We start from the raw sequence: 114007 nt of genomic DNA, 5'->3' as shown, positions 1-114007 counted from the left end.
ATGCTGGAGGAACAGCCCCCGGCACGAGCGTGCCGAGGTGAGTGTCCGGTGAGATCCCCGACGGGAGTCGTCGTAGGTCTCGTGGCACGGAGAAGCCATGCCCGTGGGTGCTGGTGTCTCCGTACATCGCCAACACTCTACTCGGGAGCAAATCGCTCCCGCGCTACGGCGCGGCTCGAGCCGGGGTCGGACCCGGTGGGGCGTGCCCGGGTGGTGCGCTAGCGTGCGTCCCTGATGTCCAGATCAGGAGGATTCGTGACTTCGACCGGTGTGCGCGACGACCTCGGGTTGCGGCCCCATGTCGAGGCCCTGGCGCACCTTGTCACGGCGCGCACGGCGCCGCCGTCGTATGCCGTGGCAGTCCTGGGCGAGTGGGGAGGCGGCAAGTCCGCGTTCCTGCGGCGCCTGCAGGTGCAGGTCGAGGCGCGGGCTGCGTCGGGCGACCCGGAGTCGGTGGCGTCGGTGCGGGTCGTCCGGTGGAACGCATGGGCGCACGGCGACACCTCCGTGCTGGTCGGGATCGCCGCGAAGGTCGTCGCCGCGCTGCGCGGCGAGGACGTGACCGGGCGCCGTCGCGGGCCCCTCGACGCCCGGCTGCGGGCCCGGCGTCGCACCGCGACGACGAACCGGGCCGAGCGCATGCGAGCGCGGGCAGCCCGGCTCGACCACCGGATCGGGGCCGCGGAGGACGCGAGCGTTCTCGGCACCGTCCTGCACCAGGCCCGGGTGCTCCTCCTGCTGCCGTGGGCGCTGTTCCGCAGCGGGTGGCGCCGGGCGCTGCCGCTCACCATCGTGTTCGTGGTCGCCGGGCTGTTCGTCGTCGGGCCGGCGCTCCTGCCCGTCTTCGCGCACGAAGTGGCGCCCGACGTCGCTGCCTGGCTCGCGGAGTCGGGCACCTGGGTCAGCGGGGTGCTCGCCTCGTCGGGTCTCGTGGCGGCGCTGACGGCGCTCGTCGCGGGCTACCGCAGCCGCGTGGCCGAGCTGGACCCGCTGCGTACGGGCATGGTCGGCACGCTGGCGCAGCTCGTCCTGGTCACCTTCGACCAGGAGAGGGCCAAGGCGGAGGCGCGCCTCGGCGAGCTGGACGCCGACGACGCCATCGACGGCCTGTCCGTCCTCCTGCACGACGACGACCACCAGGGCCGCCTGGAGCGCGCCCACGGGTTCGTCGGGAACCTGCAGGACGAGCTCGGGACGTTCGCCGACCAGCTCGCCAAGGCCGGGGAGCATCTACGACGCCCGGGCGACACCGACGCCGACGGCCGCGTCGAGCGGATCGTGCTCCACGTCGACGACCTCGACCGATGCCCGCCCGACCGGGTCGTCGACGTGCTGCAGGCCCTCACGTTGCTGCTGTCGACGAGCCTGTTCGTCATCGTGGTCGCCGCCGACCCACGGACCCTGCGGCACGCGCTCGAACGCGACTCCGCGGCAGCCACGCGCCTGGAGGGCCATGCGGCCGGGGCGCTCGACCACCTCGACGCGCTCTTCCAGGTGCCCTACGCGCTCCCCCGCCTCGTGCCCCCGGTCAGCGGCCGCTACCTCCTGCGGACCGCCGCCGACCAGGGTCTCCTACCGCTTGACCTGGCCCTTGACCCGGGTGACGACGACGCCCCGGCAGGAGATCCGCCGTCGAGCACCCTGAGCGCCCGGGAGGCGGAGCTCCTTGCGCTGGTCTGCGAGGCCGTGACCACGCCGCGCGCGGCGAAGAAGCTGCTCACGCTGTACCAGCTGGTCCGGTACGCGACGGGGCCCGACGACGACCCACGGCCCGCCGCCCTCCTGCTGGCCCTGCTCGTGGGCGCGCCCGAACAGGCCGCGCAGCTGCTCGGCGAGCTCGATGACCGGCCCGACGCGGCACACCTCACCGCCGTGATCGAGACCCTGGGCGGCCGGCACGCGTCCGCCGGCCACGAGCGGTGCGCCGCATGCGCGGCCTGGCGGCGGATGCGCGGCGTCGCGGAACGCGCAGTCGCCGCAGGAGTCCCCGCCGAGGTGGGCAGCTACCGCGCGTGGGCGCGCGAGGTGGCGCGGTTCAGCTTCCACACGACGGAGCGGCACTGACCCAGCGCACGCCGGACGACGTCGGGGGCGGGCACCAGGTGAGCCTCACGCCTTGAAGATGTGCCGGCGGATCGAGGCGGCGTTCGAGAAGATCCGGATCCCGAGCACCACCACGACCGCCGTGGACAGCTGCCCGCCCACACCGAGCTGGTCACCGAGGAACACGATGAACGCCGCCACCACCACGTTCGACAGGAACGACACGAGGAACACCTTGTCGTCGAACAGCCCGTCGAGCATCGCGCGCAGACCCCCGAACAGGGCGTCCAGCGCGGCCACCACCGCGATCGGCAGGTACGGCTGCAGTATCAGCGGGACGGTGGGCTGCAGCACCAGGCCGGCGACCACCCCGATCACGAGCCCGACGATCGCGATCATCCGTTGTCCTCCTCGGATCGGTCCTCAGTTGTGTTCTCGTCCCCGGACTGCGGGGGGCGCGCCGACCGCAGCGTCGGGGAGCCCGCACCCGGCAGGTGCATCTCCTCGCTGGTCGTCACCTCGTTCTTGATGTCGTACTCCGCGCTCAGCAGCTGCAGGAACCCCAGCCCCGCCGACCGCGCGAACTCGACCTGCATTTCCTCCGGGTCACCAACGGCCTCGATCGTGTACGTGGGACCGTTCAACGGGTGCAGGTCCACCAGGATCGCGTCACCCGCGTTCCGGATCGCCGACAACGACGTCAGCCGCTCGTCGTTCACCGCCACCGCCTCCGCGCCCGCCGCCCACAGCTCGTTGACGACGAACTGCACGTCCGCGTCCCGCACCCGCGACTCCGCCGGCGCATCCCCCGGCTCGACCAGGCCACCACCCGAACCGTCGGTCAGCTTGACCACCATGCCCGGACCCTGCACCGCCACCGCACCGTTGACCAGCTGGTCCAACCGGTTCACCTCCAGCAACGCCGACGGCAACAGGCCACCACGCTGCAGCTCGTCCACCTCCGAGCCGAGCACCGCCGAACGCTCCGACAGGGCCTCCACCTCGGCACTACGCTCCTGAATCTGCTCGATCAGCAACGAGCGGCCCCTGGCGACCACCGGCTGCGGCGCCCGCAGGTCACGCACGGCCACCGTCGTCGCCGCGCCCAGCAGGACCGCCACCAGCAACATCGCCACCAGGCTCGGCACGCTGCGCTCCGACTTCTTCTCCCCCGCCTCCGCGCGACGCCGCGCCATCAGCGCGTACCCCGGGTCCAGCGGCCGCTCGGTCACCTCCCGCAGGAGCGTCATCGACTCGTCCAGACGCCGCCCCGACGTCCGACCCTGTACCGGAGCGCCCGGCGCGGTCATGCCGCGGCCACCAGCCGGCGCACCTGCGCCACGTACTGCAGCCCGGCCAGCCAGTACAGGCCGACACCCCACCAGGTGAACGCCCAGCCCACCACGTGCGCCCCCGCACCGACCCAGCCCGGCACCTCAGCCAGCAGCAGCAACGGGAACGCGTACAACAGGGCGAACGTCGCGACCTTGCCGACCAGCGTCACGTTCAGCGTCCCGTACCCCAGACGAGCCAGGACCGGCACCGTCAGCGCCAGCAGCACGTCACGCGCCACGATCGCGATCACCAGCCAGAGCGGCACCACCGCACGCCAGGCCAGACCGATCAAAGTCACGAAGATGAAGAGCCGGTCCGCGAACGGATCCAGCATCTGCCCCAGGCGAGTGACCTGGTTCAGGCGACGGGCCAACACACCGTCCAGCCAGTCCGACACGCCCGACACCGCGAGCACCAGCAGCGCCCAACCGTCCTCGCCCACGACGATCAGCACAGCAAAGACCGGCACCAGCGCCAGCCGCACCAGGCTGATGATGTTGGGCACGGTCAGCACCCGGGAGCTCATCTCCGCCCCAGTGGACACGCACACCGCCCTTGCTCACGCCGGTTGTTCTCGGCCGCCATCATCCTACGGGGCGAGCGTTGCGTATACGCACGGCACGCCGGGCCGAGCCAACTCCACGACCAGGCACCGACCCGCCCCGACCTTGCCCACACCTTGCCGTCCGACTACCCCCGCAACGCCCTCACCACGCACAACATCCACCCGCGTGCTGCAAGTCACGCTCGCTACCCCTGTGCTCAAGGCGCTCGCAGCCGATAGGGTGGTGACACATCCCCTTGGAGTTCGTCGTCTTCCCGTGTGTGCACGCAACGTGCGAGACAGGCCCGCAGCCTCGGCTGCGGGGAAGGTGTTTCGGGAGCAAGCGACGCGAGGGCCCTCACCTCGGCCCTGACTCCCTACCCGACGACGAACGGTGCACCACTGCATGTCTATCGACACCCATGACCTGATCGCGCCCGCTGAGCAGAACACCGAGCAGGTCATCGCCGACTCCGGCGACCAGACGGCCCCCGAGGCCGCCACCTCCGAGGTCTCCGCGGCTGCCGCCCCCGAGGCCGGCTCGACCGAGCCCGCCACGCAGGCTCCCGCTTCCGACGCCGCCGCCGGCGACGCCGTGACCAGCGAGCCCACCGGCCCGACCTTCGCCAGCCTCAACCTCCCCGCGCCCCTCATGGCCGCGGTCAACGAGCTCGGCTTCGTCACGCCCTCGGCCATCCAGGCCCGCGCCATCCCCGAGCTGCTCGCCGGCCGCGACATCACCGGCGTCGCCCAGACCGGCACCGGCAAGACCGCCGCGTTCGGCCTCCCGCTGCTCGCCGCCGTCGACCCCAAGCTCCGCAAGGTGCAGGCCCTCGTCCTGGCGCCCACCCGCGAGCTCGCCATGCAGGTCGCCGACGCCATCGAGTCGTTCGCGTCCAAGCTCGACGACGTCCGCGTCCTGCCCGTCTACGGCGGCGCACCCTACATCCCCCAGCAGCGCGCCCTGCGCGACGGCGTCCACGTCGTCGTCGGCACCCCCGGCCGCATCAAGGACCACCTCGACCGCGGCGCCCTCAAGCTCGACGACATCCGCTTCCTCGTCCTCGACGAGGCCGACGAGATGCTCCGCATGGGCTTCGCCGAGGACGTCGAGGAGATCTTCGGCCAGGCACCCACCAAGCGCCAGGTCGCCCTCTTCTCCGCGACCATGCCCCCCGCGATCCGCAAGGTCGCCGACCACCACATGACCGACCCGGTGCAGATCGCCGTCACCCGGCAGGCCTCCACCGTCACGGCCGTCCGCCAGACCTACGCCGTCGTGCCGTTCCGCCACAAGGTCGGCTCCCTCGCACGCGTCCTGTCCACGTCCGACGCCGACGCCGCCATCGTCTTCACCCGCACCCGCGGCGCCGCAGAAGACGTGGGCTCCGCCCTCATCGAGAAGGGCATCTCCGCCGCCACCATCTCCGGCGACGTCGCCCAGAAGGAACGCGAGAAGATCGTCGAACGGCTCCGCTCCGGCGCCCTCGACGTCCTCGTCGCCACCGACGTCGCCGCCCGCGGCCTCGACGTCGACCGCATCGGCCTCGTCGTCAACTTCGACGTCCCCGGCGAGCCCGAGGCCTACGTCCACCGCATCGGCCGCACCGGCCGCGCCGGCCGCACCGGCGAGGCCCTCACCTTCGTCACCCCCCACGAGCGCGGCAAGCTCCGCAGCATCGAGCGCACCATCCGCGCCTCGCTCGAAGAGGTCGAGATCCCGTCCCCCAAGGACGTCTCCGCCCACCAGGTCAAGCGCGCCCTCGGCAAGGTCGCGGCCCGCCGCGAGGCCGGCCGCCTCGAGATGTACACCGACATGATCCGCGCCTACGCCGACGAGACCGGCGTCGACCCCGTCGAGATCGCCGCCGCCATGGCGGCGCTCGCGGTGGGCGACGACGGCCCGCGGGCCCGTGCGGAGCAGGAGGAGTACGAGCGTGAGCGTGCCGAGGCCAAGTCGGCCGCGGCCCGGCGCAACACCCGCGACGGCGACCGGCACGACCGGTCGGGAGACCGTTCCCCGCGCGGCCGTGCCGAGGGCGACCGCGGCATCCGCCGTCCGGCCCGCGGCACGCGGTACCGCATCGCCGTCGGGCACACGCACGGCGTGCAGCCGGGCGGGATCGTCGGTGCGCTGACGGGCGAGGGTGGCATCACCGGAGCCGACGTCGGCAAGATCGACATCTTCGGCAGCTTCTCGCTGGTGGACATCATCGCGCCGCTGGACAACGAGGCGCTCGACCGCCTGGCCCGGGCCCGCGTGGCCGGCAAGCCGCTGCGCATCACCCTGGACCGGGGCCCGGCGCGCACCGGCGGCGACCGGGACCGCGCCCCGCGGACGGGTGGCGACCACCGCCGCCCGGACGGCGAGCGTGGCCCCCGTGGCCGCGGCCCGGCCCACTGGGAGGCCCGCAGCGCCCGCTGACGCGGCACACGCCCGGAGAGCAGTCGCGTGACAACGGCGGTCGGGCTTGCCGAGACATGGTCTCGGCAAGCCCGACCGCCGTTTCTGCTCTCCAGCTCTTGTTCCCGGCCGCCGTTCCCGGGCCGCGCGTTCCCCGGCTACTGCCGCCCGGGTTCGGTGGCCTCGCCCAGCTCGGAGATGAGCGTCACCAGGCGGCGGGCCTCGGCCATGCCGTGCTCGCCGTCTGCGCGCTGGATCCCCATGACGGCGAGCACGTCGCCGTCGGCGAGGTCGAGGTGCACCCACGGGTCGTTCGGGCCGAACCGGACGGTCACGATCTCGGCCCAGGCCAGGCGGCGGCTGTTGGCGTAGTTGACGACGGTGAGCCCGGTCGGGTCGGGGATCGCGCGCACGGCACCGAACCGCCAGGCGATGGCGGCGCCCAGCAGCCCGAGCACGATGATCGCTATCCGGTTGGCGGTGTCCGCGCCGGCGCCGTTCGCCGCGAGTGCGACGAACGTGCACCCGCCGGCGGACAGCAGCGCCAGCCCGTACGCCGTCGGCGTGCCGAAGCGGCCGCGGAAGGTGCGGAAGCGGTCGTCGCCACGGCCATGGCCGGTGGCGCTGCTGCCTGTCCCCGCACCCGCGCCCGCAGCCATGAGGCCTACAGCCGGGAGGCGTGGATGGAGGTCACGATGATGGCGCGCGCCCCGACGTCGTACAGCGCGTCCATGATCCGGTTCGTCGCGCTGCGCGGGACCATGACGCGCACGGCGCAGGCGTCGCTGTGGTGCTGCGCCGAGACCGTCGGGGACTCCTTGCCGGGCGTGATCGCGACGGCTTCTTCGAGCCGCGCCGCGGGGACCACGTAGTCCATGAGCACGTACTCGCGGGCGGTGATCACACCCTCCAGCCGCCGGGTCAGGACCTCCAGGCCTGCGGGCGGCTCGACGTCCGACTGCCGGATCAGCACGGCCTCCGAACGCAGGATCGGGTCGCCGAACACCTCCAGCCCCGCGGCCCGCAGGGTGGTGCCGGTCTCCACGACGTCGGCGATGACGTCCGCGACGCCGAGCCGCACGCTCGACTCCACGGCGCCGTCCAGGTGCACGATCGCCGCGGGCTCGACGCCCTGCTTCGCCAGGTGCTGGGCCACGAGCGTGGTGTACGACGACGCGACGCGGCGCCCGGCGATGTCGCTCACCTCGGTGATCGGGTGGGTCTGGCCGGGCTCCGTCGGCACCGCGGGCGCCGCGTACCGGAACGTGGACCGGGCGAACCCGAGGCCGAGGTGCTCGACGGCGTCCGCGCCCGAGTCGAGCATCAGGTCCCGGCCGGTGATGCCGACGTCGACCGTGCCGGTCCCGACGTAGACCGCCACGTCGCGGGGGCGCAGGAAGAAGAACTCGACGTCGTTCTCGGGGTCGGCGAGCACGAGCTCACGGGTGTCGCGGCGCTGGCGGTAGCCCGCCTCGCGCAGCATCTCGGAGGCGGGGCCGGACAGGGCACCCTTGTTGGGGACGGCGATGCGCAGCATGTGTTGGTTCCTCTCTGGGTGTACGTCGGATCTGCGGAACCCGGGTCTCTCGCCGGGGCTCGACCGGTGGTACTTCAACCGTGGTCGGGGCCCGGCGAGGCCGGGTCACAGATGCGTGTACACGTCCTCGAGGGTCAGTCCCTTGGCGACCATCAGGACCTGCAGGTGGTACAGGAGCTGCGAGATCTCCTCGGCGGTCTCGCTGTCCGACTGGTACTCGGCCGCCATCCAGACCTCGGCGGCCTCCTCCACGACCTTCTTGCCGATCGCATGGACTCCGGCGTCCAGCTGGGCCACGGTGCCAGAGCCCGCGGGACGGGTCTCGGCCTTCTCGGTCAGCTCGGCGAACAGGGTCTCGAAGGTCTTCACACGCCCAGCCTAGTCGGGCGACAGGGGCTCTACCCGTGGCCGTCCCACGTTGTGGCCATTCTCGCTATGACGCGGGCCACTGTCCTGTCCCCCGCACGACTCCGGCGTCGAGACTGTGCCGAGCGAGCCCGTTCTTTGGGCTCGTTGGTGCGGTATAGGACTGGCGTGGGTTCGGCAAAGACGCTTGGCACACTATTAATGCAGGACTGGTGCTGAGAGTGGAGAGCGGTCAGACGCCGGTCGGCGCGAGGCTCCGCAGCGTCACCGCCGTCGCGACCGCCGCCTCCACGGCCTCCGCCCCCTTGTCCTCCCTGGAGCCCTCCAGGCCTGCCCGGTCCAGCGCCTGCGTCTCGTCGTCGCACGTCAGCACGCCGAACCCGACCGGGACCCCGGTCCGGACGCTCACGTCCGTCAGGCCCGACGTCGCCGCCGCGCACACGTACTCGAAGTGCGGCGTCCCGCCCCGGATCACCACCCCGAGCGCGACGACGGCGTCCGCCGCCGGCCCCCCACCGACCCCGGCCGCACGCGCAGCGGCCACCGGCAGCTCGAACGAGCCCGGCACCCGCACCTCCGTCCAGTCCGCGCCCGACTCCGCCAGGGCCCGGCGGGCGCCGGCCAGCAGCCCGTCCATCACTCGCTCGTGCCAGCTCGCCGCGACCACGACCACCCGCAGGCCCGTGCCGTCGACCGTCACCTTCGGTGCTCCCGCGCCGCTCATGCGCATGCTCCTTCGTTCTCGTTGACTTGCTCGTCGACTTCCTCGTTCAGGTCGATGCTGTGCCCCAGCACCACCCGCTTCGTCTCCAGGTACCGGTGGTTGTGCACACCACGCCCCACCGCGAGCCCCCGCCGCCCGACGACGTCCGTGCCCGCCTCCCGCAGGCCCGCCACCTTCTCCGGGTTGTTCGTCAGCAGCGTCACCCCGTCCAGGCCGAGGTCCGCCAGGATCGCCGACGCCGCGCCGTACTCCCGCGCGTCCACCGGCAGCCCGAGGTCCACGTTCGCCTCCACGGTGTCCCGCCCGGCGTCCTGCAGCGCGTACGCCTGGACCTTCGCCGCCAAGCCGATCCCCCGGCCCTCGTGACCCCGCAGGTAGACGACCGCACCACCCTCGGCGGACACCGCCCGCAGCGACGCCTCCAGCTGCGGACCGCAGTCGCACCGCAGCGACCCCAGCCCGTCCCCCGTCAGGCACTCCGAGTGCACCCGCACCAGCGAGCCCTGCGCGGAACCGACCAGCGCCGGACCCGCCGACACCGGCGTCAGCCCCAGGTGCTCCGCACCCGAGAGCAGATCCCGGTACGCCACCACCCGGAAGTCCCCGTACCGCGTCGGCAACGACGCCTCCCCCACCCGGTGCACCCGCTCGGCGAGCCCCGGGACAAGGCCGGGCACGACGCCGGCCGCGCCGGGCGACGGCACCGGGTCGTACGCCCGCCGCCACGCCACCAGCTCCGCCACCGTCAGCACCACCAGCCCCGCCTCCTGGGCCAGGACCCGCGCCTCCGGCAGGCGCATCACCGCGCCGTCGTCCCGCACCAGCTCCGCGATGCCACCCACCTCACCCAGCACCCCGCCGGCACCACCCGCCAACCGCACCAGGTCCACCGCGGCCTCGGTATGCCCAGCACGCTCCAGCACCCCACCCGGCCGCGCCCGCAACGGCAGCACGTGCCCAGGCCGGATCAGGTCCCGCGCACCCGACGCCGGATCACCCAGCACCCGCAACGTCAGCGCCCGGTCCGCCGCCGAGATCCCCGTCGACACCCCCACCGCATCCACCGACACCGTGTACGCCGTGCTCCGCGGATCCTCGCTCCGCTCCACCATCAGCGGCAGCTCCAGCGCATCCGCCCGGTACCCCGGCATCGGCGCACACAGGTACCCCGACGAGTGCCGCACCGTCCACGCCACCCACTCCGCCGTCGCGGCGCTCGCGGCGAGGACTACATCGACCTCGTTCTCCCGGCCGGCGTCGTCCGCCACCAGGACGGGGCGGCCGGCGGCGAGCTCGGCGAAGGCACGCTCCATCAGGTCCGTGTCGACTTCGTGCATGTCGACCGGGTCGGTATCGAGTGCGGTCGTGTCCGTCGTGCTCGCTGCGCGCACCGCGCTCATCGGGCGACTCCCGTCTCCAGGTCGCTCGCCGCGATGGCAGTGTCCAGGGCGTTCGCAGTGTTCGTCCCGGCCGTCATGAGCCGCTCGACGTACTTCGCGAGCACGTCGACCTCCACGTTCACGACGTCGCCCGCGGCCAGCCCGCCCAGCGTCGTCGCGGCGAGCGTGGTCGGGATGAGCGACACCCCGAAGGCGTCGTCGGACACCCACGTCACCGTGAGCGACACGCCGGACAGGGCGACGGAGCCCTTCTCCGCGACGTATCGGGTCAGGGCGGGGGGCGCGGCGAGCTCCAGGTCGTCCCAGCGCGGGCCGGGGGTGCGCCGCACGAGCGTCGCGACGCCGTCGACGTGCCCCTGGACCACGTGCCCGCCCAGGCGGCCGTTCGCCGGCAGGGCACGCTCCAGGTTGACCCGGGCGCCCGGCACGAGGCCGCCGAGCGACGTGCGGCGGAGGGTTTCCGGCATCACCTCGGCCACGAACGCGCCGTCCGCGACCGACGTGACGGTCAGGCACACCCCGTCGACGGCGATCGAGTCGCCCGGACGGGCGTCCGACGTGGCGAGCGGCCCGACGACGGTCAGGACGGCGTCGGGCGCCGTGCCGGATCCGGCGTCGCCGCCGGGTCGCTCGAACGCGACGACGGAGCCGAGCTCCTCAACGATTCCGGTGAACATCAGATCTCCTCCTTGGTGTGCCGGCTGGGCCGGCCTTTCTGTTCGGGCTGTTCGGGCTGTTCGGGCTGTGCGGGCTGGGCCCGGCGCGCGACCATGAGCATGTCGTCCCCCAGCCGGGTCACGTCGCGGGTGGCGAAGCGCGCGGCCTCGCCAATGGTGGTGACGCCGAGATCGCCGACGGCGGTGGCGCCCGCGCCGAGCAGCACCGGCGCCACGTACGCGTGCAGCTCGTCGACGGCGTCGGCGGCCAGCAGGGTGGTCGCCAGGGTGGGACCGCCCTCCACGAGCAGGTGCCGCACCTCCCGGTCACCGAGCTCCCGGAGCACCACGTCGAGGTCCCGCTCGGGCAGGTGCAGCAGGGGTCCGCCGGGCCCGCGCAGGCGGGCGCCGTCGGGCACCGTACGACGGCCGAGCACGACCCGGAGCGGCTGGTGCTCGAACAGGCCGCCGTCGGCCGTCCGCGCGGTGAGGGACGGGTCGTCCGTCAGGGCGGTTCCCGAGCCGACGGCGATCGCGTCGACCTGCGCGCGGATCGTGTGGGCGTGGGCTCGCGCCCGCGGACCGGTGATCCAGCGGCTGGTCCCGTCCGGGGCGGCGACCCGGCCGTCGAGGCTGGTCGCGAGCTTGAGGGTCACGTAGGGGCGGCCGGTCCGGACCGCGTGCAGCCACGGGCGGAGCAGCTCCTCGCCCTCGTCCGCGAGGAGGCCCGTGGTCACCTCGATCCCCGCGGCACGCAGCCGGGCAGCGCCGCCCGTCGCCACCGGGTTCGGGTCGCCGACCGCCACGTGCACGGCGGCGACGCCGGCGTCGATCAGGGCATCGGCGCAGGGTCCGGTGCGGCCGTGGTGGGCGCAGGGCTCGAGCGTCACGACCGCCGTCGTGCCCCGCGGGTCGATGCCGCGCGAGCGGGCGTCGGCCAGGGCTGCGGCCTCCGCGTGCGGGGTGCCCGCCCCGCGATGGAAGCCCTCGGCCACCGGGTGACCGCCGGGATCCAGGAGCACGCAGCCGACGCGGGGGTTCGGGCCGTACGCCGGGCCCTGCACGGCCAGCGCGAGGGCGCGGCGCATGGCGCTCTCGAGAGCGTGTGGTCCGGTCGCCGCGGGCGCCGTCGCGCGGCCCTGCCGTGCCTGGTTCATGCCGTCCTCCCCGAGCTTCGGCGCTCCGGGGTGGACGACGGGTGCACGGGCTGGCCGTGACGGCCCAGCCCGCGCGCACGACGTCACGGCGACACACGCCCAGGGGACGGCGGCGCCGCACGTGCTTCCTCCCATCCGGACTTTCACCGTCGGTCCTGGAGTTCCACCAGGTCAACCGGCCATCCTTGCGGACGGACGGGTCGCGGACTGTCACCGCCGGCTCGGAATTACACCGACCCCGGAGCACGTGTGTGCACTACTGCTCACAGAATGCCACAGCAAGGGCGGCGTTCGGCGTGCTCTGTGTCACACCCGGGCGCACCGGGCGCCGTGCCTCGGGTCACACTGCCGGTTCCACGAGACCTCACGCCGTGCGCCGGACCCGGCGACGCCGGATCACCCACTCGGCGAACGCCACGTTGATGGCCCACCCCAGGCCCATCCCGATCGTGTTGGGCACGGGCCCCGGCGCGCCGGCGACCGCCGTGAACGGCCCGAGCAGCAGCGCCTGCGTGCCCGCGCCCATGGCCAGCGCGTAGGCGCGCGTCATCCAGGCCGAGTGGGTCACGAAGTCGCGGCGCAGCGCCGCACGCACGCCCAGCACTATCGACACCGCCATGGCAGTACCGACCAGGTAGCGCATCCCGTTCACGACCACCGTGTCCTTGACGGGCAGGTCGTAGAACGCGGTCATCCAGAGGCCGGTCAGCGCGACGCCGAGGCCCGCCAGTGCGAGCACCCGTCCGGCCAGCCTGTGCCAGCGGTGTCGGCGCAGGCTCGGGACGAACTGGAACGCGCCGAGCATGCTGTAGGTCGTCACGCAGACGATGTGCACGACGACGGGCAGCGGCTGGGTCACGAAGCGCGCGTTCTCCGCGGTCAGCACCGGGTCGGACCCCAGCTCGGCGAGCCGCACGGAGCCACCGAGCGCGGGGACCAGCGACAGGAGCAGCAGCCCTGCGGGGACGAGCCACTCGCGACGGCTGGTGGACCTGGTCGTTGCCTGGGATGTCGTCATGTACCGAGCGTCCTCGGCAGGGTGCGGGCTGGTCATGGGCCCGTGGACCGGTCTTTGCCCTGGCCGAAAGTACGAGTTGACTGCCACGGCGTGGCGGGCGGGGTGCGGGGCGGGTCGCCGGGCAGGGTCGCCGAGCGGTCGCCGGGCAGGTCATCGAGCAGGGTCAGGGGCGACCGGGCCGCACGCGCCCCGTGTCGTACGCCCAGAGCGCGACCTCGACCCGGTTGCGCGCGCCCACCTTGGTCATCAGGTTCGCGACGTGCGACTTCACCGTGCTGAGCGTGACGAAAAGCTCGCGCGCGATCTCGGTGTTGGTCCGGCCGCGGGCCACGGCCAGCAGCACCTCCTCCTCCCGCGCGGTGAGCGGGTCCAGGGGCTGGGCGGGCACGTTCCGCGGACCGGCGTCGGCGAAGGCGTGCAGGAGGCGCGTCGTGACGCTTGGCGCGATGAGCGCATCGCCCGCCGCCGCGGCCTGGATCGCCTGGGCCAGGAGCGCGGGACCGGCGTCCTTCAGCAGGAAGCCTCGAGCCCCCGCGCGGAGGGCCGCGTAGACGTACTCGTCCAGGTCGAAGGTGGTGATGACGACGACGGCGAGCGGGTCCGCGACGTCGGCGCCCGCGAGAAGCCGGGTGGCCTCGATGCCGTCGATGCCCGGCATCCGGATGTCGAGCAGGCTGACGTCGGGACGCAACCTCCGGGCGAGCTCGACGGCGGTCCGGCCGTCAGAGGCCTCGCCGACGACCTCGATATCGTCCTGGGCGTTCAGGATCATGGTGAGGCCCGTGCGGACGATCTCCTGGTCGTCCGCGACGAGGACCGTGATGCGCTCGGCCGGTGCGGGCTCGGTCGTCATGCCATCGGTCGTCATGCCGGCCGGCCCGTCCGGGGCGTTCGTGGTGCCCCGGACAGCGGGAGGACCGCTTCGACGGTCCAGCCCCGGGCCGCGGGCCCGGCTTCGAGCGTGCCCCCGAGCAGCTCGGCGCGTTCGCGCATCCCGGCCAGCCCGAACCCGCTGCCGGCCGGACGTGTCGGCGCGTCCCCGTCGTCGGACACCCGGAGGCGGACGGACATGTCGCCGACGGTGACCAGGACGGCGATCCGGGTGGCACCCCGGGCGTGGCGGCGCGCGTTGGTGACCGACTCCTGGGCGATGCGGTGCACGGCGGCGCCGACGGCCGCCGTGACCCGGGCGGGGTCGCCCTCCAGGAGGACCTCGACGGGCGGCGGCCCGGTGTCGGCGAGGCGTTCGACGTCGGCGATGGTGGGGCCGGGGGCAAGGTCGGCCGCCTCGCCTGTGCCCGAGTTATCAGCGCCCAGGCCATCAGCGCCCAGGCCATCGGTGCGCGGGTCTTCGGTGCGCAGTTCGTCGGAGCGGAGGGCGCGGACGAGGGTGCGCATCTCGGCCAGGGCGCGGGTGGCCTCGCCCTCGATGACCCGCAGGGCGTCCGCCGCGGCGCCGGGGTCGGTGCCGGACACGGCGAGCCCGGCCTGCGCACGGACGGCGACGGCCGAGACGTGGTGCCCGACGACGTCGTGCAGGTCGCGCGCCAGGCGCTCCCGCTCGAGCAGCGCGACCTGCTCGCGCTCGCGCTTACGGGCCCCAGCGCGGTAGCGGAACGCCAGGCCGAGCGCGAAGGCCGCGCTGAGGATCACGACGCCCGCTCCCACGTCGGTCGGGGTCAGGAACCCGAGCGCGGCGTTGACGCCCACCTTCGCGAGGATCAGCGTCGCGCCGAGCACCATCGCGCGCCCGCTCCCCCACCGGAACAGTGCGTACGGCAGGACCAGCATGAACACGTTCGCGGTGAGGTCCAGCTCCCGGTCCAGGATCACGGCCGGCACGCCGGAAGCGACGAACGCGATGGCGACCATCAGCAGCGGGTGCGTCCGGCGCCACAGCAGGGTCGGCGCGAGCACGACGACGGTGGCGACCTGCAGCCAGCGCCCCGGGACATCCGGGCGGACGATCCCCTCGATCACCGCGGCGACCACGAACGCAGCGACGAGCACCCAGTCCCGCCACGTCCGCGCGGGCGGGTCGGCGGGCCGCGGTTCGTTCCAGACCGAGCGGATGGCGGACACGGCCTCATGCTACGAGGACGGGCGCATCGGCCGGATCAGGCAAAAGTACGAGCCGGGCCTCGTTCCGGGCCTGGTCTCGGGGCTGCTGGTGAGGTGTGCGCACTGCCGGCGTGCTGGCGCGATGCGCTTGGCACACTATTTCCAGATGAGAACAGGACGCCGCTGGCGGCTGCCGTCCGGCTGCCCCGTTGTCCGCTTCGACCAAGCAGTTGGGCTTGGTTCCGGCTCGATATCCAAGCCCAACTGCTTGGTCGAAGCGGACCTTGCCCCGCACGCGGGCATCGGACCCCGGCGGCGGGGTCCGACGTCGGGTCAGTGGGTGTGCTTCTCCGCCAGCTCGCGCAGGGCGGCGATCTCGGCCGGGATGTCCTCGGCCCCGTACACGGCTGAGCCCGCGACGAAGACGTTCGCGCCGGCGTCGGCCGCCCGCTCGATCGTGTCCCGGGACACTCCCCCGTCGACCTGGATCCACACGTCGAGGCCGGACTCGCTGACGGCCTCCCGCGCGCGCCGGATCTTCGGCAGCGTGCCCTCGATGAAGGACTGCCCGCCGAACCCCGGCTCGACCGTCATCACGAGGATCATGTCGATCTCGGCCAGCAGGTCGAGGTAGGGCTCCACGGGGGTCGCCGGCCGCAGCGCCACGCCCGCCCGTGCCCCGAGCCGGTGCAGCTCCCGCGCCAGCCGGACGGGCGCCTGCGCCGCCTCCGCGTGGAAGGTGACCGACGCCGCCCCCGCCTCCGCGAACGCGGGTGCCCACCGGTCGGGGTTCTCGATCATGAGGTGCGCGTCCAGCGGGATCGGCGACACCTTCGCGAGCCGCTCGAAGATCGGCAGCCCCAGCGTCAGGTTCGGCACGAAATGGTTGTCCATGACGTCGACGTGCGCGTAGTCGGCGTCGGCGATCCGGCCGAGGTCGCGCTCGAGGTTCGCGAAGTCGGCGGACAGGATGCTGGGGGCGATGAGGGCTGCCATGATGCCAGCCTAGAGCCCGACCAACAGACCGGGAGCAAACGATGATCCCCGAAGTGAACTACTGGGCAGTGATCGTGGCCACGCTGTCCACGCTGGTCGTGGGCTCGGTCTGGTACACGCCCAGGGTGTTCGGCAAGCGCTGGATGCGGCTGGCAAAGGTGGACCAGGAGGCTGCCCGGGCGGCAGGGGTCTGGCCCATCGTCGTGACGGTCATCGTCAGCTTCCTGACCGCCTGGGTGCTCGCCGGCGCCACCTACATCTCGTGGGAGTTCTACGACGGCAGCTTCTTCACTGCGGCCGTCGTCACCGCCGTCATGCTCTGGATCGGGTTCACGGCGGCCCGCATCATCACGCACGACGCCTTCGAGGGCCGCCCGTCCGCGCTCACCACTCTGAACCTGGCGCACGAGCTGGTGACGATCCTGGTCATGGCCGTGATCATCGGGGTGTGGCCGCCGGCGGGTGTCTAGCGGCGTGGCGGGCCGAGCGGCACAGCACGCGCCCGCATCCTCGGCGAGGCCTTCGCCAACGACACCGGCACCGATCCGCACGCCTACGTCGAGGACCTCACTGCGGCCTCTCGGACACCACGGCGCGCCCGGCGATCACCGCGGACGAGCAGGAAACCAGCTCGGTGGACATCGAAGGCGGCGGTGGCATTGCGGGCCAAGTGACGGATTGGCAAGGACTGACCGAGCCGGTCTGAATTCTGACCCAGCTCGGTCAGGCGCGCAGAAGTTCACCCGCGCTGTGCGCCGGTGGTCGTGGCCCTACGCCGGAACGCGCCGCTAGCCTCCCTGCGTGACCGAGCAGCATGGACCGACGTGGTGAGGATCGACCTCAGTGCTGTCAGAAGGACCAGCACCGACAACCTCCTGTTCACGATCTGCGCAGCCCTCATCTTTTCGGCCTTTCCTGGCTACGTCACATTCGAGTACATCCAGGACCGGCTGATCCTCGCGGACCGCGGGGTGCGGGTCAACGCATGGGTAGTCGACTACAACTGGGTGCGCCGGGGCCCCGACACGGTAGTCGTCAGACCTGACGATCCGCCGTACTTCGAGGCAACTCTCAGCCGCGGCCCAGACGGCATCAAGTTCAATGATCGGCTCGACGTTGTCTTCGATCCTCGCGCCCCAGGACGGATCGTCGCCGTCGACGAGCCGCTGATCGACGGCTACGTCCTCCTCTTCGCGGGCCTCGACCTACTCGCCCTCTTGGCGTTGCTTGGTGGACTCGTTGCGGTTCGCGAGCTCCTTCGGCGGGTGTGGGCGCGGCGGCACGGGGGCCTCGCGCAGACACGCGGCGATCCTCCTGTCGGGCCCCGTCCTCGTCTCCTTGCAGCGTGGGAGACTCCCCAGATCGTCCTCCTGCTGGTCATCGCACCCGTTCTCAGCGCCGCGATACTCGGCCCGCTTGCTGCGAGCTCCGTCAATGACGCGGCAGCACTTCGAACATCTGGCGTCGTCGTGCAGGCAGTCGTCGTGAAGAGCACCTGGGACGGCGCTGGAGAGCTCGACGTTCGGTTCCCGACTATGGACGGCACGAAGCACAGCGCGTACGTCACGGTGGGGGACGGCGTGTACTACGAGGGTGACTCCGTCGAGGTCATTTACGAACCGGCCGCACCGGGCAACGCCCAGCTGGCGGGAGAAGACGGTTGGGAGTCGGAGCCATGGATCTTCGCCGGCACGTTCATCGCGTTCTCAGCGACAGCGGCTGCGACTGTCCCGGTCGCCGTCGTCGCGCTCATCCGTCGGGCCCGGGGAGGGCGGTGACGGGAGGCAGGGTCGACCCTAGTGTGGGTGCCAGGACTCCTGAAGAACGTTCACGTCTGCCCAACCGAGTTCAGTCAGGCCGAATAGTTCAGACAGCCCGCATACCCGGGCCACAACCGAACCCAGTTCACGCTTCCTAGCACCTACCGAAGAAGCACCATGCGACCCGCCGAGACGTTCACAATCTCCCGAGCCAGACAGGACCAGCACAGGGGAGGCGCTACCCCTTCCGGCGCAGCAACATCAGGTGCATCGCGTCCGTGCCGTGCACGTGCGGCCAGAGCTGCACGTCGTCGCGGTCCGACAGCGGGATCTCGTCCGCCGCGCCAGCGCGCACCACTGAACGAACTACGGCCGGCGTGTCCAGGCGCTCGACGTCGGTGCGCTTCTTCAGCACGTCGGAGACCACGAGCTGCGTCTCGGCGAGGTGCGGGGAGCACGTCACGTAGGCCACCACTCCCCCGGGCCGGACGGCGTCCAGCGCGGACTTCAGAAGCTCGCGCTGCAGCCCGGTGAGGGCCGCGAGGTCCGACGGCGTCCGCCGCCACCGGCTCTCGGGCCGACGGCGCAGCGCGCCCAGTCCGGTGCACGGCGCGTCGACGAGCACGCGGTCGTAAGCCCCGGGCTCGTCGGCGCCGACGTCGCGTCCGTCGCCGGTCCGCACCTCCTCGACCACGCCGTCGGGCAGCGCCGCCAGGGCGCCCTTGACCAGGCGGGCGCGGTGCGGCGCCACCTCGTTGGCGACCAGCGTCGCTCCGCGCTGCGCGGCCAGCGCGCCCAGCAGGGCCGCCTTGCCGCCCGGACCTGCGCACAGGTCGAGCCAGCGCCGGTCACTGCCCTCCAGGGGCACGCCGGCGAGGGCGAGCGTGACGAGCTGCGAGCCCTCGTCCTGCACGCCCGCGAGGCCCTCCCGGATCGCCGGGATCCCTGACGGGTCCGAACCCTCCAGGCGCAGCGCAGTGGGCGCCCAGCGGCCGGCGACCAGGTCGACGTCGCCCCAGGCCCCCTCGTCGGACGCCTCGACCAGGCCGGGCCGGGCCACCAGGGTGACGCGCGGCGCGACGTTGTCCGCGGCCAGCAGGTCGCCGATCTCGTCCACGCTGCGCCCGTTGCCGACCAGCGCCTCGCGCAGGGCGCGGGCGATCCACAGCGGGTGCGACTCGGTGGCCGCGAGGCCGGTCAGGGCGTCCGGCGCCTCCTTCTCGAGGATGGACAGCCACTCGTCGAGCGGCCGCTCCGACACCCGGCGCAGCACCGCGTTCACCATCTGCGCAGGCCCGGCGCCCACGCGGTTGCGCGCGAGCCCGACCGTCTCGGAGACCGCCGCGTGCACGGGCACGCGCATGCCGAGGACCTGGTGGGCACCGAGGCGCAGGACGTCCAGCAGCGCCGGGTCCAGCCCCGGCAGCGGGCGGTCGACGCAGGACGAGAGGATGGCGTCGTACCGGCCGCGCAGGCGCAGCGTGCCGTAGGTGAGCTCGGTCGCGAAGCCGGCGTCGCGACCGCGGATGTGCCGCTCGCGCAGCAGCGGCGGCAGCACGAGGTTCGCGTACGCGTCCGACTCGTCGACCTCGCGCAGCACGTCGAACGCTGCCATCCGGGCCGGGTCGGTGCGCTTGCGCCGCTCTGACGGCGCCTGCGACGTGCGGGACCGGTCGCCCCGGGAACGGGACGCGGAGCGCTGGCGGCCCGAGGTGTTGCGCCGGTCGTCGTCGAAGCCCCGGCTGCCGCCGTCACGCGAGCCGTCGTTGCGCGAACCACCGTCGCGCGAACCACCGTCCGCCGAGCCGCCGCTGCCGCGGTCGCCCTCGTGCCCGCTCATGCCGACACCTCGGCGGCGCTCGTCGTGGACCCGTCCAGCACGAGGCCGGCCTCCACGAGCGATCGGCCCGCGCCGCGGGCCCAGTCCGGCGCGGCCATCGCCTTCTTCCCGACGGGCCGCACCTCGCCCAGCGCGACGGCGTGCGTCGCCGTGCCGACCAGGACCTCGTGCTTGAGCGCGCGCACCTCGCCGGCCGTCAGGTCCGTGACCTCGGGACGCGGCGCGACGGGCCCGAGGCCCAGCCGGGAACCGTCCGGCAGCGTCGTCCACGCGCCGGGCGCGGGCGTGCAGCCGCGCACCAGCCGGTCGACCGCGAGCGCCGGGTCCGTCCAGGCCACGCGGGCGTCGTCGGTGGTGAGCTTCGCGGCGACGGAGACGCCGTCGGCGGGCTGGGGTTGTGGCTGGAGGGTGCCGTCCTCGAGGGCGTCGAGGGTGGCGACGAGGAGCTCGGCGCCGGAGACCGCGAGGCGGCCGAGGAGGTCGCCGGAGGTGTCGGTGGGCCGGATGGTCTCCGTGGCGGTGCCGAGCACGGGGCCGGTGTCCATACCCTCGTCGAGCAGGAAGGTGGTCGCTCCGGTGACCTCGTCGCCGGCGATCACGGCGCGCTGCACGGGCGCCGCGCCGCGCCAGGCGGGCAGCACGGAGAAGTGCAGGTTGATCCAGCCGAGGCGGGGCACGGCGAGCACGGCGGGCCGCAGGATGTGGCCGTAGGCGACGACGGGGGCGGCGTCGATCTCCAGGTCGCTCAGCATCGCGACGAACTCGTCGCCGCGCGGGACGTCCGTGATGACGCGGATCCCGGCCTCCTCGGCGCGGGCGCGCACGGGGCTCGGCGTGAGCTTGCGGCCGCGGCCCGACGGCGCGTCCGCGCGCGTCAGGACTGCCACGACCTCGTGACGCGAGCCGAGTAGAGCCTCCAGCGAGGCGACGGCGGGTTCGGGGGTTCCTGCGAAGAGAAGACGCACCTGGTCAGTTTAGGTGTCGGTCCAGGTGCGCGTCCGTCAGGCAGCGACTGTCAGGCGGCGACCACGAGGTCGCGGGTCAGGGCGGAGATCTCCAGGACGGTCTGGTTCGAGTAGTTGCTCAGTGCCACGAGGACCCAGTCGGTGTCGGGGTAGAAGTCGACCACGGTGGAGATGCCGGCCGCGTTTCCGCCGCCATGGCCGAACGTCCACTGGCCCTGGACGAGGGCGCCGGTGGGGCCGTAGCACTGGTAGACGGTCTGTGGGGGTGTGCCGGTCTGCGGGGGCAGGGGCTGGCCGGGGGGTGGCGTCTGCCGGGGCGTCGGCACCTTTCCGCTCAGGACGAGCTGGGTGTGGGCGGGCTGGAGGAACCTCTGCTGGTAGAGGTAGCGGGCGAAGCGGCTGAGGTCGTCGCAGGTGGCGAACGCGTCCCCGGCGGGGGTGCCGATGTGGCCGAACTCTTCCAGGGCGTCGACCCACCCGCCCTGTGCGTCGCGGTGGTAGGGGTGCGCGATGCGGCGGTCGGCTCGCCACTGCGGCTTGGTGACGAAGTCGGCGCGGGTCATGCCGGCCGCGGTGAACACGTTCCGGCGCACGTAGTCGTAGTACGACGTGCCGCTCACCCTGGCCACGATCTCACCCAGGAGGTGAAAGCCTGAATTGCTGTAGGTGTAGCCGGCGCCCGCGGGGAAGGCCTGCTGCGATCCTCGAATGAGGTCTGTGATCCCGGTCATGACCTGTTCCGGGCTGGTCCAGGTTGCCGCCGCCTCCTGGTAGCCGGGCATTTGGTGATAGTCGCCGAGGCCCGAGGTGTGGGTGAGCAGATGGTGCACCGTCGCCCCGGCGATGTCGTCCGGGAAGCCGTCCAGGTAGGTGCCGAGCGGCTCCCGGTAGCTGAGCGTTCCGAGCTGAGCCTGCTGCGCGACGGCGACGGCGGTGGCCAGCTTGGTCACCGACGCGAGGGCGAACGCGGTGTCCTGCGTGTTCGAGATGGCCCGTTGTTTGTCGGCGAGGCCGTGCGAGCGGGCCAGCACGGTGCGGCCGCGGTGGGTCAGCAGGAGCGATCCGGAGAACTCGTCGTGGGCTGCCTTGTCTGCGACGAGCTGGTCCAGCTCGCCTCCGGGGCGCAGGCCTCTCGGTATGCGGGTGCCCTGGGGCTCTTGCTCGACGGCGTCTGCCGAGGCCGGTGCGAGGGCGGCCGCCGAGGCCGTTCCGAACAGGCCGAGTGCTGCACGCCGGGACAGGTGAGGTGCCATGAGGTTCTCCTATGTCGAGCGCGGTGATCGGGGCACCGCGGTGATCGGGGCAAGGTCTATCGGTTCCGGGTTATGGGTGGCCGCTCGCGGTGCCATACCCAATCCATAGGTCCGTGCGGCGATACTCGGGCCATGCGGGTGTTGCTGGTGGAGGACGAGCGGCCGCTGGCCGGGTACATCACGGCCGGGCTGCGCAAGCATGGGTTCGCCGTCGATCTGGCGCAGGACGGGCAGAGCGCACTGGACAGGTGCGCCCACACGCCCTACGACGTGGTGGTGCTGGACCGGGATCTACCGGTCGTGCACGGCGACACGGTGTGCCGGCAGCTCGCCGAACGGGGCGGATCGCGCATCCTGATGCTGACCGCGTCCGGCACCGTCGAGGACCGGGTGGACGGGCTCACCCTCGGCGCCGACGACTACCTCGGCAAGCCGTTCGCATTCTCCGAGCTGGTGGCCCGGGTGCACGCGCTCGCCCGGCGCAGCGCGCCGGCTCGTCCGCCCGTGCTGCGGGTGGCCGACGTCACCCTTGATCCCGCGCGACGCACCGCGGAGCGCGCGGGACGGCTGCTCGCGCTGGCGCCCAAGGAGTTCGGTGTGCTGGAGCACCTGCTTGCCGCGGCAGGTGACGTGGTCAGTGCGGAGACCCTGCTGGACAAGGTGTGGGACGAGCACGCGGACCCGTTCACCAATGCGGTCCGGATCACGGTCGGCACCCTGCGCCGCAAGCTCGGTGAACCGGCGCTGGTCGAGACCGTCACCGGCGCCGGCTACCGCATCCGGTCATGATTCGACCATGTCTGACTCGACCATGCCCTCACGGTCCCCACGGTCGTTGCGCCTGACCGCGCGCAACAGGCTCACCCTGCTCTACGTCGCACTCGTCCTGGCGGCCGGCGTGGCGCTGACCGCCCTGACCTACCTGCTCATGCGGGAGAGCCTGGCGCACCGCGAGGTCGTCCTGTGGACGGCCCGGCCGGACGGCACCGGGTCTCTCCCTCCGCAGCCACCCAGTCCTTCCGCGCTGTCACAACGGGTGCGCGACGAGACCCTTGCGGCGCTGCTGACGCAGGCGGGGATCGCGCTGGCGGTGGTCACCGTCCTGGCAGGCGTACTCGGCTGGCTGCTGGCAGGCCGGGTGCTGCGGCCGATCCGCGCGATCTCGGCCACCGCCCAGCGACTCTCCGCGGAGAACCTGTCCGACCGCGTGCCGGTGCACCCCCCGCAGGACGAGCTGGCCGCGCTGGCCGAGACGGTCAACGGGATGCTGGACCGGGTCCAGCACGGCATCGCGGAGCGCGACCGCGCGCTGGACAGCCAGAAGCTGTTCGCCGCGAACGCCGCGCACGAGCTGCGCACCCCGCTGACCACCATACGCACCGCGATCGACGTGACCCTGGACGGCGAACCCACCCGGGCAGAGCTGCTGACGATGGCCGAGGACGTCCGTGCGGCGGCAGAGGCCAGCGGGCGCACCCTGGACGGGCTCCTCGTGCTGGCTCGGAGCCAGGCCGGGACAGCGAACCCGCGTCCCGTCGACCTCGCCGAGGTCGCCCGCGCGGTGCTGGCCGACGTCGGCGACCAGCTGTCCGCCACGGGCCTCACGCTCCACCAGGACCTGTCCGCCGCACACGTGACCGGCGAACCCGTGCTGCTGGAGCGGATGACCGCCAACCTCGTCGGCAACGCCCTTCGCTACAACTACCCCGGCGGTCACGTCACCGTGTCGACCGGCACCTCGGCCGGCACCGCGGCCCTGCGAGTGCTCAACTCGGGCCTGGGTGTCCCTCCGGGCCAGGTCGACCGCCTGCTGGAGCCCTTTGTCCGTGGCGAGGGCAGCCGCACCTCCTCCGACGGCGGCGCTGGGCTCGGCCTGTCCATCGTGCAGGCGGTAGTGCTCGCCCACGATGGAGTGATCACCTCGACCGCCAACCGGGGCGGCGGGCTGGACGTCACGGTCCGGCTCCCGCCGTCATGACGGCCCGAGGACCACGCCAGAGCCGGCTCTCAGGTCAGTCTCGGTTCGGCAGCCCCGCGACGTGTCGTCGTGCGGCGCGCAAGCACCGTGGCCCTCGGCACAGAGACGAAGTAGCAGCCCCTACCCGGTCGGAGGACCACGATGCGCCGAACAATGCTCGTCCCTCCGGTCGCCGCTCTGCTCTCCGCTGTGCTGCTCCCGGCGGCTCTGCTGGCGGGGTGCGCCGCCGATGCGGGTGGCACCGGCACCGGGGGTACCGGAGCCAGTGACGCCGGCTTCGCCGAGGTGCTCGCCATACCCGCGCCGACGGCCGACTACGCCTGGTACCCGGAGACCGTCACCGATGCACTGCCGTCGGTCCGGTACGTCGACGGGGCCGGCGAGGCGCACGCGTCCGAGCTGACCACGACGGGGCGGTTCATGAGCTGGGAACCTGGCGAACCGGACCATCCGAGCCTCGAGATGATCGACCTGACGTTCGAGGTCGACGTGGTCATCGACTCGCTCGGCGACCTGACGATGCTCGAGGGCAGCACGGTGACGGTGCACATCGGCATCGACGGTTCTGCGGACCCGGACCGGGTGGCCGAGGAGCTGCTCGCGCTGGACGACGTCGTGCTGTTCCTGAACCACGTGGGTCCCGAGCCCTGGCCGCCGCCGGAGTGGGAGATCGTGTTTGACAACGCCTTCCTGGGCGACGTGCACGACGACGGCACGGTCACCTGGCCCGTCGCGGACGCGATTGCGGCGAACAACCCGGCCGACGCCCACCCGGAGGCCGACGTGACCACGCTCGACGACCTCAGGGCAGCGACGGAGGAACGTACGATCGACGTCTCCGGTGGTTGATGCGGTCCGGGGGCTTCTGCTCGGCGGCACTACTCGGTGGGCACTACTCCGCGACGTCCCTGCTCCGCGACCGGGAGCCCCAGCGCGCGCAGCTCCTTGCGCAGCGCGGGCGTGTGCGTGAACACCACGCCGTGGAACCCGACGCCGCGTGCCGCGTCGACGTTGACGGTCTTGTCGTCGATGAAGACCGCGCGTGCCGGGTCGACTCCGAACCGCTCGACGACCAGCTCGAACATCCGCCGGTCGGGCTTGGCCATGCCCTCGCGGCCGGACACTATGACGTCGTCCATCAGCCCGATCGCCGGCGCGGCGGGCTCGGCGCTGTGGAAGGTCTCGGCCTGCCAGTTCGTCAGCCCGTACAGCCGCAGCCCCAAGCCCTTCAGCTCGCTCACGAGCTCCGCCGAACCCTCGATCGGCCCCGTCAGGGACAGCTCGTAGTGCTCCACGTACCGGCGCAGGTCGTCGACGAGCTCCGGGTGCGTCCGGGCCACGCGTTCGAGCAGCACCGCGTATGACGTCCCGGCGTCGGCGGCGTGGTTGATCGTGTCGAAGTCCACGGCCTCGAAGAACGCCGCGACCTCGGCGCGCGGCCGGTCCGCGTACGGCCCGAAGGGATCCCAGCCGACCAGCACGTTGCCGAAGTCGTACACGACGGTATCGATCGCGGGGCTGCTCGCAGGGCTCGTCGCAGTGTCGATCGCGGGGCTTGCCGCGGTGTTGATCGCACGGCTCGTCGCAGGGTCGATCTCGGGGCTTGCCGCGGTGTTGATCGCAGGGTTGGTCGGGCCGGTCGCCGGGTCGGCTGAGCTCACAGCATCTCCTTCGGGTCGAGCTGCACACGGACGGTGCCGCCCTCGCGGCGCGCGGAGCGGACGGCAAGGCTTGCCTTGAGCCTACGGGCGAGCTCGTCACCCTGGGCAAGCGGTACGCGCAGCACGGTCCGCACGGGCAGGTCCAGCGCCTGGACCCCGCCGGTCCCTCCGGCACCTCCGGTGCCTCCGCCCCGACGGCCGCCCGACGCCGCCCCCGCGCCCCGGCCGCCCGGTCCCCGCCCGGAGGCGTCCGGGTCGACCTCGACCGGCCCCAGCACGCCCGAGCCCGTCCCCGGGTCCTCGCGCAGCCCGACCCGTCCGACGACGGCGTCCGCGGCGGTCCGGTCCCCGGTCACCGCGGCGACACGCACGGCGGGCGGCAGGTGCAGCTCCGCCCGCTCGTCGAGCTCGCGCTCCGCGAAGCCCGCCGGGTCCCAGCGCACCAGGGCCTGGGTCGGCCCGGGGGCGCCGTCGCCCACGAGCAGCACCTGCCCCTGCGGCCCGGGCCGGACCAGCGACGCGGCCGCCAGCCAGCGATGCAGCGCCTCCGTGCCGGCGGCCAGGCCGGTGCCGCCCGTCATCACTGCGGCGTCGAGCAGGAGCGCGATGGCGTACCCGGCCTCCGCGACGGGCTCCGCCCCCGGCGTCGCGACGACCAGCGCGGGCGTCGCCGGGACGGCGTCGAGCACCCCGCCCGGGGCCGACGCCGACGACAGCCGCACCGGTACCCCCGTGAACGCGCGGCCCAGCTCCTCGGCGGTGCGCGCCGACCCGACCCGGACCGAGCGCAGCCCCGTCCAGCCGCACTCCGCGCACCGCCAGCCGCCGGCCAGCCGACCGCACCACGTGCACTGCGGAGCGCCCTCGGCGTGCGGCAGCCCCAGCGGGCCGTGGCAGTGCCCGCAGCGGGCCGCAACCCGGCACCGGGAGCACGCCACGACCGGCAGGTACCCGGACCGCGGCACCTGCACCAGCACCGGCCCCCGCTCCAGCGCCTCGCGCGCGGCACGCCAGGCAGCGGACGGCAGGCGGGCCGCGGCGGCGGCGCCGTCCCGCGCCAGCTCGACCGACGTCAGCGCACGCACCCGCGGCGCCCGTGCCCGCACCACGTCCCGGGGCGCAGCCAGCTCGCGCGCCCAGCCCGACGCGAGCAGTGCCTGCGCCTGCACCGTCCGCCCCGGCGAGCCCAGCAGGAACGCCGCGTCCTCCCGCTCCGCGCGCAGCGCCAGCACGTCGCGGGCGTGCGGGTACGGGGCATGCGGTTCGGCCAGCGTCTCCTCGCCGTCGCCCCACAGGACCACGAGCCCGAGGTCCGCGACCGGCGCGAACATCGCGGCCCGCGTCCCGACCACGACGCGCGCGGAGCCCCGCAGCACCCGCAGGAAGGCACGGTAGCGGGGCGCGGGCCCGTCGTCCGCGAGGAGCCGCACGACATCGTCCGGCCCGAGCCCCGCGCCCTCCAGGGCCGCGGTCACCCGCGCCGCGTCCCGCGCATCCGGCACGACGACGAGCGCCCCCCGCCCGCCCGCAGTACACGACTGCACGGCCTGCGCGACGGCGGCGGCCCAGTGCGGCGTGACCGCACCCTTGCCATCGGGGCTGTTGCCATCGGCGTGGCCGGCATCGGCGTGGCCGGTGTTGCCGCCCACCCCCGGCAGCGCCGACCACACGGCCCGCGGCGCCTCACCCGCCAGAATCCGGCGCAGGTACGCCTCTCCCCCGCGATACGGGGCCCAGGCGGAGGACTCGGGCGCGGGAAGCTCGCTGCTCCGGACCTCGACCAACGGGGGCGGCTCCTTCTCGACGCGTGCGTGCCGCGGAGGCAGGGCCAGGCGCAGGACGTCGGCGAGCGTGCCGGCGTACCGGTCGGCGACGGCCCGGCACAGCTCCAGCACCTGCGGCGTCAGCACCTGCTCGTCCGACACCACCCGGCGCAGCGGCACGAGCCGGCCGTCGTGGTCCGAGGTCTCCTGGCGAGCGACCACGTACCCGGCAACGTCCTGCCGCCCGAACCGGGCCTTGATCCGGACACCGGGCTGGGCGTCGTCGGCCATGGTGGCCGGGACCAGGTAGTCGTACGGCTGGTCGAGGTGCGCGGGCTGCAGGTCGAGCGCGACGCGCGCAACGGGAAGGGTCTCGGTGATCGGGATCCCGTTGGTCTCGGCCTTGTCGAGCGGGTTGCCCGGCCGAGCCTTGCCACGGCCGCGCGAGGGCGCGCCGCCCACCTCGTCCAGTCCGAGCAGCACGCCGTCCGGCAGCGTGTCCTGCTCTGTTTCCCCGTTCACGCCCCTATCCCATCACGCGTCACTGACAACGGGAGGCACGTACTCAGGTCGGCAGTTTGCACAGCGGAGTCGTGACTTTGCCTCGAGGTCGGCACAGGCCTGAGCCGATCTCAAGGCAAAGTGCCGACGTCACAGGAAGGTGCCGATCTGGGGGCGCCCAGGACACTCCAGCACGCGAGCGGGCGGCTCAAAGCCTCAGAACAGGCTCAGCAGGTCCTCTACCCGGTCCAGGCGCTCCCACGTGAAGTTCGGCAGGTCGCGCCCGAAGTGCCCGTACGTCGACGTGGCCCGGTAGATGGGCCGCAGCAGGTCGAGGTCGCGCACGATGGCGGCCGGGCGCAGGTCGAACACCTCGCGGATGGCTCCGATGATCTTCTCGACGGGCACGGTCTCGGTGCCGAACGTCTCGACGTAGAGACCAACGGGGTGCGCCTTGCCGATCGCGTAGGCGACCTGCGCCTCGCAGCGCCGCGCGAGCCCCGCCGCCACCACGTTCTTGGCCACCCAGCGCATCGCGTACGCCGCGGACCGGTCCACCTTCGACGGGTCCTTGCCCGAGAACGCCCCGCCGCCGTGCCGGGCCATGCCGCCGTACGTGTCGACGATGATCTTGCGGCCCGTCAGTCCGGCGTCGCCCTGCGGCCCGCCGATGACGAACTTGCCGGTCGGGTTCACGAACTGCTTCGCGCCCGACCAGTCGAGGCCCGCGGCCTCCAGCACGGGGGCGATCACGATCTCGGAGACCGCGACGTGCAGCTTCTGCTGCTCGACGTCGGCGTCGTGCTGCGTGGAGAGCACCACGGTGTCGACGGCGACGGGGCGGTCGTCGTCGTACCCGATGGTGACCTGGGTCTTGCCGTCGGGGCGCAGGCCCAGCAGCTCGCCCGACTTGCGCACCGCGGCCAGCCGCTCCGCCAGGCGGTGCGCCAGCCACCCGGCCATCGGCATGTAGGCGGCCGTCTCGTCCGACGCATAGCCGAACATGAGGCCCTGGTCGCCGGCACCCTGGGCGTCCAGGGGGTCGAGGTCGCTCGTGTCGTCCCGCATCTCGAGGGCCTTGTCGACACCCTGCGCGATGTCGGGCGACTGCTGCCCGATCGACACGGACACACCGCACGAGTCGCCGTCGAACCCGATGGCCGAGGACGTGTAGCCGATCCCGCGCACCACGTCCCGCACGATCTGCGGGATCTCGACGTACGCCTCGGTGGTGACCTCACCCGCGACGTGCACCAGGCCGGTGGTGACCATGGTCTCCACGGCCACCCGCGACGCCGGGTCCTGCTCCAGCAGGGCATCGAGGATCGCGTCGCTGATCTGATCGCACACCTTGTCCGGATGACCCTCGGTCACGGACTCGGACGTGAACAGACGCAGCTCGCTCATGGCCCCCAGCCTACGGTCTCGCACAGCGAACAGTCGATCCTGAAAGGTGAGACGGCAGTCACGACAAGAGCTTCACGACGGCGTCCCACAGTGCGTCCGCCACCTCGCGCTTGGAACCGGAGGCCTGACCGACGACGTCGCCGGCCCCGTCCAGGAGCGTCACCTCGTTGCTGTCGGTGCCGAAACCCCGCCCGGACCCGACGGCGTTCACCGCTATCAGGTCCGCACCCTTGCGACGCGCCTTGGCCCGGCCGTGCTCCAGCACGCTGCCGGACGCGTCACCCGTCTCGGCCGCGAAGCCCACCACCACCTGGCCGGGGCGCAGCCGCTCGTGCGCGAGCTCCGCCAGGATGTCCGGGTTCTCGACCAGCTCGATCGGCGCGGGGCCCTGCCCCGGCACCTTCTTGATCTTGGCGTCGGGCGTGACGGCCGGGCGGAAGTCCGCGACGGCGGCGGCCATCACCACGACGTCCGCGTCCGCGCCGGCGGCCCGGACCGCCTCACGCAGCTCAGCGGTGGACTCCACCCGCACGACGGCGCAGGCCCGCGGCCCCGAGACGACCTGGTCGGTCACGTCCTGGGCGAGGTTCGCGGCCACCAGCGTCACGTCCGCGCCCCGCGCGGCGGCGGCCTGCGCCAGGGCGACGCCCTGCCGGCCGCTGGACCGGTTGCCGATGAACCGCACCGGGTCGATGGCCTCCCGCGTACCACCCGCGGAGACGACGACGCGGCGGCCGGCCAGGTCTCCCGGCTCGGCCTCGGGTTGGGCAGCCCCGACCAGCGACAGCGCCTCTCGCGCGATGTCCTCCGGGTCGGGGAGCCGCCCGGGACCCGTGTCGGTGCCGGTCAGGCGGCCCGAGGCGGGCTCGATCACGTGCACGCCCCGCTCGCGCAGGGTGGCCACGTTCGCCCGCGTCGCGGGGTGGTCCCACATCTCGGTGTGCATCGCCGGGGCGAGCACCACCGGGCAGCGGGCGGCCAGCAGCGTTGTGGTCAGCAGGTCGTCGGCGAGGCCCGCGGCCGCGCGCGCCAGGAAGTCGGCCGTGGCCGGGGCGACGATCACGAGGTCCGCGCCCTGGCCCAGCGCGACGTGCTGCACGCCGGGCACGTCGTCGAACACCTCGGTGCTGACGGGCTCGCCCGACAACGCCTCGAAGGTCGGCGCGCCAACGAACTCCAGCGCCGCCCGGGTGGGGATCACGCGCACGGCATGCCCCTGCTCGCGCAGCAGGCGCAGCAGGAGCACCGCCTTGTACGCGGCGATCCCACCGGTGACGCCGAGGAGGATCCTCATCGGTGTTCGCCTCTGCCGTATCGCCTGCGAGCCCCGGTCAGGCCGGGAACTCGGGCAGCGACTGCTCGGCCTTGGCGGCCGCGGCGGCGTCGGCCTGCGCCTGGACCTCTGCCGGGTCGACCTCCTCGATCGTGAGGAGACCCTGCGTGATCTCGCGCATCGCGATGGAGAGCGGCTTCTCCTGGTTGCGGGTCTCGACGAGCGGGCCCACGTTCTCCAGGAGGCCCTCGTTGAGCTGCGAGTAGTACGCGTTGATCTGACGGGCCCGCATGGACGCGTACAGCACGAGGCCGTACTTCGAGTCGATGCGCTCGAGCAGCTCGTCGATCGGCGGGTCGGTGATGCCCTCGGGGGCGGCGACGGTTCCGGCCATGGTGAAGCTCCAGAAGTCTGAGGTGATGGGGGAAAGTCCGAGGGACGAGTCTACCTGCTCTGTCACCCGGAGACGTCGGGCGAAACGCCCGACCGCCGGCTCTGCTGCCGACCGAAGGGCCGGCCTGCCCGCTAGCCGGGCACAGGTGTGGTGGAACCCACACCCATCACCGCGACCAGCGCGTCCGTGGCACGGTGCACGTTGTCGTTCACGATCGTGACGTCGAACTCCTCCTCGGCCGCGAGCTCGACCCGCGCGGTGGCGAGCCGGCGCTCGCGCTCCTCGGAGTCCTCGGTGCCGCGCCCGACGAGGCGGCGGACCAGCTCGTCGAAGCTCGGCGGGGCGAGGAAGACGAATCGGGCCTCCAGGCCCGAGGCCGTCACCGCGTCACGCACCTGGCGCGCCCCCTGGAGGTCTATCTCCAGGAGCACGGGGACCCCGGCGGCGAGCTTCTGCTCGACCGGCCGCCGTGGCGTCCCGTACCGGTTACGACCGTGCACCACTGCCCATTCGAGCATCTCGCCGGCGGCGACCATGCGGTCGAACTCCTCCGGCGACACGAACAAGTAGTGCACTCCGTCTACCTCGCCCGGGCGCGGCGACCGGGTGGTCGCCGACACGGAGAGCCAGACCTGCGGATAACGGTCCCGCACATCAGCGGAGACCGTGCCCTTGCCCACCGCGGTGGGACCTGCGAGCACGGTCAGCCGTGCGGGTTGTGTCGTACTGATCTCAGCCAAACCTCTCGATGAGCGCCGCCGACTGGTGCGGTCCGAGGCCTCGGACGCGGCGGGTCTCGGCGATCCCGATCTCTTCCATGATCGCCCTGGCCTTAACCTTACCGACCCCCGGCAGGGACTCGAGCAGCGAGACGACCTTGAGCTTGCCCACGACGTCGTCCTTCTGGCCCTGCTCGATGACCTCCTTGAGTGAGCCCTGCGAGTACTTGAGCTTGTTCTTGATCTCTGCCCGCGCGCGTCGCGCCTCGGCTGCCTTCTCGAGTGCTGCCGCACGCTGCTCGGGTGTGAGGGGTGGTAGTGCCACGCAAGTCACCTACTCGTCTCTCGACCGGTTCCTGACTCAGACACCCGGTCCTCGCTCGGGCCGGATGCCCAAGTCCGTGACCTGGTCCGCAACCGGTCTGGTGTGAACTGCTGCATCGAAAGTAGCCACCGCCTCAGTGGTCGGCAATCGCAGAACGCCACTTCGTGAAAACTCATACACAAGCGCAATAAGGCATTTAGTACATTCCACAACAAAGCACCCTCGATCCGTAGGGATCGAGGGTGCTTTGTCCTGCGGGCGGTCCGAGGCGAGAAATCAGGTCCGCAGCGCTGCTGTCGCCTCCCGAGCGGCCGCGCGTGCGGCGCTCACCAGCGCATCCGGGTCCGGTCCCGCGGCGAGCACCGCCCGGGACGACGACGCGAGCACGTTTCGCCGGGCGGCTCCGAACGTCGTGGCGAGCTCCCGCTCCCCCGCCCCCTGGGCGCCCACTCCGGGCGCCAGCAGGGGTCCGTTCACGGCCACCAGGTCGGTGCCCGTTGCGGCCACCGCGTCGCCGATCGTGGCACCAACGACGAGGCCGACCGAGCCCATGGGCTCCGCGCCCGCGTTGAGCACCGCCGCGCGCGCCGCCATCAGAGCGGCGACCGAGACACCGTCGGGCCTGCCGTCGGGCTCAGCACTGCCCATGCCGCTGTGCGTGCCGACATGGCGCTGCACCGCGTGCTGTACCTCGAAGCCCTCCTTGTTGGAGGTGAGGCACAGCACGAACAGGCCGCGGCCCGTGGCCGCGGCCAGGTCGATCGCGGGCTCCAGCGAGCCGAACCCGAGGTAAGGGGATACGGTCAGAGCGTCCCCGGCCAGGGGCGAGCCGTCCGCGAGGAACGCCTCGGCGTAGGCGCCCATCGTCGAGCCGATGTCGCCGCGCTTGGCGTCCACGATCGTCAGCGTGCTGCCCGAGCCCGCCGTACTGCCCGGACCGGCCGCCCGGGCCGCGGCGATGACCTCCTCCAGCACCGCGAGGCCGCGCGAGCCGTGCCGCTCGAAGAACGCGGACTGCGGCTTGAACGCCGCGACCTTGCCCCCGAGCGCGTCCACGACGCGCAGGGAGAACTCGCGCAGGCCGCCGACGTCGTCGGGCAGGCCCCAGGCCCGCAGGAGCGATGCGTGCGGGTCGATGCCCACGCACAGCGGGCCGTGGGCGTCCATCGCGGCGGCCAGCCGCGCGCCGAACGGCACGGTCGGGGCAGGATCGACCACCGGGGCCGGCTCGGCGCCGCTCACGCGCTGGCTCCCGCCGGCTCCGCCGCGGCGCGCTCCGCCGACGCGAGCTGCGTCACCCCGAGCTGTCCCGACGCCACGCGCGCGGCCGTAGCCGCCATGTGCTCCTGCAGGCTCGCCACCTCGAACGGCCCAGCCAGGACCGCCTCGATGCCCTGCACCGCTGCGGCGAGCTGGTCGACAGTGGTCGCTATCGGCTTGTCGGCAGCGGTGGTGGCGGCCCGGATCTCGTACCCGTCCGCGCGGGCGCCCTGGCCCGACGGCGAGTTCACCACCAGGTCGATCTGCCCCTCGGTGATGAGCCCGACGACCGTGAGCTCGCCGTCGGGCCCGCGGCCCTCGGTGTGCTTGCGCACCACCGTTGCCTCGATGCCGTTGCGGCGCAGCACGGTGGCTGTGCCCTCCGTCGCCAGGACCTTGAAGCCGAGCTCCACCAGGCGCTTGACCGGGAAGACGACGTGCCGCTTGTCGCTGTCGGCCACGGAGACGAACACCGTGCCCGACGTCGGCAGCCCGCCGAACGCCGCGGCCTGCGACTTTGCGAACGCGTGCGGAAAGTCCTTGTCGAAGCCCATGACCTCGCCCGTTGAACGCATCTCCGGGCCGAGCACCGAGTCGACGACCAGGCCCTCGCGGGTGCGGAACCGCTTGAACGGCAGCACGGCCTCCTTGACGGCCAGCGGCGCGCCCAGGTCGAGCGTGGCGCCGTCGTGCTCCGGGAGCACTCCCGCCGCCCGCAGGTCGGCGATGGACTCGCCCGCCATGACGCGGGCCGCTGCCTTGGCCAGCGGCGTGCCGGTCGCCTTGGAGACGAACGGGACGGTGCGCGACGCGCGGGGGTTGGCCTCCAGGACGTACAGGACGTCGCTCACGAGGGCGTACTGGACGTTGAGCAGCCCCCGCACCCCGACGCCGCGCGCGATGGCCTCGGTGGAGCGGCGGATGCGCGCGATCTCGGTCTCGCTCAGCGACACCGGGGGCAGCACGCACGCCGAGTCGCCCGAGTGGATGCCGGCCTCCTCGATGTGCTCCATGACGCCGCCGAGGAACATCTCCTCGCCGTCGAACAGGGCGTCGACGTCGATCTCCATCGCGTCGTCGAGGAACCGGTCGATGAGCAGCGGGGCGGCCAGGGTGCCGTGAGCACCGGAGTCGGCGTGGGAGGCGGCTGCGGCCTCCAGCGCGCGCTCCACGTAGCCGGTGAGCTGCTCCTCGCTGTAGACGATCTCCATGCCGCGCCCGCCGAGCACGTAGGAGGGGCGCACCAGCACGGGATAGCCGATGCGGTCCGCGACCTCGCGCGCCTGCGCCAGCGAGCGGGCCGTGCCGAACGCCGGGGCCGGGAGGCCCGCGTCCAGCAGGACCTGGCCGAAGATGCCGCGGTCCTCCGCGGCGTCGATCGCCTCGGGGCTGGTGCCGAGGATCGGCAGGCCGGCCTCGGCCAGCCGCCGTGCCAGGCTCAGCGGCGTCTGCCCGCCGAGCTGCACGATGATGCCCTTGACGGGACCGGCCGCGAGCTCGGCCTGGTAGACCTCCAGGACGTCCTCGAAGGTCAGCGGCTCGAAGTACAGGCGGTCGGACGTGTCGTAGTCCGTCGAGACCGTCTCTGGGTTGCAGTTGACCATGATGGTCTCGTACTTGTCCGCGAGCGCCAGGGTGGCGTGGACGCAGGAGTAGTCGAACTCGATGCCCTGGCCGATGCGGTTGGGGCCGGAGCCGAGGATGATCACGGCCTCGCGCTCGCGGGGCACGACCTCGGTCTCGGAGTCGTAGCTGGAGTAGTGGTACGGGGTCTTGGCCGCGAACTCGGCCGCGCAGGTGTCCACGGTCTTGTAGACGGGGCGGACGCCGAGGGCGTGGCGGATCTCGCGGACGGTGACCTCGCCGGAGGGGCCCATGCCGCGCAGCCGTGCGATCTGCGCGTCGGACAGGCCGTGGCGCTTGGCGTGGCGCAGGACGTCCTCGGTGATGGTGGGCGACGCCGCGACGTCGGCCGCTACCTCGTTGACGAGCTGGATCTGGTCGAGGAACCAGGGGTCGATCTTGGTGGCGTCGAAGACCTGTTCGAGCGTGGTCTCGCCGGTGGCGACGGCGCGCAGGGCCTGCTGGACGCCGACCATGCGGCCTTCGGTGGGTCGCTCGATCTCCTTCAGGAGCGTCGCGAGGGCATCGCCCGACGGCGCTTCGCCGTCCCAGTGGAACGTGACGCCGCCCTTGTCGATGGACCGCAGGGCCTTGCCGAGGGCCTCGGTGAAGTTGCGGCCGAGCGCCATGGCCTCGCCGACGGACTTCATGGTGGTGGTGAGGGTGTCGTCGGCGGCGGGGAACTTCTCGAACGCGAACCGCGGGACCTTGACGACCACGTAGTCGAGGGTGGGCTCGAAGCTCGCGGGGGTCACCTTGGTGATGTCGTTCGGGATCTCGTCGAGCGTGTAGCCGACGGCGAGCTTGGCGGCGATCTTCGCGATCGGGAAGCCGGTCGCCTTGGAGGCGAGCGCCGAGGAGCGGGAGACGCGGGGGTTCATCTCGATGACGATGATGCGCCCGTTGGTGGGGTCGATGGCGAACTGGATGTTGCAGCCGCCGGTGTCGACGCCGACCTCGCGGATGACGGCGATGCCGATGTCCCGCAGCTTCTGGTACTCGCGGTCGGTGAGAGTCATGGCGGGGGCGACGGTGACGGAGTCTCCGGTGTGCACGCCGACGGGGTCGACGTTCTCGATGGAGCAGACGACCACCACGTTGTCGTGCTTGTCGCGCATGAGCTCGAGCTCGTACTCCTTCCACCCGAGGATGGACTCCTCCAGGAGCACCTCAGTGGTGGGCGAGTAGTGCAGGCCCTGGCCGACGATGCGGTGCAGGTCGGCCTCGTCGTAGGCCAGGCCGGAGCCGAGGCCGCCCATGGTGAAGGACGGGCGCACGACCATCGGGTAGCCCAGGATCTCGGCTGCCTTGAGGGCCTCGTCGATCGAGTGCACGATCTCGGAGCGCGCCGACTCGCCACCGCACTTCTCGACGACGTCCTTGAACTGCTGGCGGTCCTCGCCCTTCTGGATGGCGGGGATGTTGGCGCCGATGAGCTCGACGCCGTACTTCTCGAGCACCCCTGCCTCGTCGAGCGCGATGGCGGCGTTCAGCGCCGTCTGGCCGCCCAGGGTGGGCAGCAGGGCGTCGGGACGCTCCTTGGCGATGATCGTGGTGAGGACCTCGGTGGTGATGGGCTCGACGTAGGTGGCGTCCGCGAACTCGGGGTCGGTCATGATCGTGGCCGGGTTCGAGTTCACGAGGATGACCCGCAGGCCCTCCTCGCGCAGGACGCGGCAGGCCTGGGTGCCGGAGTAGTCGAACTCGCAGGCCTGGCCGATGACGATCGGGCCGGACCCGATGACCAGGACCGAGGAGATGTCGGTACGGCGAGGCATCAGTGGTTCTCCTCGGGGTTGTTCTGAGCTTCGGTGTGCTGGGTCTTGATGGCAGGCGGCCACGCCGCGGGGTCCGTCATGAGGCCGACGAACCGGTCGAACAGGTAGGCGGCGTCGTGCGGGCCGGCCGCGGCCTCGGGGTGGTACTGCACCGAGAAGGCGGGCAGGTCGAGGCAGGTCAGCCCCTCGACGACCTGGTCGTTGAGGCCGACGTGGGAGACGACGACGCGGCCGTACCGGCCGCCGTCGTGCGGGGCGGTCGAGATCGCGGGGGCACCGGCGTCGTCCACGACGGGCGCGTCGACGGCGAAGCCGTGGTTGTGCGCGGTGACCTCCACCTTGGCGGTGGTGCGGTCCAGGACCGGCTGGTTGATGCCCCGGTGGCCGTAGCCGAGCTTGTAGGTGCCGTAGCCGAGGGCCCGGCCCAGGAGCTGGTTGCCGAAGCAGATGCCGAAGAACGGGATCCTCCGGTCCAGGACCGCGCGCAGCACCTCGACCTCGTGTCCGGCGGCGCCCGGGTCCCCGGGGCCGTTGGAGAAGAAGACGCCGCGGGGGGCGTCGTCGGGCAGCGCGTCGAGGGTTTCGAGGATGTCGGCGATGGTCGAGGCCTGCGGCACGACGACGACGCGCACGCCGCGCTCGGCGAGGCGCACCGGCGTCATCGTCTTGATGCCGAGGTCGACGGCGACCACCGTCGCGACGGGGGCCTTGCCCGGGTTGCTCTCCAGCCACTCGGCGGCCGGTTCCACCGTGTAGGCCTCGGTGGTGGAGACCTCCGGGGCCAGGTTCGCGCCCGCCATCTGCGGGGATGCCTGCACCTGGGCGACGAGCTCCTCGATCGGGCGCGGGTAGCCGCCCCGGACCAGGTCGTCGCCCGAGAAGATCCCCGCGCGCATCACGCCCTCCTCGCGCAGGCGGCGGGTCAGGGCGCGCGTGTCGATGTCGGAGATGCCGACGACGCCCTGCCCGGCGAGCTCCTCGCCGAGCGAGTGCTGCGCGCGCCAGCTCGAGACCCGGCGCGCGGGGTCGCGGACCACGTAGCCGGAGACCCAGATCTGGCCCGACTCGGGGTCCTCGTCGTTCACGCCCGTGTTGCCGACGTGCGGCGCCGTCATGACGACGATCTGCCGGTGATAGGACGGGTCCGTCAGGGTCTCCTGGTAGCCGGTCATGCCGGTGGAGAAGACGATCTCGCCGAACGTCGTGCCGGTCGCGCCGTAGGCCCGGCCGCGATAGGTCGTGCCGTCCTCGAGGACCAGTGCTGCGGGCTGGGCACTGGGCTGGGCAGCGGACTGAGCTGCGGTTGTCGTCGGGATGGTCACCGGGCCTCCTGCTGGTACGGGTCTTGCGGGTAGCTCTGCTGCTGGCTCTGCTGGGGATACGGCTGCTGGGGGTGTTGCTGCTCGGGGTACTGCTGGGGCTGCTGGGCCGCGAGCAGGTACCGGACCGCGTCGACGAGGCCGCCGCGGTCCTCGGCGCGGCGCGTGCGCAGCCCGGTGTCGACCAGGGCCGCCGGGACGCCGTCGGCCTCCGGGACGGCCCAGGTGAGGACCACGAGGCCGTCGGCGCCGACGTACTTGCCCGCCATGCCCGGGGCGAGGCCCGCGCTGCGGATCGAGCTCACGGGAAGCCATAGGTCGTCGGCGCCGTCGCGCTCGACCAGGACGCCGCCGTCGTACCCGGGGCCGTTGTCGTGGACCGAGACCAGCGCGTGCGACCGGTCGCCCAGGCCGTGCGCGCCGACGCGCGCGAGCCAGTCGCCGTGCAGCGTGGTCGAGACGTAGACGGCCTCCAGGGGGCCGAACCGCACCGGCCCGACGGCGTTCCCGCCGGGACCGCCTGCGTCGGGCCCGTTCCCGTCGGGCACCGCGGGCGGCACGGGCACCACGGTGGTGGTGCGCTGCGCGAGCCGCCGTCGGCCGATGAGGGTCACGTACAGCACCAGGAAGATCGCGCACGCGACCAGCAGGGCGATGGCCAGGATCTTCATCGGGCGGCTCCTTCGAGAGTCTTGCCGTCGGCTCCGGTGCCGTTTCCCGGACCGTCGACGACGGCGCCGTCGAGCACCGTCGCCCGGCCGCGCAGGAAGGTGGCGACCACGCGGCCCGGCAGCTCCATGCCCTGGAACGGGGTGTTGTCGCTCGCGGTGACCTGGGTACGGCCGTCGATCGCGCGGGTCGCGGCCGGGTCGACCAGGGTCAGGTTGGCGGGCTCGCCGACGGCGATCGGCCGGCCCTGGGTCGCGCTGATCCGGCCGATGCGCGCGGGGTTCTCCGAGAGCACGCGGGCGACGTCGGCCCAGGTCATGCGGCCGGTGTCGACCATCGTCTGCTGCACCACCGACAGCGCCGTCTCCAGGCCCGTCATGCCGAACGCCGCCGACGCCCACTCGCAGTCCTTGTCCTCGACCGGGTGCGGGGCGTGGTCGGTGGCGACGATGTCGATGGTGCCGTCGGCCAGGCCCTCGCGGACCGCCTCGACGTCCTTGGCGGTGCGCAGCGGCGGGTTCACCTTGAACACCGGGTCGTAGTCGCGGGCGAGGTCGTCGGTAAGGACCAGGTGGTGCGGCGTCACCTCTGCGGTGACGTTGATGCCCCGGCCCTTGGCCCAGCGGACGATCTCCACCGAGCCCGCGGTCGACAGGTGGCACACGTGCAGGCGCGAGCCCACGTGCTCCGCCAGCAGCACGTCGCGGGCGATGATCGACTCCTCGGCCACCGCGGGCCAGCCGGTCAGCCCGATCTGCGCGGAGACGACGCCCTCGTTCATCTGCGCGCCCTCGGTCAGGCGCGGCTCCTGCGCGTGCTGGGCCACGACGCCGTCGAACGCCTTGACGTACTCCAGCGCGCGGCGCATCAGGACCGGGTCGTGCACGCACTTGCCGTCGTCGGAGAAGACCCGCACGCGGGCGGCGGAGTCGGCCATGGCGCCCAGCTCGGCGAGCTTCTCGCCGCCCAGGCCCACGGTCACCGCGCCGATGGGGTGCACGTCCACCCAGCCGGCCTCCTGGCCCAGCCGGTACACCTGCTCGACGACGCCCGCGGTGTCCTGCGTCGGCGTCGTGTTGGCCATGGCGTGCACGGCGGTGAAGCCGCCGGCCGCTGCGGCCCGGGTGCCGGAGAACACCGTCTCGGCGTCCTCCCGGCCGGGCTCGCGCAGGTGGGTGTGCAGGTCCACGAGCCCGGGCAGCAGGACGTGGCCCTCGGCCTGGATCTCGCGCACGACGGCGCCCGCGCCCTGGCCCTCGCCCGCTTCGATCGTGCCCGGAGCGCCGATCGCGGCGATCACGCCGTCCGACAGCACGACGTCGACCGGGTCCGTGCCGTAGGGGCGTACCCCCCGCAGGACGTAGGTCGTGCTCGAAGGGGTGCTGCTCACAGGGCGATCCTCTCGTCGGTGCTGGTACTGCCGGTGTTGCTGCTGGTGCTGCCGGTGCTGTCGTCGCCGGCGAGCAGCAGGTACAGGGCGGCCATCCGGACGGCGACGCCGTTGGCCACCTGCTCCACGATCACGGAGCGCGGGTGGTCGGCGGCGGCCGCCGAGATCTCCAGGCCGCGGTTCATCGGGCCGGGGTGCATCACTATCGCGTGGTCCGGCAGCACCGCGAGGCGGCGGGCGTCGAACCCGAACTTGCGGCTGTACTCCATGGGGCTCGGGAAGAACGCGCCCGAGCCGCCCGACATCCGCTCGCGCTGCACCCGCAGCATCATCACCGCGTCCGGCTGCCACTGCTCGAGCGTCTCGTCCAGGTGGTACGAGACCCGGCACGGCCACGTCTCGACGCCCACCGGAACCAGGGTCGGCGGTGCGACCAGGGTCACCTCGGCGCCCAGGGTGTGCAACAGGTACACGTTCGAGCGGGCGACGCGGGAGTGCAGGACGTCGCCGACTATCGCGATGCGCAGGCCGGCCAGGTCCGCGCCGACCGAGCTGTCCGGGCCGCGGCCGTCGTCGCCCACGTTCCCCACCAGGTGCCGGCGGATGGTGAACGCGTCCAGCAGCGCCTGCGTGGGGTGCTGGTGCATGCCGTCGCCCGCGTTGAGCACGCCGGCGTCGAGCCAGCCCGCATGGGCCAGCTGGTGCGCGGCGCCCGACGCCGAGTGGCGCACCACCACGGCGTCGGCCCCCATGGCGTGCAGGGTGAGGGCCGTGTCCTTGAGGGACTCGCCCTTGGAGACGCTCGACCCCTTGGCCGAGAAGTTGATGACGTCGGCCGACAGGCGCTTGGCCGCCGTCTCGAACGAGATCCGGGTGCGCGTGGAGTCCTCGTAGAACAGGTTCACCACGGTGCGGCCGCGCAGCGTGGGCAGCTTCTTGTTCTCCCGCGACTGGGTGGCCGCCATCTGCGCGGAGGTGTCCAGGAGCAGGATCGCGTCGTCCTTGGACAGGCCCTGGGTTGTCAGCAGGTGCTTCACAGCGTTGCCTCGCTCTCACCGGTCGAGGCGGTCGAGGCGTCGCCGGTCGAGCCCGTCGAGACCCCGGCGGACGCGACCTCGCTGATCACCACGGAGTCCGCTCCCCCGTCGACGTCGGCCAGCCGGACCCGCACGCGCTCGCTGCGCGAGGTGGGCAGGTTCTTGCCGACGTAGTCCGCGCGGATCGGGAGCTCGCGGTGCCCGCGGTCGACGAGGGCGGCGAGCTGCACCACGCGCGGGCGGCCCAGGTCGTTCAGGGCGTCGAGCGCGGCGCGGATGGTGCGGCCGGAGAACAGGACGTCGTCCACCAGCACGACCACCTTGTCGTCGATGGTGCCGTCCAGACTGCCCGGCAGGACCGTCTGCCCGACGGCGCGCGTGGGCTGACGGCGCAGGTCGTCGCGGTACATGGTCACGTCGAGCGTGCCGTACTCGCCGCTGAAGGTGGGCTCGATCTGCGCCAGGCGCTCGGCCAGCCGGTGGGCGAGCTGGACGCCGCGCGTCGGGATGCCGAGCAGGAGCAGGTCGGCGGCGCCCTTGTTCCGCTCGACGATCTCGTGAGCGATGCGGGTCAGCGCGCGAGCGATGTCGGCCTCGCCGAGCACTGTCCTTGCTGCGGTGCCGGGGTCCCTGCTCGGTGCTGCACTCGATGCTGGGCTCGATGTTGCGCTCGGCGCGGCGCTCGGCACCGTGCCGGAGGCCGGGCTCGGTGGTGCGCTGGATTCGGGCATGCGGCTGCCAGGATTCATCTGGCGACCTCCTTCTCCGCCTCACAGGACGGGTTTAAAGGGAGTCTGACAGTCACCACCCTAACTCGCCGGACATGTGCCGGATGCCGGAGCCGCCGCCCGCCGGAGGGGCGTTGCTCACACCCGCACCGGCCGGCCGCCGAGCTCGGTCGGTCGCGTAGGTGCCCCGCTCAGCCGCGCTCCAGGTGCTCCGCGATACTCGCGATGCGGCCCAGACGCGCCTCCCATGCGTCGCCGATGCGCTCCAGCCGGCGGCCCAGCGCCGTCAGCTCCGCACCGAGCGCGCGGTACCGGCGCTCGCGACCCACGGCCCGCGAATCGACGAGCCCCGCAGCCTCGAGCACGACGAGGTGCTTGGCGATCGCCTGCCGCGTCACCGGCAGCCGGGCGGCAAGCGCCGACGCCGTCAGGCCCGCCGCCGGATCTGCATCCGCCAGGGCCTCGAGCACGGCCCAGCGGGTCTCGTCGCCGAGCGCCGCGAACGCTGCGACCGGTGACGTCGAGGTCACCACGTGCGCGACTCGACGTAGTCGACGAGCTCGTCCAGCTCGCCGTCCCAGCCCTCGCGGTTGCCCTCCAGAGCGGCGCGCACGTCGTCGTCCGTGTCGCCGCTGAAGCCGGTCTCGTGGACCGTGAGATACGTGCCGGCTCCGTCGGGCTCCAGGGTGAACGTGGCCTCGGTCATGCGCTCGGGCTCGTCCGGCGACTGGCCCCACCGGTAGGCGAGCACGCGGCCCGGCTCCACGCGAGTGACCTCGAAGGCGAACCAGCCGTAGCCCTCGAAGTGCAGCCTGCCCCGGGTCCCCGTGGTGAGCGGGCCGCCGTCGTCGGTCTCGCAGCCGTCACCGAACCAGCCGGCGACGTGCTCGGGCTCGGAGATCGCGCGCCAGACGGCGTCCGGCCCGGCAGCGACCCGGACGGTGCGGGTGACGGAGCGCGTGTCGAGGTCGATGCTCGCGCGCGGCTGAGTAGCGGTCATGGTGTCCTCCGGGAACGCTGGTCGAACGGATTGTGCGCAACCATTTGGTTGCACATCAACCATGCACCGCTGTCCGCCAATATGCAACCCTCTGGTTGCATCACTTGTTGCATCACTTGCTGCATCGCACTCGTTGCATCGCACTCGTTGCATCCCAGGCGCCCTGCGGCCGTTCCGGTCGCGTGCCCGTCAGTCCCGCAGCACCGCCGCCGCCAGGCCAGCCGCGACGGCCACCAGTGCGAGCACCATGCTCACCGTCCCGGGCCAGCCCGCCAGCGCGAACCCCACGCCGCCGAGCCAGCCGAACACGCTGGACCCGGCGTAGTACGCGAGGTTGTAGACGGCGGCTGCCTGCGTCCGGGCCTGTGGCGCCGCGACCGGCGTCCACCCGCTGGCCACGGCGTGCGCCCCGAAGAAGCCGGCGGTCAGCACGACCAGGCCCGCCAGCACCAGCGGCAGCCAGGCCGACAGCGTGGCCACCACCCCGACGACCATCACCCCCGTCGACACGATCAGCACCCGACGCCGGCCGTGCCGCACCACGAGCCGCCCGGTCCGGGCCGACGACCACGTCCCGGCCAGGTAGGCGAGGAACACGAGGCTGACCACACCGGGCGACAGACCGAAGGGCTCGTCGGCGAGGCGGAAGCCCAGGTAGTTGTAGACGGCGACGAAGCCGCCCATGAGCAGCAGGCCCTGGGCGTCGAGCACGAGCAGGCGCGGGCTGAGCAGGGCACGGAGGCGCCCGGCCCGGCCACCGCTCCCGGGCGCGCCGCCGCTGGGCGCGCCGCGCTCGGACGACCCTTGCCCGGGCGCGCCGCCGTCGGACATGCCATCAGAAGAGCCACCAAACACGCCAGCGGACGGCGGGAGCCCCGCCGCGGAGGCCCTCGGGCCGCGGTCCCGCGGCGCGAGCCAGACGAACACGCCCGCGGCGATCAGGCACGCGACCGCGACGGCGCCCACGCCGGCGCGCCAGCCGAACAGCTCGGCGACACCGCCCGCGACGAGCCGCCCCAGGAGCCCACCCATCGACGTCCCCGCCACATAGGTCCCCGCCGCACGCGGCACCACCGAGGCGGGCAGCATCTCGGTCAGGTAGGCCATCGCCACCGCGGGCACTCCCGCGACGAGCAGCCCCTCGATGGCACGTCCGGCGATGAGCAGCCCGAACGACGGCGCGAACGGCACGGCGAGCCCGACGGCGGTCGCGCCGAGCATCGCGATGGTCATCGCCCGCACTCGCCCGATCCGGTCCGCTACCCAGGCCCAGGGCAGCACACCCGCGGCGAGGCCAAGGGTGGCGGCGGACACGAGCAGCGCCGTCGCGGAGGCCGACGTCGCGAGCTCGCGGGCGGCGTCGGGCAGGACGGACTGGGGGGCGTAGAGCTGCGCGAACGCAGCGGTCCCGGCGCCGAACAGGGCAACGAGCAGACGTCGCTCGTCGAACCGTTCAGCGCCGGGACCGGTGCTCACGCGGGAGTGCTCAGGCCAGCAGTGTCGGCTTCAGGTCCTTGACCCGGCCGAGCAGACCGTTCACGAAGGCCGGCGAGTCGTCGGTGGACAGGTCGCCGGCGAGGTCGACCGCCTCGTCCACCGCGACGGCGTCGGGCACGTCGTCGTTGAAGAGGACCTCCCAGGAGCCGATCCGCAGCAGTGCGCGGTCGACGGCTGGCATGCGCTCGAGGGTCCAGCCCTGCGAGTAGGTCTCCAGCACCTCGTCGATGCGGTCGCGGTGAGCGACCACACCCTCCACGATCTCGACCGCGTACTGCGGCACTGCCGCCTCGGTGTGCGGCACGGCCACGCGGTCGGCGAGGAGCTTCAGCGGGTCGATGCCCCGCTGCTCCGCCTCGAAGAGGATGTCGGCGGCGCGCTTGCGCGCCTTGGTGCGTGCGCCCATGGTCTCTCTCTGCTACGAAACTCTGCTACGAAACCTGCTAGGGAGCTGCTGCGTCAGTCGGTGACGCGGCCGAGGTAGTCGCCCGTGCGCGTGTCGACCTTGACCTTGACACCCTGCTCGAGGAACAGCGGGACCTGGATCTCCGCACCCGTCTCGAGGGTCGCCGGCTTGGTGCCGCCGGTGGAGCGGTCGCCCTGCAGGCCCGGCTCCGTGTACGTGATCTCCAGGACCACGGACGTCGGGAGCTCGATGTAGAGCGGGGTGCCGTCGTTCGAGGCGAGCATGACGCTCATGCCCTCGAGCATGTAGTCCTTCGCGTCCCCGACGGTCGCCGCCGGCACGTTCACCTGGTCGTAGGTGTCGTTGTCCATGAAGACGAAGTCCTCGCCGTCCATGTACAGGTACTGGAAGTCGCGGCGGTCCACGTTGGCCGTCTCGACCTTGATGCCCGCGTTGAACGTCTTGTCGACGACCTTGCCGGACAGCACGTTCTTCATCTTCGTCCGGACGAACGCTCCACCCTTGCCCGGCTTGACATGCTGGAACTCGATGACAGTCCAGAGGTTGCCGTCGATCCGGAGCACGGTGCCGTTCTTGATGTCGTTGGAGGTAGCCACGTTCGTCTTCCTGTGTTGGTGAAGGTGTACCCAGGGCACGCCGACAGCGGGCCGGCGGCTGGGGTGATCACGCTGGTTGATCTAGCAAGGCGTCAAGCAGCAGCGGTCAAGTCTAACGGACCGGTCAGAGCACGAGCACATTCAGCGCGGCCAGCCCCAGCAGGCCCGTCGCGACCGACCAGATCAGCGAGGCGAGCGTGCCGACGACGAACCGCTCCGACGCGACCGGCTGGTCACGCAGCTCCGCGTAGCGGCCCAGGCCCTTGATCGCGATCACTATCGCTATGCCGTACGGGTAGCCCGCCAGCAGGGAGCCCGTGATCGCGAGACGCTCCAGCACGCCGAGCCAGGCGCCTCCCCGCAGGATGGCCACGGCCGCCGGGTGCATCGTGCCGGTCGGCGACTCCTCGCCGGACCGGACACCGCCCTTGGCCGAGCCGGCCTTGACCGAGCCCTCGGCGCCGGAGCCCTTGTCGTCCTTCTCCGGCTCTCCGCCCGCTTCGCCGCCCGGCTCTCCGCCGGGCTCTCCGCTCGCTTCTCCGCCCGGCTCCAGCGACTGCGGATACACGGGCGGCTTGTACCGCGCCCACGGCAGGTCTCCCCGGCCCGCGCGGCGCAAGACCCACGGCACCACCCACGAGCCGACGATGACGCTGAGCGCCAGCGTGACCAGCCAGATCGCGACGGCCGCGAACCACTGCCACCCGTCGAAGTAGTTCAGCGTCTCCCAGGTCACGACGTGACGTCTCCTCAGCTCTTCGCGCGCTTCGTCTTGCGTTTGCCCTTGCCTGCTTCAGCGGACGGCCCGCTCGGGGCGTCCGGCTCGCTGCTGACCGAGCAGCTCAGCTCGGCGAGCAGCCGCACCACCACCGGCCGCACGGCTTCCTCCTCCTGCCAGAGGGCCGCTCGGAGGCGCTGGCTCACCGCCTGCTCGCTGACGTTCAGGGACTGGGCAACGATCTTCTGTCGTCCCGGTTTGTCCGTCAGCGTGGCGAGCGTATCGGCGACCTCCCACCCTTGGGGAGTCCGACGCGCGCGGACCGCGGCAAGAAGACGCAGCAGGGCCTCGACCTCGGCGGCCAGATCCGGCTCCACTTTGTCGCCCGACGCGGTATCGCCCGATGCAACGTCGCCTGCCTGCTTGCCCGACGCCGGCCTGCCCGACGTCGCGTCGCCCGACGCTCTCAGGTCCGCCGCGCCCGGTGGCGGACCCTCCACCGCGACCGACGTGCCCCGGCTCCGGGTCTTGGCCCGCTCGACGGCGTCACGGGCACGGTAGAACGCGAACCCGCGCGCCTCGCGGGACACCGTGGGCAGCGGACCCTCGACCTGGCCGACGCCGATGCCGATGCTCCAGCCCTGGTCGCGCAGCAGGTGCAGCCCGATGTCGACGGCGAGCTCGGCACCCCGGCGACCGGCCGCCAGGATCCCCTGCACCTCGTCGCCCACCGTGCGCTCGAACGGCACCACGAGCCCCTCGCGGCCACGCGTCAGGCGCGCGAGCTCCGCGAGCACCTCGGGAACCCGGTCGGCCGCGTAGGTCGAGCCCCGCTGGTCGACGGTCAGGACGATCATGCCTAAAGCATAGTGGCTTTAGGCAATCACCTCAAGGCCATGGACTTAAGTTTATGGAATCAAGGTTCGAGGCTTGATCGGTGGTCTAGCTTGGCGACGCTCCTCCGCCGTCCGGCACTACTCCCCCAGCCGCCCGGCGATCGCCGTCAGCGCCAGCCTGTACGAGTCGAACCCGAACCCCGCGACCGTTCCCGTCGCGATCCCGGCCACCACCGAGTAGTGCCGGAACGACTCCCGCGTCGCCGGGTTGGACAGGTGCACCTCGACGAGCAGCAGCCCCGCCGACGTGACCTGGGCCGCGGCGTCGCGCAGCGCGTACGAGTAGTGCGTGAACGCCGCCGGGTTCAGCACGACGTGGGCGCCGGCGTCGACGGCCTCGTGGAGCCAGCCGACGATCTCGGACTCGCCGTCGGTCTGTCGCACCTCGACCGCCAGGCCGAGCTCCTCGCCCCACTTCGCGGCGGCGACCTCGAGGTCCGCCATCGAGGCGTGACCGTAGATCTCGGGCTCGCGGACGCCGAGCCGGCCGAGGTTGGGACCGTTGAGCACCAGGACGCTGGGCAGTGCAGAAGCCATGGCCGCGAGCCTAGTGGCCCGCCGCGCCCGCCGCCGTCGGGTCTCGCCCTGACCTGCGCGTCGCGATCGAGTCGCGATCAACCGTCAGACCTTGCCGCTCCCGCGCACGATCCGGTGCCCGCCCGTCGCCGCGGCGATCCACTCGGTCACCTCGGGCAGCAGCTCGTCCCAGCCCCAGAAGGTGAAGCCCAGGCACGCGAGCGCGGCGGCGTCGGCAGTCCACCGCGTGACCGGGGCCGCGGCACCGCACGTGCGGCACTCCAGGTCGGCGACGCCGTCGCTGCGCCAGGTGGCGGCAGCGTCGTAGAACCAGCGCAGCCCGTCCTCGTCCGAGCAGGTGGGGCCGAACTCCTCGGGCGGCCCGAAGAACGACCTCCGGACAAAGCACCCGGGGCAGGTGACCGCGGCGACGGCGCCCTGCCCGCCGTCGTACACCTCGCGCCCCACTCCCACCTGCATGCCCCACGGCGCCTCGCCCGAGACGGACCGCGCCACGGTGTCCGCCCATGCGGGGCCCGGCGGGTGACCGACGCCGCCGAGGGCCGCGTCCGAGGACAGCTCCGGCAGCAGCACCCCGCGCGCGACGAGCGCGTCCACGACGCGTCGCCCCAGCTCAGGGGCCTCGGCCTCGGTCGCGTCCAGGTCGGCGACCCACTCGAAGTACGTGCCCACGGCTCTCCCTCGGCTGATCTCGTTCGGTGTCGCGCACGCTACCCCCGGCCACTGACAGTGATTGTGTTCAGCGGTTCTCTGGGGTCGCGGCCCGGCTACTGACGCTCAGGCCCCGTCGGGCTCCAGCCCGTCCACCAGCAGCGTCCGCGGGCCAGGGCCGGCCTCGGCGAGGGCGTCGTGCGGGTTGGTCAGCGCGCACCGGCGCAGCGAGAGGCAGCCGCAGCCGATGCAGTCGGTGAGATGGTCGCGCAGCCGGGAGAGCTGTTCGATCCTTGCGTCGAGGTCGTCGTGCCAGGCCTGCGAGATGCGGCGCCAGTCCTTCGCGGTGGGCGTGCGGTCGCCGGGCAGGGTGTCGAGGGCCGCCCCGATGTCGGCGAGCGGGATCCCGACGCGCTGGGACACGCGGATGAATGCCACGCGCCGCAAGGTCTCCCGCCGGTAGCGCCGCTGGTTGCCCGACGTGCGTCGGCTCGTGATCAGCCCCTTGCGCTCGTAGAAGTGCAGCGCGGACACCGTCACACCGCTCCGGGTGGCGAGGTCGCCGACGGTGAGCTCGTCACGGTCCCAGGGGACGGCGGGGTTGGGCGCTTCCATGCATGGCCTCCTACGGCTCTCGCGATTCCAGGTGCGATTCCAGTGCGGTTCCAGGTGACGCCGGATTCCGGGTGACTCCGGATGCTTCGAGGTGCTTCCATTCAGGTGACGCCGATGCAAGCGACGCCAATGCAGGCGACGCCGACCGGCGCAGGTCACAGTTGACCTCAACTTTGGTTCAGGTTAAAGGATGAGCGCATGGACGCGATCAGACACCACTCCTTCGGGCCGCCCGAGGTCCTCACGCTCGAGCAGATCCCGGACCCCGTCCCCGGCCCTGGCGAGGTGCTGGTCGACGCCGTCGCGCACGGCGTGCACCTCCTCGACACCAGCATCCGCCGCGGCGAGGCCGGCCCGCCGCTCCCCCTGCCGAGCCTGCCGACGGTCCCCGGCCGCGAGATCGCGGGCACCGTGGCCGAGGTCGGTCCCGGGGTCGATGCCTCGTGGACCGGACGGCGCGTGGCGGCCCACCTCGGCGCGGTGCCCGACGGCGGCGGGTACGCCCGCCGGGTCGTCGTCGCCGCCGAGAAGCTGCACGCGATCCCCGACGGGCCCGACGGCGCTCCCCTCGACCCGGCCGACGCGATAGCCATGATCGGCACCGGCCGGATGGCCGTCTACACCCTCGACATCGCGGCTGTGACCGCGGCCGACGTCGTGGTCGTGACCGGTGCCGCGGGCGGGCTCGGCCCACTCTTTGTGCAGGAGGCGCTGCGGTCCGGCGCCCGCGTCGTCGCCCTCGCGGGCGGCGCGGCGAAGCTGAAGATCCTCCAGGACCTCGTGCCGGATGCCCTGCCCGACGTCTCGCCCGACGCCCCGATTGACGCCCCGACCGACACTCTTCCCGCCACTTCGACCGACACGCTGTCCGGCTCGGACCGCCTCACCCTCGTCGACTACTCCGAACCCGGCTGGCTGGACACGGCGCGCGCGGCCCTCGGGCCGTCCCCCGCGACACTCGTGTTCGACGGCGTAGGCGGCGAGCTCGGCACGGCCGCCACGAGCCTGATGGACGCGGCGCTGCTGAACACGACTCCGCCGGACAAGACACTGTCGGACGCGACCGCGCAGGACGCGACCGTGCTGGACATGGCGGGCAGCCGGCTCGTCGCCTACGGCTGGGCGTCCGGTGCGCCCAACCGCTACACGTCCTGGGCGGGCGCCGACCGGATCGAGTCGCCGATCGAGGTGCGCTACGCCGTCGGGCCGGACGCACCCCCGATGCCCGACCAGCGGCCGTACCAGGAGCGTGCGCTGGCCCAGGCGGCGTCGGGCCGGTGGCGGGTCGCGACCCACCGCGTGCCGTTCGCCGAGGCCGCCCGGGCCCACCGCGAGCTCGAGGAGCGCCGCACCACCGGCAAGGTGGTGCTGGTGTGACCGACACGCTCCCCTCGCAGCCGAGCGCACAGCCGGCCGGACAGTCCAGCGAACAGTCGGGCACACAGCCGGGCACGCTGAGCCGCGGCGCGCAGCGCCTCGTCCTGACCGGGATGGTCGCGCTCTGCTCGCTCGGCGCGTTCGAGGCCCTCGCCGTGGCGACGGCGATGCCCACCATCGCCGTCGACCTGGACGGGCTGCGGCACTACACGTTCGCGTTCGCGGTGGTCTTCGCGACCAGCGTGGTCGGCATGCTCACGGCTGGACGCTGGTGCGACCGCACCGGCCCGGCGCCGGCGATGTGGACCGGCGTGGCGCTCTTCGTGGTCGGGCTCGTGGTCGCCGGCACCGCTACCGGCATGGGCGCCCTCATCGCGGGGCGTGCGGTGCAGGGCGTCGGGAGCGGGCTGTTCGGCGTCGCGCTGTACGTCCTGGTCGCCCGCGTCTTCGCGCCCGACCGGCGCCCCGCCGTGTTCTCCGCGTTCGCCGCAGCCTGGGTGGTGCCCGCGATCGTCGGGCCAGGCCTGGCCGGTCTCGTGGTGGACCACCTGGGCTGGCGGTGGGTCTTCCTCGGCGCGGCCGCGCTGACCGTCCCGGCGGCGATCCTGATGCGGCCGGGGCTGACGGCGGCGCGAGGCGACAGTCCCGCGCCGGACGGCAAACGCGTCGGCAAGGACCTGAAGGGCGGCGAGCCCGTCGTCGGGCGGCCGGAGCGTCCCCTAATGCACGCGCTGCGCCTGGCCGTGTCCGTGCTGCGGGCCGGGCGCGGGCTGCCGGCCGTCGTGTCGGTGCGGGCTCTGGTGTCGGGGGCGTTCACCGGCGCCGAGGTGCTGCTTCCGCTGCTCCTCGTGCACGAGCGGCACCTGAGCCCCGGCGGTGCCGGGCTGATCCTCACGGTGGGGGCGCTCGGCTGGTCCGCGGCGTCGTGGGTGCGCGGGCGCAACCTGCTGCGCCTGAGCCACGCCGGATACGTGCGGCTGGGCGGCGGCCTGCTTGCCCTCGGCATGGTCGGCGCGGCCGTTCTCGTGCTCCCTGGTGTGCCGGCCGGGGTCGGGATGGCGTTCTGGGTGCTGTCGGGCAGCGGGATGGGCCTGGTCTACCCGACGCTGTCGGTCCTCACGCTCGAGCTGGCGGCGCCGCACGAGCAGGGTTCGGCGTCGTCGGCGCTGCAGGTGGCCGACGCCGTGGCCGCCGCGATCGCGTCCTCCGCTACCGGGGCGCTGCTGTGGGTCCTGTACGACGTCGCGGGGCTGCCCGCGTACGCCGTCGTGCTGGGGCTGACCGGGCTGCTGGCCGCGAGCGCGATGGTGCTCGCTGGACGGACCCGGCCCGTGGCGGCGTGACCGGCCGTCGAGCCGCTGGTCGACAGCAGCCCTCGCGGAAAGTGCCAGACCTGGCGAGGCTGTGCTCATGGACGAGTTCACCGAGTACATAGCGAGCCTGGACGGACCGGTGCGGGACGCCGTCGAGCACGTGCGCGCGCGGGCGCTCGAGCTCGTGCCGGACGCCGAGGAGGGCATGAGCTACGGCATGGCCGCCCTGCGCTACCGCGGCAGCCCGCTCGTCTCGGCGCGGGCCACGGCGAAGCACATCGGGCTGTACCCGTTCAGCCCGCCCGCGATCGACGCGCTCGCACCGGACCTGGCCGGCTTCTCGACGTCGAAGGGCACCATCCGGTTCGCACCGGACGATCCGTTGCCCGACGGCGTCCTGGACCGCCTCATCCTGTTTCGCCGCGACGAGATCGACGCCATGCGCGCACGCTGACCGATCATGTGACCTGCGGCCGACCACCCGCCGTCCTGCCGTCACGTTTTGTGCCGGGCTCTCGTCGTCGGGTTGTGACGCGAGAACATGGCCCCATGACGGATCCCGACAGCCCCGAGCCCGGCACCCCGCGGGCCGCGACGCACGCCGGCACCGCCCGGCTCGACGACGCCGCGCTCGCCCGGCTGCGTCCCCTCGCCTTCACGGTGGCGTACCGGATGCTCGGCAGCGTCGCCGAGGCGGAGGACGTGGTGCAGGAGGCGCTGACCCGAGTCTCGCAGGCGGAGGGGGTACACAACCCGGACGCGTTCGTCACCACCGTCACGACGCGGATAGCTATCGACGTGCTGCGCTCGGCCCGGGTCCGGCGTGAGTCCTACGTGGGCGACTGGCTGCCCGAGCCCCTGGTCGGCCCGGTCCCGTCGAACCTTCCGGTCGCCATGGCGACCGCGCCGCCCGACGTCGCCGGTCATGCCGAGCTGGCCGACGATCTCTCGACGGCGTTCCTCGTGCTGCTGGAGACCCTGACCCCGACCGAGCGCGCGGCGTTCCTGCTGCACGACGTGCTCGGTTTTCCGCACAGCGACGCGGCCGGCGTCATCGGCACGAGCGAGGTCGCGGCGCGTCAGCTGGCATCGCGCGCCCGACGCCGGATCGCGCGGCACCGCGGCGACGTCGCCGAACGCGAGGCGCAGGACGGAGCGGCCGCGAGCGCCGCGCTCGCACGGACCGGGCGTCCGGAGCGGGGCGGGCAAGGCCGACGGGACGCGCGGGACCGGCAGGACGCACACGCCGGACCGGACGGCCAGGACGGCCACGACGAGCAGGGTGGGCCCGACGGGCACGCCCTGCGGCCTCGCACCGCTGGTGACAAGGCCCGGGCCGAACAGCTCGTGGCGCGGTTCCTGGCCGCGTGCGAGGAGGGTGCGGTGGACCCGTTCCTGGAGCTGCTCGCCGAGGACGTGGTGCTGACCGGTGACAGCGGCGGGAAGGTGCCGCCGGGCATGTCGATCGCCCGGCCGGTCGCCGGCCGGGAGATGGTCGCGCGCCTGCTGGCGGGCTTCATGCACCGTGGCGCGCCCCTCCACTTCGAGCGGGCTCTGGTGGGCGGCGAGCCGGGTCTGCTCATCGTGGCGGACGACGCCGTGGGCGGCGGCCTGGTGGGCACCTGGGCGTTCGAGATCTCGGGCGGCGCGATCGCGGGTATCCGTGGCGTGATCAACCCGGAGAAGCTGCGGCACGTGGGGCCGCTGGCCGACCTCGACCGGATCCAGGCTGCGCTGAGGAGTGCCATGCAGGAACGGGTGGCGCTGAGGAAGGCCGCGCTGACGAGTGCGAGCGACCCGGAGAGCGCCAAGCCCGAGCGGCCGGCCGACTAGAGTCACGCGGTCCGCCGGCCGGCCGCTCGGGGCTCGGCCGGGCGGCCGCCCAGGCGCTCGGCCCGCCGCCCCGTCACGCGTCGGCGAGCGGAGCCTCCTGCACGAACCACATCAGCACGAGGCCGACGAGCACCACGGCGACGATCCCGAGGGTGCCCCAGATGGTCGCGCCCGTCGCGGCGATGGTGATCGTCCACAGCGCGCTCGACATCCAGGACGAGGCCCGGCCGGTGGTGGCGTAGAGGCCGAAGATCTCCGACTCCTTGCCCGCGGGCGTCACGCGGGCGAGGTAGGACCGGGACGCAGCCTGAGCAGGGCCGACGCAGGCGGACAGGATCAGCCCGCCCACCCAGTAGACGATGGGGCCCAGATCACGCAGGAACACGACGGCGAGCCCGGCGACGACGATGGTGCTCAGCGTGCTCAGGATGACGGCGCGGGGCCCGAAGCGGTCGTCGGCGTAGCCCACGAGGACGGTGCTGATCCCTGCCACGAGGTTGGCGGCGATCCCGAAGATGATCACCTGGTCGGCGGAGAAGCCGAAGCTGACGCTGCCGATGATCGCGCCGAACGCGAAGACGCCGCTGAGGCCGTCGCGGAAGACGGCGCTGGCCAGCAGGAACCAGAAGGTGCGGCGCGAGGTGCGCCACAGGCCCTGGATGTCGCGGAACAGCACCACGTAGCTGGCGAAGAACCCGACCTTGGCGTGGCCCTTGGTGGGGGGAAGCTCCGGCACGAAGGCGAGCACCGGCCAGGCGAACGCGAGCGCCCAGAGGGCGCAGCCCACGGCGATCACGCGGAAGGCGAGGCCGTTGTCGGTGGGCATGCCCCACCAGTCCGCCCCGTTGGCGACCACCACGAACAGGAGCGCCAGGATGCCGCCGACGTAACCCAGGCCCCAGCCGAGCCCGGACACCTTGCCCACGGTCTTCGGCGTGGCGACCGAGACCATCATGGCGTTGTAGTTCACGCCGGCGATCTCGTTGAGCACGCTGCCCAGGCCGATCAGGGCGGCGCCGAGCACGAAGTAGGCCGGGTCGGCCTCGACGAACCACAGCGCGAGCATGCACAGCACCATGCCGACCGTCCCGCCGGCGAGCCACGCCTTGCGCCGTCCGGTGGCGTCCGCGCGCTGCCCCAGCACGGGGGCGAGGAAGAGGATGAGCAGGCCGGCGAGGGTGTTCCACAGGCCCACGCCGCTGGTCAGGTCCGCGAGGCCGCGCTGGTAGGCGGGATCGTCCTCGCCCAGCGCCGCGACGGCCGGCTCCAGGAACGACTCCGTGGTCAGGTACAGCGCCGTGAACACGAACGTGAGGATGACCGTGTTGAACGGCTGGGTCCCCCAGTCCCACAACGCCCAGGAGAAGACCTGGCGGCGCGGGATCCGCACGCCCTCCTGCAGCTCCAGGCCCATCTTCGGGGGCGTCGGTATCTCGGTGGCCGAGTCGGTGGCCGAAAGGGCCGGCGAGTCGGGTCCGGGTACGGCGTCGGTCATGGCCGCAGTCTGCCCGGATCGCGTGAACGACGGGTGCTGGAGCCGGTCACGATCTCATACCGACCCACCTGCCGGAGGTGCAGGTCACCCCGGTGACCTGCACCTCCGACACTCCAGGCGCGGAGGGCGCCCGTCCGAGGACGGGACAGGACCGAGGATGGGCAGGGCCGAGGACGGGGCAGGGCCGAGTCACAGCGCGAGGTTGTGTCGCCCGATCTGCCCCGTCTCCGACACGCCCGCGAGCGCCATCGTGATGTCGAGCTCGGCCAGGACGTGCTCGGCGACGGCGCGGACGCCGTCGGCTCCCGCGATGGCGAGGCCGTAGACCCAGGGGCGGCCCAGGAGCACGGCGTCGGCCCCGAGGGCGAGCGCGGTGAAGACGTCGGCGCCGGTGCGGATGCCGGAGTCGAACAGGACGGGTACGACGGCGCCCGTGCCGGTGTCCGTGCCGCCGCCCGAGTGCGCGCGCACGGCGTCGACTACGGGGCCCAGGGTGTCGAGGGAGGCGACGGCGTTGTCGATCTGTCGCCCGCCGTGGTTGGAGACGATGATGCCGTCGGCGCCGTGGTCGAGGGCGGCGCGGGCGTCGTCGGGGTGCTGGATGCCCTTGACGAGGATGGGCAGGGTGGTGCGTTCGCGCAGCCAGGCGAGGTCGGCCCAGGTGAGGGTGGAGCGGGAGAAGACGTCGAGGAAGGTCTCGACGGCGGCGCGGGCGTACGGCTGGGTCAGGTTGCGCAGGGTGGGGCCGGGGTGGTGCCGGGCCATGGACAGCAGCGAGCGGACGGCGGCCACGGTGGGCCGGTTCGACGCCGTCGCCTCGCCCGACGACGCCGCGCCGCGGACCCGGGCCTCGACGAGCTTCCGGAACTCGGGGTCGCTCAGGTACTGGGCGATGCCCTCGGCGCGGGCGAACGGCAGGTAGCCGAGGTCGAGGTCGAGGGTTCGCCAGCCGAGCACGTGGGTGTCGAGGGTGACGACTATCGCCTCGCACCCGCTGGCCTCGGCGCGGGTGACGAAGGACTCGACCACGGCGTCGTCGGACGACCAGTAGAGCTGGAACCAGCGCGGGCTGTCTCCGAGGATCGCGGCGGTGTCCTCCATGGGCGTTGACGCCTGGGAGGAGATGACGACGGGCAGGCCGAGGTCGCGGGCGGCGCGGGCGAGCGCGGGCTCGGCGTTGCGGGGTGCGGCGGCCCGGCCGCCGCGCTGGTGCTGCACGGCGAGCTCCAGGGCCCCGACCGGCCCGAACAGCACGGGGGCGGGCAGCGGGCGGCCGAGCAGGGTGGTGGCCAGGGAGCGCTCGCCGACGTCGACCATCTGGCGCGGCACGATCCGATACCGGCCGAAGGCCTCCCGGTTGGCCGCCACGGTGCGCTGCGCGCCGGCGCCGCCGGAGACGTAGGACCAGCCGGTGCTGGTCATGCGGCGTCTGGCGGCGTCGGCGAGCGCGTCGGGGCTGGTGGGCACCGCCGGCCGGTGGCCGTAGACCCCGTTGCGGTAGATCGACGACTGCACTGTCCGGCCGATATTGCGCATGGCGGACATCCTGCCACGTGATTATCGGCGGACGGCGGGGGCGGGCAGCGCCGTCCCCGCGAGCTCCTCGACCTGGGCCCACACACGCGCCGCCAGGTCGCCCTCGGGGGCGAAGGTCCGGGCGGTCGGCTCGACGAGCACCGGGGCGCCCCGCAGCCGCCCGGTCGGCGCGTAGTACTGGCCGTTGCGCGCCCGCGGGTCGGTCAGGGCGCGGACCGCCGACCAGGCGGCGGTGTCCTTGCCCTGGGCCCAGGGCGTGTACGGGTTGGGCTGGTAAGGCGTGGTCGCGTCGCGGATCCCGGCTCGCTCCGGCGTCCTGGCGTCCACGCCCACCCCGGGACGGGTGACCAGCGAGGCGACCGGCGCCTCGGCCGCCGCCAGGCGGCGAGCCAGCTCGAACGCGAGCACCTCGGTCACCGTCTTCGCCTTCGTGTAGGCGGCGACGGCCGCCCAGGGCTCGCGGCGGACGTCGTCGACGGCCATCGGGAACATCCCGACGAACCCGGTCGAGGTGTGCACCACCCGCGTCGTGGTGCCGTACCGCTCCCCCGTGGCCGCGAGCGCCGGGAGCGTGCCCGCAAGCAGCGCCAGGTTCGCGACCACGTGGGTGCCGAGGATCAGCGGCAGCCCGTCGGCGGTGGTGGCGCCGCGCTTCATGGCCATGGACCCGCCGTTGAGCAGCAGGCCGTCCACGCGGGGCAGGGCGGCGACCCGGGCCGCGGCGTCCGCCACGGACGCCAGGGACGCCAGGTCGACGACGACGGTGTCGAGCGAGGCACCGGGCACCTGGTGCTCGATGGCGGCCACGGCGGTCGCGAGCTTGCCGGCCGAGCGGGACGCGAGCACGACGTGCGCTCCGGCGGCGGCGAGCTGTTCGGCGGCGAAGTAGCCGATGCCGGCGGTGGCGCCGGTGACGACGAGGGTGCGGCCGGTCTGGTCGGGCAGGCGGGCGGGGTCCCAGCTCGTGGTGGTGGTCGTGGTGGCGGCCATGGTGGTCCTCGGTTCTCTCGGGTTCGGCGGTGCGCACGGCGCGCCCCGGCGGACGGGGCACGCGAACACTTCCGGATGATGTATCCGTTTGAGCGTAGCACCTGAAACGGATCTTCCATCCGTTTCTGCTGTAGGCTCACCCCATGCCCGCTCTCCGGTCCGACGCCGCACGCAGCCGTGCCCGCATCCTCGAGGTGGCGCGCCGCCACGACCCCGGCACCCTGCGGTTCAACGAGCTGGCCCGGGAGGCCGGCGTGGGGGTCGGCACGGTCTACCGGCACTTCCCCACCACCCACGCGCTCGTCGAGGCGCTGGCCTGGGAGACGCTGGAGCGGCTGCAGGTCCTGACCCGCGAGGCGGTCGCCGAGCCCGACCCGGGCGTGGCCATCGCCAACCTGCTGGGCACCGCGCTCGAGCTGCAGCTCGAGGAGGGCGGCCTGCAACCCGTGCTCCTGTCCCCCGAGGACGAGGCCGACGACGTGCGCGCGGCCAAGCGGGAGATCGTCACCGGCTTCGAGGCGATCCTCGACCGCGCCCGGGCGGCGGGCGTCATCCGCCCGGACCTGACCGTGGCGCAGGTGGAGCACCTCGTCTGCGGGATGGAGCACGCGGTGCGGCTGGGCGACGCCACGGACCGCACGCCGTACCTGGAGATCCTGCTCGCCGGCCTGCGCCCGGCCTGAGGGGTCAGGCGGAGCTGGACCACGGTGCCCGGAAGCTCCGCCCGCGCGTCGCGACCTGCCACGACGGCGGGGCTTCGCATACGATCCCCACGTGTCCGCACAACCCCTGACGACGTCCCAGCAGGTCGCACTCGACTGGCGCACCGACCATCTGCTCGGCGAACCGTTCCAGGAGACCCCGCTCGGGCCGGCCACCCTGGTGCGGTACCCGCACCCGGAGGACCTCGGACCGCCCAAGGCCGCCGTCATCCACGTGCACGGCTACAACGACTACTTCTTCCAGGAGCACCTGGCCCGCGCCTTCGCGGCGGCCGGGTATGCGTTCTACGCCGTCGACCTCCGGGCCGCCGGGCGGTCGCTGCAGCCGGACGAGCTCCCGCACTTCGTGATGGACCTGCGCGAGCAGGCGACCGACATCGCCGCGGCCGCGCGCGCCGTGCGCGCCCTGGAGCCGGGGCTGCCGCTGGTCGTGCACGCCCACTCCACGGGCGGCCTCACCGCCTCCCTGTGGGCGCACGCGCACCGCAACGCGGCAGGGGCCGACGCCGGACCCGACCTGCTCGTGCTCGACTCGCCGTTCCTCGAGCTGCGGGCCCCGCTCTGGAAGCGCACGTTCGGGACGCGGGTGCTGGACACCGTCGGGCACCTCGCCTCGACCGCGATCATCAGCGACGGCCCGTCCCGGTATGCCGAGCACCTGCTGGCCGCCAACGGCGGGCGCTGGGAGTTCGACACGACGCTCAAGCGCCCCGAGGGCGTGCCCGGCCGCGTCGGGTGGTTCGTCGCCGTCCGGCGCGGGCAGGCACGTGTCGCCGCCGGGCTGGAGATCGCGTGCCCCGTGCTGCTCGCACGGTCCGACTCCTCCGGCCCGGACGAGCTCGACAACCCGCTGCTCGACGCGCAGGACACGGTGCTCGACGTGCAGCACATGGCCGCGCTCGGGCCGGGCCTGGGCCACGACGTCACCGAGCTCGTCGTCCCGGGCGGTGTGCACGACCTGTCGCTGTCAGCTCGCGGGCCGCGCGAGGCATACCTCGACGGCATGTTGAAATGGACGGACAGCCAGGTCGGCGCCAACGTCGGCGCCCGAGACATCACGTAGACACATCGTGTAGACCACACCGGGTAGACAAGGACAGCCAGTGACCTACTTCGAGGGGCCCTTCCAAGCCCTCGCCCACCGCGGGTTCGCGCATGCCTCGGCCGGTACCGAGGGTCTGGAGAACTCGCTGGCGGCGTTCGGCGCCGCCGTCGACCTCGGCTACCGCTACGTGGAGACGGACGCGCACGGCACCATCGACGGCGTGGCCGTCGCGCTGCACGACGAGTCGCTCGACCGCACCACAGACGGCGCCGGCCTCGTGGCCGAGCTGCCGTGGTCCGAGGTCAGGGAGGCGCGCATCGGCGGCGTCGAACCCGTGCCGCTGCTCGAGGACCTGCTGGGCGGGTGGCCCGACCTGAGGGTGAACATCGACGTCAAGCACGCCTCCGGCGTCGGACCGGTCGCCCGGGCCATCGAGAAGACCGCCTCGTGGGACCGCGTGTGCGTCACGTCCTTCGAACCCGCCCGCCGCCGCGCGACGCTCACCAAGCTGTCCCGCCCCGTTGCGACGTCGGCCGGGCGCCGGGAGATCGCCACCTTCCTCACCGGCGTGCGGCTGCACGTGCGCCCGCTGGCCCGGCGCGCCCTGCACGACGTCGACGCGCTGCAGGTCCCGGTGAGCGAAGGGTCCGTCACGGTGGTCGACGCCGCGTCGATCGAGGCCGCGCACGCGCTCGGCAAGAAGCTGCACGTCTGGACCATCGACGACCCGGACGAGATGAACCGGCTCATCGACGAGGGCGTGGACGGCCTGATCACCGACCGCGCCGACCTGCTCAAGGACGTCCTGATCGAACGCGGCCTCTGGGACTAGGCGCCTCCGCCGGCATTCCGGTTGCCCGCCAGCTACTGAGCCCTCCGAAGTCGGCAGCCCCCTGGGAAGTCGGCCCTTTGCATCGAGGTCGGTCCAGGCCTGGGCCGATCTCGATGCCAAGTGCCGACTCTGTGGTGCAAACTGCCGACGCCACGTCAGGAGCCACCGCCACCCGAGTCGCCGCCGCCGCCGGAGTCGCCGCCGGACCAGCCACCGCCCGAGTCACCACCGAACCAGCCGCCACCGCCGCCGGTGCTGCCGCTGCCGCCGTCCGAGCCGGACCAGGTTGAGTCCCCGCCCCAGGAGCCGCCGCCCGTCCAGCCGTCACCGCCCGACCACGTGGTGTCACCGAACCCGTCACCCGAGCCGCCGTCGTACCCGTCGTTCTCACCGTCCTGGTCCCGGCCCGCGTCGCGATCCCGGCCCTCGTTGTCGCCATGCGGTCCGGACCCCACGACGACCGCAGGCACCATGAGCCCGGCGCTGCCGTCGTCTGACGACGTGGCGGACGCGCGTCCGGCCCTGGTACGGGGCGCAGTCTCCGCTCGCTCCCCGAGACGCGTGGTGAACGCCCACAGAGTCCTACCGTCGGGCAGGAGGATCCGCGCCGGGCCTTCGACCTCGGTCCCGGCGAAGAACTCGACGGTCACCGGGCCCCGCCGCAGAAGGTCGGCGGGCGCGCCCTTCGCGAACAGCAGGTGGAGGTACCGCTGCTCCCCGCGGTGCTCGACGACGATCGTGCGCATCGGCCGGCCCGACACGTTGCGCTGCTTGGCCACGGCCTCGCCGCGCAGCGTCAGGGAAACGGCACCTCGCGCGGCCCGGCGCCAGGCGCCTCGGTTCCGCGCGCCCCGCGTGACCTCGGTGAGGAAGATGAACAGCGCGATGGCGGCCGCTACCCCGGCCACCCCGAGGAACGGCAGTGGCGCCTCGAGGCCGTCAGGGGAGAACGGCCGAACGAGGAAACCCAGGAGGGCGAGGAAGACCAGAGGGAAGATCAGGCGGCCGATGCCGCGTAACCCGGCCCTGCGTGCGGCCTGGAAGCCAGGATCGGAGATCATCCGCCGAGGTTAATGTCCACTTTGCCCCCTCTGCACGTAAACCTGTGCGCGCAAGAGCGGGCCCCGGCGGCTCAGCCCAGCGTCAGCGTGACCGGGGTGCCCGGGCCCTTTGTCGGGGGCTCCTTCGAGACCTCCGCGTAGGCGGCGGCCAGCAGGGTCGGGTCGGGGCCTTCCAGGCGGACCGGCTTGGCGACGTCGTCCAGCACCACGAACCGGAGCAGGTCGCCGCGCGCCTTCTTGTCGCGGCGCATCGCGGCCAGCAGCTGGTCCCAGCGGTCACCCCGGTAGTGCACCGGGAGCCCCAGCGAGTCCAGCAGCGAGCGGTGCCGGTCGGCGACGTCGTCGGGCAGCTTGCCGGCCATCCGGGCGAGCTCGGCGGCGAAGATCATGCCCACGCTCACCGCGGCGCCGTGGCGCCACTGGTAGCGCTCGACCAGCTCGATCGCGTGGCCCAGCGTGTGCCCGTAGTTCAGGATCTCGCGCAGGCCGGCCTCCTTGAGGTCCTCGCCGACCACCTGGGCCTTGACCCGGACCGACCGCTCGACGAGCTCGGCCACGACGGCCCAGGTCTCGTCCGTCGCGTCCGCGCCCGCCCAGTTCCGCAGCTCGTCGATGTGCGCCTCGACGAGGTCGAGGATCACCGGGTCCGCGATGAAGCCTGTCTTGACGACCTCCGCCAGGCCCGCCACCAGGTCCCACTTGTCGAGCGAGCCCAGCGCCGCCAGGTCTGCCAGCACACCCGCCGGCGGGTGGAACGCGCCCACGAGGTTCTTGCCCTCGGACGTGTTGATGCCCGTCTTGCCGCCCACGGCGGCGTCGACCATCGCGAGCAGCGTGGTCGGCACGTGCACCACGCGGATCCCGCGCAGCCAGGTCGCGGCCACGAAGCCCGCGAGGTCCGTGGTGGCTCCCCCGCCGACGCCGACTATCGCGTCCGACCGCGTGAAGTCCAGCTGCCCCAGCAGACCCCACAGGAACGCGGCGACCTGCGGCGTCTTGGCCGACTCGGCGTCCGGCACCTCGGCGACGAACGCCTCGTAGCCCGACGACCTCAGGTCCTCCGCGATCGTGTCCGCCGTCGCCGACAGCGCGGCCGGGTGGATCACCATGACCTTGCGGGCCGCGCCCACCAGCGACGGCAGCTCACCCAGCAGGTGGCGGCCGATGACGACGTCGTAGGGGACGTCTCCCCGGACCGTGACCCGGGTGGGAGCGCTGTTGGTGCTCACTTCGTGCTCTCCTCTTCTGTGCTCTCTGCCCGCTTCGGGTCCACCAGCTCCGGGACCCGCAGCTGGAGGCCGAGGGCCTCGATGATCTCCGCCGCCACCTGCTCGCCGGGCCGCTCGCTCGACACGATCTTCAGGGTCGCGAGCCGCTCGTACGTGGGGCGCCGCTCGGTCATCAGCTTCTGCCACTGCGCGCGGGGGTTGCCGAGCAGCAGGGGCCGGGCCTGGTTCATGCCGACCCGCTGGGCGGCGATCGCCAGCGGCACGTCCAGGAAGACGACGTGGCCGCCGTCCGCCGCGTACTTCGCGAGCGCCTCCTGGACCGTGGGGCTCATGACGGCGCCGCCGCCGAGCGACACCACGCCGTCGTGCTCCGCGAGGGCGGCAAGCACCGCGGCCGTCTCCAGCTCACGGAACCGGGGCTCGCCGTCGTCCACGAAGATGTCGCCGACGGGCTTGCCGGCGGCCGCCTCGATGTCCGCGTCGGTGTCCCGGATCGTTACGCCCACGCCGACTGCGAGGATCCGGCCCACCTTGGACTTGCCGGAGCCGGGGGGCCCGATCATGACGGCGACGGGACCGGTGGCCGGGCCGGCCGGGCCGCTCACTGCAGCAGCTCCGGGATCGCGGCCACGTAGGACTCCAGGTTGCGGCGCACCTCGGCGACGGAGTCGCCGCCGAACTTCTCGACGGCGGCCTCGGCCAGGGTGAGCGCCACCATCGCCTCGGCGACGACGGCGGCGGGCGGCACCGCGCACACGTCGGAGCGCTGGTGGTGGGCGGTGACGGGCTCGCCGGTGGCGGTGTCGACGGTCGGCAGCGCTCTGGGCACCGTCGAGATCGGCTTCATCGCGGCGCGTACGCGCACGATCTCCCCGTTCGACATGCCGCCCTCGATGCCGCCGGCGCGGTTGGTGGTGCGGCGGATCCGGCCGGGCCCGGCCGCACCGTTGGCTCCCGCCTCCCGCACGATCTCGTCGTGGGCGGCGGTGCCGCGGCGGCGGGCGGTGCGGAAGCCGTCGCCGACCTCGACGCCCTTGATCGCCTGGATGCCCATGAGGGCGGCTGCCAGGCGCGCGTCGAGCCTGCGGTCGCCCTGCACGTAGGTGCCCAGGCCCGACGGCACGCCGTAGGCGAGCACCTCGACGACGCCGCCGAGGGTGTCGCCGTCCTTCTTGGCCAGGTCGATCTCCTCGATCATCAGCTTCGCGGACGCGGCGTCGAGGCAGCGCACCGGGTCGGCGTCGAGCGCGGCGACGTCGTCGGGGGTCGGCAGCGCCGCGTCGTCGGGCACCGCTGCCCCGCCGATCGCGACCACGTGCGACACCAGGCGGACGCCGAGGGCCTGCTCGAGGAACTTCGCGGCGGCCACGCCCAGCGCGACCCGGGCCGCGGTCTCGCGGGCCGAGGCGCGCTCCAGCACGGGCCGCGCGTCCTCGAAGCCGTACTTGCGCATGCCGATCAGGTCGGCGTGCCCGGGGCGCGGACGGGTCAGCGGCCGGTTGCGCGCGACCTCGCGTTCGTCGCCGGTGCCGGCGTCGACCATGAGGGCCTCGGGGGGCACCGGGTCGGCCGACATGACGTCGGTCCACTTGGGCCACTCCGTGTTCGCGATCTCGATCGCGAGCGGCCCGCCCTGCGTGATCCCGTGCCGCAGGCCGCCGAGCACCCGCACCTCGTCCTGCTCGAACTTCATGCGCGCCCCGCGCCCGTAGCCGAGGCGGCGGCGCGCGAGCGCACCCTGGATGTCCGCCGTCGTGAGCTCCACGCCGGCGGGCAGACCCTCCATCACGCCCACCAACGCAGGACCGTGCGACTCACCCGATGTCAACCAACGAAGCATGCTCGGATTGTTTCACGCGCGTGACGCACCCGGCGCCCGCTGTCCACAGGCCGTCGGCGCATACTCAGCCGAGCGCCGCCTGGAGCGCCTCGTCCATCGCCGCCAGCGGCGCCGGACGCCCCGTCATCAGGCGCACCTGCTCGGCGGCCTGGTGCAGCAGCATGCGCTCGCCGCCCACGGCGTCGGCCCCCAGGGCGGCCCACGCGGACTGCAGGGCGGTGGGGCGCGGGTCGTAGACGACGTCGAGCAGCACGCCGCCGGGCCTGTCGCCGGCGTCGGTCAGCCGCTCGGTCAGCAGAGCCGCCCACGTGTCCGCGGCATGCTTCGGCGTCGTGGAGACGACGGCGTCCGCGCCCGCCAGGGCCGACGTCGTCGCCTTGTCGTCGAACACCTCGAACGACGGGCTCACGCCCATCCGGGCCACGGCAGCGCGCAGCGGGCCGATGCGCTCCAGGGAGCGCACGAAGACCCGCGGCGAGGCGCAGCCGAGCTCCGCGAGCGCGGCAAGGGCCGATGCCGCGGTGGCTCCCCCGCCCAGGACGACGGCGTCCGAGACGCGGCGCGTGCCCAGGCCCTCGCGCAGCGCCGCGACTATGCCGTGCACGTCAGTGTTCGTGCCGATCGTGGTGACCCCGCCGCCCGAGGAGCCGCCCGAGGGGCGGCCCGGCGAACCCACCGAGGAGAACAACACGGTGTTCACGGCGCCGACGGCCTCGGCGAGGGGCTCCACGTGGTCCAGCAACGGGATGACCGCCTGCTTGAGGGGCATGGTCAGGCTCAGGCCGGCCCAGCCCGGGCCGACGTCGTGCAGGAAGCCCGCCAGGGTGTCCTCGGTGACGTCGTGCACGCCGTACTCCCAGCCGTCCAGGCCCAGGGCCCGGTAGGCCGCCGCATGCAGCACCGGGGACAGCGAGTGCGCGACGGGGTGGCCCAGGACCGCGGCGCGGCGGGTGGGGGTGCGGGTCGTGGCCGTGGTGGCCTCGTCGGTGGAGCTCATGGTCAGTAGCCGTTCGCATCTTCCCAGGCCCGGAGCTCCGCCACGAGCGCGTTGAACTCCGCCTCGGTGGTGGCGAACTTGGTCTCGCCCGTCTCCAGGTTCACCGCGCACCAGTACATCCACGGGCCGTCGGCCGGGTTCATCGCGGCGTCGATCGCGCTGCGGCCCGGGTTCGAGATGGCCGTGGGCGGCAGGCCCTTGTGGCGGCGCAGGTTGTAGGGGTTGGACGCGTCGTCCAGCTCGGACTGGTAGAGCGCCCCGCTCGTGCGCCCCACGCCGTAGAGGATCGCGGCGTCGATACCTAGGTACCAGTTCTGCTCGATCCGGCTGTGGATCACGCGGGACATCTTGGGCTGGTCCGCGGGGTTCTTGGCCTCGCGCTCGATCAGGGACGCCATGGCGAGGATCTCCTCGCGCTGGTCGGAGGGCACATCGAGGGAGTCCAGCACGCTGACGGTCTGGACGATCATCTGCGCCACGACGTCGGCGGCGGGAGTCTCGTCCGGCTTCACCTCGTAGGTGCTGGGGAACAGCCAGCCCTCTGGCTTGCCGCCCGCCTCCGGCGGGAGCTTCTGCGCGATGTTCTTGAACGCCGCGTCGACGTCCGCCTTGGGCCAGCCCTGCTCGATCATCCGCTGCTGGATCTGTGCGGCGGTCAGGCCCTCCGGCACCGTGAAGCCGCCGCGCTGGACCGCGTTCGCCGCGAGCAGCTCGACGGCTGCCGCCGCGCTCATCTGCAGCTTCATCTCGTGCGTGCCGGGCTGGATCGCGCCGGCGTCCGGGTTCGCGTTGAACGCCACGACGAACGCCTCGGCGCTGGCGACGACGTCCTTCTCCTCGAGCTCCACGCCCATCGTGTACCCGTTCGCGTTCTCGGGGATCTCGACGTCTATCGGCTCCCCGCCCGCGCCCTCGTAGTCCGCGGCGGCCAGCGGCGTCCGGATGCCGAAGAGGTAGCCGTCGTTCTTCACCGTCCACGCGCCGAGGCCGCCGACGACCACCAGCACCGCCACGACCGCGATGATCAGCGGGCGCCGGAAGCCGCGCTGCCCCCGGCTGTAGTACACGTCCCGATCCCCCCGACGGCTCCGGGCACCACTGGCGTGCCTCGGTGGCCCCTGATAGTCCACTCCCGGAAGGGCCTCGGTCACGCTTGCTCCATCCTCTGCGCTGGCTGAATCACTTGTCGATCCACGCTGATCACCAACCCGGGCGCACGACGCCGCAATCGCATGTCACGATCGCATCACAGCCCGGACGCCGCGAACGCTACCCCGATGGGCGCATTCCCGGCCAACTCCCGGGATTCACCATGCAGAACCGTCACGAGGCCTTACGACGCGCGAATTCACCCGTTGGCGGCCTGCCACTCGCGCAGCTCCTGCTGGTACGCGAGGTGCTCCTCGTACGTCTCGGAGAACTTGGTCTCGCCCGTGTCGAGGTTGACCGTGATCCAGTACTTCCAGTCACCCGGGGTGGGGTTCAGGACGGCATCGATCGACGTCGTTCCCGGGTTCGCGATCGGTCCCGGCGGCAGCCCCAGGTGCTCGTACGTGTTGTACGGGTTCTTCTCGTTGTCCAGGTCGGCGTCCGTCAGCTCGGTGCCGGGCTTGCCCGCTCCGTAGGCGACCGCCGCGTCGATCTGCAGGGGCATGCCGTCCTCGAGCCGGTTCTCGATGGCCCGCGCGATCTTCGCCCGGTCCTCGGCGGTCCGGCCCTCACGCTCCACCAGCGACGCCTTCGTCAGCACCGACTGCCAGTCGGCGACGGGGACGTTCTTCTCCCTGAGCACGCTCTTGGTGCCGTCCACCATCTGCGTCAGCAGCCCGACGGCCGTGTCGTCCGGTTTCACCATGTACGTGTCGGGGTACAGCCAGCCCTCGACCTTGCCTTCGGCCTGCTTCGGGACACCGATCTTGCCCGGGCTCTTCAGGGCCGCCTCGAAGTCCTCCACGGGCAGTCCAGTGACCTGCGCCGCACGCTCGATCGTCTGGTCGACCGTGTACCCCTCGGGAAGGGTGAGCTGCAGGTCCGCCGTCTCGTTCTTGACCAGCAGCGCGACGGCGTCCCGCGCGGGCATCTCCTCGAGCATGGTGTACGTGCCCGGCCGGATCGACGCCGAGCCCGGGTTCGCCTCGAACGCCGCGGTGAACGCCGACACGCTCGCGACCACGCCGGCCTCGTAGAGCTCCTGGCCCATGGCCGTGCCCGTGGCGCCCTCGGGGATCTCGACGTCGACCTGGTCGCCGCCCGGGCCCGGGAAGTCCTTGGACTCGAGCGGGGTCGTCAGGCTGATCAGGGAGTCGAGGTTGGTCCACACCGCGTAGCCCGCGCCGCCGACCAGGACGAGCGCGACGAGGAGCACGACAAAGGAGCGTCCGCGCCGACGCCTGCGCCGGCGCTCTGCTCTCCGGCCCGATCTCGGCCCGGGGAACGCGGGATCTGCCTGGGGGCGCGGGGGCGCCGTGAAGAGGTCCGTCACCGGAGACTCACTGTCCTTCGCTGGGGGGCGACTGGGTCATTCGTGCGTGTCGTGCACGGTCTGCACCTCGACGAGCTCGCCGGCGCGCTCCCCCTTCGCCCGCTCCGCATCGAGTGCAGATTGCAGAATGATAACGGCTGCGGCCTGATCGATCACGGACCTGTGCTTTTTGGTTTTCCGGCCCGCCGCATGGAGCGCCTGATGGGCCGACACGGTGGTCATCCGCTCGTCCACGAGCCGGACCTCCGCGCCCTCCCCCGCGGCGGCGAGCGCGACGACCAGCCGGGCCGCGAACCGGCGGGCGTCGGCGGTGGCCGCGCCCTCCTTCCCGGACAGGTGCCGGGGCAGCCCCACGTAGACGACGACGGCGAAGCGCTCGGCCGCCTCGGCGACGATCCGGGCGACGTCGGCCGTGGTGCCCTGGGCGCTCCTGGCGGCCTGCTTGCCGGGCTTTGCACCCTGCTTGCCGGGCTGCTTTCCCGGACCCGCGAGCACCCGCGGCACGGTCTCCACCGGGGTGGCGACCAGGCCGTCGGGGTCGCTCGCGGCCAGCCCGATCCGGGCCATGCCGACGTCGACCCCGAGCCGGGCTCCACGCGGGAGCCCGGCCTCGGTCTCGGCCGGCGACGGCACGGGTTCGACCACCGGCGTCAGGCGCCGACGGCGGCCAGGCGCACGCCCTCGGCGATACCCGCCAGCGCCTCGCCCAGCTTCGCCGGGTCCGTGCCGCCGCCCTGGGCCATGTCCGGCTTGCCGCCGCCACCGCCGCCGAGCGTCTGAGCGGCCGTGCGTACCAGGTCGCCGGCCTTGTAGCCCGCGGCGCGCGCGGCGGCGTTGGTCACGACCACCACGACGGGGCGGCCACCCGACACGCCGCCGGCGGCGGCCACGACGGGCTCGGCCTCGCCGAGGCGGCCGCGTACGTCGAGCACGAGGGCGCGCAGGTCATCGGCCTGGGCCTCACCGGCGTCGTGCGTGATCACGCGGACGTCGCCGACGCGCGGGGCCTCTGCGGCGAGCTTGCCCGCGGCGGCCAGGAGCTGGCCCTGGCGCAGGGAGGCAAGCTCCTTCTCGGCCTCCTTGAGGCGGGACACCAGCGAGCCCACGCGGTCGGGAAGCTCCTCGGCACGCGTGTTGAGGAGCCCGGTCAGCTGCCCGACCAGCGCGTGCTCCTTGGCCTGGAAGCCGTACGCGCCGTCGCCCACCAGGGCGTCCACGCGGCGCACGCCCGAGCCGATCGACGACTCGCCCAGCAGGGTGACCCGGCCGAGCTGGCCGGTCTGCTTCACGTGCGTTCCGGCGCACAGCTCGCGCGACCAGTCGTCGCCGATCGAGACCACGCGCACGACGTCGCCGTACTTCTCGCCGAACAGCGCCATGGCACCCATCTCGCGGGCCCGCGAGATCGGCATGAGCTGGTCGGTCACCTCGAGGTTGTCCGCGAGGCGCACGTTGACCCGCTCCTCGATCTCCGTCAGGGCGGAGGCGGAGACGGCCGACGGCGAGCGGAAGTCGAACCGGATGCGGCTCGGGGCGTTCTCCGAGCCGGCCTGCGTGCGGTCCGGGCCCACGAGCTCGTGCAGCGCCTTGTGGATCATGTGCGTGGCCGAGTGGGCCCGGCTGATGGCCTTGCGGCGGGCCGTGTCGATCTGCGCGGTGCCGGGGTCCCCCAGCGCCACGGTGCCCTCGATGAGGCGACCGCGGTGCACGCTCAGGCCCTTGATGGGGCGCTGCACGTCGTCCACCTCGATGGTGGCGCCGCCGTCGAGCACGATCGTGCCGTGGTCGGCGAGCTGGCCGCCGGCCTCGGCGTAGAACGGCGTGCGGTCCAGGACGACCTCGATCTCGGCCGGGGCGGTGACGGCCGGGGCCGGGATCCCGCCGGTCAGCAGGCCGGTCACGCGCACGACGGCGTCGGTCTGCGTGTAGCCGAGGAACTCGACCGGAGCCGTGAGCTCCTTCTCCAGGGCCTCGTAGGCGGCGACGTCGGCCCCGCCGGTGCGCTTGGCCAGGGCGTCGGCGCGGGCGCGGGTGCGCTGCTCCTGCATGAGTGAGCGGAAGGCCTGCTCGTCGACCTGGACGCCCTGCTCGGCGGCCATCTCGAGGGTGAGGTCGATCGGGAAGCCGTACGTGTCGTGCAGCTGGAAGGCGGCCTCGCCCGGCAGCACCAGGTGCTCGCCGCCCTGCTTCTTGAGGCCGGCCACGGCGCTGTCGAGGATCGTGGTGCCCGAGGCGAGCGTGCGCCGGAAGGCCTCCTCCTCGGCGTAGGCGACTGCCGAGATCTGCTCGAAGTTGGTGGCGAGCTCCGGGTAGGAGGGCGCCATGGCGTCCTTCGAGACCGGCAGCAGCGACGGCAGGGCCAGCCCGTCGACGCCGAGCAGGCGCATCGCCCGCACGGAGCGGCGCAGCAGCCGGCGCAGCACGTAGCCGCGGCCCTCGTTCGAGGGGCGCACGCCGTCGCCGATGATCATCAGGGCCGAGCGGACGTGGTCGGCGACGACGCGCATGCGCACGTCGTCCTCGTGGTTCTCGCCGTACGTCTTGCCGCTCAGCTTCTGGGCGGCCTCGATGACGGGGAACACCTCGTCGATCTCGTACATGTTGTCCTTGCCCTGCAGCAGGAAGGCAACACGCTCCAGACCCATGCCGGTGTCGATGTTCTTCTTCGCCAGCTCGCCGACGATCCGGAACTCTTCCTTGGACCTCACGTCGTCGATGGCGTACTGCATGAACACGAGGTTCCAGATCTCGACGAAGCGGTCGCCGCCCTCGTCGATCAGCGGGCCGCCGTCGGGGCCGTAGGCGGCGCCGCGGTCGTAGAAGATCTCCGAGCACGGGCCGGCCGGGCCGGGCTGGCCCGTGGACCAGTAGTTGTCCTTCTTGCCGAGCCCCTGGATGCGCTCGTCGGGCAGGCCGACGATGTCCTTCCAGAGCTGGCGGGCCTCGTCGTCCTCGTAGTAGACGGTGACCCACAGCTTGTCGGGGTCGATGCCCAGCTTGCCGTCCTCCAGCGAGCCCGTCAGGAAGTCCCAGGCGAACCGGATGGCGTCGGCCTTGAAGTAGTCGCCGAACGAGAAGTTGCCGTTCATCTGGAAGAACGTGCCGTGCCGCGTCGTCTTGCCGACGTCGTCGATGTCGAGCGTGCGCACGCACTTCTGCACGCTCGTGGCGCGCTGCCACGGCGGGGTCTGCTGGGCCGTCATGTACGGGATGAACGGCACCATGCCCGCGATGGTGAACAGCGTCGACGGGTCCGGGGAGATCAGCGACGCGGACGGCACCACCGCGTGACCCTGCGCTTCGAAGTAGTCGAGCCAACGCTTGCGGATCTCGGCGGTGCGCATGAGGTCAGTGATCCTTCTTCTCGGTCGTGCGGAAAGGTAGGTCGGAGAACAGGTACGGAAGTACGGCTATGGAAGAACGGGTACAGCAAACGGGTACGGCACTGGGGTGCGCGAATCACGTGCAGCAGTTCGCGCGTCTCTTATTCTGCCGCTCGAAGCGCGGCGGACGGAAACTGAATCATCCGCCCGCGGACCCGCCTGATGATCGGCCTGGCCGACGGAGCGGTCTCGCTACCGCTCGTGGCCGGGCAGCTCGCCCCGGAGGGAGGCCATGAGCTCGGCCTCGCGCTCGGCGCGGGCCGTGGAGAACTCCGACCGGAACGTGCGCGCCATCTGGTTCAGCCGCGTCCCGGCGTCGTCCACCGCGGCCGCGGCGCGCTCGCTTACGGCCTCGGGTGTGTAGCGCGCGACGACCTGGCGGCCCTTGCGGATCACGACGACCGTGACGACCACGCCCACGCCGACCCAGAACAGGCGGCGGATCATGCGTCGGCCCCGCCGGTGTCGGCGTCCGTGTGCTTGCCGGCCCGGCCCTTGGCCCTGCCGAACGCCTGGCGCACGCCGTAGGAGAAGGCAGCGACCTTGACGAGCGGGCCACCCAGCGTCGCCGCGTACAGGCCCGTCAGCGCGGACACGTTCTCGCTGACCGACGCCGCGGACGTGGTGATCGTGTCGACCTTGACGAGCTGCGTGTTCGCGGAGGCGACGGTGCTCGCGGCCTCGTCGAGGATCGGCACCGAGTGCTCGGTGACGTCGCGGACGCTGGTGCGCGCCTCGTCGAGCAGCTTGCCCAGCTTCCACAGGGGGACGGCGAGAAAGCCCACGAGGAGCACGAACGCGATCGCCGCGATCAGTCCCGCCACGTCTCCGAGGTCGCCGAAGGTCATGCGTTAGCTCCTACCTGGATGGTCAGCTGATGGGTCGGCTCTGCTGTCCGTGCCGAACCGTTCGTCACCCTATCCCGGACGCCGACGAGTTCGCCCGACACTCCCGGAGGGTCGAGGACCGCGGAATGCAGAACGGCCCCGTTCACGCCGAAGCGTGGACGGGGCCGGTCGTGGATGCCGAGCAGGCTCAGTGAGCGAGCTCAGCGACCCGGATCAGCGAGCGTAGAACTCGACGACCATCTGCACGTCGCAGGTCACGGGGACCTCGACGCGCTTCGGCTGGCGGGTCAGCGTGGCGGTCAGCTTCTCGAGCTGCACGTCCAGGTAGCCCGGCAGGGTCGGCAGCACGTCGCGGTGCGCGCCCGCGGCGGCGACCTGGAACGGCACCGTGGTCTGGCTCTTCGGCTTGACCTGGATGGTCTGGCCCGGCTTCACGCGGAACGACGGGCGGTCCACGATCTTGCCGTCGACCAGGATGTGACGGTGGGTCACGTGCTGGCGGGCCTGCAGGATGGTGCGGCCGAAACCGGCGCGCAGCACCACGGAGTCGAGACGCGTCTCGAGGTCCTCGACCATGACCTCACCGGTCAGGCCGGCCTGCTTGCGGGCGTTCTCGTACACCTTGAGGAGCTGCTTCTCCTTGAGCATGTACTGGGCGCGCAGACGCTGCTTCTCGCGCAGACGCACCGCGTAGTCCGACTCGGTGCGGCGGCGGGCACGGCCGTGCTCACCGGGCGGGTAGGGGCGCTTCTCGAAGTGCTTGACGGCCTTCGGCGTGAGCGCGAGGCCCAGCTTGCGGCTCAGGCGCACCTGGCGGCGCGCACGGGTCACAGAAGTCACTGTGATTTCCTGTCCTGTAGTAAGTGAAGGTCACACCCGGACACGGCTCTCCCACGAAGGGGAACCACACCGGGTGCGGGACCAGCCGATGGAGCGGGAAGGTCAGATCGATGATCGGACCGTCACGTTCACGGGGCCGAGGTCCCAGGGAGCTGCCATAGGCAACCTGCCCATCCTAACGCAAGTCAGGGCTTCGGCCCGCCGTGGGGCTCGTCACTGCCGAGGATCCCCCGGATGCGCTCCAGCCGCTCCGACACCTGCCGCTCGTACCCGCGGTCGCTCGGGTCGTAGTAGCGCGAGCCCGCGAGCACGTCCGGCAGGTACTGCTGCGGCGCGACGCCGTGCGGCCAGTCGTGCGCGTACCGGTATCCGTCCCCGTGGCCCAGCTGCTTCGCGCCCGCGTAGTGCGCGTCCCGCAGGTGGGACGGGACCGTCCCCACCCGGCCGGCGCGCACGTCCGCGAGCGCCGCGTCGATGCCCAGGTAGGCGGCGTTCGACTTCGGTGCGGTGGCCAGGTGCACGACGGCCTCGGCCAGGATGATGCGGCCCTCGGGCATGCCGATGAGCTGTACCGCCGTGGCCGCGGCGACGGCGGTCTGCAGGGCCGAGGGGTCGGCCATGCCGACGTCCTCGGCGGCGGAGATGACCAGGCGCCGGGCGATGAACCTCGGGTCCTCGCCCGCGGCCACCATGCGGGCGAGGTAGTGCAGTGCGGCGTCGACGTCGGACCCGCGGATGGACTTGATGAACGCGGAGATGACGTCGTAGTGCTGGTCGCCGTCGCGGTCGTAGCGGACGGCGGCGACGTCGATGGCGCGCTCGACGTCGGCGAGGCCGATGCGGGGGACGGCGTCGTCGTCGCCGGTCGAGCTCGCCGGGACCCCGTCCGACAGCACCGCGCCCGCGGCGGCCTCCAGGATGGTGAGGGCCTTGCGGGCGTCTCCCCCCGACAGCCGCAGGAGGTGGTCCACGGCGTCGTCGTCGAGGTCGACGGAACCGCCGAGGCCGCGCTCGTCGGTCACCGCGCGCAGGACGAGCTCGCGGACGTGCTCGGTCTCGAGCGGCTTGAGCGTGAGCAGCAGGGAGCGGGACAGCAGCGGGGAGTTGACGGAGAAGCTGGGGTTCTCGGTGGTCGCGGCCACGAGGGTGACCCAGCGGTTCTCGACGCTGGGCAGCAGGGCGTCCTGCTGCGACTTGGAGAAGCGGTGCACCTCGTCGACGAACAGCACCGTCTCGTCGCCGCCGGTGGCGAGCCGGCGCCGGGCGTCCTCGACCACCTGGCGCACGTCCTTGACGCCCGCGGTGACGGCGCTGAGCTCCACGAAGCGGCGCCCGGACACGGTGGCGACGAGGTAGGCGAGCGTGGTCTTGCCGGTGCCGGGCGGCCCCCACAGGATCACCGACGACGGCGCGGCGCGCCCGGCGCCGCCCGGTTCGATGAGCCGCCGCAGCGGCGACCCTGGCTCCAGCAGGTGCTCCTGTCCGGCTATCTCGTCGATCGAGGCCGGGCGCATGCGCACGGCGAGGGGCGACGACGCCCGCGCGGCCGGGGTTCCCGCCGTGTCGGTAGTCGCCGTACTGAACAGGTCGTCGAACACCGCCCCAGCCTACGGATGCTCACCGACACTCACGTCCAGCAGGGACGTCCGGCCCGCACCCGAGATGCCCACCCGCCGCTCGGCGCGCGGGGAGGTGCGCGTGGTGAGATGGTCGCTCGGTGCTCACTTCGCTGTTCGACGCACTGGGCCGCACCGTCGCTCGCCGCCCGCTGACCACTGTCGCCGTCTGGCTCGTCCTCGCCGTCATCGGGTTCGGCGCGGCCGCGACGGGCCTCGGCGGGCCCGGTCTCCTGGACCGGGTGACGGTCGCGGCACCCGTCGCGCCTGGCTCCGACAGCGCCACGGCCGACGCGATCCTGGCCGGCGCCGCGCCCGACGGCGGCTCAGTCTCCCTGGTGGTGCAGGGCGTCGACCCGGCCGACAACGCCGTCGTGGCCACCATGGGCACGGTGAGTGCCGAGCTCGCCGAGCTGGACGGCGTCACCGCCGTCGTCAACCCGTACGTGCTCGACGGCGGCCTGACGAACCCCGCCGCGCGCGACCTGGTGTCGGCGAGCGGCGACGGGTTCGTGACCTACGTGCTCCTGGAGCCGGGCGCCGCCGCGGTCCACGACGCGGTGGTGGACCGGCTGGAGGCCGTCCCCGCCGCCCTGCGCCGAGACTCCGGCGCCGCCGCCGCGGCGTCCGGCCTGGTCACCAGCACGGAGCTGGTCAGCGACGTCGTACGCGAGCAGGCCAGGGACGACCTGCGGACGGGGACTCTCGTCGCGCTGCCGGTGGCGCTGGTCGTGGCCGCGCTCGCCCTGGGTGGCCTGCTCGCCGCCGCCGTCCCGCTCGCGGCCGCGGTGGCGGCGCTGGGCACGGCGCTCGGCGTCCTGCACCTGCTGACGTACCTGCCGGCTCGGGCCGCCGACGTCGACGTGTCGCTGCCCGCGGTGGTCGCCATGCTCGCGACCGGGGTCACCCTGGGCAACGGGCTGTTCGTGACCGCACGGTTCCGCGAGGAGCTGGACGCCCTGTCCGGCCTGGCCGCCGAGGCTCCCCTGCTGCGCCGCCGGCGGCGCGACGGCGTGGTCGCCGAGGCGGTGGCCCGCACCACGGCGACAGCGGGCCGCGCGGTCACGCTCTCGGCCCTCGCGCTCGCGGCCGCCACCGCCGCCCTGCTCGTGTTCTCCCCCGCCGTCGTCCTCGGGGCCGGGGCCGGCGCGCTCGTGGCGGCCCTGCTCGCGCTGCTCGCCGCCGTCACCCTCGTCCCCGCGCTGCTCACCCTGACCGGGCGCCGCCTCGCGCGGCCCGGGGTGCTCCGCCAGGCCGCGGCCGAGCTGCTGGGGCCGGCCTACCGCGCGGCGCGCGAGCGGGCCCGCCGCCCCCGGCGCGTCGCGCTCCGGTTCCTCCGACGGCGGCGGTGGGCCGTCGCGATCGGCTGCCTCGTGGTGCTGCTCGGGCTCGCGGCGCCGGCCGTTGCGCTGCAGGTCCGGGCCACGAGCGCTATCGAGCTCCTGCCCGACGGCGCCGAGCAGCGCCGCTTCGTCGAAACCCTCGCCACCTCCTACCCGGCCAGCGAGGGCGCGGCGGTGACGGTCCTCGCCCGGGCGGCCCCTGGCGCCGTCGGGCCGCTGGCCGCGCAGGTGGGAGCCCTGGACGGGGTCGCCCGGACCGACGGGCCGACCGCCCTCGAGGACGCCGGGACAGGGACCGCGCAGGGTGCCTGGTCCGTGGTGGGCGTGCACACCGGCGACGTCGACACGCGCGACCGGCAGGCGCAGGACGTGGTCCGCGCCGTGCGCGGGCTGGCGGCGCCCTACGAAGTGCTGGTCACCGGCCGCGCGGCCGCCCAGGTGGACCTGGCGGCTGCGCTCGCGCAGCGCGGGTGGCTCGCCGCCCTGGCCGCGGCCGTGGTGGCGGCGCTGCTGGCGTTCCTCGCCACGGGGTCCGGGACGGTGGCCGGCACGGCCGTCGTCTCGGGTGCGCTCACGCTCGCGGTGTCGCTCGGCACGCTGGTCGCCGGGTTCCAGTGGGGCGCCCTGGCACGGCCGCTGGGCGTGACCTCGGTGGGCGGCATCGAGGCCAACGTCCTGGCGACCGTCGCCGCCCTGGCATTCGGGCTCGGGTGCGCGCACACGCTGCTCGTGACGTCGCGCGTGGCCGACCTGCGGGCCGGCGGCACGCCCGACACCGAGGCCGTCCGCCGCGGCCTGCACCGCTCCGGGCGGTCGGTGCTCGCGGCAGTCCTGGTGGTAGTGGTGGTGTGCGCCGCGTTCATGGCCGGCGGCGGGCTCGTGATCCAGGAGACCGGGTTCGCGATCACCGTCGCCGCGCTGGTCGATCTGCTGGTCCTCGCCCTGCTCTGGCCCACCGCACTGGCCCTGCTGGGCCGCCGCGCCTGGTGGGCGCCGCGGGCGCTGCGGCGGGCCTACGCCCGGGTCGGCTGACCCGCCGCCTGACCCGCCGGCCGAGCCGGCGCGTCCGCGGGCCACGGCTCGTTGGGCGCACGCGGGTCGTCCGGCAGGATCGTGCCGACCCAGGCGTCTCGCCGTACGCCGCGCTGCAGCCCGTGCCTGCGCAGCGTGGCCTCCACGCGGAAGCCGAGGCGCCACGCCACCCGGCGCGACGCCCAGTTGCCGACGTACGCCACCCACGTCACCACCGACAGCCCGAGCCCTTCCGGGTCCAGCGCCCAGTCGACGACCAGGCGGGCCGCCTCGGTGCACAGCCCGTTGCCGCGCGCGTCCGCCGACATCCAGAAGCCGAGCTCCCCGGCGCGCTCCTCCTCCGGACCGCCCTCGCACGTAAGGCCGACCATGCCGATCAGCGGCCCGTCGGCGTCACCCGGCGCGCGCACCGCCCACGTGTACACGGAGCCCTTGGCCCAGCCGTCGGCGACGTGGTACCGCACGAATCCCTCGGCGTGCCTGCGCTCGTACGGCACCGGCACCACCGTCCACTCCGAGATGCCGGGGTCCTGGCAGGCCGTGGTGATCGTGTCGACGTCCGCGTAAGTCGGGACGGACAGGCGGACGTGCTCCGTGGCCAGGACGAACGGTTCCATCCCTCGATGGTGCCACAGAAACAGGCTCCCACCTGCAGATATACCTGTCTTACCCCTGCTTCGCCGGGGTCGTCCGCGTGACGTCCGTCACGCCTTCGGGCGGTGGCCCTTCGTCGCCGGCACCGTCGCCGTCGGCGCCTTCGTCGTCGGCCGGGACGACGTCGGGGGGCGTGCGCAGCGTGCTGTACACCGCCCAGGCCACCGCGATGAGCGGGACGGCGATGATCGCGCCGAGGATGCCGCCCACCACCGTGCCGCAGGTGACGCCCAGGGCGATCACGACGGGATGCAGCGAGACCTGCTTGCCCATGATGAGCGGCTGGAGCACGTGCCCCTCGAGCTGGCCGATGCCCGCGATGCCGAGGGTGACGATGAGGGCCGTCAGGAGACCGTCGGCCGCGAGCGCCACCACCGCCGCGATGATCATCGCCAGCGGTGCGCCGATGAGCGGGATGAAGGTACCGATGAACACCAGCACGGCCAGCGGCGCGGAGAGGGGTACGCCGAGGATGGACAGGAAGATGCCGGCGAGGATGCCGTTGGTGATCGCGACGAGCACGGTGCCGCGGGTGTAGCCGGAGAACGTGTACCAGCCGACGCCCGCCGCGGCGTGCCACCGGTCCCGCGTCCGGGCCGGCACCTGCGCCATGAACCAGCGCCACATCGAGGCGCCCGACGCGACGAAGAAGATGGTGCAGAAGATCGAGAGCACCAGGACGGCCACGCCCTCGACGATCGAGCCGGCGCTCTCGGCCGCCGTGCCCACGAGGGTCTCGGCGTTCTGCTGGATCCAGGCTGCGGCGTCGTCGATCCACTGGTCGCGCGTGTCGAGCTCGACGTCGACCGGCAGCGTGCTGTTCTCGATGAGGCTGACGATCTGGTCGATGCCGGTGTTGAACTCCCCCGCGAGCCGTTCCCACTGGCCCGCGACCGACACGACGACGTAGGTCACCAGGCCTCCGACCACGAGGACGCCGGACAGGATGGCGAGCGCCGTCGCCAGGGGGCGGGGCATGCCGCGGTTGTAGAGGTCGGTGAGGGGGTTGAGCACCGCGGTGAAGACCAGGGCCAGGAACACCGCCACGAAGACGATCAGCACCTGCGTGACCGCCCAGAAGATCAGGGCGATCCCCGCTACCACCAGGATGAGGCGCCAGGACCAGCCCGCGGCGGTGCGCAGCCAGGCTGGTGGTGCGGGGTCGCGCCCCGCCGCGTCGCTGTACGGCGCGGGCTCGCCGCGCAGCGCGGGGTTCGTGTGTGGTGCGGGGTCAGGCACCGATTCAGTCTGCCTCATGGGCGGGCGTCGCGCCCTGCGCCGTCTTGCGCAGCTTGCTGAACACCGCCCACGTCACGGCGGTGAGCGGCACGGCGACGACGGCGCCCAGCAGGCCGCCCAGCACCGAGCCGGCGGCGACGACGAGCGCCATCACCACGGGGTGCAGCGAGACCTGCTTGCCGGTGATCAGCGGCTGCAGCACGTTGGCGTCGATCTGGGCGACCACCACCATGCCGATCAGCACCACCAGCGCGAGCACCGGGCCCTTGGCGGCCAGCGCCACGAACGCGCTGATCACGATGGCCGCGACGGGGCCGATCATGGGGATGAACGCTCCCAGGAACACCACCACGGACAGGGGCAGGGCCAACGGCACGCCGACGACGGTGAGGAAGATCCCGGCCAGCACGCCGTCGGCCAGCGCGACGAAGAACATGCCGCGCGTGAACCCGGAGAACGCGGTCCAGCCCGCGTCGGCGGCGCTCTCCCAGCGGTCGTGCCGGTCCGCGGGGACCAGAGACAACGCCCAGCGCCACATGCGGCTGCCCTGGGTCAGGAAGAACACGGTGCAGAAGATCGCCAGCACGACGGCGGTCACGCCCTCAGCTATCGATCCGGCGCTCGCGGCGGCGGTGGCCATGTAGTCGCCGGCGTTCGACTGGAGCCAGGCACCGCCGTCCGTCAGCCACTTCCTGGGCGTGCCCAGGCCGGCCAGGAGCGGGATCTCGGTGACGAGCTGCGCGAGGTCCGTGAGGCCGGTGCCGAACTCGGTGGCGAGCTCCTCCCACCGGCTCACGACGGACGAGACCACGTACGTCACGAGTCCACCGACCGCGAGCACCGCGGTCAGCAGGGACGCCGCCATGGCCAGCCCGCGGGGCATCACGCGGTCGTAGAGGTCCCCGAGCGGGAGCAGCACCGTGGTGAAGACCAGGGCGAGGAACAGCGCGACGAACACGACCTGGACCAGGCTCACCACGTAGAACACCAGGGCGACGGCGAGCCCGATGCCGATCAGCTTCCAGGCCAGGTCCCCGGTGGACCGGATCCACGGTGCGCCGAAGGTGCCCGGCGGCGGAGCGGTCGGCTCCAGACCGGTCGGCTGCGGGGTGGTCGGCGGCTCCGCCGCTGTCGTCGGCGCTACCGTCGGCGCTTCAGCCGTCATCGCCATGCTCCAAGTATTGTTTTTGGGCGAATTGTCCAGGCGGACGTTAGCGGCATGTCGCTTCTGGCGACAACTGCCCATAGTCCCGAGACGATGACGCGCGCCGAGCGCGTCCGCCGGCTCGGGGAGGCGCTCGGCGGGAACCGACCTTCACGCGGGTCTCGCTCGACGAGGCCACCACCGTGCTCGAGCCGGTGATGGGCGAGTACGCCAGGTGGTACCTCGAAGGGTTCGCCCGGATGGTCGAGAACCCGCGGGCCGTCACGACCGCTGTCGCGGACGTGACCGGGTCGCCCGCCAAGACGTCCGAGCAGCGGGCCGCCGCGAACGCCGACGCGTCCCGCTGACGGACGGCGGCCGGGTCCACCCCACGCGACCCAGGTCACACGGTTTTCAATTCGGAACCGCCCCGTCCTGCGTGCTATGTTTTTCCCCGCACCGGAACGGCGGAAACGCCGGGATCGGTCCACCTGTCCGGGTGGCGGAATGGCAGACGCGCTAGCTTGAGGTGCTAGTGCCCTTTATCGGGCGTGGGGGTTCAAGTCCCCCTCCGGACACACTTACCATCACGCCCCCTCGAGGTATCGAGGGGGCGTGATGTTCTTGTTTGTGGCCTCGACGTACGTCGGGCTCGATCCGCAGGACCCGCCTCCGGATCCGGCTGCGCAACACGTCCGCCCCTCGCACGACGACGACCGTGGACGCACGAACGGCTCCCATCTGTGGAGGAAGGGAGCCGTTCGCAGTCCGCTGTCTCATTCGGACCCGCCGGCACCCGCAGGCGCCGGAAGACTGCCACCGATCCTACAGGGCCGCAGCGGCAGTCGGGCCGTGAGCCGCTGAACCCGGCTGGATCAGCCGGCGAGCTGCTTCTTCAGGGCCTCGACGTCGTGGACGTTGGACATCTGCACGAACTTTCCGTCGTGGACCTTGTACATGGCGACCTCGTCGATCTCGATCCGAGCGCCCGTGGGAGCAACGCCGAGCCACTCCTTGGTGGGGGTGCCGTGGTTGACGGAGTGGCAGGACAGAGTCTCCCCCTCGGCGTGGATCACGACCTCCTTGATCTCCCACCGGATGTCCGGAACCGCATCGGCTATGCCCTTGAGCGCCGCGATGACGTCCGCCCGGGTAGCCGGCTGACCGTGCGAGAGGATGGACTCGGCGACGAACTCGTCCATGCGGTCGAACTCGTGCGCGTTGAGCGCCTCGGTGTAGCGGTCGTAGAACTCGCGGATGTTGAAGTCGGACATGACTGCCTTTCTCGCCCGGTGTAGGGGCTGTATTCGTGTGTTCATGGTCAGATCTGGTTGGCGCCACCGTCGACGTAGATGTTCGTCCCGACGACGTAGCTGCTCTGTTCCGAGGCCAGGAAAGCGACGACCGCGCCTACCTCCTCGGGTTGGCCCATGCGGCCCTTGGGCACGGTCGCGGCGGCATGGTCCTTGACCGCCGGCATGGCTTCCTCGCCACCGTTGATGGCGGTACCTCCGGGAGTGTCGATCCACCCCGGCGAGATCACGTTGACCCTGATGCCGCGTCCTTTGAGCTCGTTGGACCACGTCCGCGCGAACGACCGGACGGCTGCCTTCGACGCCGCGTACGCGCCGAACGCCTCCATGCCGTGGTCGGCGGCCGTGGAGCCGGTCAGGATGACCGAGGCTCCCTCGTTGAGCAGCGGCAGCGCCTTCTGCACGGTGAACAGCGTGCCTCGGACGTTAGCCGCGAAGGTGTGGTCGAAATGCTTCTCGGTGGTCTCTTCCAGCGTCACGAACGCACCGACCGCCGCGTTCGCCATGAGCACGTCCAGCCCCGTGCCCCGTGCCTGGACCGCCTCGTAGAGCCGGTCCAGGTCCTCTGGCTTCGCGATGTCGCCCGCGACTCCCGTAGCTCGGTCCGTTCCGATGGTCTTGACAGCGACCTCCAGCTCGGCCTCACGTCGCCCGGTGACGAACACGTACGCGCCCTCGTCCGCCAGCCGGACCGCGGCGGCCAGACCGATACCGGTACTGCCCCCGGTCACAACCGCCGTCCTGCCCTCAAGGTGTCCCATGTGGGTGCCTCCATCACTTTCCCTGTACCCGATCCGTTCGACATCGATACTGCGCGAGGCCGGTGGTACTATCCATAACGCAGAGTCCGAATTTCTTTATGCATCGTCCAGGAGGTGTCGCCGGTGCTCGGCTTTCGGGATCCAGTGGCTGACGCGATCGGTCTGCTCCGGCCCCGCACGGTGATCGGCCCCAGCCTCCGGGCCACCGGTGAGTGGGCGCTGCGCTTCGACCCGTTCCCGCACGTGCGGACCGGCGGCCTCGTGCGCGGCACGTGCTGGCTGATCCTCGACGGGCACGAGCCGGTGCTCCTGCAGCAGGGCGACACCTTCCTGCTGGGCAACCCGCCGCCCTACGTGCTGGCCAGCACGCCCGACGCGAGCCCGCGCCCCGCGGAGCAGGCATGGGCGGGTGCCGAGAACGGGTTGGTACGGATCGGCCCGGCGTCCGAGGACGACCTCTACCTCTGCGTCGGGCACATCGCGTTCGACGACGGCAACGCGGCCCTCCTGACCGATCTCCTGCCGCCACTCGTGCTCGTCCGTGCGGGCGACCCTCATGGCGCGCGGCTCGCGCAGCTCATCGATCACCTGGCCACCGAGGTCGGGGTGGCCGCCGCCGGCGGCCCGCTGGTGCAGAACCACCTCGCGCAGGTCCTGCTCGTTCATATGCTGCGTGCTCACGCCGGCCAGACGGACCGGCCCACCGGCTGGCTGGGCGCCCTGAACGAGGACGGCATCGGCACCGCACTGCGTGCCGTGCATGCGGACGTGGCACACTCCTGGAGCCTCAACGAGCTCGCCGAGATCAGCCACATGTCGCGTTCCGCGTTCGCCCAGGCCTTCAAGAGCCACGTCGGGGTCCCGCCCCTGGAGTACCTGATCCAGTGGCGCATGAGCCTCGCGCGAGACGCCCTCGCCCGCGACACGCTGTCGATCTCCGAGCTCGCCCAGGCCACGGGCTACCAGTCCGAGAGCGCGTTCAGCACCGCGTTCCGCCGCGTGGTCGGCTCATCACCCACCAAGTTCCGGACCCAGGCACGCAGCTCGGTCGTGCACGGAAGCTGAACGAGTCGGCACTGCGGTTCAACCGCTACAAGGTGGTCCTGCGCAGCCATCCGTTGCGTTCGGCACATCGTCGTGCGGTGGCCAGGACGCTCGCGATGGCGGGCGAGGGATCGTTCGTCGGCCACAAGACCGACAGGTCCGCAGCGACCTGCGGATCGACGACGTCGCGAACGGCGAGGGTGGTGCCGAGATTCGCGGCGTGCTCCGCGAACGACGCGGGGGCCAGGCCGACCTCGCGCCCCCCGGAGAGGCGGGCAAGCATGGCGTTGACCGGCGGCTCCTCGAACGCGCAGATCTCGGGTGTGAAGCCCGCTTCCTGGCACGCGGCGACGATGCCGTCGTAGTACGCAGGCGCGAGTCGGCGTGGGAACAGCAGCAGCGTCTCGTCGCGCAGGTCCGCCAGCGGAATCTTCGGCGCGCCGGCAAGGCGGTGGCGCGTGCTCAGGAGCGCGGAGACGGCCTCCCTGCGCAGCACCTCGCTGCCCACGCCGTCGAACGGCGGCGGGGAGAGCGCGAGACCGATGTCCAGGTCGCCGGCGCAGAGCCGTTCGGGGATCTCGGCGCTGAAGATCTCCCGGGCGTCGATCGTGAGATCAGGGTGCTCCTCCTGGAGGGCATCCAGGAGCACGGTGAGCGTGCCGAAGTTCGCGACCGGGGTATAGCCCAACCGGATCGTGGTCGCGGCGCCCGACCCGGCCAGCCGAGTGCGCTCCGCGGCTTGTTCGAGCGCGGCCAGCGCCGTCGGCGCCTCCTTGAGCAGCGTCCGTCCCGCGGCGGTGAGCTGCACCCAGCGACTGGAGCGCACGAACAACGGCGTACCCAGGGTCTCCTCGAGCTTACGGATCTGATGGCTCAACGACGGCTGGGAGATGTAGAGGCGCATGGCCGCGCGGCCGAAGTGGAGCTCCTCGGCCACGGCCAGGAAGTAGCGCAGGAGACGGGGATTGAGATCGATAGACAGATCCTATCGTCCGGCGTCGGGACAAGTCTTGGACGCCTGCAGGAGGGCCGCCATAGCGTCGTGTCACGCCACGGGGACAGGCTCCGGCCCACCCGTTGATGCCGGTCGGTCATGCCCGGATCCGGTATCGGCCGGCCGCACCGACCGGCGTCCCACACTGCCTGGCCGGTCTCGGCGAGTTCGTGTACCGCATGGCCGCGCCCGAACAGCTCTGAGCCCGCCTCTCCCCTCCTGGCGTTCAGCCCGCCACACAGAAAGAAGCGACATGACACGTTCCGCAAAGGTAGGACTCGACGCGCTGCTCACCCCCGAGGAGAGCGTCCTGGTGCTCATCGACCACCAGCCCTTCCAGGTCGCCAACCTCCACAGCCACGAACCGACCCTGGTCGTCAACAACACCGTCGGCCTCGCCAAGTTCGCGAAGGTGTTCGACGTGCCGACGATCCTCACCACGGTGATCGAGGAACGCGGCGGCCACCTCATCCAGGCGATCCAGGACGTCTTCCCGGACCAGAAGCCGATCAACCGCACGTCCATCAACACCTGGGAAGACCAGCGCGTCGTCGACGCCGTGAAGAAGACCGGACGCAAGAAGCTGATCATCGCCGGGCTGTGGACCGAGATCTGCGTCGCCATGCCCGCCATCCACGCGCTGGACGACGGGTACGACGTGTTCGTCGTCACAGACGCCAGCGGCGGTGTCACCGCCGAGGCGCACGACATGGCGGTGCGCCGCATGGAACGAGCCGGCGTGGTCCCCGTCACCTGGCTGGTCGTGTCCAGCGAGTGGCAGCGCGACTGGGCTCGCGAGGAGACGGCCAACCAGCTCGGACCGATCCTCTTCGAGCACGGCGGCGCCACCGGTGTCGCGCTGGCCTGGGAGCTGCAGCTGCTGGCCACCCCCACCGCCGACGGCGCGGGTGCGTAGCGCCGGCTGCTGCTGAGCCGGAGGCGGGCCTGGCGCCCGTGGCGTGCGCCAGGCCCGCCTCCTTGTGTCCTGCCGGGTGCTTGACCGTGCCCCAAGGACACGGTCTCTACTCGGCACACCCGGCAACGGCTGGGCGCGACCTTGAGCATGTTCCGTTCGATCTCAGAAGGTGATGGAGGTTCCAGTGCCACTCCTACAGCTGCCCGACGGGCGCGATCTCGAGTACGACGTTCGAGGACCGAGCACGGGACCGGTCGTCCTGTTCCACCACGGGATGCCGGGCTCGGCCGTCCCGATGGGCACGGTTCTGGGTTCGATGACGGACCGCGGGTTCCGGGTGGTCACGTACTCGAGGGCCGGGTACGGCGCATCGACTCCCGCCGTCGGCCGGACGGTCCTCGACACGGCCGCCGACTGCGCCTTCCTGCTCACCCACCTCGGCGTCATGCACTACCTGGTCGCCGGGTGGTCCGCCGGCGGACCGCATGCCCTGGCCAGCGCGGCGGTAGCCCGGGACCGCGTCGGGGGTGTGCTGCTCGTGGCCTCGTTCGCACCGTTCGACGCCGACGGACTCGACTACGTCGAGGGCATGGGCGCCCAGAACGTCGCGCAGTTCGGGACGGTCGGGCACGGCGATGCGGCGATGCGCGAGCTCGTTGGGCAGATGGCCTCGGCTGTCCGGGGCCACACGTCGGCGGACGTCGCCGCCGAGATGGCGTCGTTGCTGCCTCCCGCGGATCTGGCGGTGCTGACCGGCGAGTACGGCGCGGACAACGCGGCCAACATGGACCACGGACTCTCCCGAGGGGACGAGGGCTGGGTCGCGGACCTGGCCGCGCTCACCAGCCCGTGGGGCTTCGACCTCGGTGCCGTCACGGCGCCGGTCGAACTGTGGCACGGCACCGTCGACCGGATGGTCCCGGTCACGCACGGCCGGTGGCTGGCCGAGCACCTGCCCACAGCCAAGGCACACCTGGAACCCGAGCAGGGGCACCTCTCTCTTGTGATCGGCAGCCTGGGCGAGAAGCTCCAGGTCCTCTCAGAACGGGCCCTGGCACCGAAGAGCCGGCTCGCCCCGTAGCCGCTCACCAGGCGGAAGCCGACCACGCGCCCATCCAGCGTTACCCAGGAGAGATACCCCATGTCAGGTTCCAACCCCTACGAGTGGCTCCAAGACCTCGTTGCACAGGTGCCGGAGATCGTCCAGCCCCTGATCGTCGCGCTGGCCGGCGCGATCCCGTACATCGAGGGCGAGGGATCAGGGGCGCTGCGCGTCTTCGCGGGCATCCACCCGGTCGTTGCCGCGGTGTCGGGCGCGGCGGGCAACATCATCGCCGTCGTCCTGCTCACCCTGGCGGCCACCGGCCTCGTCACCGCGGTCGAAGCCGCATGAACCCCCGCCAAGCTCGTGAGCATGAAAGCGCGAGCTCGACCGCCGCACGCGAGCCCCGAACGGCGGCGTCCCTCCGCAACGCGCCATCGTGTTCGGCGTGGTCCTGGGTGCCGCTGGCTCTCCTGGCGGTCGTCGCCTCGGCCCTCCTGTGGCTCAACCGCAGCCCGTGGTGGGGCTTGGGTCTGGTCTTCGTGCTGTTCGCGCTGTTCGTGGTGACCGCCCGGTGGTGGTCGAGACGCGGCCTCCTTCTGCGGGTGGGCGCGTGGCTGGTCGCGGCGGTCGTGGTGTGTGGCGCCGCGGTGGTGGCCTACCCGGCGCCGCAGGTGCGCCTCGCCGGCGGGGACGATCCACAACCCACCCAGACCGTCACAACCAGGGAGGGCCCGGTGACCGGCGTCCACAACGATGCCGGCACGGTCGAGATCTTCGCGGGTGTTCCATACGCCCAGCCACCCGTAGGGGAGCTGCGCTGGCGGCCGCCGCGGCCACCCCAGAAACGGGCCGAAGTGCTGGCGGCGGACCGGTTCTCGGCCGCACCCGTTCAGGGCACCTCCACGTTCGCCACCCGTGCCCTGTCGCAAGTCGTCGACGTGCCGCTGGAGAACACGCTCCTGAACCCCTACCCGGTCAGCGAAGACAGCCTCTACCTCAACATCTGGCGTAGTACAGGACCCGCCTCGGACCGGCTGCCGGTGCTGGTGTACATCCCAGGTGGCGGCTTCGCCACGGGTTCAGGCGCTCTGCCGCTGTACGACGGCGAGGCGCTGGCCTCCAGCGGCGAGGTCATCGTGGTGACGATCAGCTACCGGCTTGGTGTGCTGGGCTTCCTGTCCCACCCCGAGCTGGCCGCAGAGTCGGAGCACGACGCCTCGGGCAACTACGGGATCCTGGACCAGATCGCCGCCCTGGACTGGATCCGGCAGAACATCGCCGCGTTCGGCGGCGACCCCTCCCGGGTCACGATCGCCGGTGAGTCCGCCGGCGGGGAGAGCGTGTGCACCCTGGGTGCGACGCCGCTGACCCGAGGCCTGATCGACGGCATCATCGGCGCTAGCGGCGCCTGCATGGGCACCACGGGAAACACTGAGAACGGTGACCAGGCCGACACCCGGGCCGTGGCCGAGGACGCCGGCCGGCGGCTGGCCCAGGAACTGGGCGGCGCCACGATCGACCAGATGCGGCTGATGCCCGTCGGCGAGATCACGGAGGCGGCCGCCGCCGTCGGCCCGCACTGGCGGCCGTCTGTCGACGGTCACGTGCTGGACCGGTCACCCGCACAGATCTACGCGGACGGGGACCAGCTCGACGTGCCGACCCTGGTGGGCAGCAACGCGGACGAGAGCTCGCTGGCGCTCGCGGCCCCGCCGGATACCGACGTCGACGCCTACCAGGCGTCCGCGCGGGAGAAGTACGGCGACCTCGCCCGGACCTTCCTCGACCTGTACCCCGGGGCTACCGAGGACCAGGTGCTCGACTCGCTCCTGCAGTCCCAGACGGACCAGGTCATGACCCGGGCGATGCACCGCTGGGCACACCTGCAGACGCGGACCGGCCGGGCTCCCGCCTACCTGTACTTCTTCACGCACACCCCACCAGACCCGGGCCTGGAGAAGTACGGCGCCTACCACGGCGCAGAGGTCATGTACGCCTACGACAACCTGGGCAAGGACGGCGACGCCGACTACGGCCAGGACGACTACCGGCTCCGCGACCAGATGCGCGGCTACTGGCTGAACTTCGTGCTCCACGGAGACCCGAACGGGCTCGGCCTGCCCGGCTGGTCAACCGTCCGGGACGCTCCCGGGCAGGTCATGAAGCTCGGAACCGACACCGGCATGGCACCACGCCCACGACCGGAAGCCATCGACTTCTGGACGAGCTACGACGGTCCGACACCCTGAGGCTTTCTGCGGATAACAGGAGACCTATCGATGCCCCAAGACAGCTCCGCCCCGAACGACGAGAACCAGACACCGGCGGGCCGCGCTGACGATGCGCCTCGCGAGCGGCCGATCGATGAACCGCTGCTCGTCGAGGACGTTCTGCTGCTGCTCTTCCAGCCGTCGTCCGGCAATGAAAGGAACTCCATGACCATGCAGATGGTGGGCAAGACCTACAGGTTCGACATGGGCTGGCTGAAGGTGAGATTCACCTTCGACTCGCCGTCGCAGGGCCGCTTCGTCGTGGAGGAAGGCGGCGGGCTCACACCGAACGGCCACGCCGAGACCGTCGCGCTCGACCTGAAGGAGATCCGCGACGGCGTCTACCTGAACTCCTGGACCGAGGGCAGCGGCGCGACGGTGACGCACGTGGAGGACTTCACCAACGCGACGCTCTACTCCAACGTCACCGTCGACGGCACCCTGTACAACTTCGTCGGAACCATCACGGAGGTGGCCGACGCCGTCGTCGTCGACCACACCGTCACCGGGAGCAGCCAGGCCGAGGACAACATCAAGATCGTGCTCACCGCGATGCGGGAGCTCTTCGGCGAGAAGGACCTCACCGCGCTGGACCGCTACTGGGCCGAACCATACGTACAGCACAGCCCTCAGATGCCTGACGGTCTCGCTACGCTGCGCGCTGCCGTGCCCACTCTGGCGGGATTCTCCTGGGAGCCGCAGCGCATCGCAGCCCAAGGTGACCTCGTCTTCACCCACAGCATCGTCCACGGCTGGGCACCGGGCCCAGTGGTGATCGTCGACATCTTCCGTCTGGAGAACGGTCGCATCGTCGAGCACTGGGACGTCGTACAGGACCTCACCCCGCCAGAGTCGACGACCAGCGGCCACCCCATCGTGTGAGCCCGTACACGTCACTTCCCGAAACGAGAGGACCACAGCCATGAACGATCAGGACCAGCAAGTAGTCACCGTGCGCGACAATCCCGACAAGAGCCGGTTCGATGTCCTTGTCGATGGTGTCGAGGCCGGGTTCTCCATGTACAAGGACCTCGGAACGACATCTGCGCGACAGCGCATCTTTTACCACACGGTGGTCTTCGACGCGTTCGAGGGTCATGGTCTCGCCAGCACCCTCACACGCGCCGCGCTGAGCACCAGCGTCCAGGCGGGATACCGCATCGTGGCCGTCGGCCCGTACGTGAAGAAGTGGCTCTCGCTGCACCACGAATTCGACGACGCCACCGAACCCGTGAGCCCGGAGCACCTCCGCGCTCTGCGCTGAACCATGGACGAGCGCGCACCAGAGCCACCAACCACTGCGCCTCTCCTGCTCGCGACCGGAAGGACCCCGCGACGATGACCGTTCCCCGGCCTCGGGCGAGCAGGTTCCGCCTCGTCCCGATGGCGCCCCGCGACCCCGACGAGCAGGGCCGCTCGGCCAGCACGCTCGAGCTGTTCTTCGACCTCGTCTTCGTCGTCGCGGTCAGCATCGCCTCCGTCCAGCTTCATCACGCGCTGACCGAGGGGCGCGTGCTCGACGGCCTCGTCGCCTACGGCCTGGTGTTCTTCGGGATCTGGTGGGCCTGGATGAACTTCACCTGGTTCGCCACGTCGTTCGACACCGACGACTGGCTCTACCGCGTGCTGACCATCGTCCAGATGGCCGGCGTGCTCGTCCTCGCCAGCGGGATCGAACCGGCCTTCGCCGACGCGGAGTACACCCTGCCGGTCCTCGGCTTCGTGGTCATGCGCCTGGCGATGGTCGCTCAGTGGCTGCGCGCCGCACGCTCCCACGCGTCCATCCACCGCACCGCCCAGGCCTACGCCAGGGGTATCACTGCGGTACAGGTCCTCTGGCTGGTCCAGCTCGTGGTGCCGGGAGTACCCGGCATGGTCTTGCTGGTTCTGCTCATCGGCGCCGAGGTCGCGATCCCGGTCATCGCCCAGAGACGAGGCAGCGCTCCGTGGCACCCGCACCACATCACCGAGCGCTACGGCCTGTTCACGCTCATCCTGCTCGGCGAGAGCCTCCTCGCCTCGTCGAACGCGATCATCGACGCCGTCCACGACGCCGACGCCCTCGGACCGCTGATCTCGCTCGCCGGGCTCACGTTCGTCGCGACCGGTGCCCTGTGGTGGGTCTACTTCTGGCCGCCCCACCACCGGTCCATCACCGGCTTCGGCGGGGCGCTGCGCTACGGCTACGCCCACTACTTCGTGTTCGCCGCCGCCGGCGCGCTCTCCGCGGGCATCGAGGTGGAGATCGACGTCCTGACCGGGCACAGCGAACTCAGCGACCTGGCCGCCTCCTTCACCGTGACGGTCCCGATAGCGGTCTTCCTGTCCGGCGTCTGGTGGATAGCGATCCGCGACCACGCCGACCGGCTCGTCAACACCGTCGTCCCGCTGGCCGCGGTACTGGTCCTGTGCGACCCGTTGATCCCCGTCCCCGTCACCCTGACCGCGGTGGTCCTCGTGGCCGTTGTCGTCGTCCTGGAGATCGCCGGGCGACCCGGTCGGGCCCACCACGACGACGGTCACGCGGCCCTGCGCTAGACGAAACCGGCCGGATCCGAAGTTCCGGAGGACCATGGAGAGCGTTGGGAGGACCCAGTCTCACGAGAGGAGCTCCGCCATGGAGCTGTCCGAGCGGGCACACGCGGCAAGCGACGCGATCGAGCCGGTCACGTCCTTCTTCCTCTCGTTGCGCGCGCTGGACGGGCAGCCCGACGTCGTCGACCTGACGTTCGGCGACCCGCACGAGATGCCGCTGCCCGCGCTCGTCGACGCCCTGCGCGCGAACGTCGAGCCGCGCTCCGAGGACTGGTTCGCCTACAAGACCAGCCTTGCCCCGGCCCGGGAGACGATCGCCGCCGGCCTGCGGGACGAGCTCGGCCTGCCCTTCGAGCCGGACGACATCACCATGACCCAGGGCGCGTTCGGTGCCATCTCGCTCGCGTTCCGCCTGGTCGCCGACGTCGGCGACGAGGTCGTGTTCCCCGAGCCCGGGTGGTTCTACGCCCCGATGCTCCGCACGGCCGACCTGGTCCCGGTCAGGGCGCCGCTCGCAGCGGACACGTTCGACCTGGACGTCGATGCCGTCGTCCGGGCGATCACGCCGCGCACGCGCATAGTCGTCGTGAACTCGCCGGCGAACCCCACCGGCCGCATCTACGCCAGGGACCGGCTGGTCGAGCTCGCGACGGCGCTCGAGGCGGCGTCGGCACGCAACGGCCGGCGGATCTGGTTGCTGTCCGACGAACCGTACCGGCGCATCCGCTTCGACGGCATCGGCTTCACGAGTCCCGCCGCCTGCTACCCGTGGACCCTGATCGACTACAGCTACGGGAAGGTCCTGCTCGCCCCCGGCCAGCGCCTCGGCTACCTCGCGCTCTCCCCCCTGATCCCCCGGGCAGAGCTCGGCGAGCTGCGCGCCGCCATGCTCCCGCTCCAGATGGGACTGGGCTGGGGCTTCCCCGACGCCGTCATGCAGTACGCGGTGCCGGCCCTCGAGACCGTCTCGATCGACGTGGCCGAGCTCGAGCGGCGACGGGACCTCATGGTGCGTGCGCTCGGCGCGGCGGGATACGCGCTCACCGTTCCCGAGGGCACGTTCTACCTGTGGAGCGCCGCACCGGGCGGTGACGCGGTCACCTTCGTCACCGCGCTCGCCGAGCGCGGTGTCTTCGTGCTGCCGGGAACCGTGTTCGACCGGCCCAGCCACTTCCGGATCAGTCTGACCGCCACGACCGCCATGCTCGAACGAGCGCTGCCCGCCCTGCGTGACCTCGGTCCCGGCTGAGACCGGTGCTCACAGGTCGTGCTCGGCGAGCTCGCGGAACTCGTCGGGCACGGCGCCGCCGCGGCGCAGCACAACAGGAAGGTAGCCGACGGCGTCCCCACCGAACCGCGTCCGGATCGCATCCATCGACTCGTCGACCGCGCGCCGTGCCGCGCCCGGCGCGGAGCCGGGACGCCACGGGTCGGGCGGTTCGAGGTCGAGCTCGAGCTGGACCGCCCGCTGGTCGGCGAGGTTCGAGACCGAGACGCCGAGCAGCGTGATCTCGCACGGTGCGGCGTCCTCGATCGCGGACCAGGCCAGCCGCTCGGCGACCTCGGTGAGCGTGAGCGTGGCCGCGACCGGCACCGGCAGGGTGAGGGACCGCGTCGCCCGGTGCATACCCGCGAACCGCACGGCGACGGTCACGGTGCGGCCCGCGCGCCCCTTGGCACGCAGCCGCCGCGACACCCGGTCGGACAGGTGCGCCAGGACCGCACGGACGTCGTCGGGCTCGGGCCGGCGCCGGCTCAGGGCCGACTGTGCTCCCACGGAACGCGCGCGGCGGGCGGTGACGACCCGGCGGGGGTCCTCGTCCTGCGCCATCGACTTGAGCTTGTGGCCGACGGCCTCCCCGAGGATGTGCTCGACCGCCGACGACGGGGTCCGGGCCAGCTCGCCGATCGTCCGGATGCCGAGGTCGGCGAGGCGCTGCTCGTTCACGGGGCCCACGCCCCAGATCAGGCCGACGGGGAGCGGGTCGAGGAAAGCCCGCTCGGCGCCCGGGGCGACGACGACCAGGCCGTCCGGCTTGGCCACCTGGGAGGCGATCTTCGCGAGGTGCTTGGTCCGCGCACCGCCGACCGAGATAGGAAGCCCCACCTCGGCGCGGACGCGCTCGCGGATCCGCGCCCCGATCGCCGCGGGCGGGCCGAACAGGTGCGTCGCGCCGGACACGTCGAGGAACGCCTCGTCTATCGAGATCCGCTCGACCGTCGGCGTCACGTCCGCCAGCACGGCCATCACGGCATCGCCCAGCCGCTGGTACTCCCGGAAGTGACCCCGGACGAAGACGAGCTCGGGGCAGAGCCGGGCCGCCCGCCAGCCGGGCATCCCGCCCTGCACCCCGTGGACCTTGGCCTCGTAGGAGGCCGCGAGCACGACGCCCCCGTGCGGCCCGCCGCCGACGGCGATCGGCCGCCCGCGCAGGGCGGGATCCAGCAGCTGCTCGACCGACGCGTAGAACGCGTCGAGGTCGGCGTGCAGGATCGTGGCGCCGGGCACGGACATAAGACAAGCATAGTCGAACACATGTTCGAGTCACCAGATCCCCGGCCGGTAGGCCAGGAGGGCATGGGACTGTGGACAACCCGGCATGCCCGCCCGCCCGTGTCAGCGACCCCTGGCACACTTGCGGCCATGACGCTCCCGGACACCGCCACCACCGCTCCCGCACTCGAGGTGCTGCGTGACGTGTTCGGCTACGACGCCTTCCGCGGCGAGCAGCAGGCGATCATCGACACGGTGGTCGACGGCGGTGACGCCCTCGTGCTCATGCCGACCGGCGGCGGCAAGTCGCTGTGCTACCAGATCCCGGCGCTGGTGCGGCGCGGCACCGGCGTGGTGATCTCGCCGCTGATCGCCCTCATGCAGGACCAGGTGGACGCCCTGGACGCGCTCGGCGTCCGGGCCGGCTTCCTGAACTCCACGCAGAACCCGGACGAGCGGCGCCAGGTGGAGCAGGCCTACCGCTCGGGCGAGCTCGACCTGCTGTACCTCGCCCCGGAACGGCTCGGCGTCGAGTCCACCGCCCGGCTGCTCGACCAGGGCACCATCGCCCTGTTCGCCATCGACGAGGCGCACTGCGTGTCCCAGTGGGGCCACGACTTCCGCCCCGACTACCTGCGGCTCGGCGAGCTGGCCGAGCGCTGGCCCGGCGTCCCGCGCATCGCGCTGACCGCCACCGCCACCGCGCACACCCGCGAGGAGATCGCCACCCGCCTGGGCCTGACCGAGGCCAAGCACTTCGTCGCCAGCTTCGACCGGCCCAACATCACCTACCGGGTCGCGCCCAAGGACAACCCGGGCAGACAGCTGCTGGACCTGCTGCGTACGGAGCACGCGGGTGACGCCGGGATCGTGTACTGCCTGTCCCGCGCGTCGGTGGAGAAGACCGCCCAGCAGCTCACCGACCAGGGCATCCGCGCCCTGCCGTACCACGCCGGCCTGCCCGCCCACGTGCGCGCGGCCAACCAGTCGACGTTCCTGCGCGAGGACGGCGTGATCATGGTCGCGACCATCGCGTTCGGCATGGGCATCGACAAGCCCGACGTCCGCTTCGTCGCCCACCTCGACCTGCCCAAGTCGGTAGAGGGCTACTACCAGGAGACGGGCCGCGCCGGGCGCGACGGCCTGCCGTCCACGGCGTGGCTCGCCTACGGGCTGGCCGACGTCGTGCAGCAGCGCAAGATGATCGCCGAGTCCGACGGCGACCTCACCCACCGCCGCAGGCTCTCGTCCCACCTCGACGCGATGCTCGCGCTGTGCGAGACCGTCGAGTGCCGCCGCGCCCAGCTCCTGCGCTACTTCGGCCAGGACCACCCCGGCGGCTGCGGCGCCTGCGACACGTGCCAGAACCCGCCCGAGGCCTGGGACGGCACCGTCCCCGCCCAGAAGCTCCTGTCCGCCGTGTTCCGGCTGGACCGCGAGCGCAACCAGCGCTTCGGCGTCGGGCACGTGGTCGACATCCTGCGGGGGAAGTCCACGCCCAAGATCACCCAGTGGGGGCACGACAGCCTCACCGTGTTCGGCGTGGGCGAGGACCTGTCGGAGGCCGAGTGGCGGTCCGTGGCGCGCCAGCTCCTGGCCCTGGGCCTGCTGGAGGTGGACTCGAACCACGGCACGCTGGTGCTCACGGATGCCAGCGCGGAGGTCCTGGGCCGACGGCGGGAGGTGCGGCTGCGGCGTGATCCGCGACCTCAGGGCGGCGCCCGCAGGCCCGCACGCTCCGGCGGCTCCCGTCCGGAGGCGCCCGCGCTGTCGGACGCCGACCAGGAGGTCTTCGAGCGGCTGCGTGCCTGGCGGGCGTCGGCCGCCAAGGAGCAGGGCGTGCCCGCCTACGTGGTGTTCCACGACGCGACGCTGCGCGCCGTTGCCGCCGAGCGGCCGGCGGACCTTGACGCACTGAGCGGGATCAGCGGCGTCGGCCAGGCGAAGCTGGACCGTTACGGCGACGGGATCCTGGCGGCGCTGCACGCCCAGCGCTGATCCGCTCAGGTCGCCTGGGGCATGGCCATCACGACCCCACGGACCTAGGCTGGTGGTGTCCCCCGTTCCGCGACGACGACGTGGCGGTGACCTGTCATGACCTGGACCTTCCTGACGCGGTCGGTGCGCGCACCCGACCCGCTGGTGACGCTGCGTCTGCAGGTCCGGCTCGGGGAGCTCGCGGCCGAGCTGCGCCGCGTGGAGGAGGACCCCGGCATGTATGCGCGTGCCCACCACTGGTTCGCCGTGCAGGGCGCGTACGACGCGCTGCTCCGCGAGGCGTGCCGCCTCGCGGACCTGCCGACGGACACGGCGCCGTTGCGCGCGGACGAGCGCGCTGCGGCAGACGAGCGGCTGCGGGAGGAGCTGGAGCTGAGCTCGCGCGGCTGGTCCTGGTAGGGGCGCACCAGGTCCTCAGGTGGCCTCGGGATCGGCTCCCAGCGCCGCGCGCCCGCCGTCGACCGGTAGAACCACTCCGTTGACGAACGTCGCCTGGTCGGAAAGCAGGAACGCGACCGCGTCGGCGACCTCGCGGCCCGTGCCGACACGGCCGAGCGGGTGCAGGGCGGCCATCTGACGGTCGACGTCGGGGTGCTCTCGCCGGTACTCCTCATACCGTGCGGTCTCGACGGAGCCGAGGGCAACAGCGTTCGTACGGATCCCGTCGGGCCCGTGGTCGACGGCGACCGCCCTGGTCAGCGCCTCGACGGCGCCTTTGGCCGTGGCGTACGGCAGGGCACCACGAACCGGGCGCTGCGCCTGGTGGGACGAGACGTTGACGATCGCCCCGGCCCGTCCGTGCCGCAGAAAGTGCCCGACGGCGGTGTGGCAGCCCGTGACCGCGAGCGAGACGTTCGCGGTGACAGACCCCAGCACCTCGGACGGCGGTGCGGTGATCGGCGCGTCCCGGAAGACGGCTGCGTTGTTGACCCAGCCGGACAACGGGGCCGCGCTCTCGGCCACGTCGGCAGCGCGGCGCGCGGTGTCGGGATCACCCGCGTCGCCGCTGACCAGCGTGACGTCCGGGCCCGCCCAAGTGAGTGTTCCGGCGAGGTCGAGGACCACTACATGGCCGTCAGCGGCCAGCCGTTCGACGATGGCGCGCCCCACACCCTGGCCGCCGCCGGTCACCACGAACGAGCGCACCGTCATGCTGCGGCCGACGACTTGCACTCCGGTACTGCCACTCCTCGAATCTACCTCCCTGGTCCTGATGCGGGCCCGCAGTGGCCGTGCCGCACGCGGAACGGCAGTGTCGGACCGCGAGCAACAAGCAGTTCGTCGGCCCGGACGCCGTCGTCGGTGTCAACCGGGAGTACCCCGAGGGCTGGTCCATCCGGGTGCGCGGCATCGTGGTCGAGTACACGAGACGGGCCTGGGCGCCGAAGGCATGCGCAGGGGCTTCGCGGAAGCGGGCCGACGGAACAATCTCCAGGGTGGTGAAACCCGGTAGGGTGCGGCGCGGACACACGAACGCCGTCGGCCCACGAGGGGAAACGCAAGGGTGTACGACCAGGTCACGCCACGCCGGCGCCTACCTATCGGCCTGCTCGCGTGGGTGCTCGCCGGCGCGCTGCTGCTCGCGGCGGTGGTGGGCACAGTGTGGGTACTGAACCACGACCTGTCCCCGGGGAACGCGTCCGCGCAGGGCTCGGCGGAGCCGAGCGCGACGGCGGGCACGCCCGAGGCGAGCCTGGTGAGCGCCCCCGCGAGCCCCGAGCCGTCGCCCACGCCGAGCACCCCGCCCCCTCCGCCGACGCCGACGGTCGTCACGCTGCAGGGCGCCGCGTCCGGCCGGTGCCTCGACGTACCCGGCGGCGCAGCCGTGGACGGCGCAGCCCTGCAGATCTACGACTGCAACGGGAGCGCGGCCCAGCAGTGGGCCGCCTCGACCTCCGGGGAGCTGCGCACCCTCGGGACCATGTGCCTGGACGACCCGAGCGGCGGGCAGCCCGGCGGTCCGGCCACGGTCTGGACCTGCCACGGCGCCGCCAACCAGCAGTGGAGCCCGCAGGCCGACGGCACGGTGCGCAACGTCGCCACCGGGCTGTGCCTGGACGTCGCGAACGCCCTGGTCGACAACGGGACGCCCGCGATCATGTACACCTGCCACGCCGGGGCCAACCAGCAGTGGTCGGTCTCCTGACCGCGGCCCGAGCCACACGCCGGCCGGCGGCGCTCGGGCCTCAGACCAGCGGCTGAGCCGCCAGCAGCTCCCGCAGCGCCTCGACCACGAGGGCGTGGTCGTCCTGCTGCGCCAGGCCGGACACGGTGACGACGCCGACGATGCCCACGCCCGCGACCCGCACCGGGAAGGCGCCGCCGTGCGCCGAGTACTCCTGGAAGGGCAGGCCGTGGTCGGCATTGAAGTCCGAGCCCTTCGCCTGGGCCCGCAGCCCCACCAGGTACGACGACGCCCCGAACCGGTACACCACCCGCACCTTGCGCTCGATCCACGAGTCGTTGTCGGGCGTCGTACCCGGACGGGCCGCATGGAACACCTGCTGGGTGCCCTTGCGGATGTCGACGGTCACGGGCAGCTCACGCTCGGTGGCCAGCTCGACCAGCCGGGTGCCGAGGGCCCACGCCTGCTCGTGCGTGAAGGTGTTCAGCACCAGCTCGGCCTCCTGGGCCTGGACCTCGGCGACGATCGCGGTGACATCGGGTTCGCTCATGCCCCCATCCTGCCGTGCCCTCGCCGACCGACGGAAAGGTCCGCTTCCAACAAGCAGTTACGCATGCTTCAGAGGGCCGGAGCATGCGTAACTGCTTGTTGGAAGCGGACGTTTGCGGGTGCCCGCGGCCCGGCTCAGGAGGTCTCGTAGGCCGCCGAGAGGTGGTAGATCCCGCCGCCCCAGCCGTCCTCCGGGAAGGCGTCGGACACGCGGAGGTAGACCGCCTTGTCCGCGCCGAGGTGGGGGGTCAGGTCGATCGTGTGGTCGGCCCGGTTCGAGCCGTCCCTGATCTGCTCGTCCTCGGTCAGCACATTGGTCCAGGCCTCGCCGTCCGGCCCGACGTCGACCACGTACTGGTTGTCGATGGTCACCACCGCCTCGGCCGACGTCGTCCCGGCCGGGAACGGGAACCGGTAGACGAAGTAGCTCTCGCCGTCGGCGTACCTGCTCCCTCCCCCGCTGAAGCCGGAGCCGCCGGCGTCCCAGAGCCACGGGATCTCCTGGGGCGACCCGGCGTCGAACTCGACGGTGCCGGCGACCAGGATCTCGGCGTGCGCGGTGTAGCGCAGCCCGGACCGCGTGCTGACGGTCACGGTCACCGGGTAGCTCCCGTCCGCGGTGTCCGGCGGGATCCGCACGTCCACCGGCACGGTGGCCAGCGCGGGATCGGCGTGACCGTCCGGGTCCAGCCGGAGCACCTCGTCGGTCGTGACCCGCCAGCCGCGCGGCCCCTCCGCCCGCACCGACACACGCATCGGCTCAGGGCCGGCGGACGTCGCCGCCACCTGGACGTCGAGACCCGTACGCGTGGCAGAGCCGGGGCTGGGGATTACCGCTACCACCGCGGGCGAGGCCGCGGCCGAGAGCGTCCGCCGCGGCTGCTCCTGCGGGACGTCGGCGATCAGCGCGCTCAGCGCGCTGGCCTGCGTCCGCCAGTCGAAGACGTTGGGCTGGTCGGCGGTGGCGCCGGCCCAGCGCAGGCCCAGCCGGCCGGCGACGTCGCGGTCGTGCTCCCAGACGGACGCGGCCTGACCGGTGACGAACTGCTGGTAGGCCGGGTCGCCGGTGGTGTCGGCCAGCTCCATCAGGTAGCGCAGGAAGATGCCCTTGAACTGCTTCTGGTTGTCGTCGCAGGACCGGCCCGCCGCCTCGCACCACTCGGTCAGCACACCGTCGTGGACCAGGACGTCGGAGCGGAGCGCGGCGTCCGCCAGGTAACGGGCGGAGCCGAGCAGCTCCGGGTCGCCGGTGGCCCGCCACAGCTCGAGGGCCGCGCCGATGCCGAGGCCCTGGTTGTAGGTCCACACCGTGTCGTTGTTGCTGGTGCAGTCGTCCCGCAGCCCGTCGTTGACCAGGCCGTCCGCGTTGATCATGCCGCTGGCGACGTACCAGTCCCAGGCCTCCTGCGAGCGGTCCAGCCAGACGGTGTCGCCGGGGATACGGTTGTGCAGCTCCGCGGTCAGGCGGATCCACTGGCCGTTGGTGACGGCGTTCTTGTACGTCCGCTCCTCGTTCCACCAGATCCCGCCGCCACAGGTGCTCGGGTCCCAGAACTCGTTCATGAAGTCGCCGATGCTGACGGCCATGTCCAGGTACTTCTGGTCGCCGGTCAGGTCGTAGGCGGTGACCCAGTTCAGCCCCCACCACCCGGAGTCGTCGATGGCCCGGCTCGTGAAGTTGCCGTAGATCTCGTCTGTGGACCGCTCGCCCGCCGGGAACGGGCCCTTGTTGGTCTCGAAGCTGTGGTCCAGCTCGTCGAGGTACCGGCGGTCGCCCGTGCGCTTCATGTAGTCGCCGACGGTCTGCAGCGCGACCGCCGAGTTCCACCAGCTCGACGGGAACCATGCCTTCTGCGGGTCGTAGGAGCCCATCAGCACGTCGGTCGAGACCCGGGCGTCCGCCACGGAGGTCGCCGGGGTGGTCGATCCGGAGGTTGATCCGGTCGTTGATCCGGCGGTCGCGCGCGTCTCGGGGGGCGGAGCCGCGTGCACGACGGCGACCGGCTGCAGACCGACGATCACGGCGATGGCTATCAGGACAGGTCGGACGCGACGCAGCATCGTCATTGATGAGCTCCTCCCCCGGACGCAGCGCTGCGCCCCGGTGATCGTGATTTATCTCAAAACCTACATGAGGAAAGGTTGAAATGCACCTATCTGCTCCCGCGCATCGAACCCGGGCCGCTCACGCCCACCCGTGTTGCACCGGCGACCTCAGAGAGATGCCGCGGCGCAAACGACCGAGCGCCGTCAACACCTTCCGGGCAGCACCCCCGCATGCGCCGACCTGGCTGGTGTCGTTCCGCCGCCCCGCTCGCCCTTCTGCCGGTTCTTACGCAGTCGGCAGAAGGGCGAGCGGGTGCGGGTGGTCGGCCAGCGTCAGCGCGGCAGCTCAGCGAGTCGAGCTACCGGGCACCAGCTCTGTCGGCAGCCTGACCTTGGTGACCTGACCCGCCTCGCGGATCTGCGCGAGCACGAGCTCGACCGCCTCGCTGCCCATGCGCGCCTCGTCCTGCCGGATGTGGGTGAACCGGTAGCGCGCCTTGTCGTAGAACGCGTCCGGGTGGTCGAAGCACACGATCCCGAGGTCGCCGGGGATGTCCCGGCCGGCCCGCTGCGCGGCCTCCCGCAGCAGGACGGCGATGTTGTACTCGGTGGCGACCAGGCCCGTCAGGCCCGGGTTGGTGGCGAGGAACTTCTCGAGCTCGGCGATGTCGTCGTCGGGCGCGACGCCGGTCCCGGGGACCGTGGAGCGGACCTGCCGGAACTGGTGCGCCGGGTCGAACGGGACGTTCCGGGTCGCATGGGCGTCGACGACGCCGTCGAGCCGGTCCTGCACCGTGGACACCGTGCTCGCCGCCGAGACGAGCCCGACGTGGTCGTACCCGGCCGAGAACAGGACCTCCGCGGCCTGGCGGCCCGCCGAGACGTTGTCGGAGCAGACTGACGACACGGGAACACCGTCGAACACGCGGTCCAGGATGGCCACCGGGAACGACTGCGTGATCAGCTCCAGGACGGCCGGGGGCACGTATTGCGACGAGCTCGGCTCGAGGATCAGTCCCTGGACGCCGTCCGCCACGAGCGCCCGCACGAGGTCGTCCTCCGCCTCGCCGTGGCCGACGCTCCGCTTGACCACGAGGTTGGCGACGGTGCTCGACGCGTCGAGCAGCCCGGCCAGGACGCGCGTGCCGAAGGTGTCGTCGAAGTCGGTCAGGACGCACCCGATCAGCGGGGTGGGCCCGCTGCCCGCGCCGGTGACGTTCGTGGCGGTCTCGCTCACGACGACGGTGCCCAGCCGGGGCCGTCGCGTGATGTAGCCGTCGTCGCGCAGCAGGTCCATCGCGCGCTTCAGCGTGATGGCGCTTACCCCCAGCTGCTTGGTCAGCTCGGCCTCGGCGGGCATCCGGTCACCGACGCGGTACGTGCCGGCGTGGATCGCGTCGCGGAGCTTCTCGTACACCTCGAGGTAGAGCGGCTGGCTCACGGGTGGCCTTTCACCGATTGGATATGCCCAATCAATCTACCGTGGAGGAGCCGAGCTCCAAGGCCGAGGGAGGGTCAGCCGTGGTCCTCGACGCGCCGCTCGTACCCCACGGCACTGCGCGAGAACCACGGCGGGTTGGCCCCGGGCCGTCTCACCGTCGCCGCCGCGATGCCGGCGGCGAAGCGCAGTATCTCCTCCAGCGTCGGCGTCGGCACGGCTCTCAGGAGCGTCCGGCGGTCCGCGCCGTCCAGGCCCGCGGCCAGCAGGCCGTGGATCAGCCCGCCCATGAACGCGTCACCCGCGCCGATCGTGTCCACGACCGTGACGGCCCGGCCCGGCACGTCGAGCTCCACGCCGTCGGCCAGGAGCACGGCGCCCCGCGCGCCTCGTGTGCCGACGACGACGGCCGGCCCGGCGTCGGACCAGCGGCCGAGCACCGCCCGGAGGGTCTCCCCGGGGTACAGCCAGGCCAGGTCCTCGTCCGACACCTTCACGACGTCGGCCAGCTGGACCAGGCGCTCGACCCGGCGCCGGACCGCCGCGCGGTCCGGGCAGATCGACGGCCGCAGGTTCGGGTCGTAGGTCACCGTCGCCGTCGCTCGGGCCTCCTCGACGAGCCGCAGCACGTCGCCCGCGCCGGGCTCGAGCAGGGTCGAGACGCTACCCACGTGGACGACGCTCGCAGCGCCCGCCCGAGGCAGGCGGGGCGCCCAGCGGAGCGCGAACTCGTAGTCGGCGGCCCCGTCCGGGCCGAGGCGGGAGGCCGCGACGGAGGTCGCGCCGCTGCCTGCGCTGCCGGGCGTGAGCTCGACCCCGGACTCCGTCAGCCACTCCTGGATGCGGCGGCCGCGGTCGTCGCGGCCGACCGACGTCGCGAACAAGGGCCGGTGCCCCATCCGGCCCAGCGTCACCGCGACGTTCGCCGGGCTTCCGCCCGGATGTTCCCGGTGCCGCCCGTCGGCCGACGTGACGACGTCGGTGAGCGCCTCGCCGACGACGAGGACCCGGCCGCCCTCGTCAGCGTGCACGTCAGGCCTCCGCGGCGCCGGTCATGATCGCCACGGCCTCCGTCATGGTGTGCGACTTCGGCGTGATCGTCGCGGCGCGCCGGCCGAGCCGCTGGATGTGGATCCGGTCGGCCACCTCGAAGACCTGCGGCATGTTGTGGCTGATGATGATCACCGGCACGCCCTTGTCCCGCAGGGTCCGCACCAGCTCGAGCACCTGGCCGGACTCGCGGACGCCGAGCGCCGCCGTCGGCTCGTCGAGGACGACGACCTTCGAGCCGAACGCCGCGGCCCGCGCGACGGCGACCGCCTGGCGCTGGCCGCCGGACAGGTTCTCGACCGGGACGGTCACGTCCTGCAGCGTCGAGATGCCGAGCTCGCGCAGCTCGCGGCGAGCGCGCTCGCGCATCCCGGCCCGGTCGGTGATGCGCAGCACGGAGCCGAGCGGGCCCTTGCGCCGCACCTCCCGGCCGAGGAACAGGTTCGCGGCGACGTCGAGCGACGGGGCGACCGCCAGCGTCTGGTAGACGGTCTCGATCCCGGCCGCGCGCGCGTCCTGGGGACGCTTGAAGTGCACGGGCCTGCCGTCGAGCAGGATCTCGCCCTGGTCGGGGATCTCGGCTCCGGTCAGGCACTTGACGAGCGTCGACTTCCCGGCCCCGTTGTCGCCGATGATCGCGAGCACCTCGCCCCGGTACAGCTCGATGTCCACCCCGTCGAGCCCGACGACCCGGCCGAAGGTCTTGACCAGCCCGCGAGCCCGGAGGACGGGAGTCGTGTCCGCGTCCCCGGGGCGGTCGGTCGCTGTGGTCGCGTCGATGGTAGTCACTTGCGCACCTTCCTGATCCACTGGTCGAGCGAGACCGCGACGATCACGAGGACGCCCACGGCAAGGGTCTGGTACAGCACGTCGAGGCCGGCGAGCGAGAGCCCGTTCCGGAAGACCCCGACGATCAGCGCGCCCAGCAGGGTGCCCCAGACCGTGCCGCGGCCGCCGAACAGGCTCGTGCCACCGATGACGACGGCGGTGATGGAGTCGAGGTTCATGTCGACGCCGACGTTGGGGCTCGCGGCGTTGGCGCGGCCGATCTGGATCCAGGCGGCGAGCGCGAGGATCGCGCCGGCGGCGAGGTACACGCTGACGAGCACGCGGTTGACGCTGATGCCGGAGAGCCGGGCGGCGTCCCGGTCGTCGCCGACCGCGTAGACGTGCGTGCCCCAGGCGGTGCGCGCGAGCACGAACGCCACCAGCAGGTAGGCGGCGAGCATGAGGACCACACCGGTGGAGACCCGCACGCCGAACACGGGGAAGGTGGTGCCCGTCCACGTCATCGATCCCGGCATGTCGCCCCCGCGGACAGTGGCGCCGTGCGAGTACAGCAGCGTGATGGCCAGGTAGATGTTGAGCGTGCCCAGCGTGGCGATGAAGGGAGGCAGCTTGAGCCGCGTGACGAGCAGGCCGTTGAGTCCCCCCGCGGCGAGCCCCACCACGAGCCCGAGCAACAGCGCGAGCAGGGGCGGCACCCCCGCGGCGCTCGTGACCTGGGCCATGACCATCGAGGCCAGGACCATCGTCGCCCCGACCGACAGGTCGATGCCGGCGGTGAGGATCACCAGCGTCTGGGCGACGGCGAGGGTGCCGACGACCGCCACCTGCTGCGTGATCAGGGACAGGTTCCCCGGCGCCAGGAACCGGTCGTTGAGGAACCCGAATACGATGACCGACACCACCAGCACGATCGCCGGACTCAGGGCCGGGTAGCGGTGCAGTACGCCGCGCGCGCGTTCGAGCGGCGTGCGGCGGTCGAGGAACTCGGCGGCCGGGTCGTGCCCGGGCGCGGCTAGCGTTGATGTGCTCACAGGTACTCCTTGGTCGTGCGGCGGGACGAGGCGCGGCGCCGCCCCAGGGGCGACGCCGGCGCTTGTCGTCAGCCCCAGCAGATCTCGGACGCGGCGGCCGAGTCGATGGACTCGACGCCGTCGGCGGGCGTGTCCGACACGAGCGCGACGCCGGTGTTGAAGAAGTCGAGTCCCTCGGTGGTCTCGGGAGCGGTGCCCGTCTCCACGAGCTCGGCGATCGCCTCGACGCCCAGCTCGGCCATCTTGACCGGGTACTGCTGGCTCGTCGCGTCGATGGTGCCGCTCTCGACGTTGTCGACGCCAGCGCACCCGCCGTCGACCGAGACGATCAGCACGTCGTCGGCGGACTTGCCGGCCGCCTCGAGCGCCTGGAACGCCCCGTACGCGGCGGGCTCGTTGATCGTGTAGACGACGTTGATGTCCGGGTTCTTGGTGAGCAGGTTCTCCATCGCGGTCCGCCCGGCGTCCTCGGCGCCCTGGCTCGCCTCGTTGCCGACGATCTCGTACTCGCCGCCGCTGTACGAGCCGGTGGCGGCCTCGTCGCCGTTGACCGCCGGGTCGGCCACGTCGATGCCCATGCCCTCCAGGAAGCCCTGGTCGCGGTCGTAGTCGACCGAGACGACCTTGTCGTCGAAGAGGTCGAGCATCGCGATGGTGGCCTGCTCGCCGTCGAGCTGGGCGGCCGTCCACTGGCCGATGAGCGTCCCGGCCTCCCGGTTGTCGGTTGCGAACGTGATGTCGACCGCGTCGGCCGGGTCGGGCGGCGTGTCGAGGGCGATGACGTACAGGCCCGCGTCACGGGCCCGCTCGATGGCGTCGACGACGGACGGGCCGTTCGGCGTGATGAGGATGCCGGCGTCGCCCCGGGCGATCGCGTTCTCGATCGCCTGGATCTGCGTCTCCTCGTCGCCGTCGGCCTTGCCGGCGGCCATCGTCAGCTCGACGCCGTTGTCGGCAGCGGCCGCCTCTGCGCCGTCCTGCATCGCGACGAAGAACGGGTTGGTCGTCGTCTTGACGATCAGCGAGACGCCGACACCGTTGTCAGCCTCATCGCCGCTGTTGCCGCACGCCGTGAGGGCGAGCGCCCCCAGCGCGACGACCCCGGTCACTGCCACGCCTCGCCGCAGCGAGGCTCGGTTGCTGGTCATAAGGTTCACCGTCGAACTCCTCCGTGAGGGCTTGCGCCCGACAACGTTGTCAGGAGAGTGTCTACCCGAATCTCCGGGTAGGGTCAAGGCAACGGATGCAAGGAGTGACTGTTTCGTGACATCGGTGTCAGACGATTCCCCGCCGTCGCCTCGCCAGCGACGGCCCACCATGCGCGACGTGGCGCAGCTCGCCGGGGTCGGCATCAAGACGGTCTCCCGGGTGGTCAACGGCGAGCCCAACGTCTCCCCCGCGACCGCCGAGCGCGTGCGCCGCGCCGCGACGGACCTCCTCTACGAGCCCGACGTCCACGCCGGCAACCTGCGCCGTGCCGACGGCCGCACCCGGACGCTCGGTCTCCTGGTCTCCAGCGTCGCCAACCCGTTCGCGGCGCAGGTCCACCGCGCGATCGAACGCGTCGCCACCGAGTACGGGTACGCGGTCCTCGCCGCGAGCCTGGAGGACGATCCCGACGCCGAGCTGCGGGCGGTGACAGCACTGGCCCGGCGCAGGGTCGACGGGTTCATCGTCACCCCGGTGCGCGACGACCAGTCCTACCTGCGCGTGCACGCGGACCGCGGGACGCCGCTCGTGTGCGTCGACCGGGCGCCGCACGGCATCGAGACGGACTGCGTGGTGACGGCGAACGTCGAGGGCGCCCGTGACGCGGTGCGCCATCTCGTGTCGTTCGGGCACCGCCGGATCGCCTTCCTCGGCGACCTCGAGCGGATCGAGACGGCGCGCCTGAGGCGGGAGGGGTACCTCTCCGAGCTCGCGGCGGCCGGGATCGACGCCGACCCGGCCCTGATCGTGCTCGGCCTGCACGACGACGTGACCGCCACCGCCGTCGTCCGCCGCCTCCTCACCCTCCCCGACCCGCCGACCGCCATCTTCTCCAGCCAGAACCTGATCACCATCGGGACGGTCCGGGCCCTCCAGCAGCTCGGCCGCGAGCGCGAAGTCGCGGTGGTCGGGTTCGACGACGTCGAGACCAGCGACCTGATCAAGCCCGCCATCACGACTATCGCGCAGGACCCCGACCGCATCGGGCGGCTCGCCGCCGAGCGCCTCTTCGCGCACCTCGACGGCGACACCAGCCCGGCGCGCCAGGTAGTCGTGCCCACCCGCCTCGTCGTGCGGGGGTCGGGCGAGATCCCGGCGCCGGCGGCTTCCCGCCGCGACCCGAGCCCCGGTTCGGACGCCGGCCGACGATCGTCATCGGCCTGATCGGTGTAGAACAGAGGTAGCCGGCGCCAACGGCGGCGCCGGAAACGAACCAGGAGGTTCTCGCCATGCCCAAGTTCATGGACGTTCACCACGGGATGCACGGCATCACCCCCGAAGCACTCAAAGCCGCACATCAGGCGGACCTCGACATCCAGGGCGACGAAGGTGTCGACTTCCAGAAGGCATGGGGCGACCCCGACTCCGGGATGGTCTGGTGCGTCTCGGAGGCGCCCGACGCGGAGGCGGTCAAGCGCATCCACGAGCGCACCGGCCACCCGGCCACCGAGGTCTACCCGGTCCCGGTGGAGGTCTGAGGACCGGACCCCTCGCTGCTGCCGGCCGCAGCGAGGGGCAACGGATCAGTGCACGATGACCGGCTTGACAGTGGTGCCGTGGTGCATGTCGGCGAAGGCCGCGTCGAGCTCGGACAGCTTGTACTGCTTGACGAGCCGCCCGAGCGGTAGCCGGCCGGCGGCCACGAGCTCGACGAGTTGCGGGACGAGGACCTTCGGGTCGGCGTCGCCCATCGTCACGCCGCTGACCGACTTGCCGGGGAGGATGCCCTGGAAGTCCACGGGGATCTCCGTCCCGGGCGGCGGAGCGCCGCAGGTGACCAGGTGGCCCCGTGCGCCGAGGGCGTCGATCGCGGACCGCGCCACTGCGGGCACCCCGGTGGTGTCGAAGGCGTGGGTCAGGCCGGCGCCGGCGGTGAACTCCGCGATGCGCGCGGCCACGTCCTCGTCCCGGCCGTTGATCGTGTGCGTGGCGCCGAGCTCGGCCGCCAGCTCGAGCCGCTCCGGCACGACGTCGACGGCGATGAGCAGGCCCGGCTCGCGCAGGGCCGCGGCCACCACTCCCGACAGGCCGACCGCGCCCGCCCCGAACACCGCGACCCGCGCACCGGGCTGGACGTCCAGCGCGTTCCACACCGATCCGAAGCCCGTCATCACCCCGCACCCGAGCGGGGCGAGACCTGCGAGGTCGGCGTCGGCATCCACGACGACGACGTTGCGCTCCTCGGCGATCGCGTGCTCGGCGAACGACGACTGGGCGAAGAAGTGCCCGCCGATGGGAGCGCCGTCGATCGAGAGCGTCGCCGTCCCGTCCTCGCGCGCCCCGTCGAAGAGGTTCCGGGGCAGCCAGGTGGCGCAGTAGGCCGGGTGGCCGTCCAGGCACGCCGGGCAGTCGCCGCAGGACGTGTAGCTCAGCACCACCTGGTCCCCCGGGGCGACAGTGGTCACCGCCGGGCCGACCTGCTCCACCACCCCGGCGCCCTCGTGGCCGATGACCCCGGGCAGCGGGAACGGGATGCCGCCGGCCCACACGCCCAGATCGGTGTGGCACACGCCGGTGGCGACCATCCGCACGAGGACCTCGTGCGCACGCAGCTCGGCGAGCTCGACGTCCCGCACGGTGAACGGCGTCTGGGGCGCGGTGAGGACCGCGGCCCTGGTGGTGGTGCTCATGCCGGGTCCTCCCCGAGGTCGATGACGATGGACTTGGTGCGCTGGTAGGACGCCAGCGCCTCAGGGCCGTACTCCCGGCCCCACCCCGACGCCTTGACCCCGCCGAAGGGGACCGCCGGGTCGAGCACGGCCCAACCGTTGACCCAGCAGATCCCGGCGTCGAGCCGCTTGGCCACGCGGTGGATACGCGCGATGTCCGAGCTCTGGATGCCGGAGGCCAGGCCGTAGGCCGTGCCGTTCGCCATCGCTACGGCCTCGTCCTCGGTGTCGAAGGGCTGGACCGTGAGGACCGGCCCGAACACCTCCTCGCGGACGCACTCCGCGTCCGACGACAGGCCGGCCAGGACCGTCGGCCGGTAGTAGAACCCGCCGCCCAGGTCGGCCTGCTCGCCGCCGCACACCACCTGCGCGCCGTCGCGGCGCGCGGACTCGACCAGGGCCGTGACCTTGTCGAGCTGCTTCTGGCTGGCGAGCGGTCCGACGACGGTGGCGTCGTCGGTGATGTCGCCGAAGGGCACGCCGGGGACCGCCTGGCCCAGGATGCCCAGCACGGTGTCGTAGATCGGCCGCTCGACGAGCAGACGCGGCCCGGCCATGCAGAACTGGCCGGCGTTGAAGACGAACGCGCCGATCACGGTGCCGATCGCCTTGTCGAGGTCGGCGTCGGCGAACAGGATGTTGGCCGCGTTGCCGCCGAGCTCCGCCGTGAACGGCTTGAGGGTGCGCGAGGCGAGCGCCGCGGCGTGTGCACCCACCTCCGTCGACCCGGTGAACGCGACCTTGTCGACCTGCGGGTGGCCGACGAGGTGGTCCCCCAGGCTCGCGCCGGAGCCCGTGACGACGTTGAAGACGCCGTCCGGGACGCCGGCGTCCTTGAGCACCTGGGCCATGAACAGCGCGCTGAGCGGGGTGTCGCTCGCCGGCTTGTGGACCACTGAGTTCCCGGCGACGAGCGCCGGGGCGATCTTGGTCGAGGACAGGATCAGCGGAAAGTTGAAGGGCGTGATCGCGGCGACGACGCCGATCGGCTCCTTGCGGATGTATGCATGGGCGTTGGCCGGGATCTCCCGGACCGAGCCGTCCAGGTGCTGGCCGAGGCTCGCCGCGTACTCGAACTGCAGGATCGCGTGCTCGACGTCGACGATCCGCGCGAACGTGATCGGCTTGCCGACGTCGTGGCTCTCCAGCTGCGCGAGCTCCTCACGGCGCTCACGAAGGATCTCGACGGCCTTGAGCAGGACGCGCGACCGCTCGCGGCCGCTCAGCCGCGACCAGACGCCGGAGTCGAACGACTCGCGCGCGGCGGCGACGGCCGCGTCGACGTCGGTCGTCCCGGCCCAGGCCACCGACGAGATCACCCGGCCCGTCGCCGGGCTGATCACGTCGCGTCGTCCGCCGTCGGCTGCCTCGCGCCACTCGCCACCGACGAACAGCCGTCCGGGGGGAAAGTGCACGCCGCTGGCAACTTCTGCGGGGTTGTCGGTGATGGTCATGACGGTCCTCTCATCGTTGAGAAACTTCTCTGAGGTGCTCGGCGATCAGCGCGTACGTGCGCCGGGCCGTTTCGATGTCGGTCATGTCGTAGGCGTGGTCGACGCCCGGGACGTCCACGTGGGTGACCAGGGCTCCGGCGTCGCGCAGCCGCCGCGCGTAGGCCGCGCCGTCACCACGGAGCCGGTCCAGCTCGCAGGTCACGACCACCGCGGGCGCGATGCCGGTCAGGTCGGCGACGTCGGCGGCGTTGCCCGGCGAGGCGAGGCGGTCCGAGCGCATCGCCGGGTCCGGGATGTAGGCGTTGTCGAACACGTCGCCCATCCAGGGCTTGATCAGCGGGTTGGGGCCGACCGACTCCTTGTCCCGGGCATGGGTGACCAGATCCAGGGGTGCGTAGTGGATGACCTGGAGCGCGATGCGGGGATCGCCCCGCTCGAGGGCCTGGCGCGCCGCGGCCGCCGCGAGCGCGCCGCCCGCGCTCTGGCCGCCGACCGTGAGCCGTGTCCCGTCCCAGCCGTGGTCGCCCCCGTGGTTGGCGACCCACCGCACCACCTCGTAGGCCTGGTGCGCCGGTGCGGGGAACCTGTGCTGCGGCGCGACGGCGTAGTCGACGTTGACGACGACCACCCCGGCCTCGGCGGCGAGGTACCGGCAGAGCGGGTCGTCGAGCGCCGCGTCCCGCATGACGTACCCGCCGCCGTGGAAGTTGACGTGCACCGGCAGGTCGTCGGCCCGGTCGAGGGGGCGGTAGACGAACGCCGTGGCCGGTCCGACCGAGGTCGGGACGCTGACCTCGTCGATCTGCGCGCGGCACTCGGGGAACGGCGTCGGCTTGCCGCGCGATGCCAGCCGGAGGCCGACGGTGGACAGCCGCTGCATTCCGAGCGCGACCACGGAGGCCACGTGCACGTTGCCGAGGAGAGACATGACGACCAACCTTTCAGTACCGGTAGACGGTCTGCGCCGTGTGCACACCGCGTGGTCCGTAGGGCGCCTTCTCGAGCCAGCTGGACGCCGCCTCGTTCTGCGGGGCTTGCTCGGCGGCCGCCCGGACCTCGCCGGCCCGCTCGGGCGAAGGGCGCAGGTGCGCCAGCGCCTCCCCCGCGGCGTCCCGGTTGAACAGCGCGGCGGAGCGGCGGGCGAGGGCGAACGACTCCACCGCCGTACGCGCCGACTCCCGGGTGCCCGCCGCGAGCGCCAGGACGACGGCGGACGCGGCCGCCTCGGCGTCGGGCACGCCCGAGTTGAGGCCTCGCGCGCCGAACGGCGCGAAGAGGTGGGCCGCTTCCCCGACGAGCAGCACCCGGCGGGCGGGATCGGCGAAGTCGTGCGCGACGAGCTGGAGGAACTGGTAGGTCGAGACCCACGAGGTGCGCTCCCCGTACCCGGGCGGGAGCACCGCGTCGAGCCAGATGCGCACGCCGTCGGGCGAGGCGAACTTCTCCGCGTCGTCGCCGTCGACCAGCTGCAGGTCGACGCGGTACCCGCCCGCGAACGGCACGACGAGGACGTTGCGGCCCTGGACCGCGGGGTGGGCGTAGTGGAAGTGCCGCTCCTGGGGCAGCGTGGGCCGGTCGATCTCGTCGACGTCCACGACGATGTACCAGCCGTCGTCGCGTCCGCCCTCCATCCGGGCGCCGATCTGCTTGCGCACGGCCGAGCGCGAGCCGTCCGCTGCGATCACGTACTTGGCCTGCCAGCGGTCGCCGCCCAGGGTGGTGAGCCGCACGCCGTCGTCGTCGGCGACGAGCTCGTCGACCTCCTGCTCCCAGGCGAACTCGACGCCGGCGGCGACCGCCCGCTCGTAGAGGTACCGCTCGGTCTGCACCTGCGGCAGGCTCGTGAAGTGCGGGTACGTGCCCGGCGCGGGGTCGGGGTAGGTCTTGGCGTAGACCTCCTTGCCCTCGTAGAACGTGCGCTGGGTGTTCCAGTAGACGCCGTGCTCGTACAGCTGAGCGCCGAGCCCGGGGCTGAGCCGGTCGAGGATCTGGAGTGTCTGGCTGTGCGTGAAGATCGCGCGGCTGCCCGGCCGCTGCCGCCCGTCCGGCCCGGCCTCCAGGACGGTCACCGGACGGCCGAACGACCGCAACGCCAGGGCGGCGGTCAGGCCGACCGGCCCCGCGCCGACGACGAGCGTCTCGCGCTCCCGGACCCCGTCGGTCTCAGGCGTGCTGGACATGGTTCTCCTCTCCTGGGGTCCGGACGACGACGGCGTCCAGGACGACCGGTCCGCGGGCGGTGACCCGTACCGGGTTGAGATCGATCTCGGTGATGTCGTGGTGCTGCGTGAGCACGTCGCTCACGGCGAGCAGGGTGGTCGCGAGCGCGGCGCGGTCCACTGGCGGCGCGCCCCGGAAGCCGTCGAGCACCGCGGCGGGCAGCGCGTCGACCATCTCGGCGGCGCGCTCGGCGGACAGGGGTGCGAGGCGCAGGACGGGTTCGTTGCCGAGCTCGACCCCTACGCCGCCGAGGCCGAGCAGGACGACGGGCCCGAAGACGGCGTCGCGGACCCCGCCGACGATGAGCTCGGTGCCGCCGGGCGCCTGCTCTTCGACGAGGTAACGCCGTGGGGAGGTCCCGTCGATCGTGTCGATCGCGTCGACGGCCGCGTCCAGCTCCGCGTGGCCGCGGACCCCGACGTGCACCCCGCCGACGTCGGACTTGTGCAGCACCGCGGCGTCGAGGACCTTGACGACCACCGGGTTCTCCGGTCCGCCGAGCTCGTCCAGGGCGTCGTGGGCGGAGGCCCGGTCCGCGGCCGCGCGCCGGCGCATGGTGCGCAGGCCGTTGGCCTCGAAGAGCGTCTTTGCCTCGTCCTCGTCCAGGTCGCGCCCGACGGTCCGCGTGGCGGCGACGGGCGGCGCGTCGGGTACCGCGCGGGCGGCGGCGTCGCTGACCAGGGCGGCGAGCCCGATCGCGAGGTCGCCGGGGCTGGCGTAGAGCGGCACGCCGAGCTTCTCCAGCCGCGCCCGGTGCTCCTCGACGACGGCGGCGGGTCCCCCGGTGGCGTAGAGCACCCGGCCGACCGCGCCCTCGACTGCGCTCACGGGGTCCAGGACGCCGGGCTCGTCGAGCGCGTACACGCCGACGGCGTCGATCCCGGGTTCGGCGGCGACGAGGCGCAGCACGGCGGGGAAGGTGGCCGAGGGCCGCCCGGTGTCGACCGGGTTGCGCTGGTAGGTCAGCGGCGGCAGGAGCTCCCCGAGCCGGTCGAGGGTCGCGGGTGCCAGCTCGGGGACCCGGACGCCCCGGGCGCCGAGCGCGTCGGCGACGACGAGGCCGGGCCCGGCCTGGCCGGTGAGCACCGCGACGCCGGTCGCGGACCGGGGTGCCGCGGGCAGCCGCACGGAGCGGAGGGCCTGGAGGGCGGCCACCATCTCGTCGAGCCCGTCGACGACTACCGCTCCCGCCTGCGCGAGCGCGGCGCGGGTCAGCTCGTAGGAGCCGGTGAGCGAGCCGGTGTGCGACCTGGCGAAGTCGCCGACGTCGGAGCGCCCGACCTTGAAGGCGACCACGGGCTTGCGGGCCGTGACGCGGCGCAGGGCCGCGACGACCTCGGCGCCGTCGGCTATGCCCTCGACGTGCAGGCCGACGGCGGTGGTGGCGTCGTCGTCCGCGAAGAAGTCCAGCAGGTCCGGGAAGCCGACGTCGGCCGCATTGCCCAGACCGACGCCGAGGCGCAGGCCGATGCCCGCACGCTCCAGGAGGAACGCGATCGCGAGGTTGACGCCGCCGGACTGCGCGACGACCCCCACCGTGCCGGGCCGCAGCGCGGCGGCGGCGGGCATGAAGTTTGCGGACACGCCGTCGACCGGGTTCATGAAGCCGGACGTGTTCGGGCCGAGGAGCCGGATGCCGCCGCGCCGCGCCGCCTCAAGGGCCTGCTCCTGCAGCTCAACGCCCTCGGGGCCGCTCTCGGCGAAGCCGCCGGCGCACACGACGGCGGCCCGCACCCCCGCTGCCGCCGCCTCTTCGATCGCGCGCGGGACGACCTGCGGCGGGACCACGAGGACGGCGAGGTCCACCGGGCCGGGCAGCTCACCGAGGCCGGCCACGGCGGCGCGGCCGAGGATGGTGCCGCCGCGGGGGTTGACCGGGTGCAGCTCGCCGGCAAAGCCGTCGAGCGCCTGCATCATGGCGTACCCGGCCTTGTCGGGGCTGGCCGAGGCGCCGACGACGGCGATGCTGCGCGGCCGGAACAGGGCCTCCAGCGGTTGCGCCGACGGCGCGGACGGGTCCACGGGCCCGTCGCCGGCCCAGGTCGCCGTCATCGTGCACCCGGGCGGCTGCCGTAGGGGATGGCCCCGTCGGCGGTCACCGGGACGTCGAGCCGGCCGAGCCGGTCGATCTCGACCACCACGCGTTGTCCCGCGGCGATCGGGCCGACCCCCGCGGGGGTGCCCGTCGCGATGACGTCCCCGGGGTACAGGGTCATGACGTGGCTGGCGTACGCGACGAGCTGCGCGACGTCGAAGATCAGCTCCTTGGTCAGCACCTGCTGGCGCAGCTCCCCGCCCACCCAGCAGCGCAGCTCCAGGTCGCCGGGGTCGCCCACCTCGTCGGCCGTGGTGATCCACGGGCCGAACGGGGTGAACGTGTCGAAC

108 protein-coding genes, 1 tRNA gene and 1 riboswitch (1 of these 110 running past the window's edge) are annotated in these 114007 nt (G+C 72.4%); of the genes, 31 read left to right on the top strand and 78 right to left on the bottom strand.

Annotated features, from left to right (window positions below):
* Window positions 1-255: 255 nt before the first annotated feature.
* Window positions 256-2064 carry a P-loop NTPase fold protein gene (locus C8K30_RS17350; RefSeq protein ID WP_158281038.1) on the top strand — a complete coding sequence of 603 codons (1809 nt, stop codon included), beginning with the start codon at window positions 256-258 and terminating at the stop codon, window positions 2062-2064.
* 45 nt (window positions 2065-2109) lie between these two features.
* On the opposite strand, the gene C8K30_RS17345 is transcribed toward C8K30_RS17350, so the two are convergent.
* The 3 genes from C8K30_RS17345 to C8K30_RS17335 are packed head-to-tail and all read right to left on the bottom strand — an operon-like array spanning window position 2110 to window position 3904.
* Window positions 2110-2442, bottom strand: coding sequence for a small basic family protein (locus tag C8K30_RS17345; RefSeq protein ID WP_108494149.1), 333 nt, complete (start codon window positions 2440-2442; stop codon window positions 2110-2112).
* On the bottom strand, window positions 2439-3353 hold the full coding sequence (locus tag C8K30_RS17340) for a DUF881 domain-containing protein (RefSeq protein ID WP_108494148.1): 915 nt from the start codon (window positions 3351-3353) through the stop codon (window positions 2439-2441). The genes C8K30_RS17345 and C8K30_RS17340 overlap by 4 nt, the downstream gene beginning before the upstream one ends.
* A complete protein-coding gene (locus C8K30_RS17335) occupies window positions 3350-3904 on the bottom strand; it encodes a CDP-alcohol phosphatidyltransferase family protein (protein ID WP_108494147.1) in 555 nt (184 codons plus the stop codon). Before C8K30_RS17335 ends, C8K30_RS17340 begins: the two co-directional genes overlap by 4 nt.
* Window positions 3905-4328: 424 nt before the next feature.
* Here C8K30_RS17335 and C8K30_RS17330 point away from each other — a divergent pair, with 424 nt between their 5' ends.
* Entirely contained in the window at window positions 4329-6347 is a 2019-nt protein-coding gene (locus C8K30_RS17330) for a DEAD/DEAH box helicase (protein WP_108494146.1), read from the top strand.
* A gap of 137 nt (window positions 6348-6484) precedes the next feature.
* Here C8K30_RS17330 and C8K30_RS17325 read toward each other — a convergent pair whose 3' ends face one another.
* The 11 genes from C8K30_RS17325 to rpe form a co-directional block, all read right to left on the bottom strand.
* A complete protein-coding gene (locus tag C8K30_RS17325) occupies window positions 6485-6985 on the bottom strand; it encodes a PH domain-containing protein (RefSeq protein ID WP_108494145.1) in 501 nt (166 codons plus the stop codon).
* A 5-nt stretch (window positions 6986-6990) separates the two neighbouring features.
* Entirely contained in the window at window positions 6991-7863 is an 873-nt protein-coding gene (gene hisG / locus C8K30_RS17320) for an ATP phosphoribosyltransferase (RefSeq protein ID WP_108494144.1), read from the bottom strand.
* Between the two features lie 105 nt (window positions 7864-7968).
* Window positions 7969-8232, bottom strand: a complete 264-nt coding sequence (locus tag C8K30_RS17315) for a phosphoribosyl-ATP diphosphatase (protein ID WP_108494143.1) — start codon at window positions 8230-8232, stop codon at window positions 7969-7971.
* A 229-nt stretch (window positions 8233-8461) separates the two neighbouring features.
* Complete coding sequence (gene ribH, locus C8K30_RS17310) at window positions 8462-8953, bottom strand: 6,7-dimethyl-8-ribityllumazine synthase (RefSeq protein WP_108494340.1); 492 nt, start codon at window positions 8951-8953, stop codon at window positions 8462-8464.
* Window positions 8950-10290, bottom strand: coding sequence for a 3,4-dihydroxy-2-butanone-4-phosphate synthase (ribB, locus tag C8K30_RS17305; protein WP_199230562.1), 1341 nt, complete (start codon window positions 10288-10290; stop codon window positions 8950-8952). Before ribB ends, ribH begins: the two co-directional genes overlap by 4 nt.
* A 59-nt stretch (window positions 10291-10349) precedes the next feature.
* Window positions 10350-11030, bottom strand: a complete 681-nt coding sequence (locus C8K30_RS17300) for a riboflavin synthase (protein WP_233257238.1) — start codon at window positions 11028-11030, stop codon at window positions 10350-10352.
* Window positions 11030-12166, bottom strand: a complete 1137-nt coding sequence (gene ribD / locus C8K30_RS17295; RefSeq protein ID WP_233257237.1) for a bifunctional diaminohydroxyphosphoribosylaminopyrimidine deaminase/5-amino-6-(5-phosphoribosylamino)uracil reductase RibD — start codon at window positions 12164-12166, stop codon at window positions 11030-11032. Before ribD ends, C8K30_RS17300 begins: the two co-directional genes overlap by 1 nt.
* Window positions 12167-12283: 117 nt before the next feature.
* Window positions 12284-12417, bottom strand: a riboswitch (FMN riboswitch).
* A gap of 113 nt (window positions 12418-12530) precedes the next feature.
* Window positions 12531-13184, bottom strand: coding sequence for a DUF2306 domain-containing protein (locus C8K30_RS17290; protein WP_233257236.1), 654 nt, complete (start codon window positions 13182-13184; stop codon window positions 12531-12533).
* 163 nt (window positions 13185-13347) lie between these two features.
* Window positions 13348-14037 (bottom strand): response regulator transcription factor, encoded by a 690-nt coding sequence (locus C8K30_RS17285; protein ID WP_108494338.1) that lies wholly within the window; start codon window positions 14035-14037, stop codon window positions 13348-13350.
* A gap of 11 nt (window positions 14038-14048) precedes the next feature.
* On the bottom strand, window positions 14049-15266 hold the full coding sequence (locus C8K30_RS17280; protein ID WP_108494141.1) for a sensor histidine kinase: 1218 nt from the start codon (window positions 15264-15266) through the stop codon (window positions 14049-14051).
* 312 nt (window positions 15267-15578) lie between these two features.
* Window positions 15579-16241, bottom strand: a complete 663-nt coding sequence (gene rpe, locus C8K30_RS17275) for a ribulose-phosphate 3-epimerase (RefSeq protein WP_108494140.1) — start codon at window positions 16239-16241, stop codon at window positions 15579-15581.
* Between the two features lie 41 nt (window positions 16242-16282).
* On the opposite strand from rpe, the gene C8K30_RS17270 reads away from it, so the two are divergent.
* Both C8K30_RS17270 and C8K30_RS17265 read left to right on the top strand, forming a co-directional pair.
* Window positions 16283-16711, top strand: coding sequence for a DUF1761 domain-containing protein (locus C8K30_RS17270; protein WP_108494139.1), 429 nt, complete (start codon window positions 16283-16285; stop codon window positions 16709-16711).
* 354 nt (window positions 16712-17065) lie between these two features.
* Window positions 17066-18019: a DUF3592 domain-containing protein gene (locus C8K30_RS17265; RefSeq protein WP_108494138.1), complete on the top strand. Its 954-nt coding sequence runs from the start codon at window positions 17066-17068 to the stop codon at window positions 18017-18019.
* 220 nt (window positions 18020-18239) lie between these two features.
* Here C8K30_RS17265 and C8K30_RS17260 read toward each other — a convergent pair whose 3' ends face one another.
* Genes C8K30_RS17260 through C8K30_RS17250 form a run of 3 tightly spaced genes read right to left on the bottom strand, consistent with a single transcriptional unit; the run spans window position 18240 to window position 22059 of the window.
* On the bottom strand, window positions 18240-19841 hold the full coding sequence (locus tag C8K30_RS17260) for an RsmB/NOP family class I SAM-dependent RNA methyltransferase (protein WP_199230547.1): 1602 nt from the start codon (window positions 19839-19841) through the stop codon (window positions 18240-18242).
* Complete coding sequence (gene fmt / locus C8K30_RS17255; protein WP_108494137.1) at window positions 19838-20806, bottom strand: methionyl-tRNA formyltransferase; 969 nt, start codon at window positions 20804-20806, stop codon at window positions 19838-19840. Before fmt ends, C8K30_RS17260 begins: the two co-directional genes overlap by 4 nt.
* Before the next feature lie 50 nt (window positions 20807-20856).
* Window positions 20857-22059, bottom strand: a complete 1203-nt coding sequence (locus tag C8K30_RS17250; RefSeq protein WP_108494136.1) for a serine hydrolase — start codon at window positions 22057-22059, stop codon at window positions 20857-20859.
* 132 nt (window positions 22060-22191) lie between these two features.
* Here C8K30_RS17250 and C8K30_RS17245 point away from each other — a divergent pair, with 132 nt between their 5' ends.
* From C8K30_RS17245 to C8K30_RS17235, 3 genes are all read left to right on the top strand, one after another.
* The gene (locus tag C8K30_RS17245) at window positions 22192-22848 is read left to right on the top strand and encodes a response regulator transcription factor (protein ID WP_108494135.1); all 657 of its coding nucleotides are present in this window, start codon (window positions 22192-22194) and stop codon (window positions 22846-22848) included.
* Between the two features lie 7 nt (window positions 22849-22855).
* The gene (locus tag C8K30_RS17240) at window positions 22856-24037 is read left to right on the top strand and encodes a cell wall metabolism sensor histidine kinase WalK (protein ID WP_199230546.1); all 1182 of its coding nucleotides are present in this window, start codon (window positions 22856-22858) and stop codon (window positions 24035-24037) included.
* 153 nt (window positions 24038-24190) lie between these two features.
* Window positions 24191-24886, top strand: coding sequence for a hypothetical protein (locus C8K30_RS17235; protein WP_108494134.1), 696 nt, complete (start codon window positions 24191-24193; stop codon window positions 24884-24886).
* Between the two features lie 29 nt (window positions 24887-24915).
* On the opposite strand, the gene C8K30_RS17230 is transcribed toward C8K30_RS17235, so the two are convergent.
* The 24 genes from C8K30_RS17230 to soxR all read right to left on the bottom strand — a co-directional run bounded on the left by C8K30_RS17230 (window position 24916) and on the right by soxR (window position 48821).
* Window positions 24916-25698: an HAD family hydrolase gene (locus tag C8K30_RS17230; protein ID WP_369940303.1), complete on the bottom strand. Its 783-nt coding sequence runs from the start codon at window positions 25696-25698 to the stop codon at window positions 24916-24918.
* On the bottom strand, window positions 25695-27983 hold the full coding sequence (locus tag C8K30_RS17225) for a primosomal protein N' (RefSeq protein ID WP_108494133.1): 2289 nt from the start codon (window positions 27981-27983) through the stop codon (window positions 25695-25697). The genes C8K30_RS17230 and C8K30_RS17225 overlap by 4 nt, the downstream gene beginning before the upstream one ends.
* A gap of 195 nt (window positions 27984-28178) precedes the next feature.
* The gene (metK, locus tag C8K30_RS17220) at window positions 28179-29369 is read right to left on the bottom strand and encodes a methionine adenosyltransferase (protein WP_108494132.1); all 1191 of its coding nucleotides are present in this window, start codon (window positions 29367-29369) and stop codon (window positions 28179-28181) included.
* 58 nt (window positions 29370-29427) lie between these two features.
* Window positions 29428-30663: a bifunctional phosphopantothenoylcysteine decarboxylase/phosphopantothenate--cysteine ligase CoaBC gene (coaBC, locus tag C8K30_RS17215; protein ID WP_108494131.1), complete on the bottom strand. Its 1236-nt coding sequence runs from the start codon at window positions 30661-30663 to the stop codon at window positions 29428-29430.
* 37 nt (window positions 30664-30700) lie between these two features.
* Window positions 30701-31036 carry a DNA-directed RNA polymerase subunit omega gene (gene rpoZ / locus C8K30_RS17210; protein WP_020015401.1) on the bottom strand — a complete coding sequence of 112 codons (336 nt, stop codon included), beginning with the start codon at window positions 31034-31036 and terminating at the stop codon, window positions 30701-30703.
* 131 nt (window positions 31037-31167) lie between these two features.
* The gene (gmk, locus tag C8K30_RS17205; RefSeq protein WP_108494334.1) at window positions 31168-31767 is read right to left on the bottom strand and encodes a guanylate kinase; all 600 of its coding nucleotides are present in this window, start codon (window positions 31765-31767) and stop codon (window positions 31168-31170) included.
* 1 nt (window position 31768) lies between these two features.
* Complete coding sequence (mihF, locus tag C8K30_RS17200; RefSeq protein WP_108494130.1) at window positions 31769-32080, bottom strand: integration host factor, actinobacterial type; 312 nt, start codon at window positions 32078-32080, stop codon at window positions 31769-31771.
* 276 nt (window positions 32081-32356) lie between these two features.
* Window positions 32357-33247 (bottom strand): orotidine-5'-phosphate decarboxylase, encoded by an 891-nt coding sequence (pyrF, locus tag C8K30_RS17195; RefSeq protein ID WP_233257268.1) that lies wholly within the window; start codon window positions 33245-33247, stop codon window positions 32357-32359.
* Between the two features lie 71 nt (window positions 33248-33318).
* Window positions 33319-36741, bottom strand: coding sequence for a carbamoyl-phosphate synthase large subunit (gene carB, locus C8K30_RS17190; RefSeq protein WP_108494129.1), 3423 nt, complete (start codon window positions 36739-36741; stop codon window positions 33319-33321).
* Window positions 36741-38063 carry a glutamine-hydrolyzing carbamoyl-phosphate synthase small subunit gene (carA, locus tag C8K30_RS17185; RefSeq protein ID WP_108494128.1) on the bottom strand — a complete coding sequence of 441 codons (1323 nt, stop codon included), beginning with the start codon at window positions 38061-38063 and terminating at the stop codon, window positions 36741-36743. The genes carB and carA overlap by 1 nt, the downstream gene beginning before the upstream one ends.
* Entirely contained in the window at window positions 38060-38731 is a 672-nt protein-coding gene (locus tag C8K30_RS17180; protein WP_108494127.1) for a hypothetical protein, read from the bottom strand. Before C8K30_RS17180 ends, carA begins: the two co-directional genes overlap by 4 nt.
* Window positions 38728-40119 (bottom strand): dihydroorotase, encoded by a 1392-nt coding sequence (locus C8K30_RS17175; protein ID WP_108494126.1) that lies wholly within the window; start codon window positions 40117-40119, stop codon window positions 38728-38730. Before C8K30_RS17175 ends, C8K30_RS17180 begins: the two co-directional genes overlap by 4 nt.
* Window positions 40116-41156, bottom strand: coding sequence for an aspartate carbamoyltransferase catalytic subunit (locus C8K30_RS17170; protein WP_108494125.1), 1041 nt, complete (start codon window positions 41154-41156; stop codon window positions 40116-40118). The genes C8K30_RS17175 and C8K30_RS17170 overlap by 4 nt, the downstream gene beginning before the upstream one ends.
* Complete coding sequence (gene pyrR, locus C8K30_RS17165; protein WP_369940405.1) at window positions 41153-41887, bottom strand: bifunctional pyr operon transcriptional regulator/uracil phosphoribosyltransferase PyrR; 735 nt, start codon at window positions 41885-41887, stop codon at window positions 41153-41155. The genes C8K30_RS17170 and pyrR overlap by 4 nt, the downstream gene beginning before the upstream one ends.
* A gap of 188 nt (window positions 41888-42075) precedes the next feature.
* Window positions 42076-42417, bottom strand: coding sequence for an ArsR/SmtB family transcription factor (locus tag C8K30_RS17160; RefSeq protein WP_369940295.1), 342 nt, complete (start codon window positions 42415-42417; stop codon window positions 42076-42078).
* Window positions 42411-42884 (bottom strand): SRPBCC domain-containing protein, encoded by a 474-nt coding sequence (locus C8K30_RS17155; RefSeq protein WP_132236168.1) that lies wholly within the window; start codon window positions 42882-42884, stop codon window positions 42411-42413. The genes C8K30_RS17160 and C8K30_RS17155 overlap by 7 nt, the downstream gene beginning before the upstream one ends.
* Window positions 42885-43073: 189 nt before the next feature.
* Window positions 43074-44360, bottom strand: coding sequence for an MFS transporter (locus C8K30_RS17150; protein WP_108494123.1), 1287 nt, complete (start codon window positions 44358-44360; stop codon window positions 43074-43076).
* 10 nt (window positions 44361-44370) lie between these two features.
* On the bottom strand, window positions 44371-44787 hold the full coding sequence (gene nusB / locus C8K30_RS17145; RefSeq protein ID WP_108494122.1) for a transcription antitermination factor NusB: 417 nt from the start codon (window positions 44785-44787) through the stop codon (window positions 44371-44373).
* A 53-nt stretch (window positions 44788-44840) separates the two neighbouring features.
* Window positions 44841-45404 carry an elongation factor P gene (gene efp, locus C8K30_RS17140; RefSeq protein ID WP_108494121.1) on the bottom strand — a complete coding sequence of 188 codons (564 nt, stop codon included), beginning with the start codon at window positions 45402-45404 and terminating at the stop codon, window positions 44841-44843.
* A 124-nt stretch (window positions 45405-45528) separates the two neighbouring features.
* Entirely contained in the window at window positions 45529-46140 is a 612-nt protein-coding gene (locus C8K30_RS30995; protein ID WP_199230545.1) for a hypothetical protein, read from the bottom strand.
* Window positions 46141-46154: 14 nt separating this feature from the next.
* Complete coding sequence (locus C8K30_RS17130; protein WP_199230544.1) at window positions 46155-46979, bottom strand: hypothetical protein; 825 nt, start codon at window positions 46977-46979, stop codon at window positions 46155-46157.
* A 117-nt stretch (window positions 46980-47096) separates the two neighbouring features.
* Entirely contained in the window at window positions 47097-47555 is a 459-nt protein-coding gene (locus tag C8K30_RS17125) for a type II 3-dehydroquinate dehydratase (protein ID WP_108494120.1), read from the bottom strand.
* A gap of 84 nt (window positions 47556-47639) precedes the next feature.
* A complete protein-coding gene (locus C8K30_RS17120) occupies window positions 47640-48227 on the bottom strand; it encodes a hypothetical protein (protein ID WP_108494119.1) in 588 nt (195 codons plus the stop codon).
* Window positions 48228-48332: 105 nt separating this feature from the next.
* Window positions 48333-48821 carry a redox-sensitive transcriptional activator SoxR gene (gene soxR, locus C8K30_RS17115; protein WP_108494118.1) on the bottom strand — a complete coding sequence of 163 codons (489 nt, stop codon included), beginning with the start codon at window positions 48819-48821 and terminating at the stop codon, window positions 48333-48335.
* Between the two features lie 198 nt (window positions 48822-49019).
* Here soxR and C8K30_RS17110 point away from each other — a divergent pair, with 198 nt between their 5' ends.
* The 4 genes from C8K30_RS17110 (at window position 49020) to C8K30_RS17095 (ending at window position 53344) form a co-directional block, all read left to right on the top strand.
* Entirely contained in the window at window positions 49020-50198 is a 1179-nt protein-coding gene (locus C8K30_RS17110; protein WP_108494117.1) for a zinc-binding dehydrogenase, read from the top strand.
* Entirely contained in the window at window positions 50195-51541 is a 1347-nt protein-coding gene (locus C8K30_RS17105) for an MFS transporter (RefSeq protein WP_108494116.1), read from the top strand. The genes C8K30_RS17110 and C8K30_RS17105 overlap by 4 nt, the downstream gene beginning before the upstream one ends.
* Before the next feature lie 67 nt (window positions 51542-51608).
* On the top strand, window positions 51609-51965 hold the full coding sequence (locus tag C8K30_RS17100; protein WP_108494115.1) for an iron chaperone: 357 nt from the start codon (window positions 51609-51611) through the stop codon (window positions 51963-51965).
* 95 nt (window positions 51966-52060) lie between these two features.
* Entirely contained in the window at window positions 52061-53344 is a 1284-nt protein-coding gene (locus tag C8K30_RS17095; protein ID WP_108494114.1) for a sigma-70 family RNA polymerase sigma factor, read from the top strand.
* Between the two features lie 73 nt (window positions 53345-53417).
* On the opposite strand, the gene C8K30_RS17090 is transcribed toward C8K30_RS17095, so the two are convergent.
* The 3 genes from C8K30_RS17090 to C8K30_RS17080 all read right to left on the bottom strand — a co-directional run bounded on the left by C8K30_RS17090 (window position 53418) and on the right by C8K30_RS17080 (window position 57365).
* Window positions 53418-54839, bottom strand: coding sequence for an MFS transporter (locus C8K30_RS17090; RefSeq protein WP_108494113.1), 1422 nt, complete (start codon window positions 54837-54839; stop codon window positions 53418-53420).
* 189 nt (window positions 54840-55028) lie between these two features.
* On the bottom strand, window positions 55029-56375 hold the full coding sequence (locus C8K30_RS17085; protein WP_233257234.1) for an alpha-hydroxy-acid oxidizing protein: 1347 nt from the start codon (window positions 56373-56375) through the stop codon (window positions 55029-55031).
* 21 nt (window positions 56376-56396) lie between these two features.
* On the bottom strand, window positions 56397-57365 hold the full coding sequence (locus C8K30_RS17080) for an SDR family NAD(P)-dependent oxidoreductase (RefSeq protein WP_108494111.1): 969 nt from the start codon (window positions 57363-57365) through the stop codon (window positions 56397-56399).
* A 143-nt stretch (window positions 57366-57508) separates the two neighbouring features.
* Between C8K30_RS17080 and C8K30_RS17075 the strand changes: the two genes are divergently transcribed.
* The 3 genes from C8K30_RS17075 (at window position 57509) to C8K30_RS17065 (ending at window position 59964) form a co-directional block, all read left to right on the top strand.
* Window positions 57509-58048, top strand: a complete 540-nt coding sequence (locus tag C8K30_RS17075; protein ID WP_108494110.1) for a TetR/AcrR family transcriptional regulator — start codon at window positions 57509-57511, stop codon at window positions 58046-58048.
* A 91-nt stretch (window positions 58049-58139) separates the two neighbouring features.
* Entirely contained in the window at window positions 58140-59150 is a 1011-nt protein-coding gene (locus C8K30_RS17070; RefSeq protein ID WP_233257233.1) for an alpha/beta fold hydrolase, read from the top strand.
* A gap of 40 nt (window positions 59151-59190) precedes the next feature.
* Complete coding sequence (locus C8K30_RS17065; protein ID WP_108494109.1) at window positions 59191-59964, top strand: glycerophosphodiester phosphodiesterase; 774 nt, start codon at window positions 59191-59193, stop codon at window positions 59962-59964.
* Window positions 59965-60119: 155 nt separating this feature from the next.
* Here C8K30_RS17065 and C8K30_RS17060 read toward each other — a convergent pair whose 3' ends face one another.
* The 13 genes from C8K30_RS17060 to C8K30_RS17000 form a co-directional block, all read right to left on the bottom strand.
* On the bottom strand, window positions 60120-61025 hold the full coding sequence (locus tag C8K30_RS17060; RefSeq protein ID WP_108494108.1) for a hypothetical protein: 906 nt from the start codon (window positions 61023-61025) through the stop codon (window positions 60120-60122).
* A 71-nt stretch (window positions 61026-61096) separates the two neighbouring features.
* On the bottom strand, window positions 61097-62254 hold the full coding sequence (gene aroB, locus C8K30_RS17055) for a 3-dehydroquinate synthase (RefSeq protein ID WP_108494107.1): 1158 nt from the start codon (window positions 62252-62254) through the stop codon (window positions 61097-61099).
* Entirely contained in the window at window positions 62251-62817 is a 567-nt protein-coding gene (locus C8K30_RS17050) for a shikimate kinase (protein ID WP_108494330.1), read from the bottom strand. Before C8K30_RS17050 ends, aroB begins: the two co-directional genes overlap by 4 nt.
* Before the next feature lie 38 nt (window positions 62818-62855).
* Window positions 62856-64094, bottom strand: coding sequence for a chorismate synthase (gene aroC / locus C8K30_RS17045; protein ID WP_108494106.1), 1239 nt, complete (start codon window positions 64092-64094; stop codon window positions 62856-62858).
* Window positions 64095-64158: 64 nt separating this feature from the next.
* Window positions 64159-65091: a shikimate dehydrogenase gene (locus tag C8K30_RS17040; protein WP_108494105.1), complete on the bottom strand. Its 933-nt coding sequence runs from the start codon at window positions 65089-65091 to the stop codon at window positions 64159-64161.
* Between the two features lie 2 nt (window positions 65092-65093).
* Window positions 65094-66158 (bottom strand): endolytic transglycosylase MltG, encoded by a 1065-nt coding sequence (gene mltG / locus C8K30_RS17035; protein ID WP_108494104.1) that lies wholly within the window; start codon window positions 66156-66158, stop codon window positions 65094-65096.
* Between the two features lie 281 nt (window positions 66159-66439).
* Window positions 66440-67456 carry an endolytic transglycosylase MltG gene (gene mltG / locus C8K30_RS17030; protein WP_233257232.1) on the bottom strand — a complete coding sequence of 339 codons (1017 nt, stop codon included), beginning with the start codon at window positions 67454-67456 and terminating at the stop codon, window positions 66440-66442.
* Between the two features lie 153 nt (window positions 67457-67609).
* A complete protein-coding gene (gene ruvX / locus C8K30_RS17025) occupies window positions 67610-68140 on the bottom strand; it encodes a Holliday junction resolvase RuvX (protein ID WP_108494329.1) in 531 nt (176 codons plus the stop codon).
* Between the two features lie 83 nt (window positions 68141-68223).
* Complete coding sequence (gene alaS / locus C8K30_RS17020; RefSeq protein WP_108494102.1) at window positions 68224-70917, bottom strand: alanine--tRNA ligase; 2694 nt, start codon at window positions 70915-70917, stop codon at window positions 68224-68226.
* A 231-nt stretch (window positions 70918-71148) separates the two neighbouring features.
* Window positions 71149-71403, bottom strand: coding sequence for a hypothetical protein (locus C8K30_RS17015; protein ID WP_108494101.1), 255 nt, complete (start codon window positions 71401-71403; stop codon window positions 71149-71151).
* Window positions 71400-71804, bottom strand: coding sequence for a DUF948 domain-containing protein (locus tag C8K30_RS17010; protein WP_108494100.1), 405 nt, complete (start codon window positions 71802-71804; stop codon window positions 71400-71402). Before C8K30_RS17010 ends, C8K30_RS17015 begins: the two co-directional genes overlap by 4 nt.
* A 213-nt stretch (window positions 71805-72017) precedes the next feature.
* Window positions 72018-72644 (bottom strand): 30S ribosomal protein S4, encoded by a 627-nt coding sequence (gene rpsD / locus C8K30_RS17005; RefSeq protein WP_108494099.1) that lies wholly within the window; start codon window positions 72642-72644, stop codon window positions 72018-72020.
* Window positions 72645-72829: 185 nt separating this feature from the next.
* Window positions 72830-74242, bottom strand: a complete 1413-nt coding sequence (locus C8K30_RS17000) for a replication-associated recombination protein A (RefSeq protein WP_108494098.1) — start codon at window positions 74240-74242, stop codon at window positions 72830-72832.
* A 119-nt stretch (window positions 74243-74361) separates the two neighbouring features.
* Here C8K30_RS17000 and C8K30_RS16995 point away from each other — a divergent pair, with 119 nt between their 5' ends.
* Window positions 74362-76635 carry an MMPL family transporter gene (locus tag C8K30_RS16995; protein WP_108494097.1) on the top strand — a complete coding sequence of 758 codons (2274 nt, stop codon included), beginning with the start codon at window positions 74362-74364 and terminating at the stop codon, window positions 76633-76635.
* Here C8K30_RS16995 and C8K30_RS16990 read toward each other — a convergent pair.
* From C8K30_RS16990 to C8K30_RS16980, 3 genes are read right to left on the bottom strand one after another with little or no spacing between them, the layout of a single operon-like run.
* On the bottom strand, window positions 76617-77252 hold the full coding sequence (locus C8K30_RS16990) for a GNAT family N-acetyltransferase (protein ID WP_108494096.1): 636 nt from the start codon (window positions 77250-77252) through the stop codon (window positions 76617-76619). The genes C8K30_RS16995 and C8K30_RS16990 overlap by 19 nt on opposite strands.
* A gap of 49 nt (window positions 77253-77301) precedes the next feature.
* The gene (locus tag C8K30_RS16985) at window positions 77302-78528 is read right to left on the bottom strand and encodes an AI-2E family transporter (RefSeq protein WP_233257231.1); all 1227 of its coding nucleotides are present in this window, start codon (window positions 78526-78528) and stop codon (window positions 77302-77304) included.
* 4 nt (window positions 78529-78532) lie between these two features.
* Window positions 78533-79699, bottom strand: coding sequence for an AI-2E family transporter (locus tag C8K30_RS16980; RefSeq protein WP_233257230.1), 1167 nt, complete (start codon window positions 79697-79699; stop codon window positions 78533-78535).
* Between the two features lie 176 nt (window positions 79700-79875).
* Between C8K30_RS16980 and C8K30_RS30730 the strand changes: the two genes are divergently transcribed.
* A complete protein-coding gene (locus C8K30_RS30730) occupies window positions 79876-80040 on the top strand; it encodes a hypothetical protein (protein WP_158281037.1) in 165 nt (54 codons plus the stop codon).
* Window positions 80041-80165: 125 nt separating this feature from the next.
* A tRNA-Leu gene (locus C8K30_RS16975) sits at window positions 80166-80250 on the top strand.
* Between the two features lie 297 nt (window positions 80251-80547).
* Here C8K30_RS16975 and C8K30_RS16970 read toward each other — a convergent pair.
* Together C8K30_RS16970 and C8K30_RS16965 are read right to left on the bottom strand one after the other, a co-directional pair.
* Entirely contained in the window at window positions 80548-80946 is a 399-nt protein-coding gene (locus tag C8K30_RS16970; RefSeq protein ID WP_108494094.1) for an ester cyclase, read from the bottom strand.
* A 47-nt stretch (window positions 80947-80993) separates the two neighbouring features.
* Window positions 80994-81746 carry an SDR family NAD(P)-dependent oxidoreductase gene (locus C8K30_RS16965; protein WP_108494093.1) on the bottom strand — a complete coding sequence of 251 codons (753 nt, stop codon included), beginning with the start codon at window positions 81744-81746 and terminating at the stop codon, window positions 80994-80996.
* A gap of 144 nt (window positions 81747-81890) precedes the next feature.
* On the opposite strand from C8K30_RS16965, the gene C8K30_RS16960 reads away from it, so the two are divergent.
* Complete coding sequence (locus tag C8K30_RS16960) at window positions 81891-82811, top strand: AraC family transcriptional regulator (protein WP_199230543.1); 921 nt, start codon at window positions 81891-81893, stop codon at window positions 82809-82811.
* Window positions 82812-82836: 25 nt separating this feature from the next.
* Here C8K30_RS16960 and C8K30_RS16955 read toward each other — a convergent pair whose 3' ends face one another.
* Window positions 82837-83745, bottom strand: coding sequence for a LysR substrate-binding domain-containing protein (locus C8K30_RS16955; protein ID WP_255415740.1), 909 nt, complete (start codon window positions 83743-83745; stop codon window positions 82837-82839).
* 292 nt (window positions 83746-84037) lie between these two features.
* On the opposite strand from C8K30_RS16955, the gene C8K30_RS16950 reads away from it, so the two are divergent.
* From C8K30_RS16950 to C8K30_RS16915, 8 genes are all read left to right on the top strand, one after another.
* On the top strand, window positions 84038-84700 hold the full coding sequence (locus C8K30_RS16950; protein WP_108494090.1) for a hydrolase: 663 nt from the start codon (window positions 84038-84040) through the stop codon (window positions 84698-84700).
* 184 nt (window positions 84701-84884) lie between these two features.
* Entirely contained in the window at window positions 84885-85781 is an 897-nt protein-coding gene (locus C8K30_RS16945; RefSeq protein WP_199230542.1) for an alpha/beta fold hydrolase, read from the top strand.
* Window positions 85782-85841: 60 nt separating this feature from the next.
* Window positions 85842-86093 carry a hypothetical protein gene (locus tag C8K30_RS16940; protein WP_108494088.1) on the top strand — a complete coding sequence of 84 codons (252 nt, stop codon included), beginning with the start codon at window positions 85842-85844 and terminating at the stop codon, window positions 86091-86093.
* 107 nt (window positions 86094-86200) lie between these two features.
* Window positions 86201-87994, top strand: coding sequence for a carboxylesterase/lipase family protein (locus C8K30_RS16935; protein WP_233257229.1), 1794 nt, complete (start codon window positions 86201-86203; stop codon window positions 87992-87994).
* A 30-nt stretch (window positions 87995-88024) separates the two neighbouring features.
* Complete coding sequence (locus C8K30_RS30990) at window positions 88025-88897, top strand: nuclear transport factor 2 family protein (RefSeq protein WP_199230541.1); 873 nt, start codon at window positions 88025-88027, stop codon at window positions 88895-88897.
* A gap of 40 nt (window positions 88898-88937) precedes the next feature.
* Window positions 88938-89279, top strand: coding sequence for a GNAT family N-acetyltransferase (locus tag C8K30_RS16925; protein WP_108494086.1), 342 nt, complete (start codon window positions 88938-88940; stop codon window positions 89277-89279).
* Window positions 89280-89353: 74 nt separating this feature from the next.
* Complete coding sequence (locus C8K30_RS16920) at window positions 89354-90553, top strand: low temperature requirement protein A (RefSeq protein WP_199230540.1); 1200 nt, start codon at window positions 89354-89356, stop codon at window positions 90551-90553.
* Between the two features lie 79 nt (window positions 90554-90632).
* Entirely contained in the window at window positions 90633-91799 is a 1167-nt protein-coding gene (locus tag C8K30_RS16915; protein ID WP_108494084.1) for an aminotransferase class I/II-fold pyridoxal phosphate-dependent enzyme, read from the top strand.
* Window positions 91800-91808: 9 nt separating this feature from the next.
* On the opposite strand, the gene dinB is transcribed toward C8K30_RS16915, so the two are convergent.
* Complete coding sequence (gene dinB, locus C8K30_RS16910; protein WP_165919615.1) at window positions 91809-93065, bottom strand: DNA polymerase IV; 1257 nt, start codon at window positions 93063-93065, stop codon at window positions 91809-91811.
* Window positions 93066-93194: 129 nt separating this feature from the next.
* On the opposite strand from dinB, the gene recQ reads away from it, so the two are divergent.
* Window positions 93195-95042 (top strand): DNA helicase RecQ, encoded by a 1848-nt coding sequence (recQ, locus tag C8K30_RS16905; RefSeq protein ID WP_108494083.1) that lies wholly within the window; start codon window positions 93195-93197, stop codon window positions 95040-95042.
* A gap of 96 nt (window positions 95043-95138) precedes the next feature.
* Window positions 95139-95441: a hypothetical protein gene (locus C8K30_RS16900; RefSeq protein WP_108494082.1), complete on the top strand. Its 303-nt coding sequence runs from the start codon at window positions 95139-95141 to the stop codon at window positions 95439-95441.
* Between the two features lie 15 nt (window positions 95442-95456).
* On the opposite strand, the gene C8K30_RS16895 is transcribed toward C8K30_RS16900, so the two are convergent.
* Window positions 95457-96215, bottom strand: coding sequence for an SDR family NAD(P)-dependent oxidoreductase (locus C8K30_RS16895; protein ID WP_233257228.1), 759 nt, complete (start codon window positions 96213-96215; stop codon window positions 95457-95459).
* Window positions 96216-96546: 331 nt separating this feature from the next.
* Between C8K30_RS16895 and C8K30_RS16885 the strand changes: the two genes are divergently transcribed.
* On the top strand, window positions 96547-97188 hold the full coding sequence (locus tag C8K30_RS16885; protein WP_108494080.1) for an RICIN domain-containing protein: 642 nt from the start codon (window positions 96547-96549) through the stop codon (window positions 97186-97188).
* A gap of 40 nt (window positions 97189-97228) precedes the next feature.
* Here C8K30_RS16885 and C8K30_RS16880 read toward each other — a convergent pair whose 3' ends face one another.
* The 7 genes from C8K30_RS16880 to C8K30_RS16850 form a co-directional block, all read right to left on the bottom strand.
* Complete coding sequence (locus C8K30_RS16880; RefSeq protein ID WP_108494079.1) at window positions 97229-97717, bottom strand: heme-degrading domain-containing protein; 489 nt, start codon at window positions 97715-97717, stop codon at window positions 97229-97231.
* A gap of 134 nt (window positions 97718-97851) precedes the next feature.
* The gene (locus C8K30_RS16875; RefSeq protein ID WP_108494078.1) at window positions 97852-99783 is read right to left on the bottom strand and encodes a glycoside hydrolase family 76 protein; all 1932 of its coding nucleotides are present in this window, start codon (window positions 99781-99783) and stop codon (window positions 97852-97854) included.
* Window positions 99784-100108: 325 nt separating this feature from the next.
* Window positions 100109-101203 (bottom strand): GntR family transcriptional regulator, encoded by a 1095-nt coding sequence (locus C8K30_RS16870; protein ID WP_108494077.1) that lies wholly within the window; start codon window positions 101201-101203, stop codon window positions 100109-100111.
* Window positions 101204-101277: 74 nt separating this feature from the next.
* Entirely contained in the window at window positions 101278-102231 is a 954-nt protein-coding gene (locus C8K30_RS16865; RefSeq protein ID WP_108494076.1) for a carbohydrate kinase, read from the bottom strand.
* Between the two features lies 1 nt (window position 102232).
* On the bottom strand, window positions 102233-103039 hold the full coding sequence (locus tag C8K30_RS16860) for an ATP-binding cassette domain-containing protein (RefSeq protein ID WP_199230539.1): 807 nt from the start codon (window positions 103037-103039) through the stop codon (window positions 102233-102235).
* Window positions 103036-104070: an ABC transporter permease gene (locus C8K30_RS16855; RefSeq protein WP_108494075.1), complete on the bottom strand. Its 1035-nt coding sequence runs from the start codon at window positions 104068-104070 to the stop codon at window positions 103036-103038. The genes C8K30_RS16860 and C8K30_RS16855 overlap by 4 nt, the downstream gene beginning before the upstream one ends.
* Before the next feature lie 68 nt (window positions 104071-104138).
* Window positions 104139-105218, bottom strand: a complete 1080-nt coding sequence (locus C8K30_RS16850; protein WP_108494074.1) for a substrate-binding domain-containing protein — start codon at window positions 105216-105218, stop codon at window positions 104139-104141.
* A 169-nt stretch (window positions 105219-105387) separates the two neighbouring features.
* Between C8K30_RS16850 and C8K30_RS16845 the strand changes: the two genes are divergently transcribed.
* Both C8K30_RS16845 and C8K30_RS16840 read left to right on the top strand, forming a co-directional pair.
* A complete protein-coding gene (locus tag C8K30_RS16845; protein ID WP_199230559.1) occupies window positions 105388-106443 on the top strand; it encodes a LacI family DNA-binding transcriptional regulator in 1056 nt (351 codons plus the stop codon).
* 65 nt (window positions 106444-106508) lie between these two features.
* Entirely contained in the window at window positions 106509-106757 is a 249-nt protein-coding gene (locus C8K30_RS16840) for an SCO4226 family nickel-binding protein (RefSeq protein WP_108494072.1), read from the top strand.
* A gap of 45 nt (window positions 106758-106802) precedes the next feature.
* On the opposite strand, the gene C8K30_RS16835 is transcribed toward C8K30_RS16840, so the two are convergent.
* The 6 genes in view from C8K30_RS16835 to C8K30_RS16810 are tightly spaced (at most 13 nt apart) and all read right to left on the bottom strand, a layout consistent with a single transcriptional unit that may run on beyond the window.
* Window positions 106803-107909, bottom strand: a complete 1107-nt coding sequence (locus tag C8K30_RS16835) for an NAD(P)-dependent alcohol dehydrogenase (RefSeq protein ID WP_108494071.1) — start codon at window positions 107907-107909, stop codon at window positions 106803-106805.
* Window positions 107906-109402, bottom strand: a complete 1497-nt coding sequence (locus tag C8K30_RS16830; RefSeq protein WP_108494070.1) for an aldehyde dehydrogenase — start codon at window positions 109400-109402, stop codon at window positions 107906-107908. The genes C8K30_RS16835 and C8K30_RS16830 overlap by 4 nt, the downstream gene beginning before the upstream one ends.
* Window positions 109403-109412: 10 nt before the next feature.
* Complete coding sequence (locus tag C8K30_RS16825) at window positions 109413-110330, bottom strand: alpha/beta hydrolase fold domain-containing protein (protein ID WP_108494069.1); 918 nt, start codon at window positions 110328-110330, stop codon at window positions 109413-109415.
* A 13-nt stretch (window positions 110331-110343) separates the two neighbouring features.
* Window positions 110344-111582, bottom strand: a complete 1239-nt coding sequence (locus tag C8K30_RS16820; RefSeq protein ID WP_108494068.1) for an FAD-dependent monooxygenase — start codon at window positions 111580-111582, stop codon at window positions 110344-110346.
* Window positions 111566-113674 carry an acetate--CoA ligase family protein gene (locus C8K30_RS16815; protein WP_108494067.1) on the bottom strand — a complete coding sequence of 703 codons (2109 nt, stop codon included), beginning with the start codon at window positions 113672-113674 and terminating at the stop codon, window positions 111566-111568. The genes C8K30_RS16820 and C8K30_RS16815 overlap by 17 nt, the downstream gene beginning before the upstream one ends.
* On the bottom strand, window positions 113671-114007 hold the 3' portion of the coding sequence (locus tag C8K30_RS16810) for a fumarylacetoacetate hydrolase family protein (RefSeq protein WP_108494066.1). The gene runs 524 nt beyond the window's last position; 337 of the gene's 861 nt are visible here — the last part of the coding sequence; its start codon lies off the right edge, out of view — the gene reads right to left on this strand; the stop codon is at window positions 113671-113673. Before C8K30_RS16810 ends, C8K30_RS16815 begins: the two co-directional genes overlap by 4 nt.

This window comes from Promicromonospora sp. AC04, from assembly GCF_003058225.1.
In the GTDB taxonomy this organism is placed as follows: domain Bacteria; phylum Actinomycetota; class Actinomycetes; order Actinomycetales; family Cellulomonadaceae; genus Promicromonospora.
This window is presented reverse-complemented; position numbering and strand designations above follow the sequence as displayed.

Coding starts and splice junctions, on each gene's coding strand:
- C8K30_RS17235 (WP_108494134.1), top strand. CDS start 24,191: ATGCTCGTCCCTCCGGTCGCCGCTCTGCTCTCCGCTGTGCTGCTCCCG.
- C8K30_RS16965 (WP_108494093.1), bottom strand. CDS start 81,746: ATGGGACACCTTGAGGGCAGGACGGCGGTTGTGACCGGGGGCAGTACC.
- C8K30_RS17285 (WP_108494338.1), bottom strand. CDS start 14,037: ATGACGACCGAGCCCGCACCGGCCGAGCGCATCACGGTCCTCGTCGCG.
- soxR (WP_108494118.1), bottom strand. CDS start 48,821: ATGGAAGCGCCCAACCCCGCCGTCCCCTGGGACCGTGACGAGCTCACC.
- C8K30_RS17090 (WP_108494113.1), bottom strand. CDS start 54,839: ATGACCGACGCCGTACCCGGACCCGACTCGCCGGCCCTTTCGGCCACC.
- C8K30_RS17130 (WP_199230544.1), bottom strand. CDS start 46,979: ATGATCGTCCTGACCGTCGACCAGCGGGGCTCGACCTACGCGGCCGAC.
- C8K30_RS17110 (WP_108494117.1), top strand. CDS start 49,020: ATGGACGCGATCAGACACCACTCCTTCGGGCCGCCCGAGGTCCTCACG.
- metK (WP_108494132.1), bottom strand. CDS start 29,369: ATGAGCGAGCTGCGTCTGTTCACGTCCGAGTCCGTGACCGAGGGTCAT.
- C8K30_RS16900 (WP_108494082.1), top strand. CDS start 95,139: ATGACCTGGACCTTCCTGACGCGGTCGGTGCGCGCACCCGACCCGCTG.
- C8K30_RS17245 (WP_108494135.1), top strand. CDS start 22,192: ATGCGGGTGTTGCTGGTGGAGGACGAGCGGCCGCTGGCCGGGTACATC.
- C8K30_RS17050 (WP_108494330.1), bottom strand. CDS start 62,817: ATGATCGGGCCCCCCGGCTCCGGCAAGTCCAAGGTGGGCCGGATCCTC.
- C8K30_RS17345 (WP_108494149.1), bottom strand. CDS start 2,442: ATGATCGCGATCGTCGGGCTCGTGATCGGGGTGGTCGCCGGCCTGGTG.
- carB (WP_108494129.1), bottom strand. CDS start 36,741: ATGCCTCGCCGTACCGACATCTCCTCGGTCCTGGTCATCGGGTCCGGC.
- rpe (WP_108494140.1), bottom strand. CDS start 16,241: ATGGCAGCCCTCATCGCCCCCAGCATCCTGTCCGCCGACTTCGCGAAC.
- C8K30_RS17260 (WP_199230547.1), bottom strand. CDS start 19,841: ATGAGCGGGCACGAGGGCGACCGCGGCAGCGGCGGCTCGGCGGACGGT.
- C8K30_RS16820 (WP_108494068.1), bottom strand. CDS start 111,582: ATGTCCAGCACGCCTGAGACCGACGGGGTCCGGGAGCGCGAGACGCTC.
- C8K30_RS17335 (WP_108494147.1), bottom strand. CDS start 3,904: ATGAGCTCCCGGGTGCTGACCGTGCCCAACATCATCAGCCTGGTGCGG.
- hisG (WP_108494144.1), bottom strand. CDS start 7,863: ATGCTGCGCATCGCCGTCCCCAACAAGGGTGCCCTGTCCGGCCCCGCC.
- C8K30_RS16925 (WP_108494086.1), top strand. CDS start 88,938: ATGAACGATCAGGACCAGCAAGTAGTCACCGTGCGCGACAATCCCGAC.
- C8K30_RS17155 (WP_132236168.1), bottom strand. CDS start 42,884: ATGACCGCTACTCAGCCGCGCGCGAGCATCGACCTCGACACGCGCTCC.
- C8K30_RS17100 (WP_108494115.1), top strand. CDS start 51,609: ATGGACGAGTTCACCGAGTACATAGCGAGCCTGGACGGACCGGTGCGG.
- C8K30_RS16980 (WP_233257230.1), bottom strand. CDS start 79,699: ATGGCGATGACGGCTGAAGCGCCGACGGTAGCGCCGACGACAGCGGCG.
- ribD (WP_233257237.1), bottom strand. CDS start 12,166: ATGAACCAGGCACGGCAGGGCCGCGCGACGGCGCCCGCGGCGACCGGA.
- C8K30_RS17010 (WP_108494100.1), bottom strand. CDS start 71,804: ATGACCTTCGGCGACCTCGGAGACGTGGCGGGACTGATCGCGGCGATC.
- recQ (WP_108494083.1), top strand. CDS start 93,195: ATGACGCTCCCGGACACCGCCACCACCGCTCCCGCACTCGAGGTGCTG.
- C8K30_RS17015 (WP_108494101.1), bottom strand. CDS start 71,403: ATGATCCGCCGCCTGTTCTGGGTCGGCGTGGGCGTGGTCGTCACGGTC.
- C8K30_RS17095 (WP_108494114.1), top strand. CDS start 52,061: ATGACGGATCCCGACAGCCCCGAGCCCGGCACCCCGCGGGCCGCGACG.
- aroC (WP_108494106.1), bottom strand. CDS start 64,094: ATGCTTCGTTGGTTGACATCGGGTGAGTCGCACGGTCCTGCGTTGGTG.
- dinB (WP_165919615.1), bottom strand. CDS start 93,065: ATGTCCGTGCCCGGCGCCACGATCCTGCACGCCGACCTCGACGCGTTC.
- pyrF (WP_233257268.1), bottom strand. CDS start 33,247: ATGGACGCCCACGGCCCGCTGTGCGTGGGCATCGACCCGCACGCATCG.
- C8K30_RS17060 (WP_108494108.1), bottom strand. CDS start 61,025: ATGATCTCCGATCCTGGCTTCCAGGCCGCACGCAGGGCCGGGTTACGC.
- C8K30_RS17085 (WP_233257234.1), bottom strand. CDS start 56,375: ATGCGCAATATCGGCCGGACAGTGCAGTCGTCGATCTACCGCAACGGG.
- C8K30_RS17080 (WP_108494111.1), bottom strand. CDS start 57,365: ATGGCCGCCACCACGACCACCACCACGAGCTGGGACCCCGCCCGCCTG.
- C8K30_RS30990 (WP_199230541.1), top strand. CDS start 88,025: ATGCCCCAAGACAGCTCCGCCCCGAACGACGAGAACCAGACACCGGCG.
- C8K30_RS16825 (WP_108494069.1), bottom strand. CDS start 110,330: ATGTCTCTCCTCGGCAACGTGCACGTGGCCTCCGTGGTCGCGCTCGGA.
- C8K30_RS16915 (WP_108494084.1), top strand. CDS start 90,633: ATGGAGCTGTCCGAGCGGGCACACGCGGCAAGCGACGCGATCGAGCCG.
- C8K30_RS16835 (WP_108494071.1), bottom strand. CDS start 107,909: ATGAGCACCACCACCAGGGCCGCGGTCCTCACCGCGCCCCAGACGCCG.
- alaS (WP_108494102.1), bottom strand. CDS start 70,917: ATGCGCACCGCCGAGATCCGCAAGCGTTGGCTCGACTACTTCGAAGCG.
- C8K30_RS16845 (WP_199230559.1), top strand. CDS start 105,388: ATGCGCGACGTGGCGCAGCTCGCCGGGGTCGGCATCAAGACGGTCTCC.
- C8K30_RS16950 (WP_108494090.1), top strand. CDS start 84,038: ATGACACGTTCCGCAAAGGTAGGACTCGACGCGCTGCTCACCCCCGAG.
- pyrR (WP_369940405.1), bottom strand. CDS start 41,887: ATGCCCGAATCCAGCGCACCACCGAGCCCGGCCTCCGGCACGGTGCCG.
- C8K30_RS16990 (WP_108494096.1), bottom strand. CDS start 77,252: ATGGAACCGTTCGTCCTGGCCACGGAGCACGTCCGCCTGTCCGTCCCG.
- nusB (WP_108494122.1), bottom strand. CDS start 44,787: ATGGGCGCACGCACCAAGGCGCGCAAGCGCGCCGCCGACATCCTCTTC.
- C8K30_RS17125 (WP_108494120.1), bottom strand. CDS start 47,555: ATGGCTTCTGCACTGCCCAGCGTCCTGGTGCTCAACGGTCCCAACCTC.
- C8K30_RS17180 (WP_108494127.1), bottom strand. CDS start 38,731: ATGAAGATCCTGGCCATCGCCCTGCTGGTCGCGTGCGCGATCTTCCTG.
- ribB (WP_199230562.1), bottom strand. CDS start 10,290: ATGCACGAAGTCGACACGGACCTGATGGAGCGTGCCTTCGCCGAGCTC.
- C8K30_RS17240 (WP_199230546.1), top strand. CDS start 22,856: ATGTCTGACTCGACCATGCCCTCACGGTCCCCACGGTCGTTGCGCCTG.
- coaBC (WP_108494131.1), bottom strand. CDS start 30,663: ATGAGGATCCTCCTCGGCGTCACCGGTGGGATCGCCGCGTACAAGGCG.
- C8K30_RS17290 (WP_233257236.1), bottom strand. CDS start 13,184: ATGACGACATCCCAGGCAACGACCAGGTCCACCAGCCGTCGCGAGTGG.
- C8K30_RS16875 (WP_108494078.1), bottom strand. CDS start 99,783: ATGACGATGCTGCGTCGCGTCCGACCTGTCCTGATAGCCATCGCCGTG.
- C8K30_RS17075 (WP_108494110.1), top strand. CDS start 57,509: ATGCCCGCTCTCCGGTCCGACGCCGCACGCAGCCGTGCCCGCATCCTC.
- C8K30_RS16815 (WP_108494067.1), bottom strand. CDS start 113,674: ATGACGGCGACCTGGGCCGGCGACGGGCCCGTGGACCCGTCCGCGCCG.
- C8K30_RS16880 (WP_108494079.1), bottom strand. CDS start 97,717: ATGAGCGAACCCGATGTCACCGCGATCGTCGCCGAGGTCCAGGCCCAG.
- C8K30_RS17340 (WP_108494148.1), bottom strand. CDS start 3,353: ATGACCGCGCCGGGCGCTCCGGTACAGGGTCGGACGTCGGGGCGGCGT.
- C8K30_RS16830 (WP_108494070.1), bottom strand. CDS start 109,402: ATGACCATCACCGACAACCCCGCAGAAGTTGCCAGCGGCGTGCACTTT.
- ruvX (WP_108494329.1), bottom strand. CDS start 68,140: ATGGCCCGGATCGGGCTGGCCGCGAGCGACCCCGACGGCCTGGTCGCC.
- C8K30_RS17250 (WP_108494136.1), bottom strand. CDS start 22,059: ATGGCACCTCACCTGTCCCGGCGTGCAGCACTCGGCCTGTTCGGAACG.
- ribH (WP_108494340.1), bottom strand. CDS start 8,953: ATGAGCGGCGCGGGAGCACCGAAGGTGACGGTCGACGGCACGGGCCTG.
- rpoZ (WP_020015401.1), bottom strand. CDS start 31,036: ATGGCCGGAACCGTCGCCGCCCCCGAGGGCATCACCGACCCGCCGATC.
- C8K30_RS17325 (WP_108494145.1), bottom strand. CDS start 6,985: ATGGCTGCGGGCGCGGGTGCGGGGACAGGCAGCAGCGCCACCGGCCAT.
- C8K30_RS16920 (WP_199230540.1), top strand. CDS start 89,354: ATGACCGTTCCCCGGCCTCGGGCGAGCAGGTTCCGCCTCGTCCCGATG.
- C8K30_RS17040 (WP_108494105.1), bottom strand. CDS start 65,091: ATGAGCTCCACCGACGAGGCCACCACGGCCACGACCCGCACCCCCACC.
- C8K30_RS16970 (WP_108494094.1), bottom strand. CDS start 80,946: ATGTCCGACTTCAACATCCGCGAGTTCTACGACCGCTACACCGAGGCG.
- C8K30_RS16840 (WP_108494072.1), top strand. CDS start 106,509: ATGCCCAAGTTCATGGACGTTCACCACGGGATGCACGGCATCACCCCC.
- C8K30_RS16850 (WP_108494074.1), bottom strand. CDS start 105,218: ATGACCAGCAACCGAGCCTCGCTGCGGCGAGGCGTGGCAGTGACCGGG.
- C8K30_RS17270 (WP_108494139.1), top strand. CDS start 16,283: ATGATCCCCGAAGTGAACTACTGGGCAGTGATCGTGGCCACGCTGTCC.
- C8K30_RS16940 (WP_108494088.1), top strand. CDS start 85,842: ATGTCAGGTTCCAACCCCTACGAGTGGCTCCAAGACCTCGTTGCACAG.
- C8K30_RS17300 (WP_233257238.1), bottom strand. CDS start 11,030: ATGTTCACCGGAATCGTTGAGGAGCTCGGCTCCGTCGTCGCGTTCGAG.
- C8K30_RS17330 (WP_108494146.1), top strand. CDS start 4,329: ATGTCTATCGACACCCATGACCTGATCGCGCCCGCTGAGCAGAACACC.